Source organism: Sphingomonas suaedae, assembly GCF_007833215.1.
GTDB classification, from domain to species: Bacteria; Pseudomonadota; Alphaproteobacteria; order Sphingomonadales; family Sphingomonadaceae; genus Sphingomonas; species Sphingomonas suaedae.
In genome coordinates this window covers 1975548-2084828 of sequence record NZ_CP042239.1, presented here as the reverse complement: position 1 = coordinate 2084828, position 109281 = coordinate 1975548, and the positions used below count along the sequence as shown (strand labels likewise).

Annotated in this window: 112 protein-coding genes, 3 pseudogenes and 1 riboswitch (2 of these 116 running past the window's edge); of the genes and pseudogenes, 58 read left to right on the top strand and 57 right to left on the bottom strand. The window is 65.9% G+C overall.

From position 1 onward, the window contains the following. From FPZ54_RS09925 to FPZ54_RS09890, 8 genes are all read right to left on the bottom strand, one after another. On the bottom strand, nucleotides 1-603 hold the 5' portion of the coding sequence (locus FPZ54_RS09925) for a hypothetical protein (RefSeq protein WP_145846833.1). 60 nt of this gene lie to the left of the window's left edge; 603 of the gene's 663 nt are visible here — the first part of the coding sequence; its start codon is at nucleotides 601-603; its stop codon lies beyond the left edge, outside the window. Between the two features lie 86 nt (nucleotides 604-689). Continuing rightward, complete coding sequence (locus FPZ54_RS09920; protein ID WP_145846830.1) at nucleotides 690-1685, bottom strand: type II secretion system F family protein; 996 nt, start codon at nucleotides 1683-1685, stop codon at nucleotides 690-692. 4 nt (nucleotides 1686-1689) lie between these two features. Continuing rightward, complete coding sequence (locus FPZ54_RS09915) at nucleotides 1690-2667, bottom strand: type II secretion system F family protein (protein ID WP_145846828.1); 978 nt, start codon at nucleotides 2665-2667, stop codon at nucleotides 1690-1692. A 45-nt stretch (nucleotides 2668-2712) separates the two neighbouring features. Continuing rightward, the gene (locus FPZ54_RS09910) at nucleotides 2713-3996 is read right to left on the bottom strand and encodes a CpaE/TadZ family protein (RefSeq protein ID WP_145846826.1); all 1284 of its coding nucleotides are present in this window, start codon (nucleotides 3994-3996) and stop codon (nucleotides 2713-2715) included. After that, on the bottom strand, nucleotides 3993-4622 hold the full coding sequence (locus FPZ54_RS09905; protein ID WP_145846824.1) for a CpaD family pilus assembly protein: 630 nt from the start codon (nucleotides 4620-4622) through the stop codon (nucleotides 3993-3995). Before FPZ54_RS09905 ends, FPZ54_RS09910 begins: the two co-directional genes overlap by 4 nt. 18 nt (nucleotides 4623-4640) lie before the next feature. Next, entirely contained in the window at nucleotides 4641-6215 is a 1575-nt protein-coding gene (locus FPZ54_RS09900; protein WP_186456718.1) for a type II and III secretion system protein family protein, read from the bottom strand. Between the two features lies 1 nt (nucleotide 6216). Beyond that, complete coding sequence (gene cpaB, locus FPZ54_RS09895) at nucleotides 6217-7263, bottom strand: Flp pilus assembly protein CpaB (protein WP_145846819.1); 1047 nt, start codon at nucleotides 7261-7263, stop codon at nucleotides 6217-6219. 51 nt (nucleotides 7264-7314) lie between these two features. Continuing rightward, the gene (locus FPZ54_RS09890; RefSeq protein WP_145846817.1) at nucleotides 7315-7785 is read right to left on the bottom strand and encodes an A24 family peptidase; all 471 of its coding nucleotides are present in this window, start codon (nucleotides 7783-7785) and stop codon (nucleotides 7315-7317) included. 50 nt (nucleotides 7786-7835) lie between these two features. Here FPZ54_RS09890 and FPZ54_RS09885 point away from each other — a divergent pair, with 50 nt between their 5' ends. The 4 genes from FPZ54_RS09885 (at nucleotide 7836) to FPZ54_RS09870 (ending at nucleotide 11182) form a co-directional block, all read left to right on the top strand. Further along, the gene (locus FPZ54_RS09885; protein WP_145846815.1) at nucleotides 7836-8780 is read left to right on the top strand and encodes an alpha/beta fold hydrolase; all 945 of its coding nucleotides are present in this window, start codon (nucleotides 7836-7838) and stop codon (nucleotides 8778-8780) included. Then, nucleotides 8777-9883 carry an NAD(P)/FAD-dependent oxidoreductase gene (locus tag FPZ54_RS09880; protein WP_145846813.1) on the top strand — a complete coding sequence of 369 codons (1107 nt, stop codon included), beginning with the start codon at nucleotides 8777-8779 and terminating at the stop codon, nucleotides 9881-9883. The genes FPZ54_RS09885 and FPZ54_RS09880 overlap by 4 nt, the downstream gene beginning before the upstream one ends. Before the next feature lie 60 nt (nucleotides 9884-9943). Continuing rightward, nucleotides 9944-10117 carry a YegP family protein gene (locus FPZ54_RS09875; RefSeq protein WP_145846811.1) on the top strand — a complete coding sequence of 58 codons (174 nt, stop codon included), beginning with the start codon at nucleotides 9944-9946 and terminating at the stop codon, nucleotides 10115-10117. 75 nt (nucleotides 10118-10192) lie between these two features. Further along, nucleotides 10193-11182, top strand: a complete 990-nt coding sequence (locus tag FPZ54_RS09870) for a sulfite exporter TauE/SafE family protein (protein ID WP_145846809.1) — start codon at nucleotides 10193-10195, stop codon at nucleotides 11180-11182. A 6-nt stretch (nucleotides 11183-11188) separates the two neighbouring features. Here the strand turns inward: FPZ54_RS09870 and rnhA are convergent, their stop codons facing one another. From rnhA to ispH, 3 genes are all read right to left on the bottom strand, one after another. Continuing rightward, nucleotides 11189-11629 (bottom strand): ribonuclease HI, encoded by a 441-nt coding sequence (gene rnhA, locus FPZ54_RS09865; protein WP_145846807.1) that lies wholly within the window; start codon nucleotides 11627-11629, stop codon nucleotides 11189-11191. Further along, nucleotides 11626-12579, bottom strand: a complete 954-nt coding sequence (gene thrB / locus FPZ54_RS09860) for a homoserine kinase (RefSeq protein ID WP_145846806.1) — start codon at nucleotides 12577-12579, stop codon at nucleotides 11626-11628. Before thrB ends, rnhA begins: the two co-directional genes overlap by 4 nt. 112 nt (nucleotides 12580-12691) lie before the next feature. Next, the gene (ispH, locus tag FPZ54_RS09855) at nucleotides 12692-13645 is read right to left on the bottom strand and encodes a 4-hydroxy-3-methylbut-2-enyl diphosphate reductase (protein WP_145846804.1); all 954 of its coding nucleotides are present in this window, start codon (nucleotides 13643-13645) and stop codon (nucleotides 12692-12694) included. 181 nt (nucleotides 13646-13826) lie between these two features. On the opposite strand from ispH, the gene FPZ54_RS09850 reads away from it, so the two are divergent. From FPZ54_RS09850 to FPZ54_RS20340, 9 genes and pseudogenes are all read left to right on the top strand, one after another. Further along, nucleotides 13827-14435, top strand: a complete 609-nt coding sequence (locus tag FPZ54_RS09850; RefSeq protein WP_186457003.1) for a hypothetical protein — start codon at nucleotides 13827-13829, stop codon at nucleotides 14433-14435. A 63-nt stretch (nucleotides 14436-14498) separates the two neighbouring features. Continuing rightward, nucleotides 14499-14595: riboswitch (glycine riboswitch) on the top strand. A 160-nt stretch (nucleotides 14596-14755) separates the two neighbouring features. Next, the gene (gcvT, locus tag FPZ54_RS09845) at nucleotides 14756-15919 is read left to right on the top strand and encodes a glycine cleavage system aminomethyltransferase GcvT (RefSeq protein ID WP_422396566.1); all 1164 of its coding nucleotides are present in this window, start codon (nucleotides 14756-14758) and stop codon (nucleotides 15917-15919) included. Continuing rightward, nucleotides 15916-16287 (top strand): glycine cleavage system protein GcvH, encoded by a 372-nt coding sequence (gene gcvH / locus FPZ54_RS09840; RefSeq protein ID WP_145846802.1) that lies wholly within the window; start codon nucleotides 15916-15918, stop codon nucleotides 16285-16287. The genes gcvT and gcvH overlap by 4 nt, the downstream gene beginning before the upstream one ends. 129 nt (nucleotides 16288-16416) lie before the next feature. Next, nucleotides 16417-17775: an aminomethyl-transferring glycine dehydrogenase subunit GcvPA gene (gcvPA, locus tag FPZ54_RS09835; RefSeq protein WP_145846800.1), complete on the top strand. Its 1359-nt coding sequence runs from the start codon at nucleotides 16417-16419 to the stop codon at nucleotides 17773-17775. Beyond that, nucleotides 17772-19340 carry an aminomethyl-transferring glycine dehydrogenase subunit GcvPB gene (gene gcvPB / locus FPZ54_RS09830; protein WP_145846798.1) on the top strand — a complete coding sequence of 523 codons (1569 nt, stop codon included), beginning with the start codon at nucleotides 17772-17774 and terminating at the stop codon, nucleotides 19338-19340. The genes gcvPA and gcvPB overlap by 4 nt, the downstream gene beginning before the upstream one ends. A gap of 76 nt (nucleotides 19341-19416) precedes the next feature. Then, nucleotides 19417-19785: a hypothetical protein gene (locus tag FPZ54_RS09825; protein WP_145846796.1), complete on the top strand. Its 369-nt coding sequence runs from the start codon at nucleotides 19417-19419 to the stop codon at nucleotides 19783-19785. Between the two features lie 61 nt (nucleotides 19786-19846). Next, on the top strand, nucleotides 19847-20980 hold the full coding sequence (locus FPZ54_RS09820; RefSeq protein WP_145846794.1) for a serine hydrolase domain-containing protein: 1134 nt from the start codon (nucleotides 19847-19849) through the stop codon (nucleotides 20978-20980). After that, nucleotides 20977-21609: a DUF938 domain-containing protein gene (locus tag FPZ54_RS09815; RefSeq protein WP_186456989.1), complete on the top strand. Its 633-nt coding sequence runs from the start codon at nucleotides 20977-20979 to the stop codon at nucleotides 21607-21609. The genes FPZ54_RS09820 and FPZ54_RS09815 overlap by 4 nt, the downstream gene beginning before the upstream one ends. Beyond that, nucleotides 21606-21857, top strand: a pseudogene (locus FPZ54_RS20340) (TMEM175 family protein); the annotation flags it as partial. The gene FPZ54_RS09815 and the pseudogene FPZ54_RS20340, both read left to right, overlap by 4 nt. Before the next feature lie 261 nt (nucleotides 21858-22118). Here the strand turns inward: FPZ54_RS20340 and FPZ54_RS09805 are convergent. Then, nucleotides 22119-23102: a DMT family transporter gene (locus FPZ54_RS09805; protein ID WP_338419566.1), complete on the bottom strand. Its 984-nt coding sequence runs from the start codon at nucleotides 23100-23102 to the stop codon at nucleotides 22119-22121. A gap of 85 nt (nucleotides 23103-23187) precedes the next feature. Here FPZ54_RS09805 and proS point away from each other — a divergent pair, with 85 nt between their 5' ends. Together proS and FPZ54_RS09795 are read left to right on the top strand one after the other, a co-directional pair. After that, a complete protein-coding gene (gene proS / locus FPZ54_RS09800) occupies nucleotides 23188-24720 on the top strand; it encodes a proline--tRNA ligase (RefSeq protein ID WP_145846787.1) in 1533 nt (510 codons plus the stop codon). 30 nt (nucleotides 24721-24750) lie between these two features. Then, a complete protein-coding gene (locus FPZ54_RS09795; protein ID WP_145846786.1) occupies nucleotides 24751-25065 on the top strand; it encodes a hypothetical protein in 315 nt (104 codons plus the stop codon). 38 nt (nucleotides 25066-25103) lie between these two features. On the opposite strand, the gene FPZ54_RS09790 is transcribed toward FPZ54_RS09795, so the two are convergent. Continuing rightward, a complete protein-coding gene (locus tag FPZ54_RS09790) occupies nucleotides 25104-26273 on the bottom strand; it encodes a saccharopine dehydrogenase family protein (protein WP_145846784.1) in 1170 nt (389 codons plus the stop codon). A gap of 37 nt (nucleotides 26274-26310) precedes the next feature. Further along, on the bottom strand, nucleotides 26311-27006 hold the full coding sequence (locus FPZ54_RS09785; protein ID WP_145846782.1) for an HPP family protein: 696 nt from the start codon (nucleotides 27004-27006) through the stop codon (nucleotides 26311-26313). Nucleotides 27007-27146: 140 nt separating this feature from the next. Here FPZ54_RS09785 and FPZ54_RS09780 point away from each other — a divergent pair, with 140 nt between their 5' ends. Next, complete coding sequence (locus tag FPZ54_RS09780; RefSeq protein WP_186456988.1) at nucleotides 27147-27440, top strand: hypothetical protein; 294 nt, start codon at nucleotides 27147-27149, stop codon at nucleotides 27438-27440. Nucleotides 27441-27496: 56 nt separating this feature from the next. On the opposite strand, the gene FPZ54_RS09775 is transcribed toward FPZ54_RS09780, so the two are convergent. Both FPZ54_RS09775 and FPZ54_RS09770 read right to left on the bottom strand, forming a co-directional pair. Next, nucleotides 27497-29158, bottom strand: coding sequence for a carbamoyltransferase family protein (locus FPZ54_RS09775; RefSeq protein ID WP_277872333.1), 1662 nt, complete (start codon nucleotides 29156-29158; stop codon nucleotides 27497-27499). A 42-nt stretch (nucleotides 29159-29200) separates the two neighbouring features. Further along, nucleotides 29201-31003, bottom strand: coding sequence for an ABC transporter transmembrane domain-containing protein (locus FPZ54_RS09770; RefSeq protein ID WP_145846777.1), 1803 nt, complete (start codon nucleotides 31001-31003; stop codon nucleotides 29201-29203). 205 nt (nucleotides 31004-31208) lie between these two features. Here FPZ54_RS09770 and FPZ54_RS09765 point away from each other — a divergent pair, with 205 nt between their 5' ends. Then, the gene (locus FPZ54_RS09765) at nucleotides 31209-32438 is read left to right on the top strand and encodes a polyhydroxyalkanoate depolymerase (RefSeq protein ID WP_145846775.1); all 1230 of its coding nucleotides are present in this window, start codon (nucleotides 31209-31211) and stop codon (nucleotides 32436-32438) included. A 169-nt stretch (nucleotides 32439-32607) separates the two neighbouring features. On the opposite strand, the gene FPZ54_RS09760 is transcribed toward FPZ54_RS09765, so the two are convergent. Continuing rightward, nucleotides 32608-33018, bottom strand: coding sequence for a YkvA family protein (locus tag FPZ54_RS09760; protein WP_338419565.1), 411 nt, complete (start codon nucleotides 33016-33018; stop codon nucleotides 32608-32610). Nucleotides 33019-33068: 50 nt separating this feature from the next. Between FPZ54_RS09760 and FPZ54_RS09755 the strand changes: the two genes are divergently transcribed. Beyond that, nucleotides 33069-34016 carry a prolyl hydroxylase family protein gene (locus FPZ54_RS09755; protein WP_145846770.1) on the top strand — a complete coding sequence of 316 codons (948 nt, stop codon included), beginning with the start codon at nucleotides 33069-33071 and terminating at the stop codon, nucleotides 34014-34016. Nucleotides 34017-34050: 34 nt separating this feature from the next. Here FPZ54_RS09755 and FPZ54_RS09750 read toward each other — a convergent pair whose 3' ends face one another. After that, nucleotides 34051-34644: a TetR/AcrR family transcriptional regulator gene (locus tag FPZ54_RS09750; RefSeq protein ID WP_186456987.1), complete on the bottom strand. Its 594-nt coding sequence runs from the start codon at nucleotides 34642-34644 to the stop codon at nucleotides 34051-34053. 119 nt (nucleotides 34645-34763) lie between these two features. Between FPZ54_RS09750 and FPZ54_RS09745 the strand changes: the two genes are divergently transcribed. Then, nucleotides 34764-35159, top strand: a complete 396-nt coding sequence (locus tag FPZ54_RS09745) for a hypothetical protein (protein ID WP_145846766.1) — start codon at nucleotides 34764-34766, stop codon at nucleotides 35157-35159. Nucleotides 35160-35243: 84 nt separating this feature from the next. Here the strand turns inward: FPZ54_RS09745 and FPZ54_RS09740 are convergent, their stop codons facing one another. From FPZ54_RS09740 to FPZ54_RS09730, 3 genes are read right to left on the bottom strand one after another with little or no spacing between them, the layout of a single operon-like run. Then, a complete protein-coding gene (locus tag FPZ54_RS09740) occupies nucleotides 35244-35873 on the bottom strand; it encodes a trimeric intracellular cation channel family protein (protein WP_145846764.1) in 630 nt (209 codons plus the stop codon). Between the two features lie 36 nt (nucleotides 35874-35909). After that, nucleotides 35910-36263: a DUF6768 family protein gene (locus tag FPZ54_RS09735; protein WP_145846762.1), complete on the bottom strand. Its 354-nt coding sequence runs from the start codon at nucleotides 36261-36263 to the stop codon at nucleotides 35910-35912. Beyond that, nucleotides 36256-36816, bottom strand: a complete 561-nt coding sequence (locus tag FPZ54_RS09730) for an RNA polymerase sigma factor (RefSeq protein WP_145846760.1) — start codon at nucleotides 36814-36816, stop codon at nucleotides 36256-36258. Before FPZ54_RS09730 ends, FPZ54_RS09735 begins: the two co-directional genes overlap by 8 nt. 112 nt (nucleotides 36817-36928) lie before the next feature. On the opposite strand from FPZ54_RS09730, the gene FPZ54_RS09725 reads away from it, so the two are divergent. Both FPZ54_RS09725 and mgrA read left to right on the top strand, forming a co-directional pair. Beyond that, nucleotides 36929-37576 (top strand): YoaK family protein, encoded by a 648-nt coding sequence (locus FPZ54_RS09725; RefSeq protein WP_145846758.1) that lies wholly within the window; start codon nucleotides 36929-36931, stop codon nucleotides 37574-37576. Then, nucleotides 37573-38580 (top strand): L-glyceraldehyde 3-phosphate reductase, encoded by a 1008-nt coding sequence (mgrA, locus tag FPZ54_RS09720; RefSeq protein ID WP_145846756.1) that lies wholly within the window; start codon nucleotides 37573-37575, stop codon nucleotides 38578-38580. Before FPZ54_RS09725 ends, mgrA begins: the two co-directional genes overlap by 4 nt. Before the next feature lie 3 nt (nucleotides 38581-38583). On the opposite strand, the gene FPZ54_RS09715 is transcribed toward mgrA, so the two are convergent. The 15 genes and pseudogenes from FPZ54_RS09715 to FPZ54_RS09645 all read right to left on the bottom strand — a co-directional run bounded on the left by FPZ54_RS09715 (nucleotide 38584) and on the right by FPZ54_RS09645 (nucleotide 54627). Then, the gene (locus FPZ54_RS09715; protein ID WP_145846754.1) at nucleotides 38584-39924 is read right to left on the bottom strand and encodes a serine hydrolase; all 1341 of its coding nucleotides are present in this window, start codon (nucleotides 39922-39924) and stop codon (nucleotides 38584-38586) included. Between the two features lie 85 nt (nucleotides 39925-40009). Continuing rightward, nucleotides 40010-41953, bottom strand: coding sequence for a sensor domain-containing diguanylate cyclase (locus tag FPZ54_RS09710; protein ID WP_145846752.1), 1944 nt, complete (start codon nucleotides 41951-41953; stop codon nucleotides 40010-40012). Nucleotides 41954-42020: 67 nt separating this feature from the next. Then, on the bottom strand, nucleotides 42021-43415 hold the full coding sequence (gene lpdA / locus FPZ54_RS09705) for a dihydrolipoyl dehydrogenase (RefSeq protein WP_145846750.1): 1395 nt from the start codon (nucleotides 43413-43415) through the stop codon (nucleotides 42021-42023). A gap of 19 nt (nucleotides 43416-43434) precedes the next feature. Further along, entirely contained in the window at nucleotides 43435-43929 is a 495-nt protein-coding gene (locus FPZ54_RS09700) for a YfbM family protein (protein ID WP_145846748.1), read from the bottom strand. Between the two features lie 10 nt (nucleotides 43930-43939). Beyond that, the gene (gene odhB / locus FPZ54_RS09695) at nucleotides 43940-45163 is read right to left on the bottom strand and encodes a 2-oxoglutarate dehydrogenase complex dihydrolipoyllysine-residue succinyltransferase (protein WP_145846747.1); all 1224 of its coding nucleotides are present in this window, start codon (nucleotides 45161-45163) and stop codon (nucleotides 43940-43942) included. Between the two features lie 26 nt (nucleotides 45164-45189). Further along, entirely contained in the window at nucleotides 45190-48150 is a 2961-nt protein-coding gene (locus FPZ54_RS09690; protein ID WP_145846745.1) for a 2-oxoglutarate dehydrogenase E1 component, read from the bottom strand. An 85-nt stretch (nucleotides 48151-48235) separates the two neighbouring features. Further along, complete coding sequence (gene sucD, locus FPZ54_RS09685; RefSeq protein WP_145846743.1) at nucleotides 48236-49120, bottom strand: succinate--CoA ligase subunit alpha; 885 nt, start codon at nucleotides 49118-49120, stop codon at nucleotides 48236-48238. Further along, nucleotides 49121-49702 (bottom strand): hypothetical protein, encoded by a 582-nt coding sequence (locus FPZ54_RS09680; RefSeq protein ID WP_145846742.1) that lies wholly within the window; start codon nucleotides 49700-49702, stop codon nucleotides 49121-49123. A gap of 145 nt (nucleotides 49703-49847) precedes the next feature. Next, nucleotides 49848-50145, bottom strand: a pseudogene (locus FPZ54_RS09675) (GIY-YIG nuclease family protein). A gap of 52 nt (nucleotides 50146-50197) precedes the next feature. After that, nucleotides 50198-51161, bottom strand: a pseudogene (gene mdh / locus FPZ54_RS09670) (malate dehydrogenase). Between the two features lie 170 nt (nucleotides 51162-51331). Beyond that, complete coding sequence (gene zapE / locus FPZ54_RS09665; protein WP_145846740.1) at nucleotides 51332-52444, bottom strand: cell division protein ZapE; 1113 nt, start codon at nucleotides 52442-52444, stop codon at nucleotides 51332-51334. Beyond that, on the bottom strand, nucleotides 52441-52887 hold the full coding sequence (locus FPZ54_RS09660; protein ID WP_145846738.1) for a PaaI family thioesterase: 447 nt from the start codon (nucleotides 52885-52887) through the stop codon (nucleotides 52441-52443). Before FPZ54_RS09660 ends, zapE begins: the two co-directional genes overlap by 4 nt. A gap of 17 nt (nucleotides 52888-52904) precedes the next feature. Beyond that, the gene (locus tag FPZ54_RS09655; protein ID WP_145846736.1) at nucleotides 52905-53336 is read right to left on the bottom strand and encodes a GFA family protein; all 432 of its coding nucleotides are present in this window, start codon (nucleotides 53334-53336) and stop codon (nucleotides 52905-52907) included. A gap of 30 nt (nucleotides 53337-53366) precedes the next feature. After that, nucleotides 53367-54149: a succinate dehydrogenase iron-sulfur subunit gene (locus tag FPZ54_RS09650; protein WP_145846733.1), complete on the bottom strand. Its 783-nt coding sequence runs from the start codon at nucleotides 54147-54149 to the stop codon at nucleotides 53367-53369. 118 nt (nucleotides 54150-54267) lie between these two features. Then, nucleotides 54268-54627, bottom strand: a complete 360-nt coding sequence (locus FPZ54_RS09645) for an ArsR/SmtB family transcription factor (protein ID WP_239019789.1) — start codon at nucleotides 54625-54627, stop codon at nucleotides 54268-54270. A 97-nt stretch (nucleotides 54628-54724) separates the two neighbouring features. On the opposite strand from FPZ54_RS09645, the gene FPZ54_RS09640 reads away from it, so the two are divergent. Further along, a complete protein-coding gene (locus FPZ54_RS09640) occupies nucleotides 54725-55468 on the top strand; it encodes an SDR family NAD(P)-dependent oxidoreductase (RefSeq protein ID WP_145846729.1) in 744 nt (247 codons plus the stop codon). Between the two features lie 45 nt (nucleotides 55469-55513). Here FPZ54_RS09640 and creD read toward each other — a convergent pair whose 3' ends face one another. The 3 genes from creD to FPZ54_RS09625 all read right to left on the bottom strand — a co-directional run bounded on the left by creD (nucleotide 55514) and on the right by FPZ54_RS09625 (nucleotide 58771). After that, complete coding sequence (gene creD, locus FPZ54_RS09635; protein WP_145846727.1) at nucleotides 55514-56896, bottom strand: cell envelope integrity protein CreD; 1383 nt, start codon at nucleotides 56894-56896, stop codon at nucleotides 55514-55516. A gap of 84 nt (nucleotides 56897-56980) precedes the next feature. Beyond that, nucleotides 56981-57619: an ATP-dependent Clp protease proteolytic subunit gene (locus FPZ54_RS09630; protein WP_145849687.1), complete on the bottom strand. Its 639-nt coding sequence runs from the start codon at nucleotides 57617-57619 to the stop codon at nucleotides 56981-56983. 168 nt (nucleotides 57620-57787) lie between these two features. Continuing rightward, the gene (locus tag FPZ54_RS09625; protein WP_145846725.1) at nucleotides 57788-58771 is read right to left on the bottom strand and encodes a C13 family peptidase; all 984 of its coding nucleotides are present in this window, start codon (nucleotides 58769-58771) and stop codon (nucleotides 57788-57790) included. Between the two features lie 98 nt (nucleotides 58772-58869). Here FPZ54_RS09625 and FPZ54_RS09620 point away from each other — a divergent pair, with 98 nt between their 5' ends. Both FPZ54_RS09620 and FPZ54_RS09615 read left to right on the top strand, forming a co-directional pair. After that, entirely contained in the window at nucleotides 58870-59112 is a 243-nt protein-coding gene (locus FPZ54_RS09620) for a type II toxin-antitoxin system ParD family antitoxin (protein ID WP_145846723.1), read from the top strand. Further along, on the top strand, nucleotides 59109-59444 hold the full coding sequence (locus tag FPZ54_RS09615) for a type II toxin-antitoxin system RelE/ParE family toxin (protein WP_222428363.1): 336 nt from the start codon (nucleotides 59109-59111) through the stop codon (nucleotides 59442-59444). Before FPZ54_RS09620 ends, FPZ54_RS09615 begins: the two co-directional genes overlap by 4 nt. Nucleotides 59445-59468: 24 nt before the next feature. Here FPZ54_RS09615 and sdhA read toward each other — a convergent pair whose 3' ends face one another. The 3 genes from sdhA to sdhC are packed head-to-tail and all read right to left on the bottom strand — an operon-like array spanning nucleotide 59469 to nucleotide 62133. Next, nucleotides 59469-61271, bottom strand: coding sequence for a succinate dehydrogenase flavoprotein subunit (gene sdhA, locus FPZ54_RS09610; protein WP_145846721.1), 1803 nt, complete (start codon nucleotides 61269-61271; stop codon nucleotides 59469-59471). After that, nucleotides 61271-61669: a succinate dehydrogenase, hydrophobic membrane anchor protein gene (gene sdhD, locus FPZ54_RS09605; RefSeq protein WP_145846719.1), complete on the bottom strand. Its 399-nt coding sequence runs from the start codon at nucleotides 61667-61669 to the stop codon at nucleotides 61271-61273. The genes sdhA and sdhD overlap by 1 nt, the downstream gene beginning before the upstream one ends. Continuing rightward, nucleotides 61669-62133 (bottom strand): succinate dehydrogenase, cytochrome b556 subunit, encoded by a 465-nt coding sequence (gene sdhC / locus FPZ54_RS09600; protein ID WP_145846718.1) that lies wholly within the window; start codon nucleotides 62131-62133, stop codon nucleotides 61669-61671. Before sdhC ends, sdhD begins: the two co-directional genes overlap by 1 nt. 190 nt (nucleotides 62134-62323) lie before the next feature. Here sdhC and FPZ54_RS09595 point away from each other — a divergent pair, with 190 nt between their 5' ends. From FPZ54_RS09595 to FPZ54_RS09575, 5 genes are read left to right on the top strand one after another with little or no spacing between them, the layout of a single operon-like run. Continuing rightward, nucleotides 62324-63685 carry a methyl-accepting chemotaxis protein gene (locus FPZ54_RS09595; RefSeq protein WP_145846716.1) on the top strand — a complete coding sequence of 454 codons (1362 nt, stop codon included), beginning with the start codon at nucleotides 62324-62326 and terminating at the stop codon, nucleotides 63683-63685. Between the two features lie 12 nt (nucleotides 63686-63697). Then, nucleotides 63698-65062, top strand: a complete 1365-nt coding sequence (locus FPZ54_RS09590; RefSeq protein WP_145846714.1) for a methyl-accepting chemotaxis protein — start codon at nucleotides 63698-63700, stop codon at nucleotides 65060-65062. A 51-nt stretch (nucleotides 65063-65113) separates the two neighbouring features. Then, entirely contained in the window at nucleotides 65114-65815 is a 702-nt protein-coding gene (locus tag FPZ54_RS09585; RefSeq protein WP_145846712.1) for an SDR family NAD(P)-dependent oxidoreductase, read from the top strand. Then, the gene (bla, locus tag FPZ54_RS09580) at nucleotides 65805-66704 is read left to right on the top strand and encodes a subclass B3 metallo-beta-lactamase (RefSeq protein WP_145846710.1); all 900 of its coding nucleotides are present in this window, start codon (nucleotides 65805-65807) and stop codon (nucleotides 66702-66704) included. Before FPZ54_RS09585 ends, bla begins: the two co-directional genes overlap by 11 nt. Then, complete coding sequence (locus FPZ54_RS09575; protein WP_145846708.1) at nucleotides 66701-67678, top strand: 50S ribosomal protein L11 methyltransferase; 978 nt, start codon at nucleotides 66701-66703, stop codon at nucleotides 67676-67678. The genes bla and FPZ54_RS09575 overlap by 4 nt, the downstream gene beginning before the upstream one ends. Nucleotides 67679-67825: 147 nt before the next feature. Here the strand turns inward: FPZ54_RS09575 and phhA are convergent, their stop codons facing one another. Beyond that, nucleotides 67826-68698 carry a phenylalanine 4-monooxygenase gene (gene phhA / locus FPZ54_RS09570; RefSeq protein WP_145846706.1) on the bottom strand — a complete coding sequence of 291 codons (873 nt, stop codon included), beginning with the start codon at nucleotides 68696-68698 and terminating at the stop codon, nucleotides 67826-67828. 139 nt (nucleotides 68699-68837) lie between these two features. Here phhA and FPZ54_RS09565 point away from each other — a divergent pair, with 139 nt between their 5' ends. Continuing rightward, nucleotides 68838-69560 (top strand): alpha/beta fold hydrolase, encoded by a 723-nt coding sequence (locus tag FPZ54_RS09565; RefSeq protein WP_145846702.1) that lies wholly within the window; start codon nucleotides 68838-68840, stop codon nucleotides 69558-69560. Between the two features lie 122 nt (nucleotides 69561-69682). Here FPZ54_RS09565 and FPZ54_RS09560 read toward each other — a convergent pair whose 3' ends face one another. Both FPZ54_RS09560 and FPZ54_RS09555 read right to left on the bottom strand, forming a co-directional pair. Further along, on the bottom strand, nucleotides 69683-69934 hold the full coding sequence (locus FPZ54_RS09560; protein WP_145846700.1) for a hypothetical protein: 252 nt from the start codon (nucleotides 69932-69934) through the stop codon (nucleotides 69683-69685). A gap of 11 nt (nucleotides 69935-69945) precedes the next feature. After that, on the bottom strand, nucleotides 69946-71010 hold the full coding sequence (locus FPZ54_RS09555; RefSeq protein ID WP_145846697.1) for a glycerophosphodiester phosphodiesterase: 1065 nt from the start codon (nucleotides 71008-71010) through the stop codon (nucleotides 69946-69948). Between the two features lie 62 nt (nucleotides 71011-71072). On the opposite strand from FPZ54_RS09555, the gene FPZ54_RS09550 reads away from it, so the two are divergent. From FPZ54_RS09550 to FPZ54_RS09540, 3 genes are read left to right on the top strand one after another with little or no spacing between them, the layout of a single operon-like run. Further along, entirely contained in the window at nucleotides 71073-71990 is a 918-nt protein-coding gene (locus FPZ54_RS09550; RefSeq protein ID WP_145846695.1) for an XdhC family protein, read from the top strand. Further along, entirely contained in the window at nucleotides 71977-72564 is a 588-nt protein-coding gene (locus FPZ54_RS09545) for a nucleotidyltransferase family protein (protein WP_145846693.1), read from the top strand. Before FPZ54_RS09550 ends, FPZ54_RS09545 begins: the two co-directional genes overlap by 14 nt. Further along, complete coding sequence (locus tag FPZ54_RS09540; protein ID WP_145846692.1) at nucleotides 72557-73414, top strand: DMT family transporter; 858 nt, start codon at nucleotides 72557-72559, stop codon at nucleotides 73412-73414. Before FPZ54_RS09545 ends, FPZ54_RS09540 begins: the two co-directional genes overlap by 8 nt. Nucleotides 73415-73562: 148 nt before the next feature. Here the strand turns inward: FPZ54_RS09540 and FPZ54_RS09535 are convergent, their stop codons facing one another. Genes FPZ54_RS09535 through FPZ54_RS09520 form a run of 4 tightly spaced genes read right to left on the bottom strand, consistent with a single transcriptional unit; the run spans nucleotide 73563 to nucleotide 78352 of the window. Continuing rightward, a complete protein-coding gene (locus tag FPZ54_RS09535) occupies nucleotides 73563-74771 on the bottom strand; it encodes an ABC transporter permease (protein ID WP_145846690.1) in 1209 nt (402 codons plus the stop codon). After that, nucleotides 74771-75547, bottom strand: a complete 777-nt coding sequence (locus FPZ54_RS09530) for an ABC transporter ATP-binding protein (protein WP_145846688.1) — start codon at nucleotides 75545-75547, stop codon at nucleotides 74771-74773. The genes FPZ54_RS09535 and FPZ54_RS09530 overlap by 1 nt, the downstream gene beginning before the upstream one ends. Next, entirely contained in the window at nucleotides 75480-76862 is a 1383-nt protein-coding gene (locus tag FPZ54_RS09525; RefSeq protein ID WP_145846686.1) for an efflux RND transporter periplasmic adaptor subunit, read from the bottom strand. The genes FPZ54_RS09530 and FPZ54_RS09525 overlap by 68 nt, the downstream gene beginning before the upstream one ends. Then, the gene (locus tag FPZ54_RS09520; protein ID WP_145846684.1) at nucleotides 76862-78352 is read right to left on the bottom strand and encodes an efflux transporter outer membrane subunit; all 1491 of its coding nucleotides are present in this window, start codon (nucleotides 78350-78352) and stop codon (nucleotides 76862-76864) included. The genes FPZ54_RS09525 and FPZ54_RS09520 overlap by 1 nt, the downstream gene beginning before the upstream one ends. A gap of 168 nt (nucleotides 78353-78520) precedes the next feature. On the opposite strand from FPZ54_RS09520, the gene FPZ54_RS09515 reads away from it, so the two are divergent. Then, the gene (locus FPZ54_RS09515; RefSeq protein WP_145846682.1) at nucleotides 78521-79027 is read left to right on the top strand and encodes an O-acetyl-ADP-ribose deacetylase; all 507 of its coding nucleotides are present in this window, start codon (nucleotides 78521-78523) and stop codon (nucleotides 79025-79027) included. On the opposite strand, the gene FPZ54_RS09510 is transcribed toward FPZ54_RS09515, so the two are convergent. Both FPZ54_RS09510 and FPZ54_RS09505 read right to left on the bottom strand, forming a co-directional pair. Further along, nucleotides 79019-79711, bottom strand: coding sequence for an NnrU family protein (locus FPZ54_RS09510; protein ID WP_145846680.1), 693 nt, complete (start codon nucleotides 79709-79711; stop codon nucleotides 79019-79021). The two genes, FPZ54_RS09515 and FPZ54_RS09510, sit on opposite strands and share 9 nt — an antisense overlap. A 21-nt stretch (nucleotides 79712-79732) precedes the next feature. Next, nucleotides 79733-81346, bottom strand: coding sequence for a peptide MFS transporter (locus tag FPZ54_RS09505; protein WP_145846679.1), 1614 nt, complete (start codon nucleotides 81344-81346; stop codon nucleotides 79733-79735). Nucleotides 81347-81556: 210 nt separating this feature from the next. Between FPZ54_RS09505 and FPZ54_RS09500 the strand changes: the two genes are divergently transcribed. From FPZ54_RS09500 to FPZ54_RS09485, 4 genes are read left to right on the top strand one after another with little or no spacing between them, the layout of a single operon-like run. Further along, nucleotides 81557-82156, top strand: coding sequence for a nitroreductase family protein (locus tag FPZ54_RS09500; protein WP_145846677.1), 600 nt, complete (start codon nucleotides 81557-81559; stop codon nucleotides 82154-82156). A 52-nt stretch (nucleotides 82157-82208) separates the two neighbouring features. Next, on the top strand, nucleotides 82209-82565 hold the full coding sequence (locus tag FPZ54_RS09495; RefSeq protein ID WP_145846675.1) for a GntR family transcriptional regulator: 357 nt from the start codon (nucleotides 82209-82211) through the stop codon (nucleotides 82563-82565). Nucleotides 82566-82584: 19 nt separating this feature from the next. Continuing rightward, a complete protein-coding gene (locus FPZ54_RS09490) occupies nucleotides 82585-83610 on the top strand; it encodes a hypothetical protein (protein ID WP_145846673.1) in 1026 nt (341 codons plus the stop codon). Next, a complete protein-coding gene (locus FPZ54_RS09485) occupies nucleotides 83607-84353 on the top strand; it encodes an ATP-binding cassette domain-containing protein (protein WP_145846671.1) in 747 nt (248 codons plus the stop codon). Before FPZ54_RS09490 ends, FPZ54_RS09485 begins: the two co-directional genes overlap by 4 nt. On the opposite strand, the gene FPZ54_RS09480 is transcribed toward FPZ54_RS09485, so the two are convergent. Continuing rightward, nucleotides 84320-86011 (bottom strand): acyl-CoA dehydrogenase family protein, encoded by a 1692-nt coding sequence (locus tag FPZ54_RS09480; protein WP_145846670.1) that lies wholly within the window; start codon nucleotides 86009-86011, stop codon nucleotides 84320-84322. The genes FPZ54_RS09485 and FPZ54_RS09480 overlap by 34 nt on opposite strands. A gap of 48 nt (nucleotides 86012-86059) precedes the next feature. Between FPZ54_RS09480 and FPZ54_RS09475 the strand changes: the two genes are divergently transcribed. Continuing rightward, nucleotides 86060-86998 (top strand): L-threonylcarbamoyladenylate synthase, encoded by a 939-nt coding sequence (locus FPZ54_RS09475; RefSeq protein WP_145846668.1) that lies wholly within the window; start codon nucleotides 86060-86062, stop codon nucleotides 86996-86998. Between the two features lie 80 nt (nucleotides 86999-87078). Continuing rightward, on the top strand, nucleotides 87079-87825 hold the full coding sequence (gene aqpZ / locus FPZ54_RS09470; protein ID WP_145846666.1) for an aquaporin Z: 747 nt from the start codon (nucleotides 87079-87081) through the stop codon (nucleotides 87823-87825). Nucleotides 87826-87838: 13 nt separating this feature from the next. Here aqpZ and msrA read toward each other — a convergent pair whose 3' ends face one another. After that, on the bottom strand, nucleotides 87839-88384 hold the full coding sequence (msrA, locus tag FPZ54_RS09465; protein ID WP_145846665.1) for a peptide-methionine (S)-S-oxide reductase MsrA: 546 nt from the start codon (nucleotides 88382-88384) through the stop codon (nucleotides 87839-87841). 82 nt (nucleotides 88385-88466) lie between these two features. Between msrA and galE the strand changes: the two genes are divergently transcribed. From galE to otsA, 5 genes are all read left to right on the top strand, one after another. Continuing rightward, entirely contained in the window at nucleotides 88467-89468 is a 1002-nt protein-coding gene (gene galE, locus FPZ54_RS09460; protein WP_145846662.1) for a UDP-glucose 4-epimerase GalE, read from the top strand. After that, nucleotides 89465-90088: a MarC family protein gene (locus FPZ54_RS09455; RefSeq protein ID WP_145846660.1), complete on the top strand. Its 624-nt coding sequence runs from the start codon at nucleotides 89465-89467 to the stop codon at nucleotides 90086-90088. Before galE ends, FPZ54_RS09455 begins: the two co-directional genes overlap by 4 nt. 68 nt (nucleotides 90089-90156) lie before the next feature. Beyond that, on the top strand, nucleotides 90157-90921 hold the full coding sequence (gene otsB / locus FPZ54_RS09450; protein ID WP_145849684.1) for a trehalose-phosphatase: 765 nt from the start codon (nucleotides 90157-90159) through the stop codon (nucleotides 90919-90921). Beyond that, entirely contained in the window at nucleotides 90918-92714 is a 1797-nt protein-coding gene (locus tag FPZ54_RS09445) for a glycoside hydrolase family 15 protein (protein ID WP_145846658.1), read from the top strand. Before otsB ends, FPZ54_RS09445 begins: the two co-directional genes overlap by 4 nt. After that, nucleotides 92711-94126, top strand: coding sequence for an alpha,alpha-trehalose-phosphate synthase (UDP-forming) (gene otsA / locus FPZ54_RS09440; protein ID WP_145846657.1), 1416 nt, complete (start codon nucleotides 92711-92713; stop codon nucleotides 94124-94126). The genes FPZ54_RS09445 and otsA overlap by 4 nt, the downstream gene beginning before the upstream one ends. Here the strand turns inward: otsA and FPZ54_RS09435 are convergent. The 3 genes from FPZ54_RS09435 to hppD form a co-directional block, all read right to left on the bottom strand. After that, nucleotides 94123-94476, bottom strand: coding sequence for a Rieske (2Fe-2S) protein (locus FPZ54_RS09435; protein WP_239019787.1), 354 nt, complete (start codon nucleotides 94474-94476; stop codon nucleotides 94123-94125). The two genes, otsA and FPZ54_RS09435, sit on opposite strands and share 4 nt — an antisense overlap. Before the next feature lie 154 nt (nucleotides 94477-94630). Further along, nucleotides 94631-95908: a homogentisate 1,2-dioxygenase gene (hmgA, locus tag FPZ54_RS09430; protein WP_145846655.1), complete on the bottom strand. Its 1278-nt coding sequence runs from the start codon at nucleotides 95906-95908 to the stop codon at nucleotides 94631-94633. A 140-nt stretch (nucleotides 95909-96048) separates the two neighbouring features. After that, a complete protein-coding gene (gene hppD / locus FPZ54_RS09425) occupies nucleotides 96049-97089 on the bottom strand; it encodes a 4-hydroxyphenylpyruvate dioxygenase (RefSeq protein WP_145846653.1) in 1041 nt (346 codons plus the stop codon). Nucleotides 97090-97180: 91 nt separating this feature from the next. Between hppD and FPZ54_RS09420 the strand changes: the two genes are divergently transcribed. The 11 genes from FPZ54_RS09420 (at nucleotide 97181) to FPZ54_RS09370 (ending at nucleotide 107856) form a co-directional block, all read left to right on the top strand. Next, nucleotides 97181-97780: a TetR/AcrR family transcriptional regulator gene (locus FPZ54_RS09420; RefSeq protein WP_145846651.1), complete on the top strand. Its 600-nt coding sequence runs from the start codon at nucleotides 97181-97183 to the stop codon at nucleotides 97778-97780. Beyond that, nucleotides 97777-98454, top strand: coding sequence for a hypothetical protein (locus FPZ54_RS09415; RefSeq protein ID WP_145846650.1), 678 nt, complete (start codon nucleotides 97777-97779; stop codon nucleotides 98452-98454). Before FPZ54_RS09420 ends, FPZ54_RS09415 begins: the two co-directional genes overlap by 4 nt. Before the next feature lie 109 nt (nucleotides 98455-98563). Beyond that, nucleotides 98564-99649, top strand: coding sequence for a tetratricopeptide repeat protein (locus FPZ54_RS09410; protein WP_186456986.1), 1086 nt, complete (start codon nucleotides 98564-98566; stop codon nucleotides 99647-99649). Beyond that, complete coding sequence (locus tag FPZ54_RS09405; RefSeq protein WP_145846646.1) at nucleotides 99649-100236, top strand: tetratricopeptide repeat protein; 588 nt, start codon at nucleotides 99649-99651, stop codon at nucleotides 100234-100236. The genes FPZ54_RS09410 and FPZ54_RS09405 overlap by 1 nt, the downstream gene beginning before the upstream one ends. Before the next feature lie 86 nt (nucleotides 100237-100322). Beyond that, the gene (locus tag FPZ54_RS09400) at nucleotides 100323-101750 is read left to right on the top strand and encodes a trypsin-like peptidase domain-containing protein (protein ID WP_186456985.1); all 1428 of its coding nucleotides are present in this window, start codon (nucleotides 100323-100325) and stop codon (nucleotides 101748-101750) included. Further along, nucleotides 101750-102556, top strand: a complete 807-nt coding sequence (locus FPZ54_RS09395; protein ID WP_145846642.1) for a response regulator transcription factor — start codon at nucleotides 101750-101752, stop codon at nucleotides 102554-102556. Before FPZ54_RS09400 ends, FPZ54_RS09395 begins: the two co-directional genes overlap by 1 nt. Nucleotides 102557-102561: 5 nt before the next feature. Continuing rightward, the gene (locus FPZ54_RS09390; RefSeq protein ID WP_145846641.1) at nucleotides 102562-103971 is read left to right on the top strand and encodes a sensor histidine kinase; all 1410 of its coding nucleotides are present in this window, start codon (nucleotides 102562-102564) and stop codon (nucleotides 103969-103971) included. Continuing rightward, a complete protein-coding gene (locus tag FPZ54_RS09385) occupies nucleotides 103968-105365 on the top strand; it encodes a trypsin-like peptidase domain-containing protein (protein WP_145846639.1) in 1398 nt (465 codons plus the stop codon). Before FPZ54_RS09390 ends, FPZ54_RS09385 begins: the two co-directional genes overlap by 4 nt. Nucleotides 105366-105648: 283 nt before the next feature. Next, nucleotides 105649-106341, top strand: a complete 693-nt coding sequence (locus FPZ54_RS09380; protein WP_145846637.1) for a hypothetical protein — start codon at nucleotides 105649-105651, stop codon at nucleotides 106339-106341. Nucleotides 106342-106442: 101 nt separating this feature from the next. Then, a complete protein-coding gene (locus tag FPZ54_RS09375) occupies nucleotides 106443-107120 on the top strand; it encodes a hypothetical protein (protein WP_145846635.1) in 678 nt (225 codons plus the stop codon). Nucleotides 107121-107151: 31 nt separating this feature from the next. Then, the gene (locus FPZ54_RS09370) at nucleotides 107152-107856 is read left to right on the top strand and encodes a hypothetical protein (RefSeq protein ID WP_145846634.1); all 705 of its coding nucleotides are present in this window, start codon (nucleotides 107152-107154) and stop codon (nucleotides 107854-107856) included. 31 nt (nucleotides 107857-107887) lie between these two features. Here FPZ54_RS09370 and FPZ54_RS09365 read toward each other — a convergent pair whose 3' ends face one another. Next, the gene (locus tag FPZ54_RS09365; protein WP_145846632.1) at nucleotides 107888-108313 is read right to left on the bottom strand and encodes a hypothetical protein; all 426 of its coding nucleotides are present in this window, start codon (nucleotides 108311-108313) and stop codon (nucleotides 107888-107890) included. 7 nt (nucleotides 108314-108320) lie between these two features. Between FPZ54_RS09365 and FPZ54_RS19835 the strand changes: the two genes are divergently transcribed. Both FPZ54_RS19835 and FPZ54_RS09360 read left to right on the top strand, forming a co-directional pair. Then, entirely contained in the window at nucleotides 108321-108587 is a 267-nt protein-coding gene (locus tag FPZ54_RS19835; protein ID WP_186456984.1) for a hypothetical protein, read from the top strand. After that, nucleotides 108562-109281 carry the 5' portion of a CHAT domain-containing protein gene (locus FPZ54_RS09360; RefSeq protein ID WP_186456983.1) on the top strand. It continues 357 nt past the right edge of the window, so 720 of the gene's 1077 nt are visible here — the first part of the coding sequence; the start codon lies at nucleotides 108562-108564; its stop codon lies beyond the right edge, outside the window. The genes FPZ54_RS19835 and FPZ54_RS09360 overlap by 26 nt, the downstream gene beginning before the upstream one ends.

The window sequence follows — 109281 nt, the reverse complement described above, 5'->3', positions numbered from 1 at the left end:
CGGTTCCTCGACAGTCACGCCTTCGGCCGACGCGGCGGGCGGTTCAGCGGAACCTGACGCGGGCGGCGCAGCTTCAGCCGCTCCGCTCTCATCTTGCGCCGGGGTGGCCTGGGGCGTTGTCGTCGGAAAGTTCGTATCGGCCGATGCCGCGCTCACCTCCTCCTGCGCCGTGGCAGGGGCAGGGGGAGAATCGGATGCGATCGGCTGGGCGGCCGGCTGTGGCGCGGGTTCGGGCGTTCCCATCGCCAGCGGGGGCGGGGCGGGGCCTTCGGGAATCCAGCTCCTGGTCTCGTCGCCATCTGACGTGCTGTCGTCCTTGTCCGAATGGGCGAGCGTGGCGGCGCTCGCGCCGACCGCCGCCGCCGCAACGGCGGGCGTTGCGCCGGGGTTGGCGTTCAGCTGCGCCTCCAGCTCGCGAATCCGCGCCTGCGCCTCGCGCAGTTCGCGCTCGTCGCGATCGCGCTGCTCCGCATGGGCCAGTTCGGCGTCCTCGAGCTGGCGTTTCCATTTCTTGCCGCCCGAACTGCTGGCAAGACCGAAGAACCATCCGGCGATGAGCGTGATGGCGAGTGCCGCCCAATGGGTGGGCGTGGTGAACAACATGGTGGCGTCTCCCCGTTTCCCTTGCGAAACAGGTTAACCAAAGCGGCAGTCGAGCGCCACCCGTGGAATCGGGTGAGATCGTGCGCTCAGCCGCTCATCAGCGCGTCGTTGATCGAACAGGCTGCCGGGCCAAGGATGACGACGAACAGCACCGGCAGGATGAACAGGATCAGCGGCACGGTCATGATCGCGGGAAGACGGGCGGCCTTTTCCTCGGCGCGCATCATCCGTTCGTTGCGGAATTCGGCAGACAGCACGCGCAACGCCGATGCGAGCGGCGTGCCGTATTTTTCGGTCTGGATCATCGTCGTGACGACGCCCCGGATCGAATCCAGGTCGATACGCATCGCCAGATTCTCGAACGCCTGGCGACGATCCGTCAGGAACCCAAGCTCGATCGCGGTGAGCGAGAATTCTTCGCCCAGTTCGGGATAGGCCTTGCCCAACTCGCGCGCGACGCGGCCGAAGGCGGCATCGACAGTGAGTCCCGCTTCGGCACAGATCACCAGCAAATCGAGCGCATCGGGAATGCCCTTGCGAATCGCGCTCGACCGCTTCTGGATCTTGTTCTTGAGGTAGATGTCGGGCGCCTTGTAGCTCAGGATCGCCGTCCCCGCGACGAGACCATAGGCCTTGAGCGGGGTCCAGTCCGAGAACATGTCGGTGCCATAGACCAGGAAGGCCATCGTGCCACCCAACGCGATCGGCAGGACCATGCGGCCAAAGATCACCGCGACGGCATAATCCTTGGACCGGATGCCGGCCTGCATCAGCTTGATCTGCGCGGTCTTGACCTGCGAATCCTGCAGCACCTTGAGCGAGGAGAGGAAATCGCGGATCCGGTCCGTCGTCGCGTTCTTCTGGACCAGCTTGGCGCGACGCTTGCTGGTCGACGCGGTGATGCCTGCCTTAAGCTGTTCGCGGCGTTCGTTGAGCGCCTTGACGCGCTTCGCCATCGGATCGCGGACCGAGATGGCGGCATAGACCGCGAGCAGCACGCTGAAGGCGGCGATGCCCGCGAGCACCGTCGCGACATAGATCACGTCGAAGCCGAGCAAAGTGGGTCCGGTGGGATCGGTCATGGCTCTAAATCTCGAAATTGATCATCTTGGCCATGATGAAGGCACCGATCGCCATCCAGACGATCCCCCCGCCGCCCGCGACGATCAGCCGCTGGTCGGTGAAGAAGCTCTGCATATAGCTGTCGTTGATGAACCAGATCATCCCGAAGACGATGAAGGGCAGCGCACCGATGATATAGGCCGACGCCTTGGATTCGGACGACATCGCCTTGATCTTCAGCTTCATCTGGCTGCGCTTGCGCAACACTTCGGCGAGGTTTGCGAGCGTTTCGGCGAGGTTGCCACCGGTCTCGCGCTGGATCGCGATGGTGATGACGAAGAACTGGAATTCCGGGGTGCCGAGCCGGTCGGCGGTCTCCTGAAGCGCTTGGTCGAGCGTGCGGCCGATCTTCATCTTGTCGCTGATCGAGCGGAATTCCTCGCCGACCGGGCCGTCCACCTCGGCGCCGACGACGCCGATCGTCTCGGTGATCGGCAGGCCGGAGCGCAGGCCGCGCACCAGCAATTCGATCGCATCCGGAAATTTGGCGGTGAAACGGGCGATGCGGCGCGAGATCAGATAGCCCACCGCCATGTGCGGCAGGCCGCCGCCGATGATGACGCCGACCAGCAACGCCAGCAAGGCGGGTAGCCCTTGAACCATCAGCGCGGCCGCAACGACGACGAGGATGCCGAGCGAGGCGAGGCCATATTGGCCGACCGTCCAGTTCTTGCCCGTCATCGCCAGCCGCTTGCCGAGCTGGGCCGGGTTGGGAAGCAGGCGCGCCGCCGCCTTGTCCATATTGCTGGCACGATTGGTCGAGATGCGGCGCAGCTGTGCCTCGACCGCGCCGACACCGACGACACCGGCATGGCGATCGCGCAAGCCGGTCAGGCGCCGCGCGCCCTCCGCCTTGGCCGATGGCCCGGCAAAGGCGAGGATGAGCAGCGCCAGCACCATGAAGGTGCCGCCCGCCAGCAACATCATCGGCATCAATTCCATGCCCCGCTACGCCTCCTCTTGCAGACCCGATGCGATCCGGTCCGCTTACGCCTTCTTCTTCGCCAGCTTCATCGAGCCGGTCAGCTTGCCGAGCAGCGAGCCGCCCTTCGCTTTGGCTTTCTTGCCCTTGTCGGCGGCATGATCCTCGCCCGCATCGGTGATCGCGATCACCCGCGCGGCGATTTCGGCGAGCGGCGCGAGCGATTTCGTGCCCTTGCCCGCCTCGGCGAGCGGCTTGCCGAGCTTGGCCGCCTGAACGGCGATCTTGGTTTCGAGGGGAATCAGGTAATCGATCTTGCGCTCGATCGATCCTTCGAAATCCTTTCGGCTGATCTCCAGCTGGCCCGATGTCGGCACGCGATTGGCGACCACGACCAGCTGGGTATGCGGGGCGTTCGATTTGAACCAGCTGATGATACGGATCGCGTCGCGTGCCGCCGCCAGCGTCAGCTCGGTGACGAGCACGGCGACCTGCACGTCGGAGATGAGGTGCGGGTAATTGACCAGCATCGCGCGCGGCAGATCGACCACCGTGCATTCGAACGCGCTGCGAATTTCCTCCTGAAGCTGGAAGAAGGCGGCGCCATCGGTCATCACCGGCGAGTTGATCGGCGCTTCGGCGGACAGCACCGACAGCTTGTCCGATGCCTTCACCATCGCGCGTTCGATGAACAACCCGTCGATGCGGCTGGGATTTTCGATCGCATCGGTCAGGCCGCGGCCCGGTTCGAGGTCGAGCGTCAACGCGCCGGTGCCGAAATGGACGTCGAGATCGAGCAATGCGGTCGAACGGTCGCTTTTTTCGCTCATCAGCCAGGCGAGCGAAGTGGCAAGGGTAGAGGCGCCGACGCCGCCGCGCGTGCCGATCACGGCGACCGCACAATGCGGGCGATCCGACGATGCCTCGGCATGTTTCGGCGCCGCCAGCATCGCCTGCGCATGGACGAACGTCTCGCGCATCACGTCGGGGTTGAGCGGCTTGAGCAGATAGTCCTGGATGCCCGATGCGACGAGATCGCGGTACAGGCGCACATCATTGACCTGGCCCGATGCGATCACGACCGTTCCGGGCTCGCACACTTCGGCCAGCGCGTTGATGTCGTTGAGCGGGTCGCCGCTTTCCGACAGATCGACGAACAGGATGTTGGGGCTGGCCGAGACCGACAGCGTCTGAACCGCGTTACGCAGCCCGCCCTTGTGGACCTTGTCGGGGTTCCAGCCCTGTTCGATCGCGATCGGGCGGAGTGCTTCGGCGGTCGATTCATCGCAGACAAAGGCGACGAACGGCTCGCGGTGCGCGGCGCGCTGGGGATTGAATGGCGCGTTCACTGGCCGCCTCCGCCGGTGCCTTCGGCCTTGACCGTGGTACCGCCGCCCCCGCTTGGCGCAGCGTCGCGCAACGCCTTGATCGATTTGGTGATCTGCGTCGGATCGGCGGTTCCGGCGCCAGGTTCGCCGCGCACCAAATCCTCGGGTTGAGCGATCATGGATGCGAGATTGCCATTGACCGAGCAGCCATAGTTGGAGCCGGTCTTGGCGCTGAGGTTCGTCGCCCCGGTGTCCGACCAGTTGGGGCATCCGGGGACGCTGGCCTGCATCCGGCTCACCACCACGCGGACCATGCCGGGCTCGACCGGGCCTGCGGTCACCGGTGCGGGACCCGAGAGGAGCACCCCATAGCGCGCGGCCTCGGTCGCGACCTGACGGGCAGCCTCGGTCCCTGCGGGATCATCTACATGGACGCGGTCGCCATAGCCGAGCCGGAGTGAGGCGAGCCATCCGGCGACCCGCGCCTGCTCGCCCGGCGCCAGATAGGCGCCGGCGGTGCTGGCATCGAACACATAATCGGTGCGGGCGACAACCGGCTGGTTCGCCGATTCCAGCCCCGCATAGCCGCTGGGCCCGCAGGCGGAGAGCAGCCCGGCGGCGCTCAGCAGAAGGATCGTGTTACGCATGGTCGTTCCTCGCTGCGATCAGTTGAAGCCAAAGCCTGGCATGGGTTGGGCGCCCTTGCGCTTGCCCTGCTTTGCGGGGGTCTGCGCGGGTTGGGCGGGGGTTGCCATCGGCTGGACGGGCGCGGGCAGCTCGCCCGGAACCAACGGTGTCGCTGCGCCAACGGACGGCACGGCTCCGCTGGGCGGTGCCATTTGCGGCGTCGGGCGCGTCCCCGGCGCGCTGGCACCAAGCTGGCCGAGCAGGATGCGCTCCGCGTCGCTGGGCGCGCGATAGCCGTCGGTCGGCAGCGCGATCTGGTTCGCGTTGACGGGCTTTACCAGATAGGGGGTGATGACGATGACCAGTTCGGTCTCGTTGCGCTTGAATCCGTTCGAACGGAATAGCGCCCCCAGGATCGGGATGTCGCCCAGACCGGGTGCCTTGTCGACCGAATTGTCATGGGTGTTCTGAAGCAAGCCGCTGATCATCAGGCTCTGGCCGGAACCCAGTTCCACGGTCGTTTCGGTGCGACGGGTGGTCAGTGCCGGAACCTGCACGCCGCCGATCGTGACCGATCCCGCCGCCGATAGCTGGGACACTTCGGGCCGCACGCGCAGCGAGATGCGCCCGTCCGCCAGCACCGTCGGGGTGTAGGCGAGGCTGACGCCATATTGCTTGTACTCGACCGTCACCGCGCCCAGCCCCTGGCTGACCGGGATCGGAATCTCACCGCCCGCCAGGAAGGAGGCGGTTTCGCCCGACAATGCGGTCAGATTCGGATTGGCGAGCGTCGAGACCTGGCCATTTTGTTCGCCCAGATCGAGTGAGCCGAGCAGGTCGAGGCCGAACAGCTTGCCCGCACCGAACAGCCCCGTTCCAGTTGCGGGATTGGTTACTACGGTAGTTCCCGTGGCCCCGGTAGCCGCGGTTCCCAGCGGGCCGCCGGGATTCCACTGGCTGAAGAAATCGCGGCCCTGACCGATGCCGAACTTGAACCCGCTGGTCATGTCGGCGGAGGCGAGGTTGACGCCGATATTTTTGGCGAAGCTGCGGCTTACCTCGGCAATGCGGACCTGAAGATTGACCTGAAGCGGGGTCGCGGTCTTCAGGCGCGACAGGATCTTGGTCTCCTCGCCGACAAATGCCTGTGCCAGCCGTTCAGCCTCGGCCGCATCCTGCGGCGCGGCGACCGTGCCGGTGAGCAGGACGAAGCCGTTCATGGTCGTCGCGGTAATGTCCGCTTCGGGCATCGCGGTCTGCAACATGCCTTGAACGCTGTCGAAATTATTGCCGACGCGCACCGTGGTCGAATAGATGACCTTGCCCGCCTTGGTCGTTGCATAGACGGTCGTTTCGCCCGCCTTCTTGCCGAAGACCCAGAGCTGGGTGGGCGATCGGACCTGCACATCGGCGACGTTCGAATCGGCGACGAAAATGTCCGACATCGGCGCGGTGAGCGTCACCAGCCGCCCCCGGCCGGTCGCGATCTGCACCGTGTCGCGCGGGCTGGCATGAACGGTCTGCGCCATCAGCGGCATCGGCGCCGCGACTGGCGATGCCAGTATGGCGACCGCAGCCAGCTGGCCGACCAGCTTGTTACCCCTCAACCGCATGTCAGTCCTTCCCCCCAACCGGAACAACGGTGACCGCATTGCCCCGTGAAACCTTGACGATCGGGCCAGGCCCGGCGGGCGCGGCGCCCGGATATCCCCCTGCGGCCGGCGCCGCAGGTGCGCCGCCCAGATCCTGATTGTCGTCGCGCGGCTTGCCGGGCACGGTGCTGCGCTGGAACCGCGAGACATCCGCGCCGGTCGAGAAGGTGCTGCGTCCCTCCACGGGGCGTGCCGCCACGCGCGCCAGCATCGCCTTTTCCGCCTTGGGATCGTCGCCCTCCGGCATCGTCACCTCGCCGGCGGCAATCGCTTCCTCCAGTTCGCCTGCATTGTCGGCGATCGAGCGCAGCGAGAGCGAGAGCGTCCCGAGCGTCTGTGCGACCGCGATCTTCTCGGCAATGCGTGGTGTCGCTTCGACCGTGACGGTCGAATAAGTCGCGACCACGGTCTTGCCCTGCTCGTCCTGCTGCTTGTCAGTGCGCTGGTCGGTGGCGAGCACGCGCAGGTTGCGCAACACGGTTTCCGATGCCTTGAGCGGGGGGCCGTCGCCGCCGCCCGGAACCGCTTGGGTCAGGATCAGGTCCACGCGGTCACCCGGAAAAACGAAGCCCGCAACCGCCGCCTGCGCCGACACCGGAACGGTGACGGCGCGCATCCCCGGCCCCAGGGCAGCGGCGAGGAAGCCGCGGTCGCCCGGCTTGACGATCGCGCCCTGCGTCAGCGGCTGCCCCGCAGGAACGGCGAAGCGCACGACGGTGCCCTGCAGCTTGGCGAGATCGGTGCCGTCCTTCTGAAAATAGGCGCCCTCGACCAGATCTTTGGGCCAGGCGACGAACTTGATCGAATCGGGGCCGAGGATCGTGCCGACAGGCAGTGCGCGGGTGGCGACCAGCACCTCGACGCCGTCGATCGGCGCGGGTTGACCCGCGACCGGCGCAGCACCCGCACCGGGCGCGCCCGATCCGGTCATCAGGCTGCGTGCCATGAACGCAGTGATCGCGGCAACGATCAGCGCGCCGACCAGCAGAATGATCTTCCGTCCATCCATGACGTCTCAGGCCTTTTCTGTCTCGGACCGGGTTGAACCGGCGTTAAGCATCTACGCTAAGGGGTTAAGAATCGGTTCGCGGAGGGTGAGCAGCGCCGCGATGGCGATCGCGATGCCATAGGGGATCTCGGGCGGTTCGCTGCGGCGGCGCACCCATTTGTCGATCAGCATCAGCAACGTGATCGCCCCGCCGGCGAGCGACATGATGACCAGCAGGTTCACGAACTGGGTGAAGGGAAACCACAAAGCGATTGCGGCGATCATCTTGACGTCGCCTCCGCCCATCATCCCGAAATGGAAGGCGAGCGCGAACAGCGCGAAGACTCCGGCCGCCATCGCCGCCTGGATCGCTATGTCGGGCCAGGGCGAAAGTCCCATCGCGAACCACCAGGGTAGCGCCAGCAGCGCGATTGCGGCGTTCTTCCAGTTCGAAATCTCGCGGATGCGCGCGTCTTCGATCCCGGCCGAAACCAGGATCAGGACCAGCAGGCCCAGCAGAAGTGCAGGCGCAAATTCCCCCATCGCAACCTAATCCCTAGACGCGAGGGCTTTCCAAACCGTAACCAGCGCGCATGACAGCTTCCCCGTTCGATCGCCGCGCCATTCCCGCAGGTGCCAATGTGACCCGCTGGACCGCGCGCGATGGCTGGTCGCTGCGCTGTTTCGCCTGGCCCGTCAGCGGCACGCCGCGCGGATCGATCCTGTTTCAGGGCGGGCGCGGGGATGTTTTCGAGAAATATCTGGAGGCGTTCGCCCATTGGCAGGGGCGCGGCTGGACGATCACCTCGTTCGACTGGCGCGGACAGGGCGGGTCGGGGCGGCTGACCGACGCCGGAAATTGCGGGCATATCGACGATTTCGCCCAGTATATCGCCGATTTCCGCGACTTTGCGGGCGAGTGGCAGGCGGCAACGCCGGGACCGCATATCATCATGGGCCATTCGATGGGCGGGCATCTGGTGCTGCGCGGGCTGGTCGAGGGTGCGGCGCGGCCCGATGCGGCGGTGCTGATCGCGCCGATGCTGGGGCTGAAATCGCCGATGGGCGCGGCGCTGGGCGAGCGGCTCGCGCGCATATTGGGCGGGGTGGGTGACAGTTCGCGCCCGGCCTGGAAGGCGAACGAAAAGCCATACACCACCGATACCCGCGAATCGCTGCTGACCCATGATATCGATCGCTATCAGGACGAAACATGGTGGCAGGCGGCCAATCCCGGCAACGTCACCGGCCCGCCGAGCTGGAAATGGCTGATCGAGGCGTTCCGATCGACCCGCGAATTGCGCGCCAGCCCTGCACTGCGCAAAATGACTGTGCCGGTATTGGCGCTGATCGCGGAAGCCGACGGGCTGGTCGATGCCAAGGCGGCGATCGCGACCGTCGGCAAGCTGCCCGACGCGCGAATCGTGCGGTTCGGCAAGGAAAGCGCGCACGAAATCCTGCGTGAGGCCGACAGGGTGCGCAATCGCGCGATTGGCGAGATCGACTTGTTTCTCGAGGCGCGGGCGCGGCAGGCATGAGCCGATATGACGTCGCCTTTGTCGGGGCGGGAATTGCGGGCGCCAGCCTGGCCGCCGAGATTGCACCGCACGCCCGCGTCTTGATTCTGGAGGGCGAGGCGCAGCCCGGTTACCACGCCACCGGACGCTCCGCCGCCTTCTGGTCCGAAACCTATGGGGGGCCGAACATCCAGCCGCTGGTGACGGCATCGGGCGATTTTCTCCGCAACCCTCCTGCGGAAATGGGCGGCGAGAGCTTCCTGTCGCCGCGCGGGGAGTTGTTCATCGCAACGCGGGAAGACCGGCACGTCCTCGACGGGTTCGTCGAGAAATTCGCTGCGGCAGGCGTTGTACTGGATGATGTCGATCCGACCGCCTATTGCCCCGGCATCCGGTCCGAATGGACCGATGCGCTGTATGACGAAAGTTGCAGCGATATCGACGTCGCGCGGCTCCATGGCGCCTACCTTGGGGCGGCACGGCGGGCGGGGGCTGAGTTGGTCTGCGATGCCGGCGTAACCGGCCTTTCGCGCCAAGGCGGCTGGAAGATCGAGACGCGCGCGGGGACCTTCAGCGCCGATTTGCTGGTCAACGCGGCGGGTGCCTGGGCCGAACCGGTCGGACAGATGGCGGGCGCGCCGCCGACCGGGATCGCGCCGCTGCGCCGGACGATGGTGCAATTGCGCGTCGGTCCGCCCGCGCCGATGACCCTGCCGCTGGTCCGCGACGCGCATGAGCGCTTCTACTTCAAGCCCGAAACGGGCGGACGAATCTGGCTGTCGCCGCATGACGAGATTCCGACTGCGCCATGCGACGCCGCGCCTGAGGAGATCGATGTGGCGATAGCGATCGACAAGCTGGCCGGCGCGGTCGATTGGCGGGTCGAAGCGGTCGAGCGTCGCTGGGCAGGGCTGCGCACCTTCGCGCCCGACCGCAAGCCGGTCTACGGCTTCGATCCGGCAGTGCCGGGGTTGTTCTGGTGCGCGGGGCAGGGCGGTTTCGGCATCCAGACCGCGCCGGCCGCGTCAAAGCTGGCGGCGGCGATGCTGCTCCAGGCCACCGCCGATCCGATCGCCGCGCACCTCGATCCCGAACGCTATTCGATCCGCCGGTTTCGCGGCTGAAGCGCTGGACCCCGGCGGGCGAACTGCTATCGTTGGGGTCTCGCAACGAAGGAGCGTTCGATGGCCCACAAATTCGTGATCGAGCAGAACAAGGCGGGAGAATATGTCGCCAAGTTCAAATATAATAACGAGATCATCTTTTGGACCGAGGGCTATACCAGCAAGGCATCGGCGAAGAACGCGATCGAATCGATCCTGAAGAACGGCCCGGGGGCACCGGTCGAAGAGGGCTGAGGACAACCGCGCCCCGATAGGGCTATGACAGGTCTGCAGCGCGACGCAGGGGCCGCGCGTCAGATGGGGCGGGGAATGTTCTTCGAAAGCCGGATATTCCGCGGCTGGTATGGCGGCATGATGCTGCTGTGGGTGGCCCTGTTCGCCGCGCTCAACTCGATTCCGTTCCTGCTCGACCATTGGCACTATCCCGCGATCATGGTGATGGGCGCGTTCGTCGCCGGGTTGACGCCGGAGGGCGGCGGCGCGGTGGCGTTTCCGGTCCTCAGCGTCTTCTTCGACATCAAGCGCGAGATGGCGCGCGACTTCAGCCTGATGATCCAGTCGGTCGGGATGACCAGCGCGAGCATCTGGATCCTGTCGCGCAAGGGCCGCAACGTGGCGGCCTATGCGCCGCTGCTCTGGTTCGTGCCGGTCAGCTTTCTCGGCTTCGTGCTTGGTATGTTGCTGCTGCAGGCGATCCCGGTGTTCATCATCCAGGCGCTGTTCCTCAGCCTGATCCTGACCTTCGCGCTCGCTTATGTGTCGAGCAAGCATCGCGGCGAGCGGCTGGTGCTCAAGGCCAAGGGGCCGCTCGACCATGCCATGCTTGTCGGCGTCCTGGTCGCTGGCGGGATGTGCGCCAGCCTGTTCGGGACCGGAGCCGATATCGTCCTCTACACGATGCTCGTGACGCGCTTTCGCATGGACGAGAAAGTGGCGACGCATATGAGCATCATGGTGATGGCGGCGATCAGCATCCTTGGTTACGGCTATCGCTTCTTCTGGGACGGTGACATCACCGATTATCAGGTCCGCACCTGGCTGTGCGCCTATCCGGTGGTGTTGTTCATGGCGCCGTTCGGCAGCTACATCCTGCACAAGTTGAACGTCGAATGGATGCTGCGCGGGATCGTCGCGCTCAACATCTTTCAGCTGGGCTATTTCAATCTGAAGAACCCGAGCTGGGAGAAGCTCGCCTGGTCGAGCGGGTCCAGCGTTGTGCTGTTCGCGATCTTCTGGTTTTCGCTCGCGCATATCGCACGTCAGACCGAGCGCCAGCGGATCGCGGCCGAGGCAGGCTGACGGCGGCTAGGCCCGCATCGCCGCGTCACTCGCGAGTTGGTCGGCGCGTTCATTGTCGGGATGGCCGGCATGGCCCTTGACCCATAGCCATTCGATGCGGTGGGGTTTGGCAGCGTCGAGCAGTTCGATCCACAGGTCGCTGTTCTTGACCGGCTTCTTGTCCGCGGTGCGCCAGCCATTGCGTTGCCAGCCCTTGACCCACTTGGTCAGGCCATCCATCACATAGCGGCTATCGGTCGACAGCTTGACCCGGCACGGCTTGTTGAGCGCCTTGAGCCCCTGGATCGCGGCCATCAACTCCATACGATTGTTGGTGGTATGCGCCTCGCCGCCCGAGAGTTCCTTTTCCACGCTGCCCATGCGCAGCAGCGCGCCCCAACCGCCACGGCCGGGATTGCCCTTGCATGCGCCGTCGGTGGCGATTTCGACAAGCGGGAGTTCGGTCATGCGATGCGGCTCATGCGTTCGTAATGGTGCAGGCGACGGACATAGGCGAGCGGATCCTTGCGGGTGACGAGCGCATCGGCGGGCGTATTGAGCCAGTCGAAGGCGCGCGAGAGGGCGAAGCGGATGCACGCGCCGCTGGCGAGCAGAGGGAAGGCGGCGGTTTCGTGTGGCGCGAGCGGGAAGCGCGACTGGTAGCCGCGTAGCAGCGCATCGCCGACCTCGGCATGATAGGTCGCGCCGCAGGCGTCGAAGCTCCACGCGCTGTGCATCACGGCGAGGTCGTAGATGCGAATATCGGTGCTGGCGAAATAAAAGTCGATCAGGCCGGTGACCCGATCGCCGAGCATCAGGACGTTGTCGGGGAAAAGATCGGCATGGATTGCGCAGCGATCGAAGCCGGTGCGCGGCCATGCCGTAAGGATGCGATCGAGCGCGGCGCCCAGATCGTCGTAAAGCCCCGGTGCGATCTGATCGAGGCTGTGGCCGCAGCGCTGAAACAGCGGGCGCCAGCTATCGACGCCCATCGAATTGGGGCGGTCGTGCGGGAAATCGGCGAGCGCGATATGCATGTCCGCCATCGCGCGCGCCGCCGCCTCCGCCTGAGCCGGGGTGGGGTGGGACAGCGAGACGCCCGACAGGAATTTGATGAGGCAGGCAGGGCGGCCTTCCAGCGTCTGGATCGCAATGCCCTCGCGGTCCTTGATCGCCGGGGGCACCGACAGGCCCTTGGCGTCGAGATGGTCGAGCAGGCCCATGAAATAGGGAAGGTCGCCCGCGTCGACGCGCTTTTCGTAGAGCGTCAGAATGAAGCGGCCCCGCGTCGTATCCACAAGATAGTTGCTGTTCTCGACCCCCTCGGCGATCCCCTTTGCGGAGACTAGCTCGCCGACATCGTAGCGGGCGAGAAAAGCGGAAAGCGCCTCGGCCGGGACCTGGGTATAGACTGCCATCAGCGAAAAGCCGTCATCCAGGCGAAAGCCGGAATCTCGCGCGGCAAGCGCGCAGATTGCGGTGAGAGACCCCAGCTTCCGCTGGGGTGACGGATAGGTCCGACGCTCCGCCTCACGCCGCTTCGAGGCCCCGGGGGAGCTTGAAGACGATGCTTTCCTGCGCGGTTTCGACCATGCGTTCGTTGATGTCATAGCGCGTCGCGATTCGGTCGATCACCTCGCGTACCAGCACTTCGGGAGCCGACGCCCCGGCGGTGATGCCCAGCGTACCCACGCCCCATAGCCACTCGAAATCGAGGTCGTCGGCGCGCTGGATCAGCTTCGCGCTCGTGCCCTCGCGCTCGGCGACTTCAGCGAGGCGGAGCGAGTTGGAGGAATTGGGCGCGCCAATCACCAGGACGAGATCGCAGGAGGTGGCGATCGCACGAACCGCCGCCTGACGGTTCGAGGTGGCGTAGCAGATATCGTCCGCCTTGGGTGCGACGATGTCGGGGAACCGCTCCTGAAGGATCGCGAGGATCGCGGCGGTATCATCGACCGACAAGGTGGTTTGCGTCAGGAATGCGAGATTGCCGGGATCGGCTGGTGTGACGGCGCGCGCGTCCTCTTCGGTCTCGATCAGCGTCATCGCGCCGGTCGGCACCTGCCCAAATGTGCCGATCACCTCGGGATGACCGGCATGGCCGATGAACAGAATCTGCCGGCCGGCGGCAACCAGCCGTTCAGCTTGACGATGTACCTTGGAGACCAAGGGGCAGGTGGCGTCGAAATAGGACAGCCCGCGATCCTGCGCAGCGGCGGGCACCGATTTGGGGACGCCGTGCGCCGAGAAGACGACATGAACGCCATCGGGCACCTGGTCGAGTTCATCGACGAAAACTGCCCCCTTCGCCTTCAGCGTATCGACGACATATTTATTGTGGACGATCTCGTGCCGAACATAGACCGGGGCGCCGTGCAGCTCGATCGCGCGCTCCACGATCTGGATGGCGCGGTCGACACCGGCGCAAAAACCGCGCGGGGCGGCGATCAACAGTTCGATGCAGGGCTTCTGGCTATCGGTCATCGTCGGCGCCTTACGCGATCATGTCGCGGTGTGAAAGGCGCGGTATGCCCCGTTGCGGGATGGTGAAGCGGTGCCTATGGTGCGCGCCGCCGGTCAGGGACCGCCAGTTACTGGCGGTTACCGGCTGTCTTGTTCGCGAAAGGTGCGCCTCTTGAGTATCCGCAATATCGGTCTGGCCGCGATGGGTCTTGTGGCGCTGGGGGGCTGTTCCCGTTCGGGCGACATTGCCGAGGGCGGCATCACCGCCGTCCGTTCGGCATGTCCGCGCGTCGGCGTTCCTGCGGGGACCGGCGACATCACCCTGTTCGACCCGGCGACCAGCGCTGCGGCGAGCGCGATCGACATTACTGCGACACTGACCAACGTCACCTCTACCTGTGACGATTCGGGTGAGATGATCCGCACCGACATCGCCTTCGAAGTGCTGGGAGGCCGCCGTTCGAGCGAGGGCGCACGTGAAGTGACCCTGCCCTATTTCGTGACCGTGGTTCAGGGCGGCACCTCCGTCGTGTCCAAGCGCGTCGCGCAGGTGACGTTGCGGTTCGAACCGGGCCAGTTGCGCGCGCAGACGCGCGGCACGGCGACCAGCTATGTCTCACGCGCAGCGGCAACATTGCCCGAGGATATCCGCCGCCAGATTCTGGCCAAGCGCAAAGCCGGCGACGAAACTGCGGCGATGGACCCGCTGGCGCGGCCGGAAATCCGCCAGGCGGTGCTGCGCGCGACATTCGAGGCACTGGTCGGCTTCCAGCTGACCGACGCCCAACTCAAATATAATGCGACTCGCTGAAACCCGATTGACTCGCACGGTGCGGCGCAGCATTCCAAGCGGGTCGGCATCGGGCAACCGGTGAAGGCACGCGCGGGAGAGTTTGCGGGTCCCCGGATCCGGAACGCCGAAGGAGCAACCGCCCCGGAATCTCTCAGGCATCAGGGACCGCGCGGGCCACGACACTCTGGAAAGCGCTTGCCCCGTCAGGGGTGAGCCACCGAAGGGGTAAGTTCCGGACCAGCGCCGGGATCAAAGCTCTCAGGTTCCCGTGACAGAGGGGGCGACGGATGAATGGCCGCGCGGTGCGGCGTTCCGTCGTCAATTCTGGAGCGCGTGCCGTGACCGACACCTCTGATACGACCACGGGCAAGCCCGATTTTGTCGAAGAACTGATGCTGCTTCCGCTGGACGCGTGGCATCGTGCGCGCGGCGGGCGGATGGTGCCGTTCGCGGGCTATGAGATGCCGGTTCAGTATGAAGGGATCATGGCCGAGCATCAGTGGGTGCGCGAATCGGCCGGGCTGTTCGACGTGTCGCATATGGGGCAGCTGTTGCTGTCCGGCGAAAATCTCGATGCCGAGCTGGAGAAGCTGATCCCCGCCGATGTCGCGGGCGTCGCGGTGGGGCAGCAGAAATATTCGCTGTTGCTGGCCGAGAATGGCGGCATTCTCGACGACCTGATGTTCAGCCGTTGGCCGGGTGGCATCTACATGGTCGTCAACGGCGCGTGCAAATGGGACGATATCGCCCATCTGCGCGAGCATCTGCCCGACGCCATCGAAATCAATCACATGGACGAACATGCGCTGCTGGCGCTCCAGGGTCCGAAGGCGTTCGATGCGCTGAACCGCCATGTGACGGGCGAGTATCCGCTCGATGCGCTGGTGTTCATGAAGGGCGGCAAGTTCGAGATTGGCGGGGTTCCGGTCTATATCAGCCGATCGGGCTATACTGGTGAGGACGGGTTCGAAATCTCGATCCCCGCGGATCAGGCCGCCAAGGTCGCCGACCTGCTGTGCGGCGAGCCCGAGGTGAAGCCGATCGGTCTTGGCGCGCGCGATTCGCTGCGGCTTGAGGCGGATTTGCCGCTCTATGGCCATGACCTCGATCCCGAGACGACGCCGATCATGGCGACGCTGAACTTTGCGGTCGCAAGCAAGCGGCGGCGTGCGGAGGCGAACTTCCCCGGTGCCGAGCGCATCCTGCATGAGCGCGAGAACGGTCCGATCCAGCGCCGGGTCGGCCTGATCGTCGAAGGGCGTCAGCCGGTGCGCGAGGGCGCGTTGGTGCTGGATGATCAGGGCAACGAGGTTGGCCGCGTCACCAGCGGCGGCTTTGCCCCGACCGTGCAGAAGCCGATCGCGATGGCCTATGTGCCGACCGCAATGGCGCAAATCGGCACGCGCGTGACGCTGAGCCAGCGCGGCAAGATCCATCATGGCGAAGTCGTCGCCATGCCCTTCGTTCCACACAATTATGTTCGTCAGGGAGCATCGAAATGAGCCGTTACTTCACCGAAGATCATGAATGGATCGAACTCGACGGCGAGATCGCGACCGTCGGCATCACCGACTATGCGCAGAGCCAGCTGGGCGACATCGTATTCGTCGAGGTGCCCGAGGACGGCAAGGAAGTCGCCAAGGGCGATGACGCCGCGGTGGTCGAGAGCGTCAAGGCGGCCAGCGACGTCTACGCCCCCGTCAGCGGTACGGTGGTCGAGGGCAATGCGGCGCTGGAAGGTGAGCCGGCGCTGGTCAACAGCGACCCGGAGGGTGATGGCTGGTTCTTCAAGATGACGCTGAGCGACACCAGCGAGCTCGACTCGCTGATGAACGAGAGCGCGTACGCGGAATTCGTGAGCAAGCTGTGACCTCATTAGCCCCTCCCCTTCAGGGGAGGGGTTGGGGTGGGGCCTGTCCTCGCAACCGACGGTCTCGGTGAGACTGAGACGCCCCACCCCCAACCCCTCCCCTGAAGGGGAGGGGCTTTGGAGAATTCAATGCGCTACCTTCCTCTTACCCAGTCCGACCGGCAGGCGATGCTTGCCGCGGTCAATGCCGCGACGATCGACGATCTGTTCGCCGATGTTCCCGAAAGCGCGCGGCTGTCCGGGCCGGTCGCTGGGCTGCCGATGCATGCCAGCGAACTGGCGGTTGAGCGGCACATGTCGAAACTGGCGGCGAAAAACCTCTCGGCGGGAAGCGCGCCCTTCTTCCTCGGCTGTGGCGCCTACAAGCATCACGTGCCGGCCAGCGTCGATCATATTATCCAGCGCGGCGAGTTCCTGACCGCCTATACGCCCTACCAGCCGGAAATCGCGCAGGGTACGCTGCAGGTGATGTTCGAGTTCCAGACGCAGGTCGCGCGCCTGCTGGGCACCGATGTCGCCAACGCCTCGATGTACGATGGCTCGACCGCGTGCTGGGAGGCGATCGGCATGGCGCGGCGCATCACCAGGCGCGCCAAGGCGATCCTGTCGGGCGGGCTGCACCCCCATTATGTCTCGGTCGCCAACACCATGGCCAAATACACCGGCGACACGCTGGTGACCGCGGTGCCGGAGCTGACCGCCGAGCCGGATACGGCGAAGCTGATCGACCTGATCGACGACGATACCTCGTGCGTCGTGGTGCAATATCCCGACATTCTCGGCCGCATTGCCGACCTGTCCGACCTTGCTGCCGCATGCCAGGCGAAGAAGGCGCTGCTCGTCGCGGTGGTGACCGAGCCGGTTGCGCTGGGCGCGATCAAGTCGCCGGGCGAGATGGGTGCGGACATCGTCGTGGGCGAAGGCCAGTCGATCGGCGTCGGGCTGCAGTTCGGTGGCCCCTATGTCGGCCTGTTCGGGTGCAAGGAGAAATATGTCCGCCAGATGCCGGGCCGCCTGACCGGCGAGACGGTGGATGCCGAGGGCAAGCGCGGCTTCGTGCTGACGCTGTCGACCCGCGAGCAGCATATCCGGCGCGAGAAGGCGACGTCGAACATCTGCACCAGCTCGGTGCTGTGCGCGCTGGCGTGGTCGGTGCACATGACGTTGCTGGGTGAGAAGGGGCTGCGGCAGCTGGCGGCGCTCAACCATGCCGGCGCGAGCGCTGCGGCGGATCGGCTGGCGCAGGTGCCGGGGGTCGAGCTGGTGACGCCGACCTTCTTCAACGAATTCACGCTGAAGCTGCCCAAGGAAGCACGCCCGGTCGTGCGCGCACTCGCCGACAAGGGCATTCTGGCCGGCGTGTCGCTGGGCCGTCTCTATCCGGGCGAGGAGGCGTTGGAAAACGGCCTGGTCGTCGCGGTCACCGAAACCACCACGGCGGAGGATGTCGAAACCCTTGCCGCCGCGCTCCAGGAGGTGCTGGCATGAGCACGATCAACCAGAGCGGCTGGCGGCCGCAGATGAACGCGGTCGAGGGTGAGGCTGTAGCCACCTTTACCGGCAACCGTGCGCTGATGCTCGAAGAGGCGTTGATCTTCGAGATCGGTTCGCTCGACACGACCGGCGTCGATTTCGCCGAGGCGCCCCAGGCAACCTCGCGGCTGGGCGGGCTGGAGCGGCATCGCGATATCGGGCTGCCGGGCCTGAGCGAGCCGGAGGCGGTGCGCCATTACACCCGCCTGTCGCGCCAGAATTACGGCATCGACCTCGGCTTCTTCCCGCTGGGCAGCTGCACGATGAAGCATAATCCGCGCCTCAACGAGCGGATGGCGCGGCTTCCGGGCTTTGCCGATATTCACCCGCTCCAGCCGATCGACACAGTGCAGGGCGCGTTGGAGGTGATCGATCAGCTGGCGCACTGGCTGGTCACGCTGACCGGCATGAAGGCCGTGGCAATGTCGCCCAAGGCGGGCGCGCATGGCGAGCTGTGCGGTATCCTGGCGATCAAGGCGGCGCTGGAAGCGCGGGGCGAGGATCGCCGCGTGGTGCTGGTCCCCGAAAGCGCGCACGGCACCAACCCGGCCACGGCGGCGTTCGCGGGCTTCACCGTCGAGGATATCCCGGCGACCCCGGACGGGCGCGTCGATGTCGCGGCTCTGACCGCGCGGCTGGGGCCGGACGTGGCGGGGGTGATGATCACTAACCCCAATACCTGCGGCCTGTTCGAGCGCGATCTCAAGACGATCAGCGACGCAGTTCACGCGGCTGGCGGCTATGTCTATTGCGACGGCGCGAACTTCAACGCGATCGTCGGCAAGGTGCGCCCCGGCGACCTGGGCGTCGACGCGATGCACATCAACCTGCACAAGACCTTCTCCACCCCGCATGGCGGCGGTGGTCCGGGTTCGGGGCCAGTGGTGCTGTCGGAGGCGCTGGCACCCTTCGCACCGCTGCCGTTCGTCGAGCAGCAGGACGGCCGCTTCGTGCTGGTCGAGGAAGAGACGGCGGGCGAGCATCACGGGTCCAGCTTTGGCCGCATGGTCTCGTTCCACGGCCAGATGGGCATGTTCACGCGCGCGCTCACCTACATCCTCTCGCACGGCGCGGATGGGTTGAAGCAGGTGGCCGAGGACGCGGTGCTGAACGCCAATTACGTCCTGCGCAGCATGGAGGATGTGCTCGACGCTCCCTTCGCCAACAGCGGACCGTGTATGCACGAGGCGATCTTCAGCGACCGTGGGCTGGCTGAGGGCTTCTCGACGCTCGATATCGCCAAGGGGCTGATCGACGAGGGTTTCCACCCGATGACGGTCTATTTCCCGCTGGTCGTCCATGGCGCGATGCTGGTCGAGCCGACCGAGACCGAAAGCAAGGCGGCGCTGGACCAGTTCATCGGTGCGTTCCGATCGGTCGCGCAGCGGGCGAAAGCGGGCGATGCGGCGCTGAAATCCGCGCCGCACTTCGCCCCGCGGCGGCGGCTCGACGAGACGCAGGCGGCCAGAAAACCGGTGCTGGTGTGGAAGGAGCCGGCGCAGGCGGAAGCGGCGGAATAAGTCAGTTTTCGCCCGGGTCGTTTCGGGTTACCTCCTTCGGCGACGGCCATTGCGCCGGACTCAAGGGGGAAGGACGATGACCCGGACGATGTTTGCCGTTGCCCTGCTCGCAGTCACTGCGGCGCCCGCCATCGCGCAGCATAGCGATACGCGCATTCCGCAGGCCGAGACCGATGCCGACCGGGCAGAAGCGCAGCGCCTGTACGAGGCGCAGCGCCGGCGCGACCAGGCCGAGGCGGATCGCGTGGCAAAGACCAATCTCGACCGCCAGGCCGATTACGACCTGTATATCGCGCGCCAGAAGGCGGAATATGAGGCGAAGATGGCTGCGTGGCGGGCCGATGTCGCACGCCAGCAGGAGGAGGCCGCCCGCGTCCGCGCCGATTGGGAAGCGCGAGTGGCACGGTGCAAGGCCGGCGACCGGTCCGCGTGCGCGCCGAAATGAGCCTGGCCGTTTGATCCGACCGCATTCGAGGGTCTAACCTCCGTACGAACGGGGGACTTCGATGATTCGCGCGCTGAGCCTGCTAGCCGCCGCATTGATCCTGCCCGCAACCGCATGGGCGCAGGAAAGGCCCGTAGGCGACGCCGCCAGGATCGAAGCGTTCCGGGAGTTCGCCGCCGCCTATCGCAAGGAGCATCGCGTCCTCAGCTTCTCCTGGGCGATTGCGCGGGGAGACAGGATCATCGCCGCCGAGGGGATCGGCTGGCAGGACCATGATGCCGAGGAAAAGACGACGGCGGACACAACCTATCTGGTCGCGTCGATCACCAAGACCTTTTCCGCCGCAACGCTGATCGCGATGGACGCCGACGGGATCATCGATCTCGACGACGACTTCACCAAATTGTCCGACTGGAAGGGCCGGTGCGACTGGCTGTCGAGCAGCGGGATCGTTTTCGGCGGCGGGGTGAAGCTGGACGATGGCTATGTGCCGCCGAAGATCGATTGCTCGGCGAAGCTGACCTTGCGCAACGTGGTGCAGATGCGCGTGCTGGGGACGCCGGGGACCAACTTCCTCTACAATCCGATCGTTTATGGCCGCCTTGCCAACTGGGTCGAGGAGCAGACCGGCAAGCCGTTCGATTATTGGGTGCGCCGCTACGTCATCGACAAGGCGGGGCTGAAGGACGTCGCCGCGGGGTGGCGTGACACGAAGGGCGGACTCGCGCTCGTCAACCTCGCGCCGCCGTTCAAACATGTCCCGCCCGAGGTGGACGAGGATCAACTCGAGCCCTCTCCGTTGCCCAATCCCGAGATGAACGCGTCGAGCGGCATCATCGCGAGCGTGCGGGGACTGGCCGCCTATTCGATCGCGCTTGATCAGGGGCGGATCTTGCCGCCCGGCTTGCTGCGCACGATGTGGACGCCGGCGATCGACGCCGATGGGCGCGAGGCGAGCTATGCCTATGGTTGGTGGACCCAACGCTGGCGCGGGCAGCGGGTCGTCTGGCACGGCGGCTGGTGGCCCGATGCCTATGCGGGCCTGCTGCTCAAGGTGCCGGACAAGAAGCTGACGCTGGTGTTGCAGGGCAATACCGACGGGCTGAACTGGGGCAATCGACTGTACGTCGCCGAGGTGGAGAAGAGCCCGCTGGCGCTCAAATTCCTCGAACTGTTCGCGGCGGAGGGGCAGTGAACGGCGACCCGACGCCATGGATCGTCGCGGAGGATAAGGGCGATGTGCGCAAACATGCGCCCGCGACGCTGCGCAACCGTGAGGCGATCGTCGCAGTGCTCCGCGACCTGTTGCCAGAGCGTGGTCTGGTGCTGGAGGTTGCGAGCGGCAGCGGCGAACACGCCGTCTATTTCGCCGCTGCCTTTGCCGATCTGACGTGGCAGCCGAGCGATCCCGACGCGGCGGGACGCGCCTCGATCGCCTCCTGGAGCGCCGGTATTCCCAATATCGAACCACCGCTAGGCATCGACGCGGCCGCGCCGATCTGGCCCATCGACGCCGCCGATGCGTTGCTGTGCATCAACATGGTGCATATCAGCCCGTGGGAGGCGACGCTGGGACTTCTCGACGGTGCACTGCGACTGTTGCCGCCCGACGGCCCGCTGATCCTCTATGGCCCCTATCGCCGCGCCGATGTGCCGACCGCGCCGTCGAACGAAGCCTTCGACCATTCGCTCCGGGAACGCGATCCTCGCTGGGGGCTGCGTGACGTCGCCGATGTGACGCAGGCGGCGCAGGCGCGGGGGTTGCGCTTTGCCCGGCTGATCGAGATGCCCGCGAACAACCTGATGCTGGTGTACCGGAAATGACCGAACGCGAAGCAACCCGTGCCGACAATTTCACCGACGCGGCGTTCGCCTTTGCCGTGACGCTGATGGTGGTGGGCGGCGGCGGCGCGGCGGGCGATGGCGGCACGCTGGAAACCGCGGTCGCCGCGATCCCGAGCTTCGTGATCGGATTCGCGACGATGGCGATGTTCTGGTGGTCGCATGTCCGCTGGCGTCGGCTGCGCGGGGCGGGTGATGCGCGCTCGCTGCTGCTGACCCTGCTGCTCGTGTTCACCGTGCTGATCTATGTCGTCCCGCTGCGCGCGATGGCGGCGTCGTTCGCCGCGTTCCTGGTCGGCGACTTTGCCGGCTATAGCGGAAGCCTCAGCCGACTGTTCACCGTCTATGGCCTGGGATTTACAGCGATGTCGGCATTGACCGCTGCGCTGTACCATGATGTGCGCCGCCGCCCGGACCTCTCGCCTGATGACGCACGCGAGGGCAGGGGACAGGTCGGTATCTGGTCGATCCTTGCGGGGACCGGCTTTGCCTCAACCGCGCTGGCGCTGATCCCGGGTTTCGCCGCGGTCGCGCCGTTCCTTTATGCCACGCTCCCGATCAGCATCGGCATCTTCGCGTGGCGCTTCGACTGGAGTGGCACGCCGGGCAAGGCCGAGCCGTTGCTCGCGCCAGGCGATGTAGAGGCCGCTGGCGACGATGATCGGGGCGCCGACCCAGGTCCAGGGGCCGGGCAGCACCCCGAACAGGACATAGCCATAGAGCGTGGCCCAGAGCAGGCTTGAATAGTCCATCGGCACCACCGCCGAGACGGGGGCGAAGCGCAACGCGGCGGTGAGCGCGAGCTGGCCCGCGCCGCCGACCAGGCCGATGCCGATCAGAATCGCGAAGGTTGCCGCATCGTGCATCTGCGCGAAGAAGGGATAGGCGATCGCAAGCGGCGGGATCGACAGGGTCGAAAACCAGAAGACGGTCGTCGCCGGGCCCTCGGTCCGGCTCATATGGCGCAACTGGATCGCGATCAGCGCGACGAAGAAGGCGGCGGTGAGACCGACAAGCGCGCCGGTGAGCGGGATATGCCCGTCGCCCGGCTGAGTGACGATCAGCACGCCGACAAAGCCCGCCAGCACGGCACTCCAGCGGCGCCACCCGGTCGCCTCGCGCAGGATCAGCGCGCCGAGCAGCGTGGCGAAGATCGGCGCGGTGAACGACAGGGTCGTCGCTTCGGCCAGCGGGAGCAGCATCACCGCCCCGAAATTGAAGACCATGCCGGTCAGACCGATCATCGTGCGGTTGAGGTGCAGCCCGAACCGCTGTGTGCGCAGCGACGCGAATCCGGGACCGGCGGCGACCCAGGCGAGGATGAAGGGGATCGCGAACAGCTGACGGAACAGCAGGATTTCGCCAAGATGGGCGCCGCGTATCTCCACCAGCTTGATCAGCGCACCCATCGTCGAAAGCATGACGATGGCAACGAGGCGCAGGCCAAGGCCCGTCAGGATGCGATCGTTGTGCACGTGCGAACGGGTAGGGACGCGCGCCGCGCAGGGCAAGCCGTGAAGAGGCGTGACGGGCCGGATTTCCCGCGCTAATCGCGTCGGCATGATCAAACGCGCACTCAACGTCACCCGCGAAGCGGACTTCGCCGCCTGGTATCAGGCCGTCATCACCGAAGCCGATATGGCAGAGGAAAGCGGCGTGCGCGGGTGCATGGTCATCCGGCCATGGGGCTATGGCATCTGGGAGCGGATCCAGCGGCTGCTCGACGACCGCATCAAGGCCACGGGTCATGAGAATTGCTATTTCCCGCTGTTCATCCCGCTGAGCTATTTCGAGAAGGAGGCCGAGCATGTCGACGGCTTTGCCAAGGAAATGGCGGTCGTCACCCATCACCGGCTGATCCAGAAGGACGGACGACTGGTCCCCGATCCCGAGGCGAAGCTGGAGGAACCTTTGGTCGTTCGGCCGACGAGCGAGACGGTGATCGGCACCGCAATGGCGCGCTGGGTCCAATCGTGGCGCGACCTGCCCGTTCTCATCAACCAATGGGCGAATGTCGTCCGCTGGGAGATGCGCACGCGCATGTTCCTGCGCACCGCCGAATTCCTGTGGCAGGAGGGGCATACCGCCCACGCCACGGTCGACGAAGCGCGCGAAGAGACGATGAAGATGCTGGAGGTCTATCGCGAGTTCGCTGAGACCTGCCTCGCCATGCCGGTCGTGGCGGGGGAAAAGCCGGAGAATGAGCGCTTCCCCGGCGCGGTCGCGACCTACAGCATCGAGGCGATGATGCAGGACGGCAAGGCGCTGCAGGCGGGCACGTCGCACTTCCTCGGCACCACCTTCTCCAGCGCGCAGGGTATCAAGTTCCAGAATGCCGAAGGGCAGCAGGAACTCGCGCAGACGACGAGCTGGGGCGTGTCCACCCGCATGATCGGCGGCGTCATCATGGTGCATGGCGACGATGACGGCCTGCGCGTGCCGCCGCGCATCGCGCCCTGGCAGATCGTGATCGTGCCGATGCTGCGCGACAATGACGAGGACGCCGCGCTGATCGATTATTGCAAGGGGTTGCAGGCGGAGCTGGCCAAAGGGTCGGCGCTGGGCGAGCCGGTGCGCGCGCTGCTCGACCTCAAGGCGGCGAAGGCGGCGACCAAGCGCTGGGGCTGGGTCAAGAAGGGCGCGCCGGTGGTGATCGAGGTCGGCGGGCGCGACATGGCGGGCGGCAATGTGTCGGTGATCCGCCGCGACCGGCTGTATCGCGAGGATGGCAAGCTCGACAGCGCGGTGGTGGCGAAGGGCGATTTCGTGGCCGGGGCGGCGGGGCTGCTGGAGGAGATCCAGGCGAGACTGCACGCCGATGCACGCGCGCGAATGGACGCGAATATCGTCCGTGGGGTCGACAGCTTCGACGCGCTCAAGGCGCATTTCGAGGGGGCGGGGAAATATCCCGGTTGGGTCGAGGTGCAGTGGAGCAAGCCGGAGGGGGCCGAGCTGGATGCAGTGGTCGAGCGGATCAAGGCGCTGAAGCTCACTTTCCGCAACGTTCCGCTGGACGCAACTCCAGCCGATGGGACGTGCGTCTTCACCGGCCAGCCCGCGGTCGAGCGGATACTGGTCGCCCGCGCCTATTGATCGGCGGTTACGTTTCCGGGGAGGTTGCGAATGGCGGTTGTCGAATCGGTGCCGATCACGCGGGCGGCGCGGGCGCGGCGGAAGATCGTCGCGGCCTTCTATGCGCAGCACGCGATCACGCCGCTCGATACGATTCTCTATACGCCGCCGGATGACCTCAAGCCGATGTTCGACAAGATGATCGCGCAACGCGTGATCCGGCGCGAGGCGCAGGGCTATTACTGGCTCGACCGGCGCGCCTATGACGCGGTGATCGCCCACCAGCGGCGCAAGATGGTCCCGGTGGCGATCGCGGTGTCCGTGGTGCTGGCGCTGGTGCTGATGCTGTTTTTCTACCGGGGGTGACCAGATTATATCCTCCCCGTCAGGGGGAGGGTAAGGGGTTACGCCTTCACGACGAATTTCAGCCCTGCATTCGCCTCCAGCCGCGCCTTCAAGGGCTCGGCCATCAGTGCGCCCGGGGTCCAGACGCCGCCTTCGCCATCGACGTCGCGGATCAGGCACAAAGCGGCTTCGGCGATCATCTTGCTCGTCGAGCCATAGCCGGGATCGCGGTCGCCGGTGACGGTGCAGGTGAGCGATTCGCCGGTCGGCATTTCGGCGATGAAGTCGACTTCGTAGAAACCAGCCTCGCGCTCTTCCTTGGACGGGCCTTCGCCGGGCGCCGGCCCCTTGTCGGCATTCATCGGGTTCATTTTCGCGATCGCCTCGGCCGCGGCCTTGCCGATGTCGCCAAGGCCGGGGGCAACCATCATCTCGTCATAGCGAAAGTCGGTGCCATAGGGGTGTCCCGCGAGAAAGTTGGTGCGGTGGACATTCTTGGTATTGATAACCGCCATCACGAACGGCGCGACCCAGCCGCCCACGGCTTCGTCATATTCTGGCATCACGCCCTTGGGCTGATCCGGACCCTCGAAGCCCGGCGTCAATGCGAATGGGTCGAGCAGGATCTTGAAAACCGAAGGGTTCTTCGCCGCCGCCGCAGCGGTCGCCTTGCCGCTGGCAAAGGTGCCGCCGGAGAAGGTGCCCTGCATCTTGCGCACGCGGCCTTTCACGCGCGGGGCGGGGCGGCCCCATTTGGCGATTGCGGCCTGCTGGACGGTCCAGACGCCGAGATCGAAGGGGATCGAGTCGAAACCGCAGGACAGGACGATGCGCGCGCCGCTCGCCTTGGCCGCCGTCTGGTGGCGGTCGATCACGTCGTGCATCCAGTTGGGCTCGCCGCACAGATCGACATAGCCGGTGCCGGTCGCAACGCACGCGGCGACGAGGTCGTTTCCGTGAAGCTGATACGGGCCAACGGTGGTCAACACGACCTTCGCCCGCGCAGTGAGGGCGCGAAGCGCGGCGGGGTCGTCGGCATTGGCGGTCAGCAGCGGGGTGGCGGCAGGCGCGCCGATTTCGTTGCGCACCGCCTCCAGCTTCGTGAGCGACCGGCCCGCCATCGCCCAGTTCAGCGTGCCGTCTGTGTAGCGTTGCGCCAGATATTCGGCGACAAGGCGGCCGGTGAAGCCGGTTGCGCCATAGACGATCAGGTCGAACTCGCGGGTCATGCTATCCTCTCCGATTTTCGCCCACCGTACCGTGCTTTCAAATTATTGGAAAGCCGGGGTCCTGCGCGCGGCGCGCCTGTGCATGGGCCTCGGCGCGTGAGAGAAGCACGTCGAGATCCTCCCGGCTGATGTCGAAACTGTCGGGCAGGTCCGCGAGCGCGCGGTCGATATCGTCGAGATGAAAGCCGGTGGGAACCGGCGCCACGGGCAGCGGCGCGGGCTGGTGCGGGTAACTGTGCGTCGACACGCGGTGGAAGACCATTGCCAGCGCGACGAGCGCGATCGAGTTGAGTGCGACCGGCGCGAAGGCGAAGGCGTAACCTGCGGCATGAACGCTGTCGCTGCCGATCACGGCGGTCAGGGCGGCGGCCCCACCGGGCGGGTGGAGGCATCGGCACAGCGACATGGCGAGGATCGCGAGTCCCACCGCGAGGCCCGCAGCGATCATCGGATCGCCGACATGGCGGAACACCGCGATCCCGAGCAGTGCGGAGATCATATTGCCCCCGACGACCGGCCAGGGCTGAGCGAGCGGGCTGGAGGGCACGGCAAAGATCAGCACGGCCGACGCGCCCATGGGCGCGACGATCAGCGGCAGGTCGGATGCCGTCAGTGGCAGCCCGATGGACACGAACATGGTCAGCGCGATGCAAATCGTCGCGCCGATACAGGCGACGATCCGGTCGAGCGGACGGGCACCGGCGAGGATGGGGCGGAAAAATCTGAACGACATCGGCGTCGCCTTATCGGAAGGGTCGCAGCGGCGGGAACAGAAGTTTCTTGAGGTCGGCAAAGGCGGCGGCGGCTGACACCCTTGAATCCGCATCGGCGCTTCCCGACTATCGGCAGCCCTGGTTACGGAAAGCTCAATCGATGCGGCTCAATGGTTCGTCGGATCTAGCGCAATTTCGCGTGCAGCGGCATTTCGCCGATCACCGGGCTGTGTCGCCTGACACGGCGATCGAATATGCGCCCGGCCCGGTCGAGCGAAGGGCGTTCGACCAGATGCGTGCGTCCGGCGTGATCCGGGAGGCGCATCCGGCGCACTACTGGTTCGACCTCGACCGGATGGGCCAGGACCGGCGGCGGACGCGCAATCCCAAAGCGCGTATCGCGATCGTGCTGGCCGTGCTGATGGGCGCGGCGTTGATCTGGATGATCCCCTAGAGTGTGGTTCAGCAAGGCTGAACCGGTGCCGCGATTCAGCGCAGCTGAATCCGCCCCTAACGCCGCTTGGTGATCAGAACGTCCTGCAGCACCAGTGCGTCGAGTGCGGTCTCGGCGAAGAGCGCGACCGCCTCATCGGGGCGCTCCACCATCGGCATGCCGCGGCGGTTGAGGCTGGTGTTGAGCAGCACCGGCAGTCCGGTGGCGGCGTAGAAGGCGTCGATCAACGCGGCGAAATCCGGATTCCAGCTCCGATCGACCGTCTGCACCCGCGCGGTTCCGTCGACATGGGTGACGTTGCGCAGAACCTCCGCCATTTCCGGACGGGTGCGGTCGATCAGGATCATGTACGGGCTGTTGCGTCCGCTGACGAAACAGCTGGCCGCGTGTTCGGGGAGGACGGCCGGTGCGAAGGGCCGGAAGTCTTCGCGAAACTTGATATTGGCGTTGATATGGTCGCCGATACCCGGCGTGCCGGGATGCGCCAGGATGCTGCGCCGCCCCAGCGCACGCGGGCCGAACTCGCTCCCGTCGCGAAACCAGGCGAGCGTGCTGCCCTGGGCCAGCAGCGCTGCGGCGCGATCGATCAGAACGGCGGTGTCCAGCCGCTCGATCGACCAGTCGGAAGGCGCACCGGTGAGCGCTGCGGCGATCGCGTCGGTTTCATAATGGCGGCCGAAACAGGTGCTGCCGTCGTGCGGCACCTTGTCGCGCCCCAGCACCTCGATCCAGCCATGATAGGCGCAGCCGAGCGCCAGGCCGTTGTCGCCTGCGGCCGGCTCCATATAGAGATCGCCGACGATCCCCTCGTCGAGCAGCCGAGCATTGGCGACGGCGTTGAGCGCGACGCCACCCGCATAGCAGAGCTGGGGTGAGGGATGCTGTGCCAACCGCGCGCGGAACAGCGCGGCGACCGCTGTTTCGACCTCGCCCTGTGCCCAGCGCGCGATGTCGGCATAATATTGGAAATCGGCCCGGAATGCGGGGTAATCGCTGGCGGGCCTGTCGAACGCCGCCTGCCACCCGTCGGCGACGAAGATGCGTCCGTCGCGCATGTCGAACGCGCGATGAGGAACCATGCCGGGCCGGCCATAGGGCGCCAGGCCCATCAACTTGCCGACATCGTCGAGATTGCCGAAGACATAGTGGCTGACCGCGGAATAAAAGCCGCCGATCGAATGGCGTGTCGTCCGCATCCGCATGGGCGCGGCGAGGTCCTGTCGGGCGAGCGGGCTGAAATCCTTGGCCAGCGTCGTCATATGGCGCCCGTCGAAGCGGTAGAAACTGTCCTTTTCGCACCACATTGCCGCATCCGGCGCGTCGAGCCCGGCGGGCAGCGTCACGCCGTCGAGGTCGGTGCACTGCCCTAGCGGACTTCCGCAGCCATCGAGGATCAGAATTCCGCAGGTATCGAACGGGCTGGTACCCGCCGCACTCCAGGCATGGGCGAGGTGATGAGAAATCGTGACGATCGGCGGATGGATGCTCCCGGCGAACAGGCGGGCCCCTGCGAAACGCGCGCGGTCCGGAATGTCGAAATTCGCGCATTGCACGACCAGCGTCAGATCCCCGATCCCGATCCCTTCCGCATCGAGGCAGTAGGTGATCGCCGCGCTGTCATTGCCGCCGTCATGCTTGCGCCGGGTCAGCCGCTCCTTCTCGATCCCGACGCACACCCGGCCATCCTTGAGCAGCACCGCCGACCCGTTGTGAGACAGGCCTGTGCCAAGGACATAGACGGGGCGCGTGCTGGTCAGGGTTCAGACACTCTCGCTGAACTGAAGGCTGGCGAGGCGGGCGTAGAGGCCGCCCTTGGCCACCAGTTCGGCATGGGTGCCGGTTTCGACGATCCGCCCTTCGTCCATCACCACGATCCGTTTCGCCGCGCGGACGGTGGCGAGGCGGTGGGCGATCACCAGCGTGGTGCGACCCTGCATCAGCCGTTCGAGCGCATCCTGAACCAGCCGCTCGCTTTCCGCGTCGAGCGCGCTCGTCGCTTCGTCGAGCAGCAGGATCGGGGCGTCGCGCAGCAGCGCGCGGGCGATGGCGATGCGCTGGCGTTGCCCGCCGGACAAGCGGGCGCCGTCCTCGCCAAGGAAGGTATCGAGGCCCTCGGGAAGGTCGCGCAGGAAGTCGGCGGCGTTAGCGGCCTGCGCAGCCTCCCAGATCTGCTCTTCGGTCGCGTCCCAGCGGCCATAGCGCAGATTGTCTCGTGCCGACGCGGCGAAGATCACGGTTTCCTGAGGCACCATCGCCATGCGCGCGCGGACCTCGGTCGGATCGGCGCGGCGCAGGGGCACGCCATCGACGCGGACCTCGCCCCCCTCGGGATCGTAGAAGCGCTGGACGAGCTGGAACAAGGTCGATTTACCCGCGCCCGAGGGGCCGACCACGGCGACGGTCTCGCCGGGCGCGACCGAGAGGTTGAAGTCGGTGAGCGCGGAGACTTCGGGGCGGGTGGGGTAACGGAAGGTGACGCCCGCGAACTCGATCGCGCCGCGGGCCGGGACCGGGAGCGGGATCGGGTCGGCAGGCGCCGCGATCTCCGGCTCCTCCGCCAGCAATTCGGCGAGTCGGGCCGCCGCGCCCGAAGCGCGGAGTAGGTCGCCATAAACTTCGGTGAGCGCGCCGAACGCGCCGGTGACGAGGCCGGCGGTGATGACGAAGGCGGTGATCGAACCGCCGGAGATGCGCCCCTGCGCGACGCCGTACACGGCATCCCACATGATGAGGGTGATCGCGGTGAACAGCGCGAAGATGACGAGCGCGGTCATGATCGCGCGCGTGGCGAAGCGCTTGCGCGCGGTGGCGAAGCCGCGATCGACCGCGGCCTGGAAGCGCTCGCCCTCCCGCCGTTCCTGCCCGAACGCCTGGACGATCCGCATCGCCCCCAAGGTTTCCGACGCGATCGAGCCGATGTCCGCGACCCGGTCCTGGCTGGTGCGCGAGAAGCGGCGGACGCGCCCGCCCAGCCACATGATCGGCAGCACGATGACCGGGATGCCGACCAGCAGATAGGCGGCGATCTTGGGCGCGAGCACGAAGAGATAGACAGTACCGCCGATCGCGATCAGCAGGTTGCGCAGCGCGACCGAGACGGTGGTGCCGACGATCTGTTCGACCACGGCGGTGTCGGCGGTAAGGCGACTGGCGATTTCCGACGGTCGGTTCTCTTCGAACCAGCGCGGGGGCAGGCGCAGCAGATTGCGGTGCACCGCAGCGCGCATGTCCGCGACGGTCCGCTCGCCCAGCCAGGAGACGAAGTAGAAGCGCATCGCGGTGGCGAAGGCGAGGACGACGACGACCAGCAACAGGCCCTGGAAATAGCCGCCGATCTGGCTGGGGTCGGCGCCGGATGCGAAGCCCTTGTCCACCACTTCCTTGAACGTACGCGGGATCCAAAGCGTCGCGCCCGCCGCGAGCAGCAGGGCGAGGATCGCGAGGCCGAGCTGGAGCGGGTAGCGACGGGTATAGCCCCACACGATCGTCAGGCTGGACAGCTTGCGCGGCGGCTGGGCGGCGGGCGGCTGGGCGGGGGCGGGGGGCGATACGGGCTCGGCCATGCCGCCGCCTAGCGCGATGGCTGGCGCAAGGGAACCGGTTTGAATCACACTTCCGCTTGCCCTTAGCCTGTCGACGGGCGATCGTTTCAGCACGCGGGCCGGATCGAAAATTGGGTACGTCGCGTTTGCACCGCAGCATGACGCCGCTATAACCTATATCAGACTAGTGTTTTGGCCCCGACCGGGGCGGGGATGTTGACTGCCGATGTTGTACAATGCCTATGAACTTCAGCGCTCGATGCTGGCAGGCGCAAGCGCGCTGGCCAATTTCAGTGCGGGGCTGCTCAATAATCCCGCCAATCCCTTTGCCTATTTCGGTGGGGGTCCGATTCTCGCCTCGGCGCTCGAAGTGTTCGCCCATGCCGCGGCGCCGCGCGGCAAGCCCGAATTCGGGCTGGAGTCCACGACGATCGACGGCAAGCGGGTCGACGTCCGTGAGGAAATCGTGCTGCGCAAGCCGTTCGGGCAGCTCAAGCGGTTCGTGCGCGAGGGCGTTGAGGGCGGGCCGAAGTTGCTGATCGTTGCCCCGATGAGCGGACATTTCGCCACCCTGCTTCGGGGGACGGTGGAGCGGATGCTGCCGGTGGCGGACGTCTATATCACCGACTGGCGCGATGCGCGGCAGGTGCCGCTGGCCGATGGCCGCTTCGACCTCGACGACTATGTCGATTATCTGGTGGAATTTCTGGCAACGATCGGAGCGGAAGACGATGCGCGCGCGCATGTGCTGGCGGTGTGCCAGCCTTCGGTCCCCGCCTATGCCGCGGTCGCGCTCATGAATGCCGACAAGCATCCCAACACGCCGCGCACGCTGACCATGATGGGCGGGCCGATCGACACGCGCGAAGCGCCGACCGCGGTCAACACGCTGGCGACCGAACGCCCCCATGCCTGGTTCCAGCACAATGTGATCGCGACCGTTCCGGCGACCTATCCCGGCGCCGGACGAACGGTCTATCCGGGCTTTCTCCAACTGGCCGGATTCATGACGATGAATCTGGGCAACCACATGAATTCGCACTGGGAGATGTTCAAGCATCTGGTGAAGGGCGATGGCGAGAGCGCGGAATCGACGATGCGATTCTATGACGAATATCGATCGGTCTGCGACATGACGTCGGAATTCTACCTCCAGACGATCGATGTGGTGTTCCAGAGCCATGCGCTGCCCAAGGGCGAGATGATGCATCGTGGCCGCCGCGTCGATCCCGCCGCAATCACCGATACCGCGCTGCTGGCGATCGAGGGGGAGAAGGACGATATCTCGGGACTTGGCCAGACCAGGGCGGCGCTGACCATCGCGACGAAGCTGCCGGAGAAGATGAAGAAATATCACATGGCTCCGGACGTAGGCCATTATGGTATTTTCAACGGCAGCAAATGGCGGACGAAGATCGCGCCGGTGCTTGAGGAATGGATCGCAACGCATAGCTGAACGGCGGCGCTGAACGGCGGCGGCATTAGCTGAAGCCGCTTGCCCTGAGCCTGTGGAAGGGCCGCCTGATGCCCTCCAAGAGGGGCGGAGGGGTGCTTCGACAAGCTCAGCACAAACGGAATGCTGGGTTCCGGTTGAGAGCGTGCGCTTCTAGGCGCCCCCGCCTCACTCAATCATAGCCAAGCATCAGAAATTCAAAGACCAGCCATGCGATCAGCGCCCATAACGCGATCACGATAGCGATGCCCCATTTGCTGACGGGACGCGCCGACGCGGCTTCAGCCGCCGCGCGGTGTTCGGCGAGCAGCGCGGGAGGCACGAGGCGGGCGAACAGCCAGACTCCGGCCGGAATCAGCACCGCATCGTCGATCAGCCCCAGCACCGGGATGAAGTCCGGAATCAGATCGATCGGCGACAGCGCATAGGCTGCGACCAGCAACCCCACCAGTTTCGCAAGCAGCGGCGTGCGCGGATCGCGGACGGCGAGCCAGACGGCATGTGCCTCGACACGGATACGGTGGGTAAAGCTGCTTCCCATGGGCGAGGCTTTGCGCGCGCCGAGACGGGCGTCAAGCCGCATGGGCAGGCGCGCATGGTTGCCTTGCGCGGAAAAGGCGCCAAGAAACGGGTATGAACGAGAGCGATCCCATTCGCGCGCTGATCGATGCGGGGCGTATCGACGAGGCGGTGGCTCAGGTCGAAGACGGTGCGCGGGCCGGAGATCCGGCAAGCCTTTGGCGGCTGGCGGATTGGCGACTGTTCGGATTGTACGGCCCGCAGGATTTCGGTGCCGCGCACATGGCACTTGCCGCCGCCGCGGCAAAGGGACTGGCGAAGGCGGGGCGTGCGCGAGCATATCTGATCGCGGCGGGAATTGGGTGCGCGCCCGATTTCGAGGGTGCGGTGGCGATGTTGCGCGCGGTGGACGATGCGGAGTCCCGCGAACAACTGGCATTGCTGGAAGTGTCGCCTGGGTTCAGCGAAGCGATGGGCGCGCCGCGCACGATCCTGAGCGAGCGACCCCTGATCGTGCGGATCACGGGGTTCGCAAGCGCGGAGGAATGCGATTATCTGGCGATGCGGAGCGCCGACGCGCTGCAACCGGCGTTGGTGGTTGATCCCGTGACAGGGGATGGCAAGCCCGATCCGGTTCGCCGTTCGGACGCGATGTCGATCCTGGCGCTCGACGAGGATCTGGTTGTCCACAATCTAAACCGACGCATCGCCGCAGCGACGGGCACATCGACGCGACAGGGCGAGCCACTGAACGTCCTTCGGTACGCGCCCGGCCAGGAATTCCGGCGTCACCATGATGCCTATGCGGGGGTTCCAGGGCCGACGCAGCGCATTCTGACCGTGCTGGTCTGGCTCAATGACGGCTATTCCGGCGGCGAGACGGTATTCACCGAACTGGGATTGCGGGTGGCGGGTCGCAAGGGCGACGCGCTGGTGTTTCGCAACACGCTCGACGATGGCCGCCGCGACGAGCGTGGATGGCACGCGGGAGCGCCGGTGGGAAGCGGTGAGAAATGGCTGGCGAGCCGGTGGATCCGGGCAGGCGTCTATACGCCCGAATAACGTCAGTTGCGGGTCGTCCTAATTCAAAACGATTCTAGGGGGCTGGGCGGAGCGCGCTGGTGACCAGTTCGACCAGCCTATCCGCATAATGCGTCGGCGGCTCCGGCGTCAGCCCGGTGAGCCAGGAGCGGGCAAGCCACTGGCTGGGGCCGAAGACGAGCGCGGCGACAAGTTGAGGATCGATGGGGCGCAGGCGTCCGGCCATGGCATGGGGTGCGCCCCAGGCGAGAAAGCGCTGCGTGAATTCGGCATTGAGCGCCTGGACCGGCGCGGCATGGGCGCGGGTCCAGGTGGAACTCGCGCATTCGATCATGAAATTGTGCCGCTTGGGATTCGCCTCCTGATAGGCGAGCGTTGCGCGGACGGCGGCGGCGAGCGCATCGATGGGATCGCCCTCATGCGCCTCCAGCGCGGCGATCGCATGGTTCCAATAGGCGCGGCGTTCATCGAGATAGACGTGCAGCGCGACGCCATTCTTCGATCCGAAATGATGGAAGATGCTGCCGTTCGAAACCCCCGATGCGTCGCGAATATCCTGAATCGACACCGCTTCCAGTCCGCGTTCGGCGAAGAGACGCGCAGCGGCATCCAGTACGCGGGTCCGGGTTTCCTCTGCCTTCGACGTCATCACGATTCTCATACTGGTTCAGATTAGATTAATGCTCTAGAGTGCTAATCTAGCTTAATGCTCCAATCGGCATAGCCGCAGCGTGAGGGCAGGGCAATCGATCCGCGATGGGGAGAAAGATGATGCGACTGTTGGTTGTGGGTGCGATGATGGCCATCGCGATGCCGGCTGCGGGCGGGCAGTTCATGAAAATCGAGGATATCAAGGGCGAATCCAGGAACGATGCCCGCTGCGCCAACGCGCCCGATATCGTTACCGGCGCTGGTCCGGGAGGAGGTCCCCGGGCCAGGCTGACCGTCCGCAAGAGCGGCGGCGATGGCGAGGCGGTCCAAGGCAGTGTGGATCGCGATATCATCCGCCGCATTCCGCGAGGCCCCAAACCGAAGGCACAGGAGGCGCGCAATGGGGTTCAGGTCGCTGCGGGCGACGTGACCGGCGATGGCGCTCCCAAGCCGGGGCGAACCAAGGTCGGCGACATCACGCTGAAACGTGGGGCCGCACCCGAGGGGTGTTGAACTGCCGAGGGGCAGAGATGAAAGCGATCTCGCCCCCTTTGGGGGTCGGGCCGTCGCCGCACTTCAGCTCAGCTGAAACCGACTCTAGCGCCCCCCGCGATAGGCGGGGAGTGCCAGCTTCCAGACGATCGCCGCTGCGCGCAACGCGAACCCGGCGGCTGCGGCGAGGATTCCGGCGGCATAGAGGGGCAGCCCGGCGAGGCTGAGCGCAACATGGAGGCCGGAGGCAAGCGCTGCGGCGGTAACGTAGAGTTCGGGGCGCATCAGGATCGACGGCTCGCCCGCCAGCACGTCGCGGATGATGCCGCCGGCGCAGGCGGTGAGCACGCCCATCAGCATCGCCGGGATCGGCGGGATGCCATATTCGAGCGCCTTGGCCGCGCCGAACACGGCATAGGCGGCAAGCCCCGCAGCATCGAGCCAGTCGAAGCCGCGCCCGTCCCACCAGCGCTGCGGGGTGACCCAGATGATTGCCGCAACGCCGAGGCACAGCGCCGCGACGAAGGGATGGTGAACCCACCAGACCGGCGCGCCGATCAGCAGGTCGCGGATCGTGCCGCCGCCGACTCCGGTGACGAGCCCGAAAAAGGCGGCGGTGACGAAGGTCTGGCTGCGTCCCGCTGCGGCGAGCGCCCCGGTTGCCGCGAACACGGCGATGCCGAACAGGTCGAGCCAGGGGAGGAAAGAGCCAAGCGGGAGCGGATCGGGAGCCATGGGCTCCCTGTTCCACCCCGGCCGGTCCGCGTCAAATCAGCGCGCGGCGCCGCTTGCCCCGACCCGGTTCACCGCGCGTAGCACGCGATTGATGTGCATCACCGGGAGCATTGCCGCCTTGAAGATCGTCGCCATCAGCAACAGCGTCATGGCGGGGAGGCCCCAGCGCAGCGCCTCCAGCGTTTCTGTCGCGCCGAAGAAGCGCCACGCGGCATAGACGCCGGCGAAGAACATCAGCGTCTGGGCGACCAGCACCACGGCACTGGTCCAGCCGATGCTGCCGCGGAACATCGATCCCACCTGGGTCAAATATCCGGGCTCCTCTCCGATCCGGCGCAGCAGGTCGCGCTCCTCGGCCGCGATGGCGGCCTCGATTTCGGCGTCACGCATGGTCTTCTCCTTCCAATATGGCCTTGAGCCTGGCGCGGGCGTGCATCAGGCGGGTCTTGACGGTTCCGGCGGGGATGCCGAGCGCGACCGCGGTTTCGGCGACGCTCAGCCCCTCGAAATAATGCAGCGCCACCGCCGCGCGATGGCCGGGTGCGAGCGTGGCGACGGCGTGGCGCAGCGCCGACCGGTCTGCCGCGTCCTCGGGGCCGGCCGGTGGGGGTGGCGCGTCCTTTTCAAGCGCGGCGGCGAGCGCGCGGCCCGCGACGCGATCGCCGATCGCCGCCGCGGTCTTGCGCGTGACGATGCGATAGGCCCAGGCGGGAAAGGCGCGTTCGTCGCGCAACCGACCGAGGCCACGAACGATGTCGATCCACGCGGCCTGCACAGCCTCTTCCGCAAGGGCGCGTTCGCCGGTCAGCCGCCAGCCATGCGCCACCAGTCTACGGTGCCAGCGGCGGGCGAGCAGCGCGATCGCGCGCCGATCCCCGCCCTGCGCGGCCGTCACCAGCCAGGCGTCCATCGCGTGATCGGCTTCGTTCTGGTCCCCGTTCATGCAATCAAGGTGCGCCCGAATTGCCATTCGGTTCAATCGGCGACGCCGGTGGGAGCGATTTATCGCGCGGTTCGGGCTTGGCGGCGCTGCCCGCATGTGGAGAATGGCACGAATGCAGTCCTATGCCCCCCGCTTCATTGCGCTTGCCGTCGCGCTCGCGGCGCTGGCCGGGTTCGTCGATGCGATCGCCTTCACCCGGCTGGGCGGCTATTTCGTGTCGTTCATGAGCGGCAATTCGACGCGGCTGGGGGTCGGAATCGGGCTGGCCGATGGCACCGCGGTCCTGGCGGCGGCGCTGATCCTCGCCTTTGTCGCGGGGGTGATGGGCGCCGCGATCATTGCGCGGCGCTTTGCGGAGCGGCGCAAGGTTGCGGTGCTGGGCGCGGTCACTGCAACGCTCGCCGCCGCAGCTGGGTTGTGGATGATACGGCCCGGGCCGCTGCCGTTGTTGCTGGTCGCGGCGGCGATGGGCATGGAGAATGGCGTGTTCGCACGCGACGGCGAGGTGGCGATCGGCGTCTCCTATATGACCGGATCGCTGGTGCGGATGGCGCAGCGGCTGGCGGGCGCACTGATGGGCGATCCCGACCGCTGGGCATTTGTGCCGCATCTGATGCTGTGGCTGGGTTTTGCGGTCGGCGTAGTGATGGGGGCGAAGGTCGGCTTGGCGGCGGCCGATCTGGCGCTATGGATCGCTGCACTGGCCGCTGGCGGGCTGACGCTGGTCGCGGCGGGGCTGACCCGAGGAGCGACCCGATGACCTATCTGCCCGCCGCCGACCGCTATGGCGGCACAATGCCCTATCGCCGGTGCGGACGCAGCGGGATTGTGTTGCCCGCCGTGTCGCTGGGCCTGTGGCAAAATTTCGGCGGAGTCGATGCCTATGAGACTGGCCGTGCGATGCTGCTGCGGGCGTTCGATCGGGGCGTGACGCATTTCGATCTCGCGAACAATTACGGCCCGCCCTACGGATCGGCGGAGGAGACGTTCGGTCGGGTGCTGGCGAACGATCTGCGGCCGCATCGCGACGAATTGATCGTGTCGACCAAGGCGGGGTGGGATATGTGGCCCGGTCCCTATGGCGATGGCGGGAGCCGCAAATACCTCATCGCCAGCCTCGACCAGTCGCTGCGGCGAATGGGGCTCGACTATGTCGACATCTTCTATTCGCACCGGATGGATGCCGATACGCCGATCGAGGAGACGATGGGCGCGCTGGTGCAGATGCACCGGCAGGGCAAGGCGCTCTATGTGGGCATTTCGAGCTACACGCCCGAGGCGACGCGACGCGCGGCGGAAATCCTGACCGCCGAGGGCGTGCCGCTGCTGATCCACCAGCCCGATTATTCGATGCTGAGCCGCTGGGTCGAGGATGGCCTGCTCGACGTGCTGGAGGAAGTGGGGGCGGGGTGCATCGCCTTTTCGCCGCTGGCGCAGGGACTGCTTGGCGGGCGCTATCTGAACGGGGTGCCGGAGGATGCGCGCGCCGCGAAGGATTTCTCGCTGCGGCGCGAGCGGCTGACCGATGCGCTGGTGGCGCGGCTGCGCGGGCTGAACGACATCGCGGCGGCGCGTGGTCAGACGCTCGCGCAGATGGCGATCGCCTGGGTGCTGCGCGACGCGCGCGTCACCTCCGCGCTGATCGGCGCGCGGACGGTGGAGCAGCTGGACAATTCGCTCGACGCGGTCAAGCGGCTGGAGTTCAGCGGCGAGGAACTGGCGGCAATCGACCGGTTCGCCGCGAAGCCGGGGGAGCGGGTGTAAATCCTATTTCCGTGGCGCCGGGGTCGATCGGCCGCCTTGATGCAGGATCAGACCGGTGACCTTGCCCGCCGCGTCGCGGGTGAATTCGGCCTGGGCGTCGACGACCTTGAGGAAGAAGCGGTCCTTGCTCTCGGGAAACAGCTCGAACTCCTGTTGCCCGGTCGCCTGGGTCATCAGCTTGCCGTCCTTGACCCGCATCGTGATCGCGAAGGTGGGGGAAATTTCGTACACCCCTTCATATTGGACCAGTTCTTCGGGGGCGATGGTCACGGCCTTGCGCTCGCTCGGAAGGACGACGGTGCCGCCGCGGGCAAGGGTCATCAGCGATTTGGAGAGTTTCCCGGGCGAGGGGCCGTTGAGGTTGCCGAGCACCACCACGGTGATCTTGCGATCGGGATCATAGGCGAGCGAGGTGTTGAACCCCTCGATCCCGCCGCCATGTTCGATCGTGGTGACGCCGTCTTTGCTTTCCACGCCGATGCCAAGCGCATAGCCATTCTTGTACGGGGTGCGGAAAGCGGCGAGCGAGGCGGGTTTGAGCAGCTTGCCGCCGTACAGGCCGCGCTGCCATGTCAGCAGGTCGCGGGTCGTGGAATAGAGCGCGCCCGCGCCCTGAGGGATAGTCATGCTGATATAGTCGGCATTGACCGGTCCGTCCTTGGACGGGGCATAGCCCGATGCGCGGCGCGGGATGATCGCGGCGTGGCTGTCATAGCCGGTATCGGTCATGCCGAGCGGCTTGAACAGGTTCGCCGCGACGAACTCGGCATAGCTCTGGCCGCTCAGTTTCTCGACGATCGCGCTGAGCAGAATATAGCCCGAATTGGAATAGTTCCACTTCTCGCCCGGCTGGAACTCCAACGGCTTGTCGCGGAAACGCGCGATCAGGCTCTCATGCGTTGCGGGCAGCGTTTTCTGCTTTCCGTAATCGGGGAAGCTGGTGAAGTTCGGAATGCCCGATGTGTGGGTGAGCAGGTGATGGACGGTCACCTTGTCCCAGCTGGCGGGCGCATCGGGGAGATAGGTCTTGACCGGAGCGTCGAGCGTCAGCTTGCCGCGTTCCTGAAGCAGCAGGATCGCCACTGCGGTGAACTGTTTGGTGACCGACCCCAGGCGGAATTTGGTCGCGCCGTCATTGGCGATCTTCCATTCCAGGTTCGCCGAGCCATAGCCCTTGTCGAACAGGATTTCGCCATCTCGCGCGACGAGCACCGCGCCCATGAACTCGCCCTTCTGCGCATCGTCGCCGACGACGGCGTCCATGCGCGCGGGATCCTGTGCCAATGCGGGCGTGGCGATCAAGGAGAGCGCAGCGAACCCAGCGGTGATGCTCGGAAATTTCATGGTTCGATCCCTCCCTGTGTATTGCTCAACTATAACAGTTGGCAGCAAGGGTGCAAGGGCAAGCTGGGGTAGCGACGGGTCGGGGTCAGGCGACCGACCTGGTTCTTTCGGATCGCACCGATGCGGGTGCGCTCTGCCACGCCGCACGGTCCCGTCCCAGACGCTTGGCGCGATTGAGCGCCGCCTCGGCGCGGGCGAACAGCGTGTCGAAATCATCGTCCATTACCGCGCCCGCGACCCCGGCGCTGACCGTCAGGCGGATCATTTCCCCATAGCGGCCCGGGGTCTGGAGGCCGAAAAGGCCGACGCGCACCCGCTCGGCGACGTTCATCGCTTCGGCCTGGCTGTCGGCGCGGACGAACGCGGCGAATTCCGCTCCCCCGATGCGACCGCATACATCGCCCTCGCGCAGCAGCGACGCGATCCCGTTCGCGATTCGAATCAACGCCCGGTCCCCCGTCGTCTCGCCATGGACATCGTTGATGCGCTTGAAGCGATCGATGTCGAACAGCAGCAGATAATGCCCCTCAGCGCTCCGGGTTGCCATCCGCGCCTCGACTTCGGTCACGAGGCTGCGGCGATTGGGGATGCCGGTCAGCTGATCCTGCGTCGCGATCAGCTTGAGCTTCAGATTGGCACGGCGAAGGGCTTCGGTACGGTCGGAGACCTTGCGCTCCAGCTCCGTTTGGGCCGACCCGATCCTTTCCGCCATCACATCGAAGTCATGGGTCAATTGGGCAACCTCGTCCCGCACCGCGATCCGTTCGATATCGACATAACGGGCGGGGGGCACGCGACGGGTCAGCGCGCGCGTACGCTCGATCAGCCTGCGCAGAGGCGCGCCGACCTGGCGACGGAGCAGGAACAGGATGGTGAGTGCCTGAAGGACCAGGCAGGCGGCTGCGGTCAGCGCAACGCGCAGGATCAGCCGGTTGGTTTCGGCTCGCATCACGGCTTCGTCCTGGACGACCAGCGCGTACCAGCCCGGCGTGCCGATCTTTCGCATCGCGACAAAGCTGTCGAGCGACGGCGCTTCACCCAGGAAATGCCCGTCGCGCTGCGCCTGGACGAAAGACCATAAGGCAGCCAGCCGGGGATCGCGGGTCGTGGTGAGGTCGAGCATCGATTCGGGGCCGACGCGCCGCTGTCGCGTATAGTCCGGGTGGTGGATCAAGCGTCCCTCGCGCGAGATCAGGATCACGCTTGCTCTTGGAACGTCGGCGAAATCACTCGGCGCGATTAACGTGTCGAGCAGCACGCTGGTCCCCCATGTGCCGACGTGCCGACCGTCGATGTCGACCGGCGTCATGCACCCGGTCGTCCAGGTCCCGCCGCTGCGGTCGTGCACGATATGGCGTAGCGCGGTGCAGCGCATCGCACGTGCCGGATTGGCCGTCGGGGTCGAGATGGTGGCAAATTCCTGACGCTGGAAGTCGAGCGTGCTCGGCGCGTCCTGACGATAAAAGCGGAGGCGATCCGGGCGATCCGCAGCGAAGATCACCAAGCTGTTGTCGGGCGTGAAATAATAGAGGCTTTCCAGCTCGGGTCGCACCCCTTCGCCGAGCGCATGGACGATACCGGTCGCTGCCATCAATCGGCGTCGCGCCGCTGCGTCCGGCTCGTGCGCGATGAACGCGCCGACGCCCCTTATATAGCCCAGGGGCGTGTTGCCGCCATTGTAGAGGGCCGGCGCGCTGCGTCGCCCACCCCGGCGATCAGCGGGAAACATGACGTCGAACGCGGCGGCATCGGCGAGGCGGGGGCTGGACGCGAGCTGCGCGCGCATCAGCTCCGTGGCGTGAATGTGCGTGGTGCGGATGCGGGAGAAACGCCGTTCCTCCTCCCGGACGACCTGCCGGGCATAATGGTCGAGCGTGGTGAGTCCGGCCTCGCGCGTGCGTCGCTCGCTGTCACGATAGGAGAGAAACCCCGCGACCACGAAGATAAGGCCGATCAGCGCCGACAGCGTAATGGCCGTTCGCGTGGTGATCGACATGTCGCGCAGCAAAGTCGGGAGCCGCTCCAGCATCGTCCTGAGCTAGAGCGGCTGGGTTAAGCGCCCGATTAGGCGGACCTACGTAGTCGCCGCAAGCCGATCAGATGTGGATCGGCTTGCCCGTCACTGCCATCGCCGCTTCCTTGATCGCCTCGCTGTGCGTCGGATGCGCGTGGCAGGTATAGGCGATGTCCTCGCTGGTCGCGCCGAATTCCATCGCCTGGGTCGCCTGCGCGATCATGGTGCCCGCAAGGCTGGTGATGATCCACACGCCGAGCACGCGATCGGTCTTGGCGTCCGCAATGATCTTCACGAAGCCGTCGGGCTCGTGATTGGTCTTGGCGCGGCTGTTGCCCGCCATCGGGAATTTGCCGACCTTGACCTCGCCCTTTTCCTTCGCCGCCTCTTCGGTCAGGCCGACGCCGGCGATTTCGGGCATCGTGTAGACAACCGACGGGATCAGGTCGTGGTTCACGATCCCCGTGAGGCCCGCGATATTCTCCGCGACCGCGATGCCCTCATCCTCGGCCTTGTGCGCGAGCATCGGGCCGGGGACGACGTCGCCGATCGCCCAGATGCCGTCGACCGCGGTCTCGAACTCGTGCCCGACCTCGATCTGGCCGCGCGCATTCACGCTGAGCCCCGCGGCTTCGAGATTGAGGCCGTCGGTATTGGGACGGCGGCCGATCGCGACGAGGACATTGTCCGCTTCGATCGTCTGCGCCTCGCCGCCCTTGGCGGGCTCGACGGTCACGGTGGCCTTGCCGCCATTCACCGCCACGCCGGTGACCTTGGTCCCGGTCTTGAACTCGATGCCCTGCTTCTTGAACAGCTTGGCCGATTCCTTGCGGACGTCGCCGTCGAAGCCGGGGAGGATCTGGTCGAGATATTCGACCACGGTCACCTTCGCGCCGACGCGGCGCCACACGCTGCCCAGCTCAAGCCCGATCACGCCGCCGCCGATGACGACCAGATGCTCGGACACCTTGGGCAGTTCGAGCGCGCCGGTGCTGTCGACGACCACCTGCTGGTCGATCTCGACGCCGGGCAGTGGGGTGACCGATGATCCGGTGGCGATGACGATGTTCTTGGCGCGAACCTCGCGGTCGCCGACCTTGACGCTGTCCTTGCCGGTGAACGCGGCATAGCCCTTGAGCCATTCGACCTTGTTCTTCTTGAACAGGAATTCGATGCCGCCGGTCAGGCCCTTGACCGCTTCCTTGCGCTGCGCGTGCATCGCGTCGAGGTCGAGTTCGACCGAGCCGAGCTTGACGCCGAGCTTGGCGAGCGCGCCGCCGGCGGCTTCCTCGAACAGCTCGGACGCGTGGAGCAGCGCCTTGGACGGGATGCAGCCGACGTTGAGGCAGGTGCCGCCCAGCGTCTCACGCCCTTCGGCGCACGCGGTCTTGAGCCCGAGCTGCGCCGCGCGGATTGCGGCGACATAACCGCCGGGCCCGGCACCGATCACGAGGACGTCGAAGTCGTATTCAGCCATTGTTCTATGCCTCTTCGGATTAGCTCAGGATGCCGATAACGTAATTGTTATCTCGCACGGCTTCATCGGCGAACCGACGCAGTGCGGGGACACCTTGCATCACATAAGGAAGTGCTTCCTCGCCTTCTTCTTCGAAGACGTCGGCGAGATAAACATACTCCCTCACCATCGTCGCCGGATCGTATCGCTGCGCCAGTTCGTCGTCCGATACTGCTGCTAGTGCATCGGCGAAGGCGCTGACTCTAGCGGGATCGAACTGCCAGTAGCCACCAAAACCGTTTTCGTCGGTACCGATTAATTCCTCGTCGGTAGCAACAAGAACGCTGAGCGGATGACCGGTCTTACCTGCATCTCCTGTGAGCATGAAATGAAGCGCGTGCCAGGCCTTGTCGAAATCGACGAGGCGACCATCGGCGCTTTCACTGAAGACCATCTCGTGCACCGCATCAGGATTGGCGGCGAGATGGGCAACCTCGTCCGCCGTGGCTCGGCGTAGATAGACGACCATGCTCATTGGCGAATCCTTACAGGTCGATCAGCAAACGCGTCGGGTCTTCGATCGCGTTCTTGAGCGCGACGAGGAAGGTGACTGCCTCACGCCCGTCGATCAGGCGGTGGTCGTAGGACAGTGCCAGATACATCATCGGGCGGATGACGATCTGGCCGTCGCGGACCACGGCGCGGTCCTCGATACGGTGGAGCCCTAGCACCGCCGACTGCGGCGGGTTGATGATCGGGGTCGACATCAGCGAACCGAACACGCCGCCGTTGGAAATGGTGAAGGTGCCGCCCTTCATCTCGTCCATCTTGAGCGTGCCGTCCTTGGCGCGCTTGCCGAAGTCGCCGATGGTCTTTTCGACCTGCGCGACGCTCATCTGGTCGGCGTCGCGGATGACGGGGACGACCAGGCCCTGCGGCGCGGAGACCGCGACCGAGATGTCGGCATAGTCGTGATAGACGATCTCGTCGCCGTCGATCTGCGCGTTGACGGCGGGGATGTCCTTGAGCGCCATGCACGCGGCTTTCACGAAGAAGCCCATGAAGCCAAGGCGGACGCCGTGCTTCTTCTCGAACAGATCCTTGTACTTGGTCCGCGCTTCGATGACCGCGGTCATGTCGACGTCGTTGAAGGTGGTGAGCAGCGCGGCGGTGTCCTGCGCTTCCTTGAGGCGGCGGGCAACGGTCTGGCGCAGGCGGGTCATCCGCACGCGTTCTTCTTTGCGGCCGCTGGCCGATGCGGCGGCAGCCGCCGGGGCCGGCGCGGGCGCTGCTGCCGGGGCGGGCGCGGGCTTGGCCGAGGCCGCGGCGACCACGTCCTCCTTGGTGATGCGGCCGTCCTTGCCGGTACCGGTGATCGTCGCCGGATCGACGCCATGCTCCAGGATCGCACGGCGAACCGACGGCGAGAGGGCTGCGGCCTCGACATCCCCCGACGCCGGTGCCTGCTGCGCGGCGCTCGCCGGGGCGGGCGCCGCTTCGGCTTTGGCAGCGGGAGCGGGCGCCGCGCCCTCACCCGCCTCGATCGTGCCGATCATCGCGCCGACGGCGACGGTATCGCCGACCTGCACCGCGTGGGCGCCCATGACGCCCGCGACGGGGGCGGGCACCTCGACCGACACCTTGTCGGTTTCGAGGCTCGCGATCGGCTCATCGGCAGCCACGGCGTCGCCGGGCTGCTTCAGCCATTCGCCGACCGTCGCTTCGGTGATCGATTCGCCCAGCACGGGGACGAGGATTTCGGTTGCCATCGTTCAGTCCTTCCTGGGGATCAGGGTCAAGCCCCGGCCTTGCCGACCGGCTTGGTGGTGTCGCTGCGGGTGCGACGGATTTCTTCGCGTACATTGTGGCCCAGCGCGTCGGCGACAAGGGCGCCCTGCTCGGCCTGGTGGCGCTTCATCAGGCCGGTGGCGGGCGAGGCGGCCGCGGCGCGGCCGGCATAGCGCGGCCGTTGCGGCTTCACCCCCGCCTCGATCAGGCAGTCTTCGATGAAGGGTTCGACGAAGAACCAATAGCCGTTGTTCTTGGGTTCCTCCTGCGCCCAGACCACCTCTTCGAGGTTGGTCATGCGCTGGAGCCGCTTGACCAGCGGCTCGCCGGGGAAGGGGTAGAGCTGTTCGATGCGCACGATCGCGGTGTTCTTGTCGCCCGCCGCGTCGCGCGCCTCGATCAGGTCATAGGCGACCTTGCCGGTGCACAGGACCAGCCGCTTCACATCCGTGTCCGCTGGCGCCGACGGGTCCGAGAGGATGCGCATGAAATGCGTCTCCCCCAGGAAGTCCGCAGCCTTGCTCACCGCCATCTTGTGGCGGAGCAGCGACTTGGGCGTCATCACCACCAGCGGCTTGCGGAAATTGCGATGCATCTGGCGGCGCAGCAGGTGGAAGAAGTTGGCCGGCGTGGTGCAGTTGGCGACCTGCATATTGTCGCCCGCGCAGCTTTGCAGGAAGCGCTCGGGGCGCGCCGAGCTGTGCTCGGGACCCTGGCCCTCATAGCCATGGGGGAGCAGCATCACGAGCCCGTTGGCGCGCAGCCACTTGGCCTCGCCCGACGAGATGAACTGGTCGATCATGATTTGCGCGCCGTTGACGAAATCGCCGAACTGCGCCTCCCACAGCACCAGGCTCTTGGGGTCGGCGAGCGCATAGCCATATTCGAAGCCGAGCACGCCATATTCGCTCAAGGGACTGTCGAGCACCTCGAACCGGCCGTGCGGAATCTCGCTCAGCGGCACATATTTGCGCTCGTCGGTCTGGTCGACCCACACCGCGTGACGCTGGCTGAACGTGCCGCGGCCCGAATCCTGGCCCGACAGGCGGACGCCATAGCCCTCCGACAGCAGCGAGCCGAACGCCAAAGCCTCGCCAGTCGCCCAGTCGAAATTCTCGCCCGACTTGAACATCGCCGCCTTGGCATCGAGCACGCGGTTGAGCGTCTTGTGGACGGTCAGCCCATCGGGCACCTGCGTCAGCGTGCGGCCGAGGCTGTCGAACAGCTTCTTGTCGATGCCGGTCTCGACGTTGCGGCGCGCGGTTTCCGCGTCGCCCGGCGCGCCGAGCCCCGACCAGCGGCCGCCGAACCAGTCGGCCTTGTTCGCCTTGTACGACGCGCCGGCCTCGAACTCGGTTTCGAGATGCGCGGTGAACTCTGCCTCATGACCCTTGGCGAAGCCCCCGTCGATCACGCCCTCGCGCTCCAGCCGCTGGGCATAAAGCGCAGCGACGCCGGGATGCTTCTTGATCTTGGCGTACATCAGCGGCTGGGTGAAGCTCGGCTCGTCGCCTTCATTATGGCCGAAGCGGCGATAGCACCACATGTCGATGACGATGTCGCGCTTGAACCGCTGGCGGAATTCGATCGCCATCTTGCAGGCGAAGGTGACCGCTTCAGGATCGTCGCCATTGACGTGAAAGATCGGCGCCTGGACGCCCTTGGCGACGTCCGACGGATAGGGCGAGGAGCGCGCGAATTGCGGGCTAGTGGTGAAGCCGATCTGGTTGTTGATGACGAAGTGGATGCAGCCGCCGGTGTTGTAGCCGCGGATGCCCGAGAAGCCGAGGCATTCCCACACGATCCCCTGGCCGGCGAACGCGGCGTCGCCATGGATGAGGACGGGCAGGACCTGCTCGTGATTCTCGAGGTCGTTGCGGTTGGTCTGCTGCGCGCGCACCTTGCCGAGCACGACCGGGTCGACCGCTTCGAGGTGCGAGGGGTTGGCGACGAGCGACATGTGGACGCTGATGCCGTCGAACTCACGGTCGGTGCTGGTGCCGAGGTGATACTTCACGTCGCCCGACCCGCCGATATCGTCGGGGTTGGCCGATCCGCCCGCAAATTCGTGGAAGATCACGCGATAGGGCTTGGCCATCACGTTGGCGAGCATGTTGAGGCGGCCGCGATGCGCCATGCCGTACACGATCTCGCGCACGCCATACTGGCCGCCGTACTTGATGATCGCTTCCATCGCGGGAATCATCGATTCGCCGCCGTCGAGGCCGAAGCGCTTGGTGCCGACATATTTCTTGCCGAGGAATTTCTCCCACTGCTCGGCTTCGATCACCTTGGCGAGGATCGCCTTCTTGCCGTTGGGCGAGAATTCGATCGCCTTGTCCTTGCCCTCCATGCGCTCCTGGAGGAAGCGGCGCTCCTCGACATCAGCGATGTGCATATATTCGAGGCCGACATTGCCGCAATAATTGCGGCGCAGGATTTCGACGAGCTCGCGCACGCTCGCCTTTTCAAGCCCGAGATTGCCGCCGAGATAGATCGGCCGGTCGAGATCGTCGGCGCCGAACCCGTGATATTCGGGCGTCAGGTCGGCGGGCAGCTCCTGCTTCGACAGGCCCAGCGGATCGAGATTGGCCGCGAGATGGCCGCGCACGCGATAGGTGCGGATCAGCAGCATCGCGCGGATCGAATCGTTCGCCGCGCGGGCGATGTCCGCCGCCGAGGCCGCGGGTGCCGGGGCCGGAGCAGGCGCGCCGCCGCGTGCGGGCCTGGGCGCGGGCTCCATCTGGGTCGGGTCGAGCGCGGCGGTGAGCGCGTCGGTGTCCTTGAGCGGCCAGCGCGGATTGGCCCAGCTGGGGCCGGTCGCGGTGCTTTCCAGCCCCTCAAACCACTGGCGCCAGCCCGCCTCGACCGCCGACGGATCAGCCTTGAACTTCGCGTACATCGTCTCGACGAAGGCGGGGCTCACGCCACCTGCGATCTCCGCGAAATCCAACCCATCAACGCCCATCTTACCGTTCCTTCGTCACCCCAGCGAACGCTGGGGTCTCTTGCCGCCCGAGGCCCCAGCTTGCGCTGGGGCGACGGCATCGACTTCAGCCCTTCAGCGCCTCGAGCAGCGTCTCGCCGAGCAGGCTCGGCGACTGCGACACGCGGATGCCCGCTGCCTCCATCGCCGCGATCTTGCTTTCCGCATCGCCCTTGCCGCCCGACACGATCGCCCCGGCATGGCCCATGCGGCGGCCCGGAGGCGCGGTGCGACCCGCGACGAAGCCGGCCATCGGCTTCTTGCGACCGCGCTTGGCCTCGTCGATCAGGAACTGCGCGGCCTGCTCCTCGGCGTCGCCGCCGATTTCGCCGATCATGATGATGCTCTCGGTCGCGTCGTCGGCCAGGAACAGTTCGAGCACGTCGATGAAGTTGGTGCCGTTGACGGGATCGCCGCCGATGCCGACCGCAGTGGTCTGGCCAAGGCCCGCATTGGTCGTCTGGAACACCGCCTCATAGGTCAGCGTGCCCGAGCGGCTGACGACGCCGACGCTGCCCTTGGAGAAGATGTTGCCCGGCATGATGCCGATCTTGCACTCGCCGGGCGTCAGCAGGCCCGGGCAGTTCGGGCCGATCAGGCGCGACTTGCTGCCCGACAGCGCGCGCTTCACCTTGACCATGTCGAGCACCGGAATGCCCTCGGTGATGCACACGATCAGCGGGATTTCGGCGTCGATCGCCTCGAGGATCGAGTCCGCGGCGAAGGGCGGGGGCACGTAGATCACCGACGCGTCGGCGCCGGTCTTGCTCTTGGCTTCGGCGACGGTGTCGAACACCGGGAGGCCGATATGCTCGGTGCCGCCCTTGCCCGGGGTCACGCCGCCGACCATCTGCGTGCCGTAGGCCAGCGCCTGCTGGGTGTGGAAGGTGCCGGTTTCGCCGGTCATCCCCTGGGTGATGACCTTGGTATTCCGGTCGATGAGAATGGACATTCAGAACCCTCCGATAGATTGCGAGACCAGGACCAGGCCCTGGATGCCGTAAGACGTGCCCAGCGGGTGATCGCGCGGGACATAGGTGATTTCGAGGCTTACGCCCTTCTGCCAGGGCTCCCACAGCCGCTTGGTCGCGGTGCCGCTGGCCTGAACGCCGGTCGGTGCCGATCCGACCCAGCCGTCGATCTCTTCGCGCGGCGGGGCGGCGGGCAGGTCGAGGTCATAGGCACGACAGCCATCGCCCCAATAGCCTTCCTTGGCGACGAAGCGGCTGGTGACGAGCCAGGCGGTGCGGCCGTCGAAGCTGTGGCGGAAGACTTGTCCGGAGACTTGTGCGTCCGGCTCTTCCTCACGCATCGCCTCGCGGCCCTTGGCGACGATCCCGGCAATGCGCGGATCGGCATCGGCCTCCGCCACCTCGGTCCAGCCTGCAGCTTTCGCAGCAGGAGCGACCTTGTCGAACGCGGACTCGCCGTCAGAGGTCTTGAGATCGAAGCACGCCGCCTTGAACGCCGCGAACAGCGGTGAGGGGGCGGGGGCCGTCGCTGCGACCAAGGAAATGGCGAGGAGGGCGCTCAAGCGACACCTCCATATCCTGTTCCCCGGCGAAGGCCGGGGTCCAGGATCGGCGCATTCGAGGTGACGGACCGACGGCGCAATCCCACGGCGACTGGACCCCGGCCTTCGCCGGGGAACGGGAAGTAGTCGCGGCTCCGGACACTGCTCACGAGGGCAGCAGCGAGGCGAACAAGTCGTCCCACTCCGGGTTCAGCCCCTCGATCTCGCGCAGTTTCCACGCCCGTTTCCATTCCTTCATCTGAAGCTCGCGGTGGCGGGCTGCATCCAGGCTCTCGAACGCCTGATACCAGACCAGCAACTTGCACCCGTATCGCTTCGTAAATCCTTCAACGAGGCCGTTGCGATGTTCCCAAACGCGCTTGGGGAGATCGCTCGTGACCCCCGATATAGATCGTTCCGTTTCTGCGGTTCGCCATGATGTAGACGAAACCGGCCTTCCCCATCTCGATCGCCCCGTTACTGGACCCCGGCCTTCGCCGGGGCACAGTGTGGAACTCAGCCGAGCGAGCTGTCGATGCCCTTGCAGGCGACCAGCAGTTCCTTAACCGCGTCGACCGAGACCTGGAGGTTTGGCCTTGGCCTCGTCGTCCAGCTCGATCTCGATGACCTGCTCGACGCCGTTCGCGCCGATGATCACGGGCACGCCGACATAGAGGTCGTCGACGCCATACTGACCGGTCAGGTGCGCGGCACAGGGCAGTAGGCGCTTCTGGTCATAGAGATACGCTTCGGCCATTGCGATGCCGCTGGTGGCCGGGGCGTAGAAGGCCGAACCGGTCTTGAGCAGGCCGACGATCTCGCCGCCGCCCGAACGAGTGCGTGCGACGATCGCGTCGATGCGCTCCTGGGTCGAGCGACCCATCTTGATGAGGTCGGGGATGGGGATGCCCGCGACGGTCGAATATTCGACCACCGGGACCATCGTGTCGCCATGGCCGCCAAGCACGAAGCTGTTCACTTCCTTGACTGACACCTGGAATTCCTCGGCGAGGAAATGGCTGAAGCGCGCGCTGTCGAGCACGCCGGCCATGCCGACGACCTTCTGGTGAGGAAGACCGGAGAATTCGCGCAGCGCCCACACCATCGCGTCGAGCGGATTGGTGATGCAGATGACGAAGGCGTCAGGCGCGTTGGCGGCGATGCCTTCGCCGACCGCCTTCATGACCTTGAGGTTGATGCCGAGCAGGTCGTCGCGGCTCATGCCCGGCTTGCGGGCGACGCCGGCGGTGACGATGATGACGTCCGCGCCCGCGATGTCGGCATAGTCGTTGCTGCCGGTGATCTTGGCGTCGAAGCCCTCGACCGGGCCGCACTGGCTAAGGTCGAGCGCCTTGCCCTGGGGAACGCCCTCGACCACGTCGAACAGCACAATGTCGCCGAGCCCCTTGAGTGCGGCGAGGTGGGCGAGGGTACCACCGATATTGCCGGCGCCGATAAGGGCGATCTTCTTGCGGGCCAAATGAGCCTCCCTGAACATGCGTTGGGCGGCCCGTCCTAACTCATCGGCCGCAGGGACGCCGGGCGCCTTAGGCCGTTTATAGAGGCGGGGCAACCGGGGAATCGCGTGTGTCAAGGAAATCTTTGCACCTGCGAATTAATTGCAATAACCCCTTGGGGTGCGATGGTGGGTTAGCCTTGTTGGCCATGCCCCTGCGCCAGATATCCCTCCGACTGCATCTCCAAAAGCCGCGACACCGTGCGTTCGAACTCGAACTTACCGTCGCCCTTGCGGTAGAGGTCCATCGGCGCGGCATCGGCCATCGCGAGCAACTTGACCCTATGTTCGTACAGCGCATCGATCAGGGTAACGAAGCGCGCCGCCTCGTTGCGGTTTTCGGGCCCCAGGCGCGGGATGCCGACCAGGATGACGGTGTGGTAGCGGCGAGCGATGGCGAGATAGTCGGAGGCGCCGCGCGCCTCGCCGCACAGTCGCTTGAAGGAGAAGACTGCAACGCCCTTCAGCGCCTTGGGCACGTGCAGCGTGCGGCCCTGCACCGCGATATCCTCGCTTGGCACATGGTCGCGATCCTCGACCGAGAAATCGGTCAGCCGGAAAAACGCGGCGGAGAGGGTGGCGGTGTTGGCGGGGCTGTTGGGAACGAGCCACATGTCCATCGTGCCGAGCCGGTCGCGACGATAATCGGTCGGGCCGTTCAACGGCAGGATGTCGAGCTTGTCCTTCAGGAGCGCGATGAAGGGCAGGAAGCTGTCACGCTGCAATCCGTCCTTGTAGAGATCGTCGGGTGGGCGATTGGACGTCGCAACCACTGTCAACCCCTCTGCCATCATCGCGGTGAAGAGACGCGAGAGGATCAAGGCGTCGGCGGTGTTGTTGATGACCATCTCGTCGAAGGCGAGCAGGCGCAGATTTTCGGCCAGCGCCTTGGCCACCGGCGGGATCGGGTCGCCCGCTTCCTTTTTCCGCTCCTCGGCGATGCGGGCGTGGACCTCGATCATGAACTCGTGGAAATGGACGCGGCGCTTGCGCTCGATCTTCACGCATCCGAACAAAAGGTCCATCAGCATCGATTTGCCGCGTCCGACCCCGCCCCACATATAGACGCCGCGCGGTGCATCGGGCGCACGGCGGGCGAGGCGCCACAGCACGCTACCTTTGCGCGGCCCCTGTTCGAGTTCGTGCGCGAGATGGTCGAGCCGGCGCGCGGCGGCGGCCTGATCGGCGTCGGCACGCAATTCGCCTGCGGCAACCAGTGCCTGATATTTTTCGAGGACGCGGGTCATGCGCGCGGCGACGATTTGCGGACGGTGCCAGAAAAGCTCGCGAGGATAGCGTCGTCCTGCTTCACCAGTCCGCGCATGAACAGCATTCGCCCGGTTTCGCGCAACAGTTCGACCTCGGCGACGATCGGTTCGCCGATCCGGCTGGTGCCGATGAACTGCGCCGACAGGTCCAGCGTCACCGCGCCCCCGGCGGAGAGCACGCCAAACGTCCGCGCGGCCGCAAATAGTGCGGCGTCCATGAAGCCCAGCAATGCCCCACCATGCGTAGAATCGGCCAGATTCGAATGGCGCCGCTCTGTCGCCATGCGCACCAGCGCCTTGTCGCCCTCAAGCCGGGTCAGGATCGGGCCGAGAAAGGCGTTGAATCGCGTCGGATCGCGCAATTCCCAGCGCATCCAGCCGGAGTGATCGGGATCGGGGACGAAGGAAAAGGCGTCGGACATAAACGGGTGCGGGCGGGTCAGACCCGGCTGTGCATCGCCTCGAACTGGGGCAGGTCCGGGTCGAACCGGTCCCACGCCACCGCATCCTTCATATAGATGACCGCTTCCGGCGAGATGATGTTGGGATCGTCGAGCGATCCGCTCTGTACCAGGATGATGTCGCCGGGCAGGTCGCCCGACGTATAGATGCGTCCCGCACAAGTGCCGCAGAAATGCCGCGTCACCTTGCCGCCGGTATCGCCTTCATTGGTGAAGGTTTGCGGGGTGCCGTCGAGCGACAGCTGGTCGCGATGCACCGCGATGATCGTGGTGTGGCCGGTGCCGGTCGCCTTCTGGCAATCCTTGCAACAGCATTGCACGACGCGGCGCGAGGGACCCGTCAGCCGATAGCGCAATGCGCCGCACAGACATCCGCCAGAAACTTCGACGCCCTCGGCAATTCCGGCCATTCGCTTCTCCTGCGCAGTGCGTCCAACGGATCAGACGACCCGTTCGGCTTCCATCTTCTTGATTTCCGCGATCGCCTTGGCGGGCGAGAGGCCCTTGGGGCAGACATTCGCGCAGTTCATGATCGTGTGGCAGCGGTAAAGGCGGAAGGGATCTTCCAGCTCGTCGAGCCGCTCGCCGGTCGCCTCGTCGCGGCTGTCGGCCAGCCAGCGATAAGCCTGGAGGAGGATGGCCGGGCCGAGGAACCGGTCGCTGTTCCACCAATAGCTCGGGCAGCTGGTCGAGCAGCAGGCGCACAGGATGCACTCATACAGCCCGTCCAGCTTGTCGCGCTCTGCCGGCGACTGCAGCCGCTCCTTGCCCGAGGGCGGCGTGGTGACGGTCTTCAGCCAGGGCTGGATCGAGGCGTATTGCGCGTAGAAATGGGTGAAGTCGGGGACCAGGTCCTTGATCACGTCCATCGCGGGCAGCGGGGTGATCTTGATATCGCCCTTGATATCCTCGATCGCGGTGGTGCAGGCGAGGCCGTTCTTGCCGTCCATGTTCATCGAGCACGACCCGCAAATGCCTTCGCGGCACGAGCGACGGAAGGTCAGGCTCGGATCAATCTCCGATTTGATCTTGATGAGCGCGTCGAGAACCATCGGGCCGCAATCGTCGAGGTCGATGGTGAATTTGTCATAGCGCGGGTTCTGACCCGAATCGGGGTCGTAGCGATAGATGGTGAAGGTGCGCGCATTCTTCGCGCCCTGCGGCGCGGGATGGGACGTGCCCTTCTTGATCTTGCTGTTCTTGGGAAGGACAAAATCGGCCATCTTCAACCCCGTGACTGTTCGGTCGGCATGGCGACGCGGCGCGCGCCCCACTCCGGATTGCGGGTCAGATACATAACCGCTGCCCTGCCTGCAAATGGAAGCAGCGCCGTCAATGTCATCAACGCCCCGCCGCGCGGGAGGCGGCGCAGACGCGCGCATTTTCAAGCACCGTATCGAGCAGCCCGGGGAACCGCGCGTCGAACTCCTCTCGGCGCAGCCGGTTGAGATAGTCGCGGCCGTTCTGCGCCGTCTCGATCAGGCCCGCCGCACGCAGGATCTTGAGATGGTTGGAGCGGGTGCTCTTGGGCACCTCGCATTCGGGCGCCGTCGCTGCGCAGTTCATCGTCTCGGCACCCGCGAGCCGCGCGATCATCGCCAGCCGCATCGGGTCTGCCAGCGCATGAAGCGCGGCGGCAAGTGGCACATCTTCGAGACGGGGGTGGAGGAAACTGCTCATCGCCAAGCCGATATAGTGCATTTCTGATGGTTTAATAGTTCGGGATCATTGAACTATATCAAGGCGCTTCCTAGCTACCGGCCTCGCCGGGCTATCCGGCTCAGCAGTGGAGCATCAAATGACCTATCGACTGAACGGAAAACGCGCGCTGGTGACCGGTGGGTCGCGCGGTATCGGCGCGGGGATCGCGCGGCGGCTGGCCGCGGAGGGCGCGGATGTCGCGATCACCTATGCTGCCAGCAAGAACAAAGCCGACGCGATCGTCCGGGAAATCGAGGCGGCGGGGCGCAAGGGCTATGCAATCCAGGCCAATGCCGCCGACGCGGACGCACAGCAAGCGGGGGTCAACGCGGCGATCGACGCGCTCGGCGGGCTCGACCTGCTGGTCCACAATGCCGGCGTCGCCAATATGCTGCCGATCGGCGAAGGAACGATGGAGGATTTTCGCCACCAGTTCGGGACCAATGTGGAGGGCGTCTTTGCCGGGACGCTGGCGGCGGCATCGCGGATCAGCGATGGCGGCGGCATCGTGGTGATCGGAAGCAACGCGTCGCACTGGACGCCGATGCCGGGATTTGCGGTCTATAACGCGACCAAGGCGGCGGTTGCGCTGCTGGTTCAGGGCTGGGCGCGCGATCTGGCGCCGCGGGGCATTCGCGTCAACGCGGTGCAACCCGGCCCGATCGATACTGACATGAACCCGGCCGATGGCGATCTGGCCAAGGCGTTCATGGATCGGATTCCGCTCGGCCGCTATGGCACGGCGGAGGAGATCGGCGCGCTGGTCGCCTTCCTGGCCAGCGATGACGCGTCCTTCATCACCGGCGCCCGGATCGATATCGACGGCGGGCTGTCGCTGTAACGAGGATGGGAGAGGGGACAGCCCCTCTCCCATTTCGATTGGCGGTTACGCCGCAGGCGGTGGGGCAACGCGACCGCCCCAGTCCAGATTGCGGGTGAGGTACATCACCGCCGCGAGAGCCGCGAAGAGCAGAAGCGATCCGATCAGCAACGAATAGGCTTCGAGGCTGAGCAGGATGTAGAGCACGCCATACAGCGCGACGAGCAACCCGGCGATGAATCCGGCGCGTCGGCGGCTTCCGAGTATCGCGGCGCTATAGGCGGTCAGCAGTGCGATCACCCCGCCCGCCGCGACCAGATAGGCCGGAGTGAAGCCGATGACTTCGGCAAAGGCGAGGAGCAGGACGAAGAACAGCACCAGCCCTGCGCCGACCAGCAAATATTCGACCGCTGATACGCGCACGCCCGCGACGACATCGAACAGCAGGAACGCCATGAAGGTGAAGCCGATGAACAGGAACCCGTATTTCACGCTGCGATTGACCTGCGAATAGAGATCGACCGGCTGGACCAGGCCGACCTGCGCCTGCGCGGCGGGCGCGGCGCTGGTCCGGGCGGGATAGGATGGTTGGGCTTCGCGCGATTCAACGGGCGAATCGCTGGTGGTGACCAGGGTGGTCCCGAGCGCGAGATTCGAGATGCGATAGGTCGCGCTGAACCCGGTCGCGTTGACGCTGCGTGATTCGGGGAGGAAGCCGCCGGTGAAGCTGGGATGCTGCCACGGCGAAGTGACCGTCCAGCGCGTGGCGCCCGCGCGCGGGGCGAGTGCGACGACCGAATGGCCGCGCAGCCCGAAGGTGAATTGCGCGGTGACTGTGCGCTCGCGGAGAGCCGAGGCATCCAGATTGGTGAAGAAGCCTGACCCGCCCGTGGCGGCGAGACCGTTGCCCGGTTGGGCCGTCAGGGGCTGCCCATCGATGACGATGCGGTTGGCGGGCTTCAAACCGCGCGGATCGGCGACGCCGAAGCGCAATTCGGCCTTGTCGAACTCAAGGCTGGCGACGTCAACGATCCTGGCGGTATCTGCGGGCAGGCGAAAGGACGCGCTGCCCGATATGTCCGCATCATAGACCACCGCTTCGTAGATCGATCGCGCGCGACGCTCGGGTTTGATGCGCGTGTCGATTTTCAGGCGGTCGGGGGCGATGAACAGCTGGCGCCGCTGGACCGAGCTGCGGGTGACGGGCTTGCCATTCTCCTGCACCGTCTCGGTCATCTGCTGCGCATAGGGGATGACGAGCAAGGGTCCCGCGATTGTCTGCGGCCCGCCCCATCCTTCGGCGATGCTGCTCCGCGCCGTCTCCGACTGGCTCTGCCGGTCGTAGACGAGGAGATAGACGGTGAAGAGCGGAATGGTCAGCACCGCCGCGACGAGCAGCGACAGCAGCAGCTTCATTCCGGGCGAACGGTCGGGCGCGTACAGGTCCATGATGATCTCCGGTTGGTGAGTGCTCTGGCTAGCGCGCACCCGGACCGGGAGTCATGAGCGACCTGTGAGCATATTCTGAGAACGTCAGATCACGTCGAGGACGAGGCCGAGGTCGCGCGCCTCCTCGGCTTCGATATACCAGTTCTCGGGCGCGCGGCGGCAGACTTCCTCGAACGCGATCTTCGATCCGGCGACCAGGTCGCGGAACCCCTCTTCCTCGATCCGGATCGAATGTTCGATCTCGTGCAGCTTGGCCTTGAGCGTCGCGGTGAGCGATTTGAGGGGGCCGGAGAGGTGGATGTCGGAGGAGAGGATGCGCTCATGCACCATGATCCGCGTACCGCGCGTGAGGAAGCGCTTGTCGGCGGGGAAATGCGCCATGAACGTCGCCCCGGCCGAATAGACCGCGACCTTGCCCAGAAACAGCAACTCGCGCCCCTGATATTCGCGGATCAGCCGCACCTCGTCCCCCATCAGCCGCGCGACTTCCGGGTCTCCGCCCAATGTGGAGATCGCGATGACCAAAGTCCCGTCGGTCGGTGCGGCCGCGAACTGGTCGCGAAAGCTCTGATACATTGCGTGATCCACCGGACCTGACAGGCAGATGTGCGGGGTTGCGAGCAGCGGGTAGCGCCTGCTCTGGGGGGCTTGCGCGGGAGGTGCTGGCGCCGCGTCGGAGGTCGGAGCGGGGGCCGGGGCGGGGATGTTGAATGTCTGGTTCATCGCCCGCGCAACCATCGGCCGGGGACTAGGTTCCCGCGCCCGGCGCCGAAGGCCGTCCCGAATGCCGACCGCGACCAGTGCGATGCCGACCGCGATCAGTGCCAGAAAGATGAGGGGGACGAGCGTTTCCACGCCGCTTCAACCCGCAACCAGGCGAAAGGATCAGCGTCACGGCCCCCGCAGGCTGTCTACGGAAGGCCTGCCGACTGGCTGGGTCGCGCCCCTGGGCATTCGCGCTTCGAGCGGGGCGAGCCAGGTCTGCACATCGACCCCCATGCTCTGCTGGGGCAGCGAAGGTTTGAGATTGCCTTTCCGTTCCCACCCGGCGATCTGCGCGACAGCTTCGGTGACTGCGGCGCCTAGCGGCTGAGGCTTGCGCAGCGCGTGGTTGACGAAGGCGTCGCCGAAAAAGGTCCAGTCATTCTCCGCCAGGCAGCCGAAGGAGGAGCGGTCCGACGCTGCCGCGCTGACGATCGCCGTCTGCGGACCGGAGAGGATCGGAACGAACACCCCGGAATAGCAGGCGCTGACGATCAACAAGCGGCGATGAATGCCATGCGCGTCGAGCAGCGTCGCCAGCCTTCGCGGCGAGATCGCGCCATAGCCCTCATTTCCATCATTATAGACGACGCCGAACGGCGCGCCGTGGCTGGTGGCGTAGAGGATAAGGACATCCTCCTTCTCGTCCATCAGCTCGGCAATGCGGGCGAGCGCGGCCTCAATCGCGGCGGGGGAGCCCATCGGAAGCGGCGAGGGCGCTTTGCCGTCGCTCCCCGCAAGCGTAATGGTGCGCCCGGCCGCGTCATAGCGCAGCGCGAGCACCTTCGCCGCCTCGCGCGCCTCGCGTCCGAACACGGGATCGCTGTCGAGCCCGACCGACAGCACATAGGCATCGACCACCCCCTTGCGCTGTGGCGCGAGGGTGGCGAGCGCGCGGGTGAGGCGGCGATGCTCGGCGAGCGCATGGGTAGCGGGGCGGTCGCGCTCGATCTGCGTGCCGCCATCGGCCTGCTGCACCACCTCCTGCGGCGTTGAGCGCGCCAAGCCGGGCGGCGGGTCGGCGGTGTGACGCGGCGGCGAGTAGGGCTGCTGCGGCGCGGACGCGGCGGGAAGCGCGAGCAGCGCAAAGGCTAACGGCAGGATCGAACGCATCAAACCACCCCCTGGATGGGAAGGTGATTGGCGATGGCCATCAGGTCAAGCGCCAGCAGGACGTTGCTGCCGGTACCGGATTTTGGTAATCTCGCCGCATGGCTGCCAAGAACACCAGCGTCGCCCTGGGCGACCACTTCACCGCCTTCGCCGCGCAGCAGGTGGCGTCAGGCCGTTATGGATCGATGAGCGAGGTGATCCGCGCCGGATTGCGGTTGTTGGAGGATGAGGAGCAGCGGTTCGCGGAATTGCGCGCAGCGATTGACGAGGGACTGGCAAGCGGCGATCCGGTCCCGTTCGACTTCGAGGCGTGGCTCGCAGCGAAGACCGCCGCTAAGTGACGCTCCGGCTGGAACTTCTGCCCGGTGCAATCGCCGATCTGGATTCGATCTACGCCTATTCGGTCGAACAATGGGGTGTCGAACAGGCGGAAGTCTATCTCCGGGCGTTGAACGCGCGGATGCAGGGGTTGCGACGCTTCCCCGCACTCGGCACGGCGCAGGATGCGTTACACCCCGGGCTGCGCCGGATCGGTGAAGGCAGCCACAGCATCTACTATCTCGTCCGCGAGAACACGGTGCTGGTCGTTCGCGTTCTGCATGACCGCATGGATACGAAACGCGCCCGCTTCACCCTCCAGCAACCCGGGCTGGCATACCGCGCAGAGATTTAGCTGACGGCGTGAGCCGCCAGCAAATCAATAAACCCGCTTCTTCGGCTTGATATACTCGACTTCGTCGGTGAGCGTGTAGTCGTGGACCGGGCGATAATCGATCGACACCGCGCCGCCCTTGCCGCCCCAGCCTTCGAAGCTCGCCACGCTGTGCTTCATCCAGTTGGCGTCGTCGCGCTCGGGGAAATCCTCGTGCATATGGGCGCCGCGCGATTCCTTGCGGTTGTCGGCGCTGCGGATGGTGACGACCGCCTGGCTGATGAGGTTGTCGAGTTCGAGCGTCTCGATCAGGTCGGTGTTCCAGATCAGTGAACGGTCGGTGACGGCGATGTCCTCCATCCGCTTGTACACGCCGTCCATATGCGTGACGCCCTCGGCCAGCAGCGCGCTGTCGCGGAACACGGCGCAGTGACGCTGCATCGTCTTCTGCATATCCTTGCGGATTTCTGCGGTGGGCGAGCCACCCTTGGCGTTGCGGAAATGGTCGAGCCGGGTGAGCGCATACTCCTCCGACCCTTTGGGCAGCGGCTGGTGCGGCGTATTGGGCTTGAGCACCTCCTTCAGGCGCAGGCCGGTCGCACGGCCGAACACGACCAGGTCGATCAGGCTGTTCGAGCCGAGACGGTTCGCGCCATGCACCGACACGCAAGCCGCTTCGCCGACCGCGAACAGGCCGGGGACGACCGCGTCGGGGTTGCCGTCGCGCAGTTGCACGACTTCGCCATGATAGTTGGTCGGGATGCCGCCCATATTATAGTGGACGGTCGGAACCACCGGCAGCGGCTTCTTGGTCAGGTCGACGCCGGCAAAGATCTTGCCGGTTTCGGTGATGCCCGGAAGGCGCTGGGCCAGCACGTCGGCGGGCACATGGTCGAGGTGAAGGAAGATATGATCCTTCTCCTTGCCGACGCCGCGCCCTTCGCGGATTTCCATCGCCATCGACCGCGCGACGACGTCGCGGCTGGCGAGATCCTTGGCCGAGGGGGCGTAGCGCTCCATGAACCGCTCGCCTTCGGAGTTGGTGAGATAGCCGCCTTCGCCGCGTGCGCCCTCGGTGATCAGCACGCCCGCGCCGTAGATGCCGGTCGGGTGGAACTGGACGAACTCCATGTCCTGCAGCGCGATGCCCGCGCGCAACGCCATGCCGTTACCGTCGCCGGTGCAGGTGTGCGCCGAAGTCGCCGACTGATACACGCGCCCGCCACCGCCAGTGGCAAGGACCACCGCGTGGCTGCGGAAGCGGTGGATGCTGCCATCCTCCATGCACATCGCGATCACGCCACGGCACGCGCCGTTTTCCATGATCAGGTCGAGCGCGAAATATTCGATGAAGAAGTCCGCGTCATACTTCAGGCTCTGCTGGTACAGCGCGTGCAGCATCGCGTGGCCGGTGCGGTCCGCGGCGGCACAGGTGCGCTGCACCGGGGGGCCTTCGCCCATATTCTGCATATGGCCGCCGAACGGACGCTGATAGATCGTGCCATTGTCGTTGCGACTGAACGGCACGCCGGCATGTTCCAGCTCGATCACCGCCGCCGGAGCTTCGCGCACCATATATTCGATCGCGTCCTGGTCGCCCAGCCAGTCCGACCCCTTGACGGTGTCGAACATGTGCCAGGTCCAGTGGTCGGGCGAATTGTTGCCGAGGCTCGCGGCAATACCGCCCTGCGCCGCCACGGTGTGGCTGCGGGTCGGGAACACCTTGGTGATGCACGCGGTCTTGAGCCCCGCTTCGGCGCAGCCCATCGTCGCGCGCAGCCCCGAACCGCCCGCGCCCACGACGACTGCGTCATAGCTGTGATCGATGATCTTGTAAGCGGCGGTCATCAGGCGGGCGCTCCGGTAGTAACGACGGTAAAGGCGATCTTGAGGATCGAGAAGATCGCGAAGACGCCGCCGCCGATGGCGAAGAAGTTGAGCAGCGTCAGCAGCACGATGCGCGTCTCGTCATGCTGGTAATCCTCGATCACCACCTGCAGGCCGAGGCGGAAGTGGTAAAAGACGCTGATGACGAGCAGAATCATCGGAACCGCGGCGATCGGGGCCGACAGCCATGCCTGCACCGTTTCATAGCCCAGATCGGGCAGGCGGACGAGGCTGACGATCAGCCAGGTCATCAATGCGAGGTTCGACGCGGCGGTGATCCGCTGGTGTACCCAGTGATGCGTGCCTTCATGCGCGGAGCCGAGGCCGCGGACGCGGCCGATGCTGGTACCGTTGCCCATTATTTCTTCTCCGCCGCGACGGGGGTTTCGGCCTTCGGTGCCTTGGCCAGATCGCCATAGACGATCCAGCCCCACAGCGCGGCCGTCAGCACGACCGAGACGACCATGGTGAGGATCGCAAAGCTCTTGTTCGCCTTAAGCTCGAACGCCGCGCCAGCATCCATCACGAAGTGGCGAATGCCGGTCATCATGTGCTGGAAGAAGCTGAGCGTCAGGCCGATGCCCAGGATATAGCCGATCGCGTTGGGCGCGCCGCTCTCGACCGTCAAACAGTCGAGGAACCGTGCATAGGCATCCGGCCCTGCGGCGAGCGCGCACAACCACCACAGGAACACGCCGACGCCGACGGTGGCCATCCCGCTGCCCGTGACGCGGTGGAGGATCGAGACCAGCATGTGCGGCCCCCATTTCCAGACCTGAAGATGGGGCGAAAGCGGTCGGTTGATATTGCGCGCCGTGGCCAAGGCATGGCTCCCTGTTCGGTTTGCCGCCTCATTAGACGGCGCGGCGTGCGATGCAAGTATCGACGCAAAGGTTCGTCGCCGGGATCGACGTGACGATGGCTAACCGCCCCTTAACTTCTGACCCTTAGGATTTGGCAATCAGACCGGGCGTGAGGTGTGCCGTCCGGATCGGACTGGGGGATATGGATTCGTGAGCGGATCGAAACAATTACCGGCGCCGGGCAGCGTCAGCCCGACAATCGATCTTCGGGAACGGCTGCGCCTGTTCGACCTGAGCGAGGCCGACCTGGCCCTTACCCGCAAGCTGTGGCTGGCGATCGAACCCGAAGCGGCGGCGATTTCGGCGGCGCATTGGGAGCAATGGCGCCGTTTCTATGGCGACCAGAAGAGTTTCGCCCAGCACGACCATGACCGCATGATCGAGCTCGGCATTGCCTATCTGCGCAATCGCTATACCAACCTTTCGGGACTGGATTGGGTTCAGTCGGCCGAGCGCACCGTCGCCGCCGCCTATGCCCAGGGGGTCTCGCTGACCGCGATCCTGTCGATGACCGATGCCGGCGGGCGGGTGACGCTCCAGATTCTCAACCGGCGGATGGACGCCGGATCGACCGAGCTTGCCGAAATGGTCGATCTGCTCTTTCGCCTCCGTTCGTTTGAGTGCGAGGTCTATACCGCGCTCTACTCGGCCTATTTCGAACATAATGCGCGCAGCGAGCGCGACCGGCTCGCCAGCCAGTTCCGCGACTCGATCGGCACCACCGTCGAGCGCGCCTCGAACGAGGGCGAATCGCTGCGTGCCCAGGCGTCGCACACGTCGCACGCGGCGCGGGGGATGCTGGGCAAGGCGAGCGAAGTGGCCGCCGCCGCCGAACAGTCGGCAGTGGCGATGCGCGAGGCGGCGCACACCGCAGCGGGCCTGATCCGCGCGATCGAAGATGCGCGGACCGAGGTCGAGGTCGCGGCCGATGTCGCAACGCGCGCCTCGGCGCAGGCGGGCGAGGCGGTGGCGATGAGCGAGATGCTCTCCGACCACGCCAAATCGATCGAATCGATCCTGAGCCTGATCCGTGACATTGCCGGACAGACCAATTTGCTGGCGCTGAACGCGACGATCGAGGCGGCGCGGGCGGGCGATGCGGGGCGCGGCTTCGCGGTGGTGGCGCAGGAGGTGAAATCCCTCGCCAACCAGACCGCGCGCGCGACCGACGATATCGCCGCGAAGATCGCCGCGATCCAGTCCGCGACGCGCGGTACGGTCGAAACCAACGCATCGATCCGCAACACGGTTCAGGAAGTTCAGGCGAGCGCCAACCGCATCCGTGGCGCGATGGAGGTCCAGGCACAGACGGTGACCGCGATCACCGCCGCCGTCGACGAGACCGCGCTTGCCGCCGATTCGATGTCGGCCACCATCGGCGCGATCCGCGAGGATACCGAAAGCGTCGCGAGCGATATCGAACGGGTCGGACAGGGCTTTGCCGTCCTCGACCAGGAACTGGGCGTACTCAAGAACAGCGCGGGCGAATTCGTCGCAAAAGTCGCTGCATGATGGAGGGGATCGATGGCCGGAGCGAAGGAGCTCGGGCAATGGAGCGGCGACAGTCGCCCCATTGCCGAGCGTATCCGCGATTATGATTGGGACGGTGCGATCGCCGAGGGATGTGCACGGATCACCGAGCTGATCGACGCCGACTGCGAGACCATCGGCCGTGCCTTCTGGGACCATTATCTGGCGCTTCCCGCGACCGCACATGTCCGCGGGTTTTTTGTCGGCGCACGGCTCGACGAACAACTCGCGCTGAGCACCCGCTATACGCGCGCGAAATATGCTCGCCCATTCGATACCGAATGGGTCGAGATGGCGGCAAAACACGCCGAGGATGCGCATCGCGCGCGAATTCCGCTCCCGGCGCTGCTCTCGGCCTTCGCCTTTGCGCATACCCGCACGTTCGAATTGCTGGGCGACCGTCTGTCCGACGATGTTCAGACCTTTCGCCGACTGAGCGACGTGGCCACAAGGATGGCGATGCTTGAGGCCGATTTCATGGCGTCGCAGCTGGGCGCCCGCGATGCGCAGCTTGCCCGAAATGAGCGCAAGGCGCGCTCCGACCAGTTCCGCGCGGACATTGCCGGGACGATCGACGTGACCAACGCGCTGGGCACCAAAGTGCGCGAGCAGGCGCGCGGCGCCGCCGGATCGGCGCGCGGAATGCTCGGCAAGACCCATGAGGTTGCGGCGGCCGCCGAACAATCGGCGGTGGCGATGCGAGAGGCCGCATATACCGCTGCCGGTCTCATTCGCGCGATCGAGGATGCACGAGCCGAAGTCGAGGTCGCCGCCGATGTCGCGACGCGCGCCTCGGCCCAGGCAGACGCGGCGGTGGCGATGAGCGGCACCCTTTCCGATCATGCCAAGTCGATCGAATCGATCCTGGGCCTGATCCGTGACATTGCCGGACAGACCAATTTGCTGGCGCTGAACGCGACGATCGAGGCGGCGCGGGCGGGCGATGCGGGGCGCGGCTTCGCGGTGGTGGCGCAGGAGGTAAAGTCCCTGGCCAACCAGACCGCGCGCGCGACCGACGACATCGCCGCCAAGATCGCCGCGATCCAGTCCGCGACCCAGGAGACTGTGACGACGAACGCGTCGATCCGATCGACGGTGGAGGAGGTGCAGGCCAGCGCGGACCGGATCCGCGAGGCGATGGAGACGCAGTCGCAGACCGTGACCGCGATCACTGCAGCGGTGGACGAAACCGCGCTCGCCGCCGACTCGATGTCCGCGACGATCGGTGCGATCCGCGAGGACAGCGCCGCTGTGGCGGACGAGATCGAGACACTGGAAACCGCGTTTGGCGAGATCGACCAGCGGCTGGGCAAGCTGAGCGACGCCGCGGGCAGCTTCTCGGCCTCTGTCGCGGCGTGATCTTGGCGTTGATGGGGTGACGGATGCGGGCCGACCTTCTAGTCGGTCCGTATGACGATCCATATTCTAGTGACCGGCGCCAGCCGGGGCATCGGCGCGGCGATCCTTGGCGCCTTCGGTTCGGACGATGTGCGCGCGGTGGGGCAGGGGACGCAGAGCGGTATTCCCGCCGACTTCACCGACCCCGGCGCCCCCGCCGCATTGTGGCAGGCGGCGCTCGACCAACTCGACGGGCGGATCGATGTGCTGATCAACAATGCCGGAGTGTTCGAGGCGGCTCCGATCGACCTGGATGACGATGCCTGGCTCGCCGCGTGGGAGCGGACGATGCAGGTCAATCTCACGGCTTCGGCGCAGCTGAGCCGGTTCGCGGTGCGTCACTGGCGAGAAAGAGGAGAGGGCGGGCGTCTGGTCAATATCGCCAGCCGCGCCGCCTATCGCGGCGACTCGCCCGCTCACTGGCATTATGCCGCATCCAAGGCGGGCATGATCGGCATGACCAAGAGCATCGCGCGCGGCTATGCGCGCGAGACTATTCTCGCCTTTGCCATCTGCCCCGGCTTCACCATGACCGGCATGGCGGACGAGTATCTGGCCAGCCGCGGGGGCGACAAGTTGCTCGCCGATATCCCACTCGGCCGCGTCGCTATGCCCGATGAGGTCGCGACAATGGCCCGCTTCTGCGCGCTGGAGGCGCCCGCGTCGATGACCGGCGCGGTGCTCGATGTGAACGGGGCGAGCTATGTCCGTTAAGGCGGCATTGCTTGCCGCGCTGCTCGGTGGGTGCGCCGCGTCGGCGCCGACTCCGCAGGCGATCGCGCCTGCCGGTAGTGTATCCGGCAAGGACCATGTCGCGCAGTGCAAGGGTCGCGACGGGTGGAGCGATGGCGCGCCGCCGGTGCAGGTTTTTGCCAATGTGTGGCAGGTCGGCACCTGCGGCATCGTCGCGTTGCTGGTCACCTCCGATGCGGGCCATGTCCTGATCGATGCCGCGACCGACGATGCGGCGCCGGGCATCGCACGCAATATCGAGCGCCTGGGGTTCAAGCTGTCCGACGTGAAGACCATCCTCAACGGCCATGAGCATCTCGACCATGCCGGCGGGATCGGCGCTCTCCAGCGGATGACCGGAGCCCGGCTGCTTGCCCGCGCCCCCGCGCGCGCCGCACTGGAAAGCGGCGAGGCGGCGGCGGACGATCCTCAACTCGGTCTCAACCCCAAGTTTCCCGGCGCGCGCGTCGATGGCATCGTCGCGGACGGCGAAGTGGTGCGTCTCGGCCCGCTCGCGCTCACGGTCCATGCGACGCCGGGCCACACGCCGGGATCGACCAGCTGGTCGTGGCGCAGCTGCGATGGCGCGGAGTGCCGCAGCATCGTCTATGCCGACAGCATCAGCGCGCTGTCGAACGACAGCTATCGTTTCTCCGACCATCCCGCCTATGTCGCCGCCTTTCGCGCGGGGCTTGATCGGCTCGCGGCGCTCGATTGCGACATCCTCATCACTCCGCATCCCGGCGCGAGCGACTTTCACGCGCGACTCGTGGGCGCTGCGCCGCTGGTCGATGCGAATGCCTGCGCCCGCTACGCCGCCGCAGGACGCGCGCGTCTCGATGCCCGGCTGGCGAAGGAAAAAGCCCGATGACGAGCTGGAAACTGACCCTGCCGTGCACCCGCGACGAAGCCGAAGCGATCGATTTCGAGGGGGCCGAGCTGTTGGGGATCGACCCCGCGCCCGTCCTGTTGACCAGCGAGACGGTCCCCGACGATCCGCTCGCCTGGCAGCTTGAGGCCTATTTCGAGGCGAAGCCGGGCAAGGAGGAGATCGCTGCGGTACGTGCGCTGGTGCCCAGCGCGGTGAAGGCCAAGGAGGTGATCGAACAGATCCCCGACGAGGACTGGGTGACGCTGAGCCAGCAGGGGATCGCGCCGGTCCATGCCGGGCGCTTCTATATCCACACTTCGACCAATCGGGGCGATGTGCCGCCGGGCGCCAGGACCTTCCAGATCGAGGCGAGCCGGGCATTCGGCACGGGTACGCATGAGACCACCGCCGGGTGTCTGCGGACGCTCGACGCGATGCGGGTGCGGGGCGAGCGGGTCGATAACCTCATTGATATCGGCACCGGCACCGGCCTGCTCGCCTTTGCCGCGATGCATTTGTGGCCGCGCGCCTATGCGACCGCGTCGGACATCGATCCGGTGTCGGTCGAGGTGACGGCGGAGAATGCCGGGATCAACGGCGTGACGCTGGGGGTGATGCAGGGGCAACTCGCTTTGGCAGCCGCAGCGGGGCTGGAGCACCCGCTGCTGATCGGCCGCGCGCCTTATGACCTGGTGATCGCCAACGTTCTCGCCGGGCCGCTGATCGAACTTGCACCCAGCATCAGCGCGGTGCTGGCCGAGGGCGGGACGCTGATCCTTGCGGGCTTGCTGGAGACCCAGGCCGAGCGCGTGGCCGGCGCGTACCGTCGCCACGGCCTGCGCCTGGCGGGCAAGACCCCGATGGGCGACTGGCCGACGCTGCGGCTGCGCAAGCGGACGCGTTACGGCTGGGACCGCACGACGCGGCCGGGGCCGGACGGGCAGGGGCTCGCGCCGGGGTTCGGGAGCTGGTGAAGGCATCTGCCTCTTTCTGCCTCTTTCCGTCATCCCCGCGAAAGCGGGGACCCATCTCCCGGACGCATGGCATACCGCACCGGTAGGTTGGTGGAAAGCAAAGAAGATGGGTCCCCGCTTCCGCGGGGATGACGCTGTGGCGGTAATTCAGGCCGCGTCCCGCCCCCGCGCATAGTCCTGCGTCCCCAGCGTGATCACCCGGTCGCCCGGCTCGATCGCGGCGATGGCAATATCCGGCTGAGCCAGGATCTCGTCATAGAGCGGTGCGAAGTCGGTCTCGATCGTCACCCGCAGCAGCTCGTCGAAGCTGGGGATGACGAAGTAATTCTGCTGGAAATCGTCGATGCGGTAGTTGGTGCGCATGACGCGCTTCAGATCGAAGCCGATCCGGTTGGGGCTGTCGCTGTCGAGCGCGAAGCGGCTCTCCCCGAAGCTGGACACGATCCCCGCGCCATAGATGCGCAGACCGTCATCCTCCTCGATCAACCCGAACTCGACCGTGTACCAGTAGAGGCGAGAGAGTTGCTTGAGCGCGCCATGTTCGAGCGCGCGCAGACCGCCGCGACCATAGGCCTCCATATAGTCTGCGAACACCGGGTCGGCGAGCAGGGGCACATGACCGAACACGTCGTGGAAGACGTCCGGCTCCTGCAGATAATCGAGCTGGTCGGCGCGGCGGATGAAATTGCCCGCAACGAAGCGGCGGTTCGCCATGTGATCGAAGAACACATCGTCCGGCACCAGCCCCGGCACCGCCACGACCTGCCACCCGGTCAGCTTCATCAGCCGTTCAGACAGTTCCTCGAAATTGGGAATTCCGCTCTCGGACAGTTTGAGCAGATCGAGCCCGCGCAGATACGCCTTTGACGCGCGACCGGGGAGCAGCCTGATCTGTCGTTCGTACAGCGTGTCCCATACTGCGTGCTCTTCACGCGTGAAGGCGTCCCAATTCTGGGGGACGGTCCAATCGGTACCCGCGCCTTCCGGCGGGCGTTCAAGAACATGGGTATCACTCATCATGCGGGTACCATAGCATGGAGGCGCAGTGCGCGGAACTGAGGGGATTGCCGAAGTGCGCGACCCCCATTTCGGCGCATCGTCGGCGCAGTGGGGATGACAAACCCGACCGGGCCCCCATCTCGGATTCAGGAGGGATGTCATGGCAGTCAATCCGAACGCAAAGGCCCCACCGGCATCGGCGCTGCTCGCCGAATGGCCCCGCGCCGCGTTGACGCTCGGTTCGCTGCCGTTTGCGTGGAAGGAGTTGCTGGCCGAGCCGCGCGGCGACGGGCGGCCCGTGCTGACGCTGCCGGGGCTGGTCAACAGCGACCTGAGCAACATCGTGATGCGCCGCTATCTCGATGCGCTGGGCTATCGCGCTTACCCTTGGGCGCTCGGCCGCAATTTCGGCGCGCGCGCGATCGGGGCGGAGGGCGAGCGCTTGTTCGACCGGATCGCCCAGGTGCATGACGAGACTGGCGAGAAGGTGACGTTGGTCGGGGTTTCGCTGGGCGGAATCATGGCGCGGATCGCGGCGCATCGGCGGCCCGAACTAGTGCGGGAGGTGATTACCGTCAGCTCGCCCTTTGCGGGCCTGCCTAGCGCGACCAATGTGTGGCGGGTGTTCGAGCTGGTCAGCGGCCAGCGCGCCGACGACCCCGCGGTGCGCGCGATGCTGGAAGAAGCCTCGTCGCCGCTGCCGGTCCCCGCGACCGCGATCTGGAGCGCGAGCGACGGGCTGGTCAATGGGGCGATCTGCCGCGAGCCCGACTGCGAAACCGCGCGGTCGGTCGAGGTCGATTCCAGCCATTTATGGGTGCAGATGAAACCTGAAGTGCTGCGGGCGATCGCGCAGACATTGGGGCGTTCGGCGTCGATCTAAGGGTCGTCCCCGAAACCCGTTTGTGCTGAGCTTGTCGAAGCACGATCCCTCCGCTCACAAACTGGCGTAGCACGCGGCCCTTCGACAGGCTCAGGGCAAACGGGCGTTGGTTACGGGACGCCTCAATCGCAGTCGTCGGGGTTCTTCCGGCACTTTTCGTCGCGCTTCTTGCGCTCGCGGCCTTCCTTGGCCTCTTTCTCGCGCATCTTGCGACCGTAATTGCGGTCGGCCTCGTCCTGGCTGGTGGTCGCCCAGTCGGCAGCCTTGCCCGCCACCTTGACCGGCGCGGTCACGACATCGAACGCGGTCTTGGCGACGCAGCCGCCCGACAGCAGCGGCAGAACCGCAACGGCAACAATCAAGCTCTTGCGCATCGCGCGGTTCCTCATTCGGCCGGGCGGCGGGAATGCCGGTTGCGTGCCTCGACTCCCAGATAAGGGTAATCGGTGAATAAACCATCCACACCCGCATCCAGGAAGCGCGCAATTTCTGCGGCCATATCGCCATGCCCCGCCGGGTTTATCCCCCTGCGCAGGCCGGAGGGCAGAAAGTAATTCTCGGCACGGAAGGTCCAGGGGTGGACCTTCAGACCTGCGGCGTGCGCATCGGCGACCAGCGCGGTGACGGTGCCGTCATTCGCCACGACCATGTCCTTTTGCGGGCCGATCCCGGCGGCATAGGTGGCGATCGCCTTCAGCCCCTCGGGCGTCGCCATCGCCTCGTAGCTCGGCTGCGCCTTGTCCGCCGGGCCGCCCTCGGCCGCCATCAACTGGATCAGAGGCACTTGAGTCAGCTGTTTCAACGCCTTCAGATTGTTCACCTCGAACGATTGGATGAACACCGGCGCGTCGGCGCGGTCCCAGCCTGCCGCCTTCAACTCCGCGACCAGCAGCGCCTCCATCGGCAGGCCGATGCTGGCGAAATAGCTGGGATGTTTGGTCTCGGGGTAGATGCCGATCGTCCGCCCGGTCTTTGCCGATGCCTCTTTCGCCAGCGTGATGATCTCGCGCAGCGTCGGCACGTCATATTGCCCGTCAAACTTGCTATTGCCCCGGCGCAGCAGCGGCAGCCGCTCCTTGGCGCGCAGCGTCTTGAGCTCGGCGAGCGTAAAATCCTCGGTGAACCAGCCCTTGTAGTCGACGCCGTCGATCCGCTTTTTGCGCTTGCGATCGGCGAATTCCTTGCGGGTCGCGACATCGGTGGTGCCGCTGATGTCATTCTCGTGCCGCGCGACCAGTTGGCCGTCTTTGGTCATCACCAGATCGGGTTCGATGAAGTCCGCCCCCTGGTCGATGGCGCGTTGATAGGCGGCGAGCGTATGTTCGGGCCGCTCCCCGCTGGCACCGCGATGCGCGATGATGATGGGCTTGGACGAGATGACGGCCTCCTTTGCGATGGCGGGTACCGCGATCATGGCCAGCGCCAGCGTGGCTCGCAACATCCCCGTCATCGTCCTATCTCCTCCAAGTATCTCAGGCCGCTAGGTGATTCGGATGACAGTAGCGAGGCACCATGGCGGATAACGACAGCGTGATCGCGGCCGCGCGAACCTGGGCCGGGGCGCGGATGGCGCTGGCAACGGTGGTGTCGACCTGGGGATCGGCCCCGCGCCCGCGTGGCAGCCATTTGCTCGTCCATGAAGATGGCCGGTTCGAGGGATCGGTGTCGGGCGGCTGCGTCGAGGCCGACATCATGGCGGTCGCGGCGGAGGTGATCGGCGGCGCGCCCTTCGCGCTGCGCCGCTATGGCGTCGCCGATGCCGCAGCATGGGAGGTCGGCCTGCCATGCGGTGGCGAGATCGAGGTGATGGTCCAGCCGGTCTCGGCGGACGGGTTTGACCCGGCGCTGTTCGATGCGATCGCGGCGGCACGCGGCGAGGGCAGGGCGCTGGACGTGGCGACCGACCTGACGAGCGGGCGCAGCAGCATTGACCCGCTGCCCGACGCCTTCATCAACCGCTACGAGCCGCCGCGCCGGTTGCTGATCGTCGGCGCGGTGCAGATCGCGCAGGTGCTCGCGGGCCTTGCGCGCGAACTTGGCATCGCGACCGTTGTGATCGACCCGCGCGGACGCTTTCTGACGGCGGAGCGCTTCCCCGATGTCGCGCTGGACGATCGCTGGCCGGACGAAGCAATCGAAGCGCTGCGGCCTGATGCCGCGACCGCAGTGGTGACGCTGAGCCACGATCCCAAGATCGACGATCCCGCGTTGATTGCCGCGCTGCGCGGCGGGGCGGGCTATGTCGCCGCGCTGGGATCGCGCAAGAGCCATGCCGCGCGGCGTGAGCGACTGGCGGCAGCGGGGCTCGGCACGGAACTGGTCGACCGGGTCGAAGGGCCGGCGGGACTCGATATCGGTGCGATCGGCCCGGCGGAAATCGCCCTTTCGATCGCGGCGGGCATGGTGCGAGCGCTCCATGATCGCCGCTGAACGCACCGCGCTGATCCTGCTCGCCGCCGGGCGCTCGCGCCGTTTCGGCGCGGCGGACAAGCTGACCATCCCCTATCTCGGGCGCCCGCTGGGGCTGCACGTGGTGGTGGCGCTGGAGGCGGTGCCGTTTTGCGCGCGGATCGCGGTCGTCGCCGATACTGCGCTCGACCTGACCGGCTGCGGCTATACGATCGTCACCAACGACGACCCAGCCGCTGGCCTCGGACGTTCGCTTCGGCTGGGCGTGGAGGCGGCGCAGGCGAGCGATCCGGACGCCGTGCTGATCGCGCTCGCCGACATGCCGCGCGTTACCGCGACGCATATCTACCGACTGCTCGACCATGCCCAGGGCGATGATGCGATCGTCGCGTCGAGCGACGGCGTCATCCCCCGTCCGCCCGCCTTGTTCGGGCGGGCGCATATCCCGGCATTGTTGGCGGCGCGCGGCGACATGGGCGCGCGCGATCTGGTGCGGCGCGGGCATCATGTCGTCGCTCCGCCCAGCGAACTGATCGATATCGATACGCCGCAGGATCTCGAAAAGCTCGCAAAGGCATTGCGGCGCAATGGGTGAGCAAAGCCTTGCAATCGCCCTCGGCCTGATCTCCGCTCTCACCCTTGCCCTCGCCAATATGGCGGTGAAGCGGGGGCACGATATTCTGGTCGCGCGCGCCATTCTCTCGGGCAGCGCCGCAGTGGTGATCGCGCCCTTCGCGCTGATCGTGCCCTTTCCCGACAGCGCCACCTGGGCGGCGCTCGCCTGGTCGGTGCCAGCGCATTTCGCCTATCAACTCTGCCTGATCCGCGCGATGCAGCGGGGCGATCTCAGCCTGGTCTTTCCGATCATGCGCGGTGTTGCGCCGCTGCTCACTGCGGGCTTCGCGATGCTGGTGCTGCGCGAACATCTTTCCGTGATCGGCTGGCTCGGATTGCTGGTCGCGACCGGGGCGGTGATCCTGTTCGTCCTTCCCGCGCGCGGCGTTACGTTCGCGGCGCATCCGGACAAGGTCGCGCTCTGCTGGGCCTTTGCAACGGCGGTCGGGATCGCCCTCTACAATATGGCCGACGCGCGCGGCGTTCGGCTGGCGCCAGGCCCCTTCACCTATATCGTCTGGTTATTCATGCTCGACGCGGTGCCGATCACGACCACCGCGCTGCTATTCCGGCGTCGCGAACTGGGCCGCGCGGTCCGGGCGACCTGGCGCCATGGTGCGGCGGCAGGCGCATTGTCCAGCATCTCCTTCGGATCGGCGCTCTATGCCTTTTCGCTGATGGAGGTGGCGAAGGTGTCGGCGCTGCGCGAGACCTCTGTCGTCTGGGCCGCGTTGATGGGGAACCGCTTTCTGGGCGAAGGATTCGGTGCGCGGCGCATCGTCGCGGCGCTGATGCTGGCGGCGGGGCTGGTGCTGTTGCAATTCGGGTGAAGCAATCCTCCCCCAGCGTGCTGGTGGAGGGGCCGCCCCGCAGAGCGCGGAATTTTTGCCGAACTGGGTTCGGCCGTCTGCGCGGCCGCCCCTCTACCACTCGCTTCGCGAGCGGTCCCCCTCCCCTGCTACGCAGGGGAGGAATGGCCTATTCGTGCCGGAGTGCGTCGATCGGGTTCAGGCTCGCCGCGCGTCGGGCGGGGAAATAGCCGAACACGACGCCGATTCCCGCCGCGATGGCAAAGGCGATGATGTTGATCTGGAGGTCGAACGTCCAGGGCACCTGCATCACCGGGGTCAGGATCGCGACCGCGACCTGTGCCACGAGCAGACCGATCACGCCGCCCAGCATCGACAGCACGATCGCCTCGACCAGGAACTGCATCAGCACCTCGTTCGCGACTGCGCCGATCGCCAGCCGGATGCCGATCTCACGCGTCCGTTCGGTCACGCTGACCAGCATGATGTTCATGATGCCGATGCCACCGACGATCAGGCTGATCGCCGCCACCGTGGCCACGATGCTGGTCAGCAACTGCGTGGTGCCGGTGAGCGTTGCGGTGATCTGCGCGGTGTCGAAGATGTTGAAATTATCCTCCTCGCCCCGCTCGATACCCCGCCGCTCGCGCAGCAGGTCGCTCAGCGCCGACTGCACCGCTGCGCTGTCATAGGCGCTGTCGACCCCTACCAGCATCAGTCGAATGTCGCGATTGCCCGAAAAGCGGCGCTGCACCGTCTTGATCGGCATGATGACCACATCGTCCTGATCGCCGCCGAACCCGGCCTGGCCGCGCGTCGAGAGCGTGCCGATCACGTCGCACGACACGTCGTTGACGCGAATGCGCCGCCCGATCGCCTCTCCGCCGCGGAACAGGTTCTGGCGTACCGTATTGCCGATGATGCACACCGCCTTGCCCGCTGTTTCCTCGGCGGCAGAGAAGGTGCGTCCCCCGGTCAGCGGCCATGGTTGGACGCGGAAATAGTCGTTTGTCGTCCCGTTGATCGTGGTTGACCAGTTGGCGCCGTTGTAGATGGCGGTGCCGCTCGCCTGTGCCTGTGGCGCGACGGCGGTGACCCCGGCAATCTGTTCGCGGATCGCCTCGACATCCTGTTCCTCGAAATCGGGCGGACGCGGACCGCCGCCGCCGCGCCCGAAGCCCTGGCCCGGACGGACCTGAAGGATGTTGGTGCCGAGGCTGGCGATCTGCTCCTGCACCGCCGCCGTGGTGGCGTTGCCGAGCGTCACCATCGCCACCACCGCCGCGACGCCGATGATGATGCCGAGCGTGGTGAGGAAAGAGCGCAATTTGTGCCGCAGGATCGACCGGATCGCGAGCGTGAAGGTGGTTCCGAGCATCAGGCGGGAACCCCTGCGCGCAGGCCGGTTTCGATGCGCTCGACCAGCCCGTCCTTGAAATGGACGATGGTCCGCGCGAAGGCTGCCATTTCGGACTCATGCGTCACCATCAGCACGGTGATACCGCTGTCCTTGTTGAGGCCGGTCAGCAATTCCATGATCTCCACCGACCGCTCCGAATCGAGATTGCCGGTCGGCTCGTCGGCGAGCAGCACCGCCGGGCTGGTGACGATCGCGCGGGCGATCGCAACGCGCTGTTGCTGTCCGCCCGACAATTCGGCGGGAGTATGGTCCCACCACTGGTCGAGCCCGACCTTTTCCAGCGCCGCCATGCCCAGCATATGGCGGGCCTTCTTGTCCTCGCCACGATAGAGCAGGGGCAGCTCGACATTCTCGAGCGCGCTGGTGCGGCTGAGCAGGTTGAATCCCTGGAACACGAAGCCGAGATAGCGGCGGCGCAGCAACGCGCGCTGGTCGCGGTCGAGCGCTTCGACATGGACATTCTTGAACAGGAACTCGCCCGCGGTCGGCACGTCCAGACAGCCGAGGATGTTCATCGTCGTCGACTTGCCCGAACCCGACGGACCCATCACCGCGACGAAATCGCCCTGTTCGATGTCGAGGTCGATCCCCTTCAGCGCCTGAAAGGCGGTCGGCCCCTCGCCATAGGTTTTGGTGACCCCGCGCAAGCGGATGATCGGATCGCGATCAGCCACCCGTGCCTCCCGCCTTGCGTTGGCCGCTACCGCCGCTGCGCTGGCCGCTGGCCGGGGCATCGCCGGAAAACTGGCCGGTGATGACCTCCATGCCGGGCTTCAGGCCACCCGACAGGACCTCCGTGACCTGCCCATTGGTGTCGCCAGTGGTCACTTCGACCGCCCGGGGCTGGCCGTCCTCGCCCTTTACATAGACCGTCTGCTTCGCGCCGCGCTGGATCGTCGCGCTCTTCTCGTTTTCGCCGCCCCGGCGTCGGCGGCTGGGCACCAGCGCGCCTGCCATGCCGCCGCTTTTTGCCGCTTCCTGGCCGCCCGCGCTGGGGGTGAAACGCAACGCGGAATTGGGAACGAGCAGCACATTGTCCTTTTGCAGCGTGATGATCTCCGCCGTCGCGGTCATCCCCGGGCGTAGTTTCTGTTCCGGGTTGGCGACCGACAGCGTTGCGCCGTAGGACACGACCTGCGCGCTCGTCGTGCTGGTCGTCGAACTGGAGGTCGTCTGTGCTGAGAGGTTCGAACCGACATCGACGCGCTGGATCGTCGCGGGGAAGGTTTCGCCGGGAAAGGCATCGACGGTGAAGGTGGCTTTCTGGCCGTCCTTGACCTGGCCGACATCGGCCTCGTCGATCGCGACCTCCAGCTCCATCGCGCCCAGATCCTCGGCGATCACGAACAGGGTCGGGGTGTTGAACGATGCCGCGACCGTCTGGCCGGGCTCGACCTGCCGCGCGAGCACGACGCCGTTTACGGGCGAGCGGATGATCGCCTTGTTTCGCTGGGTCACCGCCGAACGCAACGCCGCCTGTTGCGACGTGACCTGCGCCTGGCTGGCGCGCAGCGTCGCGGCTGCGCGGGCCACTGCGGCGCGGGCATTGTCCATCTCGGTCTTGGCGGGAACGCGGCCGCCGGACAGGCGGCTGACCTCTTCGAACCGCGCAAGCTGGCTGCGTGCCTCGGTCAGCGTTGCCTGGTTCTGCGCAACCGTCGCCTGCGCGGCGGAAACCGATGCGCGCGCCTGGGTGATCGCATCGTCGAGCCGCTCGGGGTCGATCAGCGCCAGCGACTGACCCGCCGTGACCCGATCATTCACATCGACCAGCACGCGCGTAATGAGGCCCGAAAGTTCGGAACCGACCTGCACCTGGTTGGTGGGCGCCAGCTTGCCGGTCGCGGAGACGGTGACGGTCAGCGATCCACGCTGTACCGGCTGGCTGGAATAGCCGGTTTGCTCGCCGCCGCCAAAGGTTCGCCACAGACCGAATATCACTGCGACGACGACCAGCGTCAGCACGATCCATTTGGCATGGCGCCGCCAGGCGGGGGTCGTCTTGCCGCCCAGAAATTCGTCAAGCTTGGGGTTGGTCGCGTCGGCCATCAATCATTTCCGGTCGTGGTTACGGGGGCGGGGGCAGGGACGCCCTCTGGCGTTGGAACGGCGGAGGCATCCCAGCCGCCGCCGAGCGCGAGATAGAGCTGGATCAGCGCCGACGCCTTGTCGGCGCGTGCCTGATTGATGCCGTTGCGCGCCGAGATCAGCGAGGCTTCGGACTGGCTCAAGGTCAGGAAATCGGCGAGTCCCGCGCGATAGGAACTGCGCGAAAGGATGGCGCTGTTGTTGGCGGCATCGAGTGCGACGAGGAACTCACGCTCACGGGCCTGCGCCGTCCGGAGTGCGACGACGGCATTCTCCACATCCTCAATGCCAGTCAGCACTGCCTGCTTATAGGCGTAGAGCGCACCCTCCGCCGCCGCCTGCGCCGATCGCACCTGCGCGCGTCCGCGCCCGGCATCGAAAATCGTCTGGGCAAGGCTCGCGAAGATCCGCCCGGTGATGGCGTCGAAAATGCTCGAGATGGCGCCCGAACCGGCGTCGATGCTCCCACCCAGCGAAAGCTGCGGATAGAGCTGCGCCTCCGACACGCCGATCTGCGCGACGGCGGTGGCGAGGTTGCGTTCGGCGACGCGGATGTCGGGCCGCTGGCGCAGCGTATCGGCGGGGATGCCGATGGCGATGCTTTCAGGCCCCTGCGGAATCGGACGCACCGCCTCCATCTCCGCCTTCAACGCACCCGGTGCGCGACCGGTCAGCACGCCGAGCCGCGAAACGGCGCTGTTATAGCTTGCCTCGATCGAGGGGATTGACGCAGCGGTCTGCGCCCGGTTGGCGCGCGCCTGTTCCTGATCGAGCGAGGATACGAGGCCCGCCTGCACGCGGAAGCCGGCAATTTCCAGATTGTCGTCCTGAATCGTCAGGCTTTCTCGCGCGGAGGCCAGCTGCGCCTGTGCCGCACGGGCGAGAATATAGTTGCGCGCAATCTCCCCCTGGGTCGAGATCAGCACCGAGGCATAGCTATAGCCCGACGCCTCAAGCTGCGCCTGGCTCGCCTCGACCCCGCGCCGGACCCCACCGAACAGATCGAGCTGATAACTGGCGTCGGCGCCGAGCGAGAAGGACGAGCTGCCTCCCTGGGTGAAGCTGGTCACCGTGCCATCGGGCAGGGTGGTTGTCGTCGTCGCGCCGCGGATCGGTTCGCTGCGCGACGCGCTGCCGCCCGCACTCACCGATGGGAGCAGCGACGCACGCGATACGACCAGCGCCTCACGTGCCTGACGCAACCGGGCCACCGCCTGCGCGACATCGAGATTGCGAGTCGCCGCCTGTTCGACCAGCCCGCTCAGCATCGGATCGTCGAACGCGGTCCACCAGCGTTGCAGATCGGCCTGCGCCTGCTGGTCCGCCGCAACCGAATAGGCGGGTGGCACGCCGAGTTGCGACGCGGTGCTCGGCGAATAATCCGGCCCCGCCGCGCAACCGGCGAGCGGCAGCGCGGCCAGGCTCAGGATCAGGATCGGGCGATACATCATCCCCCGAAAATGGGCGGCGGGCGTCCGGGCGTCCACTGAAATAGTGTCGCAAATTGTAAGCATCGCGTCGGAACACTGACGAAACGATAAGGTTGCATCGCCGATTTTTTACGGTGTGACGGGCCGGACGCGCTTGACCGACCGGCCGGGAAGCGCGACCTGTATCCCATGCCTATTACCTTGATCGAAGGGGATATTACGCGGATCGAAGCCGACGCGATTGTCAACGCGGCGAACTCCTCGCTGCTCGGCGGGGGCGGTGTCGATGGCGCGATCCACCGTGCGGCCGGACCGGGCCTGCTGGAGGAATGCCGCATGCTCTACGCGCTCGGCGGCTGTCGCACCGGGGACGCCAAGCTGACCGGGGGCCACCGGCTTCCCGCACGCTATATCATCCATACCGTCGGACCCGTGTGGCGGGACGGGACAAACCGCGAACCGGACCTGCTCGCCAGCTGCTATCGGCGCTGCTTCGAGATCGCGGCGGAACAGGACGTACGCAGCATCGCTTTCCCCGCGATCAGCTGCGGCGTCTATCGCTTCCCGGTCGATCGCGCGGCTGAGATCGCGGTGCGCGAATCCCGCACGGCGCTGGCGGTACGGCCCGAACTCGATGTGATGCTGGTGGCGTTCGGCGCGGAGATCAGGGCCGGATACGAAACGGCGCTAGGCTAGCCACCGCCAGATGCCCGCCGCCATGCCAGCCAGCGGCAAATGTGCCCAGGTCGCACCCAGCCATAACAGCGTGCCCCCGACAATCGCGACCGTTCCCGGCCACGCCGCCGCGCCCTGCGCCCGACCCTGCGCGATTGCCACGAAGGGCCAGTAGCTCGTCACCGCCTGCCAGCGCGGCCAGAAATCGGGCTGAAGTTTCGCTTTCTTGCGATCCTGAAACATGGCGCCGACCAGCGCGAGCAGACCGATACTGGCCGCCAGCACAATCTGCGCAGGCTGGGGAAAGACGAGGATGTGGGCGAGGGTCCACAGGCCGAAGCTCCACATCATCGGATGCCGCGTGATCGCAAACACGCCGCGCGGACGCGGCACCGCCTTGGGCTTGCCGGTGGGGTCGGGCAGCGCCGGGTTGCCGATCAGCGATCCGATCAGCAGCACCGATGCGAGCAGCATGATCGCGCTGGCAAAGCCCCAGATGCCATCGCCTACTGTCCAGAGCGGCGTCTCGTCCGGCATCCGCCCATAGACATGCGCCATCCAGCCCAATGTCGCGAAGGCGACCAGCGAATAGATGCCAAGAAAAAGCCGCTCGCCGACAGCGTCGACCAGCGGCTTTCGAAGCGGGTGGGAGAGGAGGAAATGGGTGCCCAGAAACGCAATACAGGCCGCGATCAGTTCACCCATTTCCTGCCTCCATCCACGATGTCAGCGCTTTTCGTCGTCGAGATGCACGCCCGGCGCCTGCGGCTCGGCGAGCTCCGCCTGACCGGCAAGATCGCCCTCGTCGCGCAGCGTATCGAGATGCATCCAGCGCTTGACCAGCGGGCTGACGACGAGCACGGCGACGCCGATCCCGATCGTGATCCAGCCGAACAGGCCATAGATTTCGAGCAGGCCGGTCTTGGTCATCTCGCCGTCATGGCCGCCGGTTGCCTCGCCGATCTTGCCCGCGACGAAATTGCCGACCGCGGTCATGTAGAACCATGCGCCCATGATGAGCGAGGCGAGGAATTTCGGCGCAAGCCGGTTCATCGCCGACAGCCCGACCGGCGAGAGGCACAGCTCTGCGGTGGTGGCGAAGAGATAATAGGCGAAGACGAGGAACACCGGGGTCATCAACTCGATGCCCCAGGCGCGCGCGCCGAACACCAGCACCAGATTGGCGAAGCCCATCTGCAACAGCGCGATGCCGAATTTGGCGGGTGCCGACGGCTCCTTGCCGCGCTTGGCCAGCCACTGCCACAGGCCCGCGAACAGCGGGGCGAGCAGGATGATGTAGATCGGGTTGATCGACTGGAAGATGCCCGCAGGCACCCCGCCGCGATCGACGAATTCGTTGGTGAACAGGTTCATCGACCCGCCCGCCTGTTCGAACAGGCCCCAGAAGATCGGGTTGAGCGAGATCAGGAACAGGATTGCGAACATCCGCTCGCGCGGTTCCTTGGGCAGCTTGAAGCTCTCGTAAAGCACATAGCCCAGCAGTGCGACGCCCGAAATGGCGAGCAGCGTCTGGATCACATCCTGATACTGGACCAGCGCCCAGATCACCGCGACCGAGGCGAGGCCGACACCATAGAGCAGTATTTCCTTCGAACGGGCCAGCGGCGCCGGTGCTTCGCCCGCACCCTTGAGCGATGCCTTGCCCAGTACGAACACGATCAGGCCCGCGAGCATCCCGATCCCGGCGAGGCCGAAGCCATAGCCCCAGCCGATCGTCTGGCCGAGATAGGCGACCATGATGGTGCCCAGCGCGGCACCGACATTGATGCCCATATAGAAGATCGTATAGGCCGCGTCGCGACGCGGATCGGTGAGGTTGTAAAGCTGGCCGACCATCACCGAGATATTGGCCTTCAGGAAGCCCGAGCCGACGATGATGAAGGCGAGCGCCGCCCAGAAGACGTTGATCGTCGGGTCATTCTGGCCGCCCGTGCCCTCGACCGCCATCAGCGTATGGCCTGCGGCGAGCAGCAGGCCGCCGAACAGCACCGCCTTGCGTTGCCCAAGGTAGCGGTCGGCAAGATAGCCGCCGAGCACCGGGGTGATATACACCAGCGAGGTATAGGCCCCATAGATCAGGTTCGACTTGCCGTCGCTGAACAGCCAGTGCTGGGTCAGGTAGAAGATCAGGATGGCGCGCATTCCGTAATAGGAAAAACGCTCCCACATCTCGGCGAAGAACAACATGTACAGGCCCTTGGGATGGCCCGCGAATTCCGGTTTTTTGCTGAAGGCGATCATCGCCCCGGCGGCGAGGAAGGCGAAGAGCAGAACCGTCGCGATGACGGCGATCCACTCGGCCTCGGCCCACAGGGCCATGTCTTTGAAATGCGGCAAGGTCGAACCCCTTTTTCGATCTGTCGTCCGGCCCCGTTCGTGCGGGGCCGATGGCTGGGCGGAAGACTAGCGGCGAAAACCCGCATGTGAAGTGTGATTGTCACATCGGTAACCGTCGATGAACGACGCACAATTTGCGAACCGTTCGCAATCTGGCTTGGCCTGCCCTGACGAAGCGGCTAACGGGCGCGCATGGATTTCAACGATATCACCACGCCGCTTTCGCTCCTCCGCACCCGCCGTTCTGGCAAGGCGCGCGATCTGATCGCCCCTGGCCCCGGCGCGGCGCAGCTGCGCACGATGCTGGAAATCGCTGCGCGCACGCCCGATCACGGCAAGCTCGCGCCCTGGCGGTTCGTGGTGGTGCCGCAGGAGACGCGCGACGCGTTGGCCGCCGCGCTGATCGATGCCTATCGCGCCGAAAAGCCTGATGCTGGGCGGCTGGAGATCGAGGCGATAGACCAGTTCGCGCGCCAGGCTCCCTGTCTGGTCGTCGTGCTCTATTCGCCCCGTGTCGACAGCCATATTCCGCGCTGGGAACAGGAATTGTCCGCAGGGGCAGCGACGATGAACCTGCTCCATGCCGCCCATGCGATGGGGTTCGCCGGTAGCTGGCTCACCGGCTGGGCCGCATTCAGCGATGCGGTGCGCGATCTGTTCGGCGCGGCGCCCGAGCGTATCGCCGGATTCGTCTTCATCGGCACCCAGTCCAGGCCGCTCGAGGAACGGCCCCGTCCCGATCTTGATGCGATCGTGTCGAACTGGGTAGCTTCCGCGCCAGACGGTATCTGACGTTACCGTCTTAAGGCTGGAACTTTCGCGCCCCCTGCTGTATTAAGGCAGCATGACAGCGCTCGAACATGAAGACAGCCCGGTTTATCTGAAGCTGCGCGCCAGCATCGCAACGGCGATCTTGCGCGGCGAATATCGGGCGGGAGACCAGTTGCCCTCGGTGCGGGCGCTTGCCGCCGAACATGGGGCCAATCCGCTCACGGTGGCAAAGGCATATCAGAGCTTCCAGGACGACGGCTATGTCGAGGTGCGTCGCGGCGTCGGCATGTTCGTCCTGCCCGGCGCGGTAGAGCGGCTGAAACTGGCCGAGCGCGACCGCTTCCTCACCGGCTATTGGCCCAAGGTCCGCGACCATATTGCGCTGCTGGGCCTCAGCGCCCACGAATTGCTGGACCGCGAGATCGCCTGAGCCGGGCGGGCGTCATGTGATGCACCCGCTGTTGCGCCACGAATGGGCGGTGCTGCGGGGCGAGGTCGCGCTGGCGCTGCCCGGTTGGCGCGATTGGCTGATGCTCGCCGTCATGGTTGCGCTGGCGCTGGCGCTATTGACCGGATCGGAAGCAGCCACCGCGTTGCGTGACAACCGGGTGGCAGCGCTTGTCGGGGCGGTTGCCGGATGGGCTGGCGTGCGCGCAGGACGGCGGCGGCTCGACCATCTTGCGCGCGAATCGGTGATTGCGTGGGCCGCGATCGATTCGGCCGGGCGGCGGTTTTATTGGGCTGCGGCCCTGTTCGGCGTCGCGCTTGTGCTGGCAGGTCTCGGGACGCTGGCCGGTGCGCCGGTCTTCCCGGCGATGTTCGCCGGGATGGCGGCGGGCGCGTTGGCTGCCGCGTCGCTTCCGTTGCGCACCCGTCTCGCACGGGCGGCTGCGGTGCCACCGCCCCGCGATCTCCGCAGGATGACGCCAGCCGATGCGGTCAGTGGCTATCAGGTTTTCGCCTGTCACCCGCACGGGCGGATCGTCGCCCCGTTGGTCGCGGCGCTGGCGAGCGTCGCGCTCGCGATAGCGCTGCCCAGCCATTGGAACCCCGCGCTACGCCTTGCCATTCCAGCGGGGTCGGTCGCGCTGGCGATGCTTGCCCTGATCCGTGTAGATGCCGAAATGGTCGTCTTCCTGGCTCGGTCGGGGCACGGCGCATGGCGTAGCGCGGGGCTGCATCTGCGTGCAGCCGCGTCTTACGCGGCGATCCTGTTACCGCTCCTGTTGCTCTGCGCACCGCACGCCTTCTGGTCCTCTGCGGGGGTGATCGTCGCGATTGCCATCGTCACGACGCTGCGGGTGTGGAGCTTCCGCGCCTATCCGAAACGGTTCGCCGACATGATGCTGCTGTTCGGCGGCGCTGGTGGGGCGGTGCTTGGGGCGAGCTTCCCGCCGCTGCTCGTGCCGTTCGTCGCGATCGCCGGAATTGTCCTGCTGCGCCGTGCCGCGCGCGCCACCTGGATCATGGCATGACCGAAGCGCTGGGCACGGCGGCATTGTCGGTGATGCGGGAGGGGGTGCCTGCCGTGCGCGACATTTCGCTCTCGATCGCACGGGGCAGCTGGTTCGGGCTGATCGGCGCCAACGGATCGGGCAAGACCAGCTTCCTGCGATCGGTTGCGGGGCGTCTCCCGGTGCACGACGGGACCGTGCGAATCGACGGCACGGATCGGACCGCCGATCGCGCAGGTCGGGCGGCAGCCATTGGCTACGCCCCGGATGCCGCGATGCTCCCCGCCGCGCTCACGGCCCGCGCGGTGCTGGGAATTGTCGCAGGCGATTCTGACCAGGCGCTGGCCGCGATCGGCGCCATTGCCGACGCACTGGTGCTAACCCCGCTGCTCGACCGTCGCGTTGGAACCTGTTCGGCGGGACAGCGCCAGCGCATCGCCATCGCCTGCGCGTTTGCGGCAGGGCAGGACATCGTCATCCTCGATGAGCCGTTCAACTGGCTAGATCCGGTCGCGGCCTATGACCTGCGCCACGCGCTCGCCGCGCGGGTGGGCGAGGGGCTGACCCTGGTCACGGCGCTCCATGACCTCGCCACCCTCAGCGGCGCCTGTCAGGCCGGGGCGCTACTGGCCGAAGGACGCGTCGCGTTCGAACTCGACGCCGCCGCCCTTGCCGGTGCGCGCACCGACCCCGCAGCATTCGAAGCGCAGACCATTGCGCATCTGCGCGGTCAGGCGGCGAAGGTCTCCGCGTCGACGGCATAGAGGGCGTCCGCGCTCGCCACCGCCGCCGCCTTCATTCCCATCGCTTCGGGCACGATCTGCGTCACATAGAAGGTCGCGGCAGCGCGCTTCATCGCCAAAAAGGCGGAATCGCCCTGCGCCTCCGCGGCGATCCGTCCTTGCGCTTCCATCAGCCAGCCGCACACGGCGGTCGATAGCATCGTGAGGAACGGGTAGCTCCCCGCCAGCCGGTCGTCGACCTGGGCCTCCAGCATGTGCCGCGCGACATCCGCGCACGCATCGATCAGCGCGATCAGTCCTTCGCCCTGCGCCTCGTTCCGCATCTGGTCGATCAGCGCGAACAGCGCCGCCCCGCCATCGCCCGACAGCTTGCGCCCCACCAGATCGGCGGCCTGGATTCCGTTGGTACCCTCATAGATTGGCGTGATGCGCGCATCGCGGAAATGTTGGGCCGCGCCGGTTTCCTCGATATAGCCCATGCCCCCATGCACCTGCACGCCGATGCTGCTGACTTCACAGCCGATATCGGTGCCATGCGCCTTGGCGAGCGGGGTCAGCAGGTCGAGCCGCGCCTTTGCAGCCGCGTCCCCCGCATTGGCGCGATCGACCTGGGCGGCTGCGAGATAGACCAAAGCCCGCGCCGCCATCGTCTGCGCCTTCATCCGCATCAGCATCCGGCGGACATCGGGGAATTCGACGATCGTCGCGGGCTTGCCGTTGCGGCTGCCCTGCACCCGATCGCGCGCATAGGCGACCGCCCGCTGGGTCGCGCGCTCGGCGACCTGCACGCCCTGCAGTCCTACGTTCAGTCGCGCATTGTTCATCATCGTGAACATCGCGCGCATCCCGCCCATCTCCGGCCCGATCAGCTCGCCGATACAGTCGCCATTGTCGCCGAACGACAGGACACAGGTGGGGGAGGCGTGCAGCCCCATCTTGTGCTCGATCGATACCACCCGGACATCGTTGACGTCGCCCGGGTTGCCGTCGGCATCCAGCCGGAATTTGGGCACCAGGAACAGCGAGATTCCCTTGGTCCCTGCGGGCGCATCGGGGGTGCGGGCGAGGACGAGGTGGACGATATTATCCGCCATGTCGTGATCGCCGAAGCTGATGAAGATCTTGGTCCCGCTGATGCCCCACTTGCCGTCAGCGCGCGGCTCGGCCTTGGCCTTGAGCGCCCCCACGTCCGACCCGGCCTGCGGCTCGGTCAGGTTCATCGTGCCGGTCCATTCGCCGGTGGCCAGCCTGGGCAGGTACGCCGTCTGCTGCTCGGGCGTGCCATGATGCGCCAGCGCCTCGATCGCGCCGACATTGAGCGTCGGGCAGAGCGCGAAGCCCATATTGGCGGTGCCGAGCGTCTCCAGCACCGCAGTCGCTAGCGCAAAGGGCAGGCCCTGGCCTCCGAACGCCTCAGGCGACCCGATCGTCCCCCAGCCGCCCTCGACATACGCCTGGTACGCAGCGCGATAGCCATCGGGCATCACCACGCCGTCCGCCGTCCATTTGGCGCCCACCGTGTCGCCCGCCCGGTCGAGCGGCGCCCATTCGCCCGCCGCAAACGCGCCCGCACCCTCCAGCACTGCATCGACAATGTCATCCTCGACACCCAGCTCAGCGATGCGCGCGACATGGTCCAGCACGAAACGCTGTTCGGCGATAGCGGGGGTGAAGCTCATTTCGTCCTCTCTCTTGCGGCGCTTTTGCCAGCGCTATAGCCATCGGAAATGACCGCGCCAAATCCCCGCATCTTACCCTACGGCGAGGCTGCCATCGCCGAAGGCGCCGCCATCATCGCCGCAGGCGGATGCGTCGCGACTCCGACCGAGACGGTGTACGGACTCGCCGCCGACGCTACCAATGCGGAGGCGGTGGCGGGCATCTATGCGGCCAAGGGAAGACCCAGTTTCAACCCGCTGATCGTCCATGTCGCCGATCGTCGCGCGGCCGAAGCCATCGCGATGTTTGACCGCGACGCGCGCGCGCTCGCCGACGCTTTCTGGCCCGGCCCGCTGACGATGGTCCTGCCGCTGCGCCCGGACGCGCCGATTGCGGGTCTGGTCACGGCGGGGCTATCGACTGTTGCGATCCGTGTTCCGCAGCACCGCGCGATGCAGGCTTTGCTGGCGGCCACCGGCAAGCCGCTCGCCGCGCCCTCCGCCAATGCCAGCGGCACCCTCAGCCCGACCCGCGCTGCGCATGTCGCAGCCTCGCTCGCCGGACGCATCCCGCTCATCATCGACGACGGTGCGACCAACGGCGGGATCGAATCGACCATCGTCGCGCTCGGTGGCGAACCGCGCCTGCTCCGCCCCGGCCCGGTCGCCGCAGCGGATATCGAGCGCGAGATCGGGCGCTGGCTGGGCGGGGCGGGGGAGGCGATCGAGGCTCCCGGCCAACTCGCCAGTCACTATGCCCCGCGCAAGCCGCTGCGCCTCAATGCCACCGCCGCGCAGGACGGGGAGTGGCTGATCGGCTTTGGAGCGGTGGCCGGTGACGACAGCTTGTCGAACACCGGCGACGTGACGCAAGCCGCCGCGCGCCTGTTCGACGCGCTCCATCGCGCAGATGCGGGGGATCGCGCAGCGATCGCGGTAGCACCGGTGCCTGAGGAAGGCGTGGGCATCGCGATCAACGACCGCCTCCGTCGCGCCGCGACGCGTTAAGTCTTTACACTTGCGCAACGATCCGTAGTCTCCCGCTGCCGCGTAGCTGGCGTGTCGAGACACGATGGCGGGAGAGCGTGATGACCAATGTGCAACGGGGCCTGGCCGAATTGATCGGAACGTTCTGGCTGGTCTTTGGCGGTTGCGGCAGCGCGGTGCTGGCGGCAGCGTTTCCGGAGGTCGGGATCGGGTTGCTGGGCGTCAGCCTGGCCTTTGGCCTGACGGTGCTGACCATGGCCTATTCGATCGGGCATATTTCGGGCTGTCACCTCAATCCGGCGGTGACCATCGGCCTGTGGGCGGGCGGGCGCTTCGCCGGTAAGGACATTCCGCTATACGTCATCGCCCAGCTGGTCGGCGCTGCGGTTGCGGCGTGGCTGCTCTACATGATCGCAAACGGCGCACCGGGTGGCTATGATCTGGCGGGCGGACTCGCGGCGAACGGCTATGGCGCGCATTCGCCGGGCCAGTTCAGCATCGAAGCGGCGCTGACGATCGAGGTCGTGCTGACCTTCGTCTTCCTGCTCGTCATCATGGGATCGACCGACAGCCGCGCCCCTGCGGGCTTCGCGCCGATCGCGATCGGGCTGGCGCTGACCCTGATCCATCTCATCTCGATCCCGGTAACCAACACTTCGGTCAATCCCGCGCGCAGCACGGGCCCGGCGCTGATCGTGGGCGGATGGGCGATCCAGCAGCTCTGGCTGTTCTGGCTGGCCCCGATCGTTGGCGGGGCGCTGGGCGGGGTCGCTTACAAGCTGCTGGGCGCCGATGCCGGCAAGCGGCCGCCGGTCGAGGGCGGGCCGCTCCCCACCGCGGAAGCATGAGCGGGGCGGGGGCTCACGCCCCCGCTTTGGCCTTCAGCCTTTCGGCAAAGCTCTTGCGCAGCTTGTTGAGCTTGGGCGGGATGACGCCCAGGCAATAGGGGTTCCGCTGGCCTTCGCCTTCCCAGTAATTCTGGTGATAATCCTCGGCCGGCCACCAGGTGTCGGCATGTTCGATGGTGGTGACGATCGGCGCGGGCCATTCGCTTGCATTGCGCTCGATCCCGGCGCGCGCCGCAGCTTCCTGCTCGGGCGATTGCGGGAAGATCGCCGAGCGATATTGCGTGCCGACATCGCCGCCCTGACGGTTGAGCGTCGTCGGATCATGCGTCGCGAAAAAGATGTCGAGCAGATCGTCATAGCGGATCTGCGCGGGGTCATAGGTGACCTTCAGCGCCTCGGCATGGCCTGTGTCGCCGCCGCACACCGCCTTGTAGGTCGGGTTGTCGACATGGCCGCCGATATAGCCGCTCTCGACCGACTCGACGCCGATCAGGTCCTTGAATACCGCCTCCACACACCAGAAGCAGCCGCCCGCCAAAATCGCGGTTTCGGTAGTCATTGCCGTCAACTCCTTGCTACGAACGGCAAGATAGGGTTGTGCGGCGCGGCTAACTAGGGGCCAATCAAGGGGATCAACGGGAATGCGCGACGGCACGGTGATGGTGACGGGCGGGGCAGGCTATATCGGTAGCCACGCAGTGCTCGCGCTGCTCGATGCGGGCTGGCGCGTCGTGGTGCTCGACAATCTCGTCACCGGCTTCGACTGGGCGGTCGATCCGCGCGCGACTCTGGTGGTCGCCAATATCGCCGATGATGAGGCGGTGCGCGGAGCGATCCGCGAACATGGCGTGACCGCGATCATGCACTTTGCCGGGTCGGTGGTGGTGCCCGAATCGGTCAGCGATCCGCTCAAATATTACCGCAACAACACCGCTTCCAGCCGCAGCCTGATCGAAAGCGCGGTGGTTGAGGGCGTGAAGCATTTCATCTTCTCCTCCACCGCCGCCACCTATGGCATCCCGGAAGTCGTGCCGGTGCGCGAGGATGCGCCGAAGCAGCCGATCAACCCTTATGGCATGTCCAAGCTGATGACCGAGATCATGCTGAAGGACGTCGCGGCCGCCCATCCGATCAACTATTGCGCGCTTCGCTACTTCAACGTCGCGGGTGCCGATCCGCAGGGGCGCAGCGGCCAGAGCACGGCGGGTGCGACGCACCTTATCAAAGTCGCGGTCGAGGCAGCGACGGGGAAACGCGACGGCGTATCGGTGTTCGGCACGGACTTCGCGACGCGCGACGGCACCGGTGTGCGCGACTATATCCATGTCGCCGATCTCGCCGCGGCGCATGTCCACGCGCTCGACCTGCTGATCGCCGATCCCGACACCAGCCATACGCTCAATGCGGGCTATGGACGGGGCTATTCGGTGCTCGAAGTGCTCGATGCGGTCGATCGCGTGACCAATGTGACGATCGAGCGCAGGATGGAGGGGCGCCGCGCGGGGGATCCCGACGAACTGGTCTCGGACAATCGCGCGATCCTCACTGCGCTGCCCTGGCGGCCGCAATATGACGATCTCGACCTCATCGTCCGCGACGCACTTGCATGGGAGCGCAAGCTGGCCGAGAGACGGGCGGAATGATCGAACTGTTCCTCTCCGCATTCGCGATGTTGTTCGTGGTCATCGACCCCCCCGGCTGCGCGCCGATCTATGCGGGGCTGACCAACGGCGCGCGTCCGGCTCAGCAGCGCGCGATGGCGATACGCGCGGTGATGATCGCGACTGCAATTCTTCTCGTCTTCGCGTTGGTGGGCGAAGCGCTGCTGCGCACGCTCGGCATCAGCCTCAGCGCCTTTCGCATCGCCGGCGGGATCATGTTGTTCATCATCGCGCTCGAAATGGTGTTTGAGAAGCGGCAGGAGCGGCGCGAGGATCGGGCGACCAAGATCATGGACACGCCTGAGGTCGAGGACGTGTCAGTCTTTCCGATGGCGATGCCGATGATCGCGGGGCCGGGTTCGATCGCGACGATCATGCTGCTCGTCTCGCGCGCCGAAGGGCCGGGGCAGACGGCGGCGGTATTCGGCGCACTGATCCTGGTGCTGCTGCTGACACTTGGAGCGCTTCTCGCGGCAGGGCCGTTGATGCGGCTGCTGGGCGCCAAGATCGAGGCTGTCATCACGCGGCTGCTCGGCGTACTGCTCGCGGCGTTGGCGATTCAGTTCGTGATTGACGGGGTGAAGACCAGCTTCGGGGTCTGAATCCCCTCTTCCCCGCATTGCAGCAGAAATTTCGGAACGAAAGCGTTCCGATTGCTTTATCCCTGATGATGTCTGACTCCGCGACGATTGCCGCGGCGGCCTCCCTTGCGCCGCCCCCTCCCGACCTGTTGGCTGGTGCCAGCCTGTTCCTTGATTTCGACGGCACGCTCGTCGAGATCGCGCCGCGCCCCGATGCGGTGGCGGTCGATGCGCGGCTGCGGCGGCTGATGGCCGCGCTGACAACGCGCCTCGCCGGACGGATTGCGATCGTCAGCGGGCGCGGGGCTGAGGAGATCGATGCGCTGTTCGGCGGCGCAGGCTTTCCGATCGGCGGCAGCCACGGCGCCGAATTGTTCGGTGTGGAGGGCGCGGTCGAACCGGAACGTCCGATCGCGCTCGATGCCGTGCTGGAGCGGTTGAACCGGTTCGCCGCCGACCGCCCCGGCGTGCTGGTCGAGGCCAAACCGCTCGGTGCCGGGCTGCATTTTCGAGGCGCCCCCCAGGCCGAATCGGCCTGCCGCGCACTGGCTGAGCAGTTGGCGGAGGCGAGCGGTCTCACGCTTCAGGAGGGGAAGATGGTGTTTGAGTTGCGCGCGCCGGGTGACAAGGGCCGGGCGATCGCGGCGCTGATGGCGATGCCGCCCTTCGCCGGGTCGCGGCCGTTATTCCTGGGGGACGATCTGACCGACGAGCCGGGCTTCGCCGCCGCTGCCCGTCTGGGCGGGGCGGGGGTGCTGGTCGGCGCGCTCCGCGCCACCTCGGCGACCTATCGCCTGCCCGACGTCGCCGCCGTGCTGCGCTGGCTCGATGCCGCTGCCGGAGGGGCCGAATGACCGTCAATCTCGACCTGTGGCCGATCGGCAATTGCCAGGTGAGCGCGCTGATCGATCGGGCGGGCCGCTTCGTCTGGGGCTGTGTGCCCAAGGTGGATGGCGACCCGTTGTTCGCGTCCCTGATCGACGGGCGCGATCCGCGATCGGCCGATGCCGTGGGCCTGTGGGCAATCGATCTGGAGGACTGCGCCTCGATCGAGCAGCATTATGTGACAAACACCCCAATCCTGATCACGCGCATGACCGACAGCAATGGCAGCGCGATCGAGATCACCGATTTCTGCCCGCGCTTCGAACGGCTGGGGCGGATGTATCGCCCGGTCGCATTCGCGCGGATCGTGCGCCCGGTGTCCGGCTCGCCGCGCATCCGCGTGCGGTTGCGCCCGACGCGCAACTGGGGCGATCCTGCGGTGCTGACCACCGCAGGGTCGAACCATATCCGCTATCTGCTCGACGGGATGCAGTTGCGCCTGTCGACCAATGCGCCGGTCGGCCTGCTGCTCGACGAGCATTGCTTTCGCGTCGAGCGCACACTGCACTTCTTCCTCGGCCCGGATGAGAGTTTCTCGGGCAATATCGCGACCACGGTCGACGAGATGGCGGACTATACCCGCTATCACTGGCAAAACTGGTCGCGCGGACTCGCCACGCCGCTGGAATGGCAGGACGTGGTGATCCGCAGCGCGATCACGCTCAAGCTGTGCCAGCATGAGGAGACCGGCGCGATCGTCGCCGCGCTCACCACCTCGATCCCCGAACATGCCGATTCAGGACGCAATTGGGACTATCGCTACTGCTGGATCCGCGACGCCTATTACACCGTCCAGGCGCTCAACCGAGTCGGCGCGCTCGATGTGCTGGAGGGCTATCTCGCCTATCTGCGCAACATCGTCGATCAGGCAAAGGGCGGGCATATCCAACCGCTCTATGGCGTGCAGGGCGAAGCGGTGCTGGTCGAGAATGAGGCACCGCGTCTGGCGGGGTATCGCGGCATGGGGCCGGTGCGCGTCGGCAACCTTGCCTATGAACAGGTTCAGCACGATGCTTATGGCCAGATCATCCTGTCCAACGTGCAGGCATTTTTCGACCAGCGGCTGTTCCGCATGGCGGGGCGCGAGGATTTCGAGGCGCTGGAGCGGGTCGGCGAACGTGCGGTCGAACTGTTCGACAAGCCCGATGCCGGGCTGTGGGAACTGCGCACGCGGCAGAGCGTCCACACCTATTCGGCGGCGATGTGCTGGGCGGCGTGCGACCGGTTGGCCAATGCGGCGCAGCGGCTGGGCATGGAGAGCGAGCGCAGCGTGTGGCAGGAGCGCGCGGACCGGATGCGCCGCACGATCGAGGAAGCCGCATGGCGTCCCGATACCAACCGCATGTCAGCGACGTTCAGCGGCGACGATCTCGACGCCAGCCTGATCCAGCTGCTCGACATGCGCTTCATGGCGCCAGATGACGAGAAGTTCCGCGGAACCCTTGCGGCAGTCGAGCAAGGGTTGCGGCGCGGAAGCCATATGCTACGCTATGCAACCGAGGATGATTTCGGCCTGCCCGAGACCGCCTTCAATGTCTGCACATTCTGGTTGATCGAAGCATTGCACTTCACCGGCCGGGATCAGGATGCAAGGCAATTGTTCGAAGAGATGCTGGAGAGGCGCACCGCCGCAGGTCTTCTGTCGGAGGACATCGATCCGGTGAGCGGTGAACTATGGGGGAACTATCCCCAGACCTACTCGCTTGTCGGCATGATCAACTGCGCCGTCCTGTTGAGCAAACCGTGGAGCGCCATCCGATGAGCCGCCTGATAATCATTTCAAACCGTGTTTCGGCCCCCAAGGAATCGCATTCCGGCGCGCAGGGCGGCCTCGCGGTCGCGCTACAGGCGGCGATCCGCGAATTTGGCGGCATCTGGTTCGGCTGGTCGGGCGAGACGGTCGATCATTTCACCGGTCATATCCATTTCCAGCGCGCGCAGGGCGTGACGACCGCGACCCTCGACCTGGAGGAGCAGGATATCGAGGAATATTATAACGGCTATGCCAACCGGACGCTGTGGCCGCTCTTCCACTATCGCATCGACCTGGCCGAATATGAACGCGGGTTCGCCGGCGGCTACAAGCGGGTGAATGAGCGGTTCGCGGATACGCTGCGCCCGCTGGTCGAGAAAGACGATGTGCTGTGGGTACAGGACTACCACATGTTCCCGCTGGGCCAGGAATTGCGCGACCGCGGCTGCAAGAACCGGATCGGTTTCTTCCTTCACATCCCATGGCCCCCCAGCAGATTACTCGCGACGCTCCCCGAAGCCGAAGCGTTGGTCGAGACGATGTTCGCCTATGACCTCGTGGGATTCCACACAAAGGAATGGCTCGACTCCTTCCGCCATTACGCCACGCATGAACTTGGCGCAGAGGAAGAGGGCGACGCGCTGACGTTCAAGGGGCGCACGCTGCGCCTGATCGTCGCCCCGATCGGAATCGATACCAAGGAGTTCGTCGAGGGCGCGAATGGCCCCAAGGCGCGGCTGGCGCTGCGCAATATGCGCGACAGCGCGGTCGGGCGCGACATGATCGTGGGCGTCGATCGACTCGACTATTCAAAGGGACTGGAAGAGCGGTTCCACGGCTATGAGCGGTTTCTGAGCGAGCATCCCGAGGAGCGCAAAGAAGTATTCATGCTGCAGATCGCTCCGCCTTCACGTGGTGCGGTCGAGAGCTATCAGAAGATCCGCACCAAGCTCGAAGGGCTGTCGGGGCAGATCAACGGTGCCTATGCCGATGTCGACTGGGTGCCGATCCGCTACGTCAATCGCGGCTATCCGCGCGACGTGCTGGCGGGCATCTACCGCGCGGCGCGGATCGGTCTCGTGACCCCCTTGCGCGACGGGATGAATCTGGTGGCGAAGGAATATGTCGCGGCGCAGGACCCGGAGGATCCCGGGGTGCTGATCCTGTCGCGCTTTGCCGGAGCGGCGGCGCAGCTCAAGGAGGCGGTGCTGGTCAATCCGTTCAGCGCGGACGAGGTGTCCGACGCGATCATGCAGGCGCTGCGCATGGACCTGGGCGAGCGCAAGCGACGCTGGCGCGCGATGATGGACAATATCGAGCAGGAAGACGTGGTGTGGTGGCGCAAGCTGTTCACCGACGCGCTGATGGGTACCGATGGTTCGACGCCGATCCCGGCGGATAACGATATCGCCGCCGCCTAGGCGGTGAAGATCGCGCCGTCGCGCACTTCGAGCGGCCAGGGGTGCAGCGCCGATCCGGTACACGGGCCGCCCACGCAGACGCCATCGTCGATGCCGAACAGCGCGCCATGCCAGCTGCACTGGATCAGGCTCTCGTCGCCAGTCAGATAGGCGTCGAGTTCCTGCGCCAGCGGCAGCCCCATATGCGGGCAGCGATCGACATAGCCCGACACGCTGTCGCCGCTGCGTACCGCGAAGCCGTGGAAACGCCCGGCCTTCATCTCCAACACGAAATTGCGCGCGGCACCGTCCGCGATGAGGTCGAGAGGGCCGAGGCGGACGCCGGGCGGGGTGGCGGTGAGGCGTTGCACTAATTCCTCCCCTGAGCTTGCTCAGGGGAGGGGGACCGCCCGCGCAGCGGGGGGTGGAGGGGCGGCGGTGAAACCGCCGTCTGCGACGGCGGCCCCTCCACCACCGGCCTGCGGCCGGCGGTCCCCCTCCCCGAGCAAGCTCGGGAAGGAAGGATCACGGCAGCTTCGCCTTGGGGAAGCCCGCCCAGGCCGCGTCATAGTCCGGCTGCGCCGTCTCCAGCGCGAACTGCGTCGGGCGATAGGGCCAGCAGGTTTCGACCATGAATGCCATCGTGCCGTCGATCTTGTGTGGTTTGAGGTCCGCGTTGCTCGCCCCCTCCCAGCTCGCGACGTCGGGGCCATGGCCTGCCATCAGATTGTGGAGCGACAGCCCGCCGGGAACGAACCCGTCGGCCTTGGCGTCATAGGCGCCATGGATCAGCCCCATCGCCTCGCTCATCACATTGCGGTGGAACCAGGGCGGGCGGAACGTGTCTTCGGCGACCATCCAGCGCGGCGGGAAAATCACGAAATCGGCATTGGCGCGGCCCGGGACGCCGCTTGGCGAGGTCAGCACCGTGAAGATCGATGGATCGGGATGGTCGAAGCTGACCGTATTGATCGTGTTGAACCGCGACAGATCGTAGCGCCATGGGGCAAGGTTGCCGTGCCAGGCGACGACGTCGAGCGGGCTGTGGCCGATGGTGGTGGCCCAGAGGGTGCCGAGCGACTTCTGGATTACCTCGAACGTCTCATCACGATCCTCGAACCACGCGGCAGGCGTCTCGAAATCGCGCGGGTTGGCGAGGCCGTTGGCGCCGATCGGGCCGAGATCGGGCAGCCGGAACAGCGCGCCGTGATTCTCCGCGACATAGCCCCGCGCCTCGCCATCGGGGAGCAGCGCGCGAAAGCGGACGCCGCGCGGGACGAGGGCGATCTGACCGGGGGCGATGTCGATCCGGCCCATCTCTGTAAGCAGCGTCAGCCGTCCCGCTTGGGGAATGAACAGCAGCTCGCCATCCGCGTCGAGGAAGACGCGGCGGTCCATATCGGCATTGGCGGCATAGACATGCACCGCGACCCCCTCCAGATCGGCGGGATCGCGGTTGACGAGCATCGTCGTCATGCCATCGATCAGGTCGGTGCCCGGGGCGAGATCGGCGATCGGCCGCCAGCGGAGGCGATTGGGAGCGAGCGGCGCGTTCGACGTGCCCGGTGCGAAGCGTGTCGCTCCGTCATAAGCGGTGAAGGGCGGATGTTCGGCGCTGGGGCGCATCCGATAGAGCCATGACCGGCGATTCTCGTGCCGCGGCGCGGTAAAGGCTGTACCGCTCAATTGCTCGGCATACAGGCCATAGGCGGGACGTTGCGGCGAATTGCGCCCGATGGGAAGCGCACCCGCCACTGCCTCGGTCGAAACATGGTTGCCGAATCCGGGAAAATAGTCGGTCATGCGCTGGACCCTAAAGCCTGATCGCCTCAGCGAGTAGTCGGATGAGGGGGCGGTCTATGGCCGCCTCCCCCATCCTCCTGCGTTCCTTCCCCCTTCGGAAGGTATGGGGCCGGTTGTCCCGGCTCTCCTCTCCAACCTCGTCAAGCGTCGACTTGGATAACGCCTCTACGGATTTGATCGAGTTCGATCGACTCAAAAAGTGCCTGGAAGTTTCCGTTGCCGAACCCTTCATTGCCCTTGCGCTGGATGATCTCGAAAAAGATCGGGCCGAACATGTTTTCGGTGAAGATCTGCAGCAGGATGCCTTCGCCGGTTTCCACCGAGCCGTCGATCAGAATGCGGTTCTTGCGCAGCCGCTCTAGGTCCTCGCCATGACCGGGCACGCGCTTGTCGACCAGCTCGTAATAGGTCTCGATCGTGTCCTGCAGCTTCACGCCGCGCGCCCGCAGCCGCTCGACCGTGTCGTAGATATCCGGGGTGGTCAGCGCGAGATGCTGGATGCCCTCGCCCTTATATTCGCGGATGAATTCCTCGATCTGGCTCTTGTCATCCTGGCTCTCGTTCAGCGGGATGCGGATCGCTTTGTCGGGGGCGATCATCGCCTGGCTGAACAGGCCCGTCGCCTGCCCTTTGATGTCGAAATATTTCTGTTCCTCGAATCCGAACAGCGTCTTGTAGAACTCCGACCACACCCGCATCTGGCCGCGCCGGACGTTGTGGGTGAGGTGGTCGAGCAGGTCGAGACCGACATTGTTTTCGGCCTCCGCCTGCTGCCAGCCGGGGATCTCCGCCCAATCGGCATAAAGGTCGATGCCGTCCTGGATGAAATAGAGGTACGAGCCGCCGATCCCCTCGATCACCGTATCGTCCTCGATCGTCCGCTTCGCGCCATGCGCCAGCGCCCATTCCATCGCCTTTGCCGGATCGGACACGCGAAACGCCATCGCGCTGGCCGAGGCCCCATGTTCGTTGCGGAACTGAGCGACGCGGCCGTCAGCATCGCGGTTGAGCATCAGGTTGATGCGCCCCTGCTTGTAGCGCGTGATGTTCTTGGTCGGATGCCGATGCGACGCGACGAAGCCGAGCTGTTCGAACTGGCGCGCCATCGCCGCCGGATCGGGCGAGGTGAATTCGACGAATTCGAAGCCGTTGAGGCCGAGCGGATTGGCTGGATCTGTCATGCTCGCACACTAGCAAAATGCCGATTTAGTGTCAATTGATACTATCTTGCGCAGAGTTGTTACTCCGAAAGAAATATGACTATAGTCATTTATGACTCGAGTCGGAATTCGCGAACGCAAGCGCATCAGCACCCGCGCCCGGATTCTGGAATCGGCGTGTGATCTGTTCGCCGCGCGGGGGATCGATGCGGTGACGGTCGATGAGATCGCCGTCGCCGCCGATGTGGGCAAAGGCACCGTCTACAATTACTTTTCGGCGAAGGAGGACATCGTCGTCGCCTTCCTGGTCGAGATGGACCGCAAGGCGCTCGATTCGATCGCATTGCTCCCTGCCGACGGAATGAGCATGAGCGAGGCGCTGGATGCGGCGGCATGGTGCCTGCTTGAGGAAAAGGCGCCCTATCGGGGCTTCGTCCGTGCCTTCATGGCACGTGTCTTCGCGGCTGATCGCTTCGCCTATGAACTGACCGAATTCCAGGCACAGCTTGATGAAACGCTCGGTGCACTGTTCCGCCGACTGGTTGGTCAATCGGAAACGAAGGCCCCTGTTTCGATCGAGGAACAGGTGATGTCGTTCAAGACGATGCATTTCGGGATCAGCGCCATCTGGGTGCTGGAAGGTCCGCCTTTTGCCGCGGCGCGGATGCTTACGCGGCGGCACATGACATTGCTCGCGAAAGGACTGGAATGATGATGGTCGCGCTCTATCTGTTGCTTACGCTCGCGGCGATGACGCTCGCTGGCTATGCCTCCCCGGCGCGGGGCCGCACGCTTATGATCGCGCTGCTGGTGCTGGCCTGGGTCGTGGGGCAGTTCAACACGCTGATCGAGGCAGTGGTGTTCAGCGTCATGCCGTTGCGCGATGCACTGCTCGCTCTGGGCGTGATGCTGCTGGTGCTGGCGCTGTTCGCGGCGCTCGTGGTGACGGTGTTCGGCAAATGGCGCGGCGAGGGGCCGGCGCCGGTGGCGCTGAGGGTAACGCCGCTGCGGCTGCTGGGCGTGGTTGCGGCCTATATCGCTCTCTATTTCGCTGCGGGGACGATCGCCTGGCCCCATCTCGCGCATTTCTACACGCCTGAAATGCTGCCGCCGCAATGGCTGGTGGCGGCGGTTCAGGTACCGCGCGCGCTGATCTTCGTCGCGGCGGCGTGGCTGTGGCTTCGCACCGGTCCCCGCGCTGCGCCGCTGGTGTTGGGATTCGCCTTTTCGGTCATTGGCGGGATCGCGCCGCTGTTTCCCGAAAACCCCTACATGCCGGGCGACGTTCGGCTGGTGCATGGGATCGAGGTCGGGACGTCGAACTTTCTGTTCGGCGTGATCGTCGCGTGGCTGATCGGGGCCGGGCGGCGCGCGGAGGTGGCCTGAGGCCGAGCCGTCTCCTCTGTCGCGTAGCGGACCGGCCTTTCGTCAGCCCTTGTCGCTTGTTAACCTGTGGGTGTGGATGAAAGCTTGGCCGGGAAAGGGGAGTAACCGGATGCAGCTGTTCCGTTATCCGGTCGCGATGGCCGTACTTGCGCTGTCAGCCACGGCGGCACAGGCTCAGGTCCAAGTCGAGATGCGTAACCCGAGCGATGGGTTCACCGCAGCTTTCGAGGCTGGCGACCTGCGCAAAGCGCTTCCGCTGATCGAGCCCGATGCGAAGGCGTGCATCGCCGCAGCGGGCGGCATCGCGGCGGAAAACGAGAAGCTGTGGCCGTGCACGCTGCTGATGGCCTATTACGGCTCGGCGCTGGCCGAAGGCGGGCGATCGATCGAAGCGGTCGGTGTGTCACGCCGCGCGGTCGAACTGGCCGCCGATTTCGGGACAGACAGCGAATTGTCGCTGGTCGCGAATTTCTTTTTCGGGCTTACGCTGGAACGGCAGGGCCGGAATGCCGAGGCGGAGGAGCCGTTTCGCATCGCGCTGGAGGGGGCTGAAAAGCTGCTTGCCGACGACCCCGCGCTCGCCGCCTATGTCGCGCGTCGCGGCAACAATCTGGTAATGATCGGGCGCTTCGCGGAGGGGCTGGTGCTGGCGGAGCGCGCGATTGCGATCGCCGGGGATACCGTCGACGGCAATTTCTTTCGGTTGACTGCGGCCAATGCGCTGATAGCGCTGGGACGTCTGGGAGAGGCCGAGGCGACGTTGCGTACCGGAATCTCCCGGCTCAACGCGTTGGCGGGCGCTGCTTCGCCCGAAGTCACGGCTTTGCAACAGTCGCTTGCGCTGTGCCTCGAAAAATCGAACCGCACCGATGAGGCGATCGCGCTCTGGCGTCAGACCCTGGCCGCGCGTCGGGCGCAGGGCGGACCCGATATATCGGACAGTCTGACCGGATTGGGCGTCGCGCTGATCCGTGCGGGCGACATGCGCGAGGCGGAAACGGCGCTGCGCGAGGCGCTGGCCATCCGGCTGCGCTATTATGGCGAGACAAGCAATCTCACCGGGCTCGCCTATTCGAACCTTGGACTGGTGCTGTTGGAGACCGGCCAAGTCGATGAGGCTGCGAACATGTTCGGTCGCGCAATGAACGTGCTGAATGCGAGCGGGGCGCCAGTCCTGACGAACTGGTCACGGTAATGACCAATCTGGCGACCGCGCTGATGCGAACCGGCCAGACCGAGTCATCGGCAACGATGCAGCGCCAGGCGCTCGAAATCGCAATCACAAGTTTCGGTCCTGACCATGCTCGGACCGGGCTGCTGCGCAACAATCTGGCTACGGCGCTTCTCAAGCTCAGACAGTTCGACCAGGCGATCGCATTGCTCGAGGCCAATTACGAAGCGATGCGAAAACTTGGCGCAGAGGGCCTGCAGTTGCGGGCGATGTCGGCCGGCAATCTGGGTGGCGCGCTCGCCGAAAAGGGGGATGCTGCTGCGGCGCGCATCTGGCTTGCGCGTGCCGATGCCGAAACCCGTGCCGCGTTCCGGCCCGATCACACGCAGCGGATCAATACGGCCTGGTTGTACGGACAATTTCTGCTCCGGCAGCGCGCCGAACTGCCGCTCGCACGGACCCTGTTGCGTGATGCCGGGCGACAGGTTCTGGTGCGCGCGGGCGGCAGCCGGGACTTTGACGCACGAGCGCGGCAGGAACTGAACGGCTTCACGGTCGTGTTCCGCGATCAGGTTCGCGCCGCTTGGCGATTGAGCAGGCCCGATGCTTGACCACGACCCTGTCTGAACCTGACCGTCGCCTTCACCTGAACCAAATGACAGGAATGGGGTGTCGTCAGTCAGTTTCCGGATGGTCCATGACTCCCCACAAGAACAGTTCTTTCACCCGCCGCACGCTTGGCTGGTTTCTCGCCGCCGCTTTGTGTCTCGGCCTCGCTCTCCCGTCCACCGCGCAGGCGGCGGCGATGCCCGCCTCGGTCGAAAGCCCCGCACCCACGCGCGGCGAAACCGCGATCGAGCGCGCGATGAAGGCCGTGGTCGCGATCAGCCCGCAGGACGAGGCGGCGCGCAAGCAGAATGGCGATAGCGAGGCGGCGGGCGGTTCGGGCTTCGTCATCGACGCTTCGGGCCTGATCCTTACCAACGCGCATGTCGTCGCCAAGCTCGATACGGTCGAAGTGACCTTCTCAAATGGCAAACGCTACAAGGGCAAGGTGATCGGCCGCGACGGACGCACCGATCTGGCATTGGTAAAGATCGAGGCCGAAGGTCCGCTCCCGGTTCTCAAATTCGCCAAGTCCTCGAAGCTGCCATTGGGAGCGAAAATCTTCGCTTTGGGTAATCCGATGGGCAATCGTTTCTCGGTTACTTCTGGGATCATAAGCGGTTATGATCGTGCTTACGACGTCGCGTGGCCGGTGAACTTCATCCAGCATGACGCGGCGTTGAATCCTGGGAATAGCGGGGGGCCGCTGATCACCGAGGAGGGGGAAGTGATCGGCATCAACACGGCGACACCGCCGGAAACCATCTTCGATATCGGCATCGGCCTGGCGATTCCGGCCGAACTCGCCGCCAGGATCGCCCCCAAGCTGCTTGCCGACGGCAAGGTGGTGCGCGGACGGCTGGGCGTCACCGCGAGCAGCGCCGATGCGGGCATGGCCGAGGCGTTGGGCGCCCCGGGCAAGTCCGGCCTGATCGTCGATGCGGTGTCGAAGGGTGGCGCGGCGGAACGCGCGGGCCTCAAGATCGGCGACCTGCTGCTGAGCGTCGAGGGGCGCAGGCTGGAGGTGGTGCGCGACCTGTCGATGGCGCTGATCGACACGCGCCCCGGAGAGAGGGTCAAGGTTCAGGTCATCCGCGACGGCAAGCCGGTGGAACTCGCCGTCGCGCTGGAATCGGATGACGACACGGCGGGCGAGCGCGGCAAGGTCGCGGCGTTGTCGATGGATCTGGGCGGCGATGCGCAGGGCGGCTTCGTGCTCGGATTCGAATTCAAGACCGGCCCCACCGGCAAGGTGCTGGTCGGCAAGGTAGAGGAGGCATCGATCGGTCAGATGTACGGTTTGTATGAAGGTGACGAACTGCTGGCGGTGGACGGGGTCGCGATGCGCGATCCGGCCGCAGCGATGGCGGCGATTACGGGCTCCAAGCGTGACGTGTCGGTGCTGCGCATCCAACGCGCCGGACAGGGGACGCTGCATGTCGCGCTGCCGCTGAGCGCCGAGGCCGCGAAGGCCCGGCGGCCTGGCGTCCCGCGCCGCTTCCCGCGGGGGCCGCTCTGATGAGCGCGCTCAAGCTGGACGCGGAAGCCGCGCAGAATATCGCCGATACCTTCGCGGGATGTCGCGCGCTGATCCTGGAGGACGAGATCGGCGCCGAGATGAAGACGGCGCTTGAGGATGCCGGGTGCGAGAGCGTTGACCTGTTCGAGACCGGTGACGCGGCGCTCGCCGCACTGGGCGAGCACGCCTATGACGTGCTGGTGCTCGACCGGATCAATCCGGGGATCGAAGGGCTGGAAGTGCTCGATCGCGTGCGCCGTCGCCCCAATGGCCTCAAGACCGATCCCGATGTCCCCGCGCTCGTCTATTCGCTGCTCGGTGGCGAGGAACAACGCATCCACGGCCTGATCGCGCGCGGTGCGGACGACTATGTCCCCAAGCCCGCGACGAGCGAGGAACTGGTCGCCCGGGTCGCCGCGCAACTGCGCCGCCGCAAGCCGACGATGCGGTCCAAGGGCTGGACCTGCGCGCCGCTGGAGATCGATCCCGATACCAAGGAGGCGCGCTGCAACGGACGGTTGCTGCAACTGACCAGCCGCGAGGCGGACATCTTGGTCGAACTCTACAAGGAGCGCGGCAATCCGCTCAGCCAGTCGATGCTGTGGGACCGCTGCTGGATCGGCAAGGGGTGGAGCCACTTCCCCGAGGAGTTCGCCAACACCGTCGATCAGGCGATCAAGCGGCTGCGCAAGTCGCTCAAGCGGCAATGTCCCGACATCCCCGATGATTATCACCCGCTGGTGACCAACATCTGGGCTCAGGGGTTCGCGCTGCGCAATCTTGCCGGGCTGGAGGGCGGGCGCTGACCCGGATGTTTCGCTGGCTTCCGCTTCGTACGACCTTCGTCATCGGCGCGCTTGCGGCGGTGGCGCTGGTCGGGCTGACCCTCGGCCTGCTCCAGATGGTGTCGGCGAACGCCCGCGATCTGGCGATGGTGCGCGCGCAGGCCGATGCGGCGGTGCTGACCAGCAAGATCGCCAGCCTGCCGCCCGCCATGTCGGCGGAGGAGCGCGATGCGGATATACTGACGATGATCGCGGCGCGGGCGATGGAGGCGACCGATGGCGGCCGCTGCGACAGCGGCGAGCGGGCGCGGGCGCTGTTCCTGTATCGCGGTGGGGAAGGCGGGCTGGTCGGTACGCCGCAGCTCGCCTGGCCCTCGGGCAGCGGCGAAGTCCAGTTCCGGGTTCCGGCGGGGACCGCGTGCCAGCGCGCCGACACGGTCGCCGTCGGTACGATCGAGGATCTGGGCGAGGGCCGCGCCTTTCTGAGCGCGCGCATCTTCAGCCCCGATCCGCGGCTGGTGACGCGCGCCTATCTGCTTGCGGCGGGCGTGGGCCTGGCGTTTCTGCTGTTCGCCGGGCTGCTCGCCTGGGCGCTGATGCGCGGGTGGCGCACCCGACTGGATGCGTTCAACGCGCTGCTCGATCGCGCCGACCGGACCGGTTTTGCCGAGCGCGCGCCCGTCGATGATGCGCAACCCGAATTTCGCCTGCTCGCCCAGCATCTGAACGCGTTGCTCGCGCGGTCGGAGGACATGATCGGCGGGCTGCGGCGGCTTCACCGCCATGTTGCGCACGATCTGCGCGGGCCGGTGATGGTGGCGCGCAAGCATCTCGACGCGCTGAATGAGAAGATACCAGGCGAGCCGTTGATCGCCGATGCGGATGCGAAATTGCTGACGGTCGACAAACGCTGCCGGATGCTGCTCGGCATCATCGATGCGGAAGTGTCGCGCCGGACCGAGGCGGACAGCGTCGATCCCGGCGCGCGCATCCGCCAGCTGATCGACGACATGTTCGTCTATCTGGGCGACGACAAGGATCTGGAGTTCGCGCTGGAGGCACAGGATGCGCGCGTGCGCGTCGCGGCCGACCTGTTCGACCGGATGGTCGAGAATATCATGGGCAATGCGGTCAAGTTCGCCAACCCGGGATCGACCATTCGCTGCACGGTGACGCGCGTAGGCGACACCGTCGGGATCGCGGTCGAGAATGACGGGCCGGGGATCGAGCAAAGCAAGATCGAACGGATTTTTGAGCCCGGCTATTCGAGCGGCGGTGCGGACAGCCATGGCCTGGGTCTGGCATTCGTCCGCACGGTCGCGCTCCGCGCAGGCGGCAATGTACAGGCTTATAATCGCGCTGGCGGATTTCGTATCGAAATCACGCTGCCGGCGCTTGTCGAAGACATGATCGCAGGATCGGGGAAAGGGGAATGATGAAGAGCAAGGTGCATTCGGGGCTGCTGGCGGGAGTGGCGGTGCTGGCGATGATAGGCACGTCGATGCCTGTGCTGCCCGCAGCGGCACAGACCGCGCCGTTCGACAGCGCGCGCGGCGTCTATTCCTACGCGCGCGACCTCAAGGCCGTGGCGCCGAGCGTGGTCAAGGTCATCGTGCTGGGCCAGAAACAGGCCGAGCGCTCCGGGCAGGAGGACGACCCGTTTCGCGGCCAGTCGTCGGCGCAGCGTCCTCCTGCGCAGGGCGCACCGCAGCCGATCGGAAGCGGATCGGGCGTCATCATCGATGCTGCGCGTGGCGAGATCCTGTCCAACAACCACGTCGTCGAGAAGGGGACCGCGTTCAAGATCCAGCTCTATGACGGTCGCGTGGTCGATGCCGAAGTGGTCGGCCGCGATCCGCAGACCGACATCGCGTTGCTGCGCGTCAAGGCGAGCGGGCTGCGTGCGATCCAGATGGGCGACAGCGGGTCGATCGAGGTCGGCGATCTCGCCTTTGCGATCGGATATCCCTTCGGTTTCGACCAGACGCTGACCATGGGCGTCATTTCGGGCCTGGGCCGCACCGGAATCGGCGACGGGCTTCAGGATTTCATTCAGACCGACGCTGCGGTGAACAGCGGCAATTCGGGCGGCGCCCTGATCGACAGCCGGGGACGGCTGATCGGCATCAACACCGCGATCTGGTCCAAATCGGGTGACAATAGCGGCATCGCCTTTGCCGTGCCGATCAACATGGCGATGGCCGTCGCCGATCAGTTGCGCCGCAACGGCACCGTACGGCGTGGCCGGATCGGCGTGACGGTCGGGCCGGTAACCGTCGAGGCGGCGGCGGGCGGATCGACACGCGGCGCGCTGGTCGCCGAAGTGTCGCCCGATGGCGCGGCGGCGCGTGCGGGCCTGCGGTCCGGCGACATCATCACATCCGCCGATGGCCGGGCGATCGAGGGGCCGGGCAATCTGACCGCGATCCTGGGCGTGCTCGAACCGGGCAAGACGATCGCGCTCGGCTATCGCCGTGGCGGCCAGACCGGCACGGCACAGGTGCGGGTCGAAGCCCCGCGGCCGGTTCAGGTCCAGCGCCCGCCGAGCGGCAGCAGCCAGGGCCTAGCGGCGCTTGGCGCCACCTTCCGCGATGTCAATGCCAGCGATCGGCTGCCCGCGCAGGTTCGCGGTGCGGTGGTCGCGAGCCTTCAGCCCAATTCGCAGGCTGCGCGTTCGGGACTTCAGACCGGGGACGTCATCGTCGGCGTCAATGGCGAGCAGGTGCAGAGTGCGGCAGAGCTTGCCCGGGCGTTCCAGAACATCGCCGGTGGCGCAATATTGTTCGTCGCGCGCGGAAATAGCCTGATCCAGTTGCGGCTGGAACGGTAACTCATGGGCGGCGGGATCGCCCCGCCGCCCCATATCCACCTTGGGTAGCCTTGTAACAACGTTACATCGGGACGCGGCGCAAAGTTACCCAGAATTGGGTGGATTTTTCACGAAAGTCTCACGAATCAGGGACTTCGGGTTCAAGAATCGGATGGATTCGAGGACTGAAACTGTTAGTGTCGCGACGGCGGGGGCCACATTACACACAAACCTGCCTGATCGATGGATCAGAAATAGCTAAGGCCCGCTTGGGAGCAGGCCGGAGAGTGAGGAGACTTAGGTAATGGTTAAGCTCAACAAGAAGATGGCGCTGGCGCTGGTTGCTGCAAGCATGTTGGCCGCGCCGTCGATCGCGCAGGACAAGAAGGGTACGAACCTTGGCGACAAGGAAGTTCCGGCGACCGAAAGCTCGAAGGCTGTCGATACGCTGACGCTTGGCTATCGCCTCGCCGACTATGCACGCACCACCAAGGATGCGCGCGCGATGATCGTCGCGGCCAAGATGGTCGATTCTGTCACCGTCAAGGAAGGCACCGACAAGGGCAAGATCGAAGGCACCGGCAAGGGGACTGGCGAAGCCAAGGTGACCACCTCGGCCGACCTGTTCGCCGAAGCCAAGACGCTGGCTGCGGGCGACGCGGACATCATCGAAGCCGTCGAAGCCGCTCAGGCCGAGACCTCGAAGGGTGTCGTCGGCGGTGCGATCCGTACCGTTCAGTATGTCCCGGGCAACACCACCTGGACGGTCCGTTTCGCCGCCCGTGGCGGTGAGCCGCTCGTCGTCGGCGTGCGCCGTGACTCGGCCACCCCGGTCGACCTGAAGATCTATGACGAGAACGGCAATCTGGTGTGCCAGGACATGTCGCACAATGTGACGCTGTACTGCCGCGTAAACCCGATCTGGACCGGTCCCTTCTCGATGAAGGCAATCAACCATGGTGGCATGGGTACCGGCCTCGCGCTGGTGACCAACTAAGCCGATCTGTCGTTCGCCCCGGGATGCCTCTGCGTCCCGGGGCGGCGGCTTTCGGACCGTGGCCTGCCTTGAGCGGGCCGCCGTTTCCGGGGAGGGTCGCGATGCGGAACACTGTTCCCGCAAGGCTCGTGCTGGCGATCGCCGCAACCGCGCTGAGCGCACTTCCCGCTGGCGCGATGCAAGACAAGCGCGTCAATCTTTCCGACAATATGGGCGAGGCGACTCCGGCTGCGCAGGCCGTCGAGACGCTGGCGCTGGGCTATCGACTGGCTGATCATGCCCGCAGCGCGCGCGATGCCCGCGCGATGATCGTCGCGGCACGGATGCTCGCATCTGCCCCTGTCGATTCCGGCGAACGGTTATCGGCGCCGGATTTCGACCCCGCGGCGCAGGCGCTGTTCACCGAGGCGGCGACGCTGGCCGCAGGAGACGCCGAACTGCGCCGCGAGGTTGAGGGAGCGCGGGCGGAAGAAAGTCGGGGCACGATATGCAAGCTGCATTGCGCGATCCGAAATGTGCACTTCGTCCCCGCCGGTACCAACTGGCGTGTGCGCTTCGCCGCGCGTGGGGGTGAGCCGCTGGTGGTCGGCGTCCGGCGTGACAGCGCGACCGGGATGGACCTCAAAATCTATGACGAGAACGACAATCTCGTCTGCCAGGATCTGTCGCAGAATGTGACCCTTTATTGCCGTGTCACCCCGATCTGGAGCGGGCCGTTCTTCGCCGTCGTGACTAACCATGGCGAGCGCGACGTCCGGGTAGCGATGGTCGCCAACTGATGCCGGTCATCGACAGGAACGAGGAGAAGTCATGAGCGCCCGTTTCGCAAAGTTCCTGGCACTTCCGCTTCTGGCGGCGGCGCTGTCCGCCCAGGTCAATCCGCCGGAACCGGCACAGGATGCCGCGGATCCTTCGCCGAAAATCCTGCCTGATACCGAAAATTCCCGCGCTACCGATACGCTCCTGCTGGGTTATCGTCTGGCCGACTATGCTCGCGCGACGAAGGATGCGCGCGCGATGATCGTGGCGGCGCGAATGATCGATTCGATTCCGCTCAAAAAGGGAACCGACAAGGGACGCCTCGATCGCGAGATGGTCACGGAGGGCGCGGTCGATACGCTGACCGCCGCCGACCTGTTCGCCGAAGCGGGGCGGCTCGCTGCAGGAGATCCCGATCTGCTCGCCGAGATCGAAGCGTCGCAGGCAGAGCAGACGCGAGGTGTCGCGTGCCCGTGCAATTCGATCCGCACCGCTCGGTTCGTCCCCGCCAAAACGACCTGGACCCTGCGGGTCACGCGACGCGGCGGGGAACCATTCGTCGTCGGAGCGCGACGCGACAGTGCCGTACCGGTCGTGCTCAGGGTGCTCGACGAGAATGGCGGACTGATGTGCCAGGACCGTTCGGGCAATGTGACGCTCTATTGCCGCGTCAATCCGATCTGGACCGGGCCGGTCTCTGTGCAGACCGTAAACTACGGCGAACAGGGCACGGGTGTCGCCCTGGTAAGTAATTGAATCAGGTGCAGGAGGGAACATGACTGCTCGCTTACGCAAATGTCTGGCGGTTCCGCTCGGGGCGATGCTGCTGAGCGCTCAGACATCGCCCGACATTCAGATCGAGCCGGTCCCCTCGCCCGAGGTGCTCCGCTCCGAAGCGTTCGAGGCGGCGCAATATGCCCAGATTTCCGGCGCGGCTGCGGCGGTCGATCGCGTCACGGCGCGCTTTGCCGCCGGTGGCGGGCCGCTCGCCGTGCTCGAGCAGCAGCGCGACAAGAAACTCGCCGAGATCGAGGCGGTCGATCGCCAGTTCAGCGCGCTGATCGAACGCGGCGCACAGGTGCCGGAGGAAGAGCGTCGCGCGCTGACTCAGCGCCGCGCCGCGCTGCGCGGCGAAGCCGATACGATCGAGGCGAAGATCGCCAAGGACTTTCCGCAATATTTCGACCTGACCCCGTCCCAGGGCGCTCGACATTGCGGCGGTGCAGAAGCTGCTCAACCCCGACGAGGCGATGGTGGTGATCCTCGCCTCGGACGATGCCAGCTACACCTGGGCGGTGACGCGCGAAAAGGCGACGTGGTCGCGGTCCGAAGCGATGAAGGACAGCGCGCTTGCCGAGAAGGTGAGCCAGTTGCGCGCGAGCATGGAGGTCGATGGGTGCGCGCGGCTCGGTCCGTCCGCCGCGCGCACCGGCCGGGGCGCCCCAGGCGGCTGCGGGCAAGGTGTTCGATCGCAAGCTGGCGCATGAGATCTACAAGCAACTGATCGCACCGGTCGAAGACGTGCTGGCGGGCAAGCAGGTACTGCTCACCAATGTCAGCGGCGCGCTCACCTCGCTCCCGCTGGCGCTGCTCGTTACCGCGCCGCCACAGGGCGCGGATACCGATGCCGCTGCGGTCGCGACCAGCCCGTGGCTGATCGACAAATATGCGCTGGCGGAACTGCCGTCGGTGTCATCGCTGCGCGCGCTGCGCTGCCTGCTCGTCGCGAACCCCGCCGACGCGCATCCCGGCTGCGATACCAGGGCGGCGTCGCGCGCCTATGCCCAGGCGGGCGCTGGTGGGGTTGCGCTCGCGGCCTATGGCGCGCCGACGCTGCTCGGGCAGTTCGTCCCCGGCAAGACCGACCGCTCGGTAACCCCCGACCTGGCGGGACAGATGTACAAAGGCAAGCTCGCGGACACCGAGAAGCTGCGGGCGCTCGCCTATCTCCCCCAGGCCAAGGCCGAACTGGAGAGTCTGGGCAAAACCTTTGGCCAGCGCGCCGAGGTCGTGCTGGGTGATGCCGCCACCGAAACGGCGGTGAAGGCGAGCAAGTCCATTCCGACCGCGCGCTTCGTCGTCTTCTCCACCCATGGCCTGCTCGCCACCGAGGTGGGTGACAATGCCGAGCCGGGTCTTGTCTTTACCCCGCCCAAGACCGCCACGGCACTGGACGATGGC

What these genes read in the sequence shown, in the direction of transcription:
- FPZ54_RS09920 (WP_145846830.1), bottom strand. Translation starts at nt 1,685, where the DNA reads ATGACCGATCCCACCGGACCCACTTTGCTCGGCTTCGACGTGATCTAT.
- FPZ54_RS09915 (WP_145846828.1), bottom strand. Translation starts at nt 2,667, where the DNA reads ATGGAATTGATGCCGATGATGTTGCTGGCGGGCGGCACCTTCATGGTG.
- FPZ54_RS09905 (WP_145846824.1), bottom strand. Translation starts at nt 4,622, where the DNA reads ATGCGTAACACGATCCTTCTGCTGAGCGCCGCCGGGCTGCTCTCCGCC.
- FPZ54_RS09900 (WP_186456718.1), bottom strand. Translation starts at nt 6,215, where the DNA reads ATGCGGTTGAGGGGTAACAAGCTGGTCGGCCAGCTGGCTGCGGTCGCC.
- cpaB (WP_145846819.1), bottom strand. Translation starts at nt 7,263, where the DNA reads ATGGATGGACGGAAGATCATTCTGCTGGTCGGCGCGCTGATCGTTGCC.
- FPZ54_RS09890 (WP_145846817.1), bottom strand. Translation starts at nt 7,785, where the DNA reads ATGGGGGAATTTGCGCCTGCACTTCTGCTGGGCCTGCTGGTCCTGATC.
- FPZ54_RS09885 (WP_145846815.1), top strand. Translation starts at nt 7,836, where the DNA reads ATGACAGCTTCCCCGTTCGATCGCCGCGCCATTCCCGCAGGTGCCAAT.
- FPZ54_RS09880 (WP_145846813.1), top strand. Translation starts at nt 8,777, where the DNA reads ATGAGCCGATATGACGTCGCCTTTGTCGGGGCGGGAATTGCGGGCGCC.
- FPZ54_RS09875 (WP_145846811.1), top strand. Translation starts at nt 9,944, where the DNA reads ATGGCCCACAAATTCGTGATCGAGCAGAACAAGGCGGGAGAATATGTC.
- FPZ54_RS09870 (WP_145846809.1), top strand. Translation starts at nt 10,193, where the DNA reads ATGTTCTTCGAAAGCCGGATATTCCGCGGCTGGTATGGCGGCATGATG.
- rnhA (WP_145846807.1), bottom strand. Translation starts at nt 11,629, where the DNA reads ATGACCGAACTCCCGCTTGTCGAAATCGCCACCGACGGCGCATGCAAG.
- thrB (WP_145846806.1), bottom strand. Translation starts at nt 12,579, where the DNA reads ATGGCAGTCTATACCCAGGTCCCGGCCGAGGCGCTTTCCGCTTTTCTC.
- ispH (WP_145846804.1), bottom strand. Translation starts at nt 13,645, where the DNA reads ATGACCGATAGCCAGAAGCCCTGCATCGAACTGTTGATCGCCGCCCCG.
- FPZ54_RS09850 (WP_186457003.1), top strand. Translation starts at nt 13,827, where the DNA reads ATGGGTCTTGTGGCGCTGGGGGGCTGTTCCCGTTCGGGCGACATTGCC.
- gcvH (WP_145846802.1), top strand. Translation starts at nt 15,916, where the DNA reads ATGAGCCGTTACTTCACCGAAGATCATGAATGGATCGAACTCGACGGC.
- gcvPA (WP_145846800.1), top strand. Translation starts at nt 16,417, where the DNA reads ATGCGCTACCTTCCTCTTACCCAGTCCGACCGGCAGGCGATGCTTGCC.
- gcvPB (WP_145846798.1), top strand. Translation starts at nt 17,772, where the DNA reads ATGAGCACGATCAACCAGAGCGGCTGGCGGCCGCAGATGAACGCGGTC.
- FPZ54_RS09825 (WP_145846796.1), top strand. Translation starts at nt 19,417, where the DNA reads ATGACCCGGACGATGTTTGCCGTTGCCCTGCTCGCAGTCACTGCGGCG.
- FPZ54_RS09820 (WP_145846794.1), top strand. Translation starts at nt 19,847, where the DNA reads ATGATTCGCGCGCTGAGCCTGCTAGCCGCCGCATTGATCCTGCCCGCA.
- proS (WP_145846787.1), top strand. Translation starts at nt 23,188, where the DNA reads ATGATCAAACGCGCACTCAACGTCACCCGCGAAGCGGACTTCGCCGCC.
- FPZ54_RS09795 (WP_145846786.1), top strand. Translation starts at nt 24,751, where the DNA reads ATGGCGGTTGTCGAATCGGTGCCGATCACGCGGGCGGCGCGGGCGCGG.
- FPZ54_RS09790 (WP_145846784.1), bottom strand. Translation starts at nt 26,273, where the DNA reads ATGACCCGCGAGTTCGACCTGATCGTCTATGGCGCAACCGGCTTCACC.
- FPZ54_RS09785 (WP_145846782.1), bottom strand. Translation starts at nt 27,006, where the DNA reads ATGTCGTTCAGATTTTTCCGCCCCATCCTCGCCGGTGCCCGTCCGCTC.
- FPZ54_RS09780 (WP_186456988.1), top strand. Translation starts at nt 27,147, where the DNA reads ATGCGGCTCAATGGTTCGTCGGATCTAGCGCAATTTCGCGTGCAGCGG.
- FPZ54_RS09770 (WP_145846777.1), bottom strand. Translation starts at nt 31,003, where the DNA reads ATGGCCGAGCCCGTATCGCCCCCCGCCCCCGCCCAGCCGCCCGCCGCC.
- FPZ54_RS09765 (WP_145846775.1), top strand. Translation starts at nt 31,209, where the DNA reads ATGTTGTACAATGCCTATGAACTTCAGCGCTCGATGCTGGCAGGCGCA.
- FPZ54_RS09760 (WP_338419565.1), bottom strand. Translation starts at nt 33,018, where the DNA reads ATGCGGCTTGACGCCCGTCTCGGCGCGCGCAAAGCCTCGCCCATGGGA.
- FPZ54_RS09755 (WP_145846770.1), top strand. Translation starts at nt 33,069, where the DNA reads ATGAACGAGAGCGATCCCATTCGCGCGCTGATCGATGCGGGGCGTATC.
- FPZ54_RS09750 (WP_186456987.1), bottom strand. Translation starts at nt 34,644, where the DNA reads ATGACGTCGAAGGCAGAGGAAACCCGGACCCGCGTACTGGATGCCGCT.
- FPZ54_RS09745 (WP_145846766.1), top strand. Translation starts at nt 34,764, where the DNA reads ATGATGCGACTGTTGGTTGTGGGTGCGATGATGGCCATCGCGATGCCG.
- FPZ54_RS09740 (WP_145846764.1), bottom strand. Translation starts at nt 35,873, where the DNA reads ATGGCTCCCGATCCGCTCCCGCTTGGCTCTTTCCTCCCCTGGCTCGAC.
- FPZ54_RS09735 (WP_145846762.1), bottom strand. Translation starts at nt 36,263, where the DNA reads ATGCGTGACGCCGAAATCGAGGCCGCCATCGCGGCCGAGGAGCGCGAC.
- FPZ54_RS09730 (WP_145846760.1), bottom strand. Translation starts at nt 36,816, where the DNA reads ATGAACGGGGACCAGAACGAAGCCGATCACGCGATGGACGCCTGGCTG.
- FPZ54_RS09725 (WP_145846758.1), top strand. Translation starts at nt 36,929, where the DNA reads ATGCAGTCCTATGCCCCCCGCTTCATTGCGCTTGCCGTCGCGCTCGCG.
- mgrA (WP_145846756.1), top strand. Translation starts at nt 37,573, where the DNA reads ATGACCTATCTGCCCGCCGCCGACCGCTATGGCGGCACAATGCCCTAT.
- FPZ54_RS09715 (WP_145846754.1), bottom strand. Translation starts at nt 39,924, where the DNA reads ATGAAATTTCCGAGCATCACCGCTGGGTTCGCTGCGCTCTCCTTGATC.
- FPZ54_RS09710 (WP_145846752.1), bottom strand. Translation starts at nt 41,953, where the DNA reads ATGCTGGAGCGGCTCCCGACTTTGCTGCGCGACATGTCGATCACCACG.
- lpdA (WP_145846750.1), bottom strand. Translation starts at nt 43,415, where the DNA reads ATGGCTGAATACGACTTCGACGTCCTCGTGATCGGTGCCGGGCCCGGC.
- FPZ54_RS09700 (WP_145846748.1), bottom strand. Translation starts at nt 43,929, where the DNA reads ATGAGCATGGTCGTCTATCTACGCCGAGCCACGGCGGACGAGGTTGCC.
- odhB (WP_145846747.1), bottom strand. Translation starts at nt 45,163, where the DNA reads ATGGCAACCGAAATCCTCGTCCCCGTGCTGGGCGAATCGATCACCGAA.
- FPZ54_RS09690 (WP_145846745.1), bottom strand. Translation starts at nt 48,150, where the DNA reads ATGGGCGTTGATGGGTTGGATTTCGCGGAGATCGCAGGTGGCGTGAGC.
- sucD (WP_145846743.1), bottom strand. Translation starts at nt 49,120, where the DNA reads ATGTCCATTCTCATCGACCGGAATACCAAGGTCATCACCCAGGGGATG.
- zapE (WP_145846740.1), bottom strand. Translation starts at nt 52,444, where the DNA reads ATGACCCGCGTCCTCGAAAAATATCAGGCACTGGTTGCCGCAGGCGAA.
- FPZ54_RS09660 (WP_145846738.1), bottom strand. Translation starts at nt 52,887, where the DNA reads ATGTCCGACGCCTTTTCCTTCGTCCCCGATCCCGATCACTCCGGCTGG.
- FPZ54_RS09655 (WP_145846736.1), bottom strand. Translation starts at nt 53,336, where the DNA reads ATGGCCGGAATTGCCGAGGGCGTCGAAGTTTCTGGCGGATGTCTGTGC.
- FPZ54_RS09650 (WP_145846733.1), bottom strand. Translation starts at nt 54,149, where the DNA reads ATGGCCGATTTTGTCCTTCCCAAGAACAGCAAGATCAAGAAGGGCACG.
- FPZ54_RS09645 (WP_239019789.1), bottom strand. Translation starts at nt 54,627, where the DNA reads ATGCACTATATCGGCTTGGCGATGAGCAGTTTCCTCCACCCCCGTCTC.
- FPZ54_RS09640 (WP_145846729.1), top strand. Translation starts at nt 54,725, where the DNA reads ATGACCTATCGACTGAACGGAAAACGCGCGCTGGTGACCGGTGGGTCG.
- creD (WP_145846727.1), bottom strand. Translation starts at nt 56,896, where the DNA reads ATGGACCTGTACGCGCCCGACCGTTCGCCCGGAATGAAGCTGCTGCTG.
- FPZ54_RS09630 (WP_145849687.1), bottom strand. Translation starts at nt 57,619, where the DNA reads ATGAACCAGACATTCAACATCCCCGCCCCGGCCCCCGCTCCGACCTCC.
- FPZ54_RS09625 (WP_145846725.1), bottom strand. Translation starts at nt 58,771, where the DNA reads ATGCGTTCGATCCTGCCGTTAGCCTTTGCGCTGCTCGCGCTTCCCGCC.
- FPZ54_RS09620 (WP_145846723.1), top strand. Translation starts at nt 58,870, where the DNA reads ATGGCTGCCAAGAACACCAGCGTCGCCCTGGGCGACCACTTCACCGCC.
- sdhA (WP_145846721.1), bottom strand. Translation starts at nt 61,271, where the DNA reads ATGACCGCCGCTTACAAGATCATCGATCACAGCTATGACGCAGTCGTC.
- sdhD (WP_145846719.1), bottom strand. Translation starts at nt 61,669, where the DNA reads ATGGGCAACGGTACCAGCATCGGCCGCGTCCGCGGCCTCGGCTCCGCG.
- FPZ54_RS09590 (WP_145846714.1), top strand. Translation starts at nt 63,698, where the DNA reads ATGGCCGGAGCGAAGGAGCTCGGGCAATGGAGCGGCGACAGTCGCCCC.
- FPZ54_RS09585 (WP_145846712.1), top strand. Translation starts at nt 65,114, where the DNA reads ATGACGATCCATATTCTAGTGACCGGCGCCAGCCGGGGCATCGGCGCG.
- bla (WP_145846710.1), top strand. Translation starts at nt 65,805, where the DNA reads ATGTCCGTTAAGGCGGCATTGCTTGCCGCGCTGCTCGGTGGGTGCGCC.
- FPZ54_RS09575 (WP_145846708.1), top strand. Translation starts at nt 66,701, where the DNA reads ATGACGAGCTGGAAACTGACCCTGCCGTGCACCCGCGACGAAGCCGAA.
- phhA (WP_145846706.1), bottom strand. Translation starts at nt 68,698, where the DNA reads ATGATGAGTGATACCCATGTTCTTGAACGCCCGCCGGAAGGCGCGGGT.
- FPZ54_RS09565 (WP_145846702.1), top strand. Translation starts at nt 68,838, where the DNA reads ATGGCAGTCAATCCGAACGCAAAGGCCCCACCGGCATCGGCGCTGCTC.
- FPZ54_RS09560 (WP_145846700.1), bottom strand. Translation starts at nt 69,934, where the DNA reads ATGCGCAAGAGCTTGATTGTTGCCGTTGCGGTTCTGCCGCTGCTGTCG.
- FPZ54_RS09555 (WP_145846697.1), bottom strand. Translation starts at nt 71,010, where the DNA reads ATGACGGGGATGTTGCGAGCCACGCTGGCGCTGGCCATGATCGCGGTA.
- FPZ54_RS09550 (WP_145846695.1), top strand. Translation starts at nt 71,073, where the DNA reads ATGGCGGATAACGACAGCGTGATCGCGGCCGCGCGAACCTGGGCCGGG.
- FPZ54_RS09545 (WP_145846693.1), top strand. Translation starts at nt 71,977, where the DNA reads ATGATCGCCGCTGAACGCACCGCGCTGATCCTGCTCGCCGCCGGGCGC.
- FPZ54_RS09540 (WP_145846692.1), top strand. Translation starts at nt 72,557, where the DNA reads ATGGGTGAGCAAAGCCTTGCAATCGCCCTCGGCCTGATCTCCGCTCTC.
- FPZ54_RS09535 (WP_145846690.1), bottom strand. Translation starts at nt 74,771, where the DNA reads ATGCTCGGAACCACCTTCACGCTCGCGATCCGGTCGATCCTGCGGCAC.
- FPZ54_RS09530 (WP_145846688.1), bottom strand. Translation starts at nt 75,547, where the DNA reads ATGCCCCGGCCAGCGGCCAGCGCAGCGGCGGTAGCGGCCAACGCAAGG.
- FPZ54_RS09525 (WP_145846686.1), bottom strand. Translation starts at nt 76,862, where the DNA reads ATGGCCGACGCGACCAACCCCAAGCTTGACGAATTTCTGGGCGGCAAG.
- FPZ54_RS09520 (WP_145846684.1), bottom strand. Translation starts at nt 78,352, where the DNA reads ATGATGTATCGCCCGATCCTGATCCTGAGCCTGGCCGCGCTGCCGCTC.
- FPZ54_RS09515 (WP_145846682.1), top strand. Translation starts at nt 78,521, where the DNA reads ATGCCTATTACCTTGATCGAAGGGGATATTACGCGGATCGAAGCCGAC.
- FPZ54_RS09510 (WP_145846680.1), bottom strand. Translation starts at nt 79,711, where the DNA reads ATGGGTGAACTGATCGCGGCCTGTATTGCGTTTCTGGGCACCCATTTC.
- FPZ54_RS09505 (WP_145846679.1), bottom strand. Translation starts at nt 81,346, where the DNA reads ATGGCCCTGTGGGCCGAGGCCGAGTGGATCGCCGTCATCGCGACGGTT.
- FPZ54_RS09500 (WP_145846677.1), top strand. Translation starts at nt 81,557, where the DNA reads ATGGATTTCAACGATATCACCACGCCGCTTTCGCTCCTCCGCACCCGC.
- FPZ54_RS09495 (WP_145846675.1), top strand. Translation starts at nt 82,209, where the DNA reads ATGACAGCGCTCGAACATGAAGACAGCCCGGTTTATCTGAAGCTGCGC.
- FPZ54_RS09490 (WP_145846673.1), top strand. Translation starts at nt 82,585, where the DNA reads ATGCACCCGCTGTTGCGCCACGAATGGGCGGTGCTGCGGGGCGAGGTC.
- FPZ54_RS09485 (WP_145846671.1), top strand. Translation starts at nt 83,607, where the DNA reads ATGACCGAAGCGCTGGGCACGGCGGCATTGTCGGTGATGCGGGAGGGG.
- FPZ54_RS09480 (WP_145846670.1), bottom strand. Translation starts at nt 86,011, where the DNA reads ATGAGCTTCACCCCCGCTATCGCCGAACAGCGTTTCGTGCTGGACCAT.
- FPZ54_RS09475 (WP_145846668.1), top strand. Translation starts at nt 86,060, where the DNA reads ATGACCGCGCCAAATCCCCGCATCTTACCCTACGGCGAGGCTGCCATC.
- aqpZ (WP_145846666.1), top strand. Translation starts at nt 87,079, where the DNA reads ATGACCAATGTGCAACGGGGCCTGGCCGAATTGATCGGAACGTTCTGG.
- msrA (WP_145846665.1), bottom strand. Translation starts at nt 88,384, where the DNA reads ATGACTACCGAAACCGCGATTTTGGCGGGCGGCTGCTTCTGGTGTGTG.
- galE (WP_145846662.1), top strand. Translation starts at nt 88,467, where the DNA reads ATGCGCGACGGCACGGTGATGGTGACGGGCGGGGCAGGCTATATCGGT.
- FPZ54_RS09455 (WP_145846660.1), top strand. Translation starts at nt 89,465, where the DNA reads ATGATCGAACTGTTCCTCTCCGCATTCGCGATGTTGTTCGTGGTCATC.
- otsB (WP_145849684.1), top strand. Translation starts at nt 90,157, where the DNA reads ATGTCTGACTCCGCGACGATTGCCGCGGCGGCCTCCCTTGCGCCGCCC.
- FPZ54_RS09445 (WP_145846658.1), top strand. Translation starts at nt 90,918, where the DNA reads ATGACCGTCAATCTCGACCTGTGGCCGATCGGCAATTGCCAGGTGAGC.
- otsA (WP_145846657.1), top strand. Translation starts at nt 92,711, where the DNA reads ATGAGCCGCCTGATAATCATTTCAAACCGTGTTTCGGCCCCCAAGGAA.
- hmgA (WP_145846655.1), bottom strand. Translation starts at nt 95,908, where the DNA reads ATGACCGACTATTTTCCCGGATTCGGCAACCATGTTTCGACCGAGGCA.
- hppD (WP_145846653.1), bottom strand. Translation starts at nt 97,089, where the DNA reads ATGACAGATCCAGCCAATCCGCTCGGCCTCAACGGCTTCGAATTCGTC.
- FPZ54_RS09420 (WP_145846651.1), top strand. Translation starts at nt 97,181, where the DNA reads ATGACTCGAGTCGGAATTCGCGAACGCAAGCGCATCAGCACCCGCGCC.
- FPZ54_RS09415 (WP_145846650.1), top strand. Translation starts at nt 97,777, where the DNA reads ATGATGATGGTCGCGCTCTATCTGTTGCTTACGCTCGCGGCGATGACG.
- FPZ54_RS09410 (WP_186456986.1), top strand. Translation starts at nt 98,564, where the DNA reads ATGCAGCTGTTCCGTTATCCGGTCGCGATGGCCGTACTTGCGCTGTCA.
- FPZ54_RS09405 (WP_145846646.1), top strand. Translation starts at nt 99,649, where the DNA reads ATGACCAATCTGGCGACCGCGCTGATGCGAACCGGCCAGACCGAGTCA.
- FPZ54_RS09400 (WP_186456985.1), top strand. Translation starts at nt 100,323, where the DNA reads ATGACTCCCCACAAGAACAGTTCTTTCACCCGCCGCACGCTTGGCTGG.
- FPZ54_RS09395 (WP_145846642.1), top strand. Translation starts at nt 101,750, where the DNA reads ATGAGCGCGCTCAAGCTGGACGCGGAAGCCGCGCAGAATATCGCCGAT.
- FPZ54_RS09390 (WP_145846641.1), top strand. Translation starts at nt 102,562, where the DNA reads ATGTTTCGCTGGCTTCCGCTTCGTACGACCTTCGTCATCGGCGCGCTT.
- FPZ54_RS09385 (WP_145846639.1), top strand. Translation starts at nt 103,968, where the DNA reads ATGATGAAGAGCAAGGTGCATTCGGGGCTGCTGGCGGGAGTGGCGGTG.
- FPZ54_RS09380 (WP_145846637.1), top strand. Translation starts at nt 105,649, where the DNA reads ATGGTTAAGCTCAACAAGAAGATGGCGCTGGCGCTGGTTGCTGCAAGC.
- FPZ54_RS09375 (WP_145846635.1), top strand. Translation starts at nt 106,443, where the DNA reads ATGCGGAACACTGTTCCCGCAAGGCTCGTGCTGGCGATCGCCGCAACC.
- FPZ54_RS09370 (WP_145846634.1), top strand. Translation starts at nt 107,152, where the DNA reads ATGAGCGCCCGTTTCGCAAAGTTCCTGGCACTTCCGCTTCTGGCGGCG.
- FPZ54_RS09365 (WP_145846632.1), bottom strand. Translation starts at nt 108,313, where the DNA reads ATGTCGAGCGCCCTGGGACGGGGTCAGGTCGAAATATTGCGGAAAGTC.